Source organism: Enterococcus sp. DIV0901a, assembly GCF_051711525.1.
GTDB classification, from domain to species: domain Bacteria; phylum Bacillota; class Bacilli; order Lactobacillales; family Enterococcaceae; genus Enterococcus_B; species Enterococcus_B faecium.
Genome location: NZ_JBIOMW010000001.1, coordinates 1,016,714 through 1,132,056 on the forward strand (window position 1 = coordinate 1,016,714; position 115,343 = coordinate 1,132,056).

108 protein-coding genes, 1 tRNA gene, 5 pseudogenes and 1 other annotated feature (2 of these 115 running past the window's edge) are annotated in these 115,343 nt (G+C 37.9%); of the genes and pseudogenes, 93 read left to right on the top strand and 21 right to left on the bottom strand.

From position 1 onward, the window contains the following. Nucleotides 1–382: the 3' portion of a cupin domain-containing protein gene (locus tag IGL70_RS04795; protein ID WP_002306407.1), read on the top strand. 38 nt of this gene lie to the left of the window's left edge; 382 of the gene's 420 nt are visible here — the last part of the coding sequence; its start codon lies off the left edge, out of view; its stop codon occupies nucleotides 380–382. A 91-nt stretch (nucleotides 383–473) separates the two neighbouring features. On the opposite strand, the gene IGL70_RS04800 is transcribed toward IGL70_RS04795, so the two are convergent. Both IGL70_RS04800 and IGL70_RS04805 read right to left on the bottom strand, forming a co-directional pair. Beyond that, a complete protein-coding gene (locus IGL70_RS04800) occupies nucleotides 474–827 on the bottom strand; it encodes a hypothetical protein (protein WP_002293923.1) in 354 nt (117 codons plus the stop codon). After that, complete coding sequence (locus tag IGL70_RS04805; RefSeq protein WP_002293921.1) at nucleotides 793–2,124, bottom strand: DUF1576 domain-containing protein; 1,332 nt, start codon at nucleotides 2,122–2,124, stop codon at nucleotides 793–795. The genes IGL70_RS04800 and IGL70_RS04805 overlap by 35 nt, the downstream gene beginning before the upstream one ends. Before the next feature lie 255 nt (nucleotides 2,125–2,379). On the opposite strand from IGL70_RS04805, the gene IGL70_RS04810 reads away from it, so the two are divergent. Further along, complete coding sequence (locus tag IGL70_RS04810; protein WP_002302607.1) at nucleotides 2,380–2,946, top strand: TetR/AcrR family transcriptional regulator; 567 nt, start codon at nucleotides 2,380–2,382, stop codon at nucleotides 2,944–2,946. Between the two features lie 144 nt (nucleotides 2,947–3,090). Then, nucleotides 3,091–3,178, top strand: a tRNA-Ser gene (locus IGL70_RS04815). A 102-nt stretch (nucleotides 3,179–3,280) separates the two neighbouring features. Here the strand turns inward: IGL70_RS04815 and IGL70_RS04820 are convergent. Next, nucleotides 3,281–4,429 (bottom strand): annotated as a pseudogene (locus IGL70_RS04820) (tyrosine-type recombinase/integrase). A gap of 48 nt (nucleotides 4,430–4,477) precedes the next feature. Then, a complete protein-coding gene (locus IGL70_RS04825; protein WP_104873955.1) occupies nucleotides 4,478–5,362 on the bottom strand; it encodes a helix-turn-helix domain-containing protein in 885 nt (294 codons plus the stop codon). Nucleotides 5,363–5,528: 166 nt separating this feature from the next. Here IGL70_RS04825 and IGL70_RS04830 point away from each other — a divergent pair, with 166 nt between their 5' ends. From IGL70_RS04830 to asnB, 19 genes are all read left to right on the top strand, one after another. Next, complete coding sequence (locus IGL70_RS04830; protein WP_104873954.1) at nucleotides 5,529–5,738, top strand: helix-turn-helix domain-containing protein; 210 nt, start codon at nucleotides 5,529–5,531, stop codon at nucleotides 5,736–5,738. A 2-nt stretch (nucleotides 5,739–5,740) separates the two neighbouring features. Then, the gene (locus tag IGL70_RS04835) at nucleotides 5,741–6,040 is read left to right on the top strand and encodes a DNA-binding protein (protein WP_104873953.1); all 300 of its coding nucleotides are present in this window, start codon (nucleotides 5,741–5,743) and stop codon (nucleotides 6,038–6,040) included. Between the two features lie 110 nt (nucleotides 6,041–6,150). After that, on the top strand, nucleotides 6,151–6,417 hold the full coding sequence (locus IGL70_RS04840) for a hypothetical protein (RefSeq protein WP_104873952.1): 267 nt from the start codon (nucleotides 6,151–6,153) through the stop codon (nucleotides 6,415–6,417). A gap of 167 nt (nucleotides 6,418–6,584) precedes the next feature. Continuing rightward, the gene (locus IGL70_RS04845; protein ID WP_104873951.1) at nucleotides 6,585–6,812 is read left to right on the top strand and encodes a hypothetical protein; all 228 of its coding nucleotides are present in this window, start codon (nucleotides 6,585–6,587) and stop codon (nucleotides 6,810–6,812) included. 155 nt (nucleotides 6,813–6,967) lie between these two features. Beyond that, entirely contained in the window at nucleotides 6,968–7,873 is a 906-nt protein-coding gene (locus tag IGL70_RS04850; protein WP_104873950.1) for a primase alpha helix C-terminal domain-containing protein, read from the top strand. Further along, a complete protein-coding gene (locus IGL70_RS04855; RefSeq protein ID WP_047649732.1) occupies nucleotides 7,870–9,267 on the top strand; it encodes a DNA primase family protein in 1,398 nt (465 codons plus the stop codon). The genes IGL70_RS04850 and IGL70_RS04855 overlap by 4 nt, the downstream gene beginning before the upstream one ends. Nucleotides 9,268–9,958: 691 nt before the next feature. After that, complete coding sequence (locus tag IGL70_RS04860) at nucleotides 9,959–10,162, top strand: hypothetical protein (RefSeq protein ID WP_104873949.1); 204 nt, start codon at nucleotides 9,959–9,961, stop codon at nucleotides 10,160–10,162. 29 nt (nucleotides 10,163–10,191) lie between these two features. Continuing rightward, entirely contained in the window at nucleotides 10,192–10,332 is a 141-nt protein-coding gene (locus IGL70_RS04865) for a hypothetical protein (protein WP_104873948.1), read from the top strand. A gap of 513 nt (nucleotides 10,333–10,845) precedes the next feature. Continuing rightward, nucleotides 10,846–11,349, top strand: a complete 504-nt coding sequence (locus tag IGL70_RS04870) for a hypothetical protein (protein ID WP_104873947.1) — start codon at nucleotides 10,846–10,848, stop codon at nucleotides 11,347–11,349. Continuing rightward, entirely contained in the window at nucleotides 11,330–11,884 is a 555-nt protein-coding gene (locus tag IGL70_RS04875; protein ID WP_146103011.1) for a hypothetical protein, read from the top strand. The genes IGL70_RS04870 and IGL70_RS04875 overlap by 20 nt, the downstream gene beginning before the upstream one ends. 18 nt (nucleotides 11,885–11,902) lie before the next feature. Continuing rightward, nucleotides 11,903–12,514, top strand: coding sequence for a hypothetical protein (locus IGL70_RS04880; RefSeq protein WP_240187445.1), 612 nt, complete (start codon nucleotides 11,903–11,905; stop codon nucleotides 12,512–12,514). Between the two features lie 14 nt (nucleotides 12,515–12,528). Further along, on the top strand, nucleotides 12,529–12,822 hold the full coding sequence (locus IGL70_RS04885) for a hypothetical protein (RefSeq protein WP_104873945.1): 294 nt from the start codon (nucleotides 12,529–12,531) through the stop codon (nucleotides 12,820–12,822). A 58-nt stretch (nucleotides 12,823–12,880) separates the two neighbouring features. Further along, nucleotides 12,881–13,225, top strand: a complete 345-nt coding sequence (locus IGL70_RS04890) for a hypothetical protein (protein WP_113809451.1) — start codon at nucleotides 12,881–12,883, stop codon at nucleotides 13,223–13,225. A gap of 339 nt (nucleotides 13,226–13,564) precedes the next feature. Then, a complete protein-coding gene (locus IGL70_RS04895) occupies nucleotides 13,565–13,909 on the top strand; it encodes a hypothetical protein (RefSeq protein WP_104874007.1) in 345 nt (114 codons plus the stop codon). 196 nt (nucleotides 13,910–14,105) lie between these two features. Then, nucleotides 14,106–15,326, top strand: a complete 1,221-nt coding sequence (locus IGL70_RS04900; RefSeq protein ID WP_162781553.1) for an AAA family ATPase — start codon at nucleotides 14,106–14,108, stop codon at nucleotides 15,324–15,326. Nucleotides 15,327–15,330: 4 nt separating this feature from the next. Then, nucleotides 15,331–15,906 carry a hypothetical protein gene (locus tag IGL70_RS04905; protein ID WP_146103014.1) on the top strand — a complete coding sequence of 192 codons (576 nt, stop codon included), beginning with the start codon at nucleotides 15,331–15,333 and terminating at the stop codon, nucleotides 15,904–15,906. A gap of 582 nt (nucleotides 15,907–16,488) precedes the next feature. Continuing rightward, nucleotides 16,489–17,856, top strand: coding sequence for an ISL3 family transposase (locus tag IGL70_RS04910; protein WP_043921381.1), 1,368 nt, complete (start codon nucleotides 16,489–16,491; stop codon nucleotides 17,854–17,856). 109 nt (nucleotides 17,857–17,965) lie between these two features. Beyond that, nucleotides 17,966–18,940, top strand: a complete 975-nt coding sequence (gene bsh / locus IGL70_RS04915) for a choloylglycine hydrolase (RefSeq protein ID WP_002306408.1) — start codon at nucleotides 17,966–17,968, stop codon at nucleotides 18,938–18,940. Between the two features lie 324 nt (nucleotides 18,941–19,264). Next, entirely contained in the window at nucleotides 19,265–21,160 is a 1,896-nt protein-coding gene (gene asnB / locus IGL70_RS04920) for an asparagine synthase (glutamine-hydrolyzing) (RefSeq protein WP_002293915.1), read from the top strand. A 193-nt stretch (nucleotides 21,161–21,353) separates the two neighbouring features. Here asnB and IGL70_RS04925 read toward each other — a convergent pair whose 3' ends face one another. Then, complete coding sequence (locus IGL70_RS04925) at nucleotides 21,354–21,800, bottom strand: DUF2188 domain-containing protein (RefSeq protein WP_002293914.1); 447 nt, start codon at nucleotides 21,798–21,800, stop codon at nucleotides 21,354–21,356. A 214-nt stretch (nucleotides 21,801–22,014) separates the two neighbouring features. Between IGL70_RS04925 and rpmG the strand changes: the two genes are divergently transcribed. Together rpmG and IGL70_RS04935 are read left to right on the top strand one after the other, a co-directional pair. Further along, a complete protein-coding gene (gene rpmG / locus IGL70_RS04930; RefSeq protein WP_002293909.1) occupies nucleotides 22,015–22,179 on the top strand; it encodes a 50S ribosomal protein L33 in 165 nt (54 codons plus the stop codon). 87 nt (nucleotides 22,180–22,266) lie between these two features. Continuing rightward, complete coding sequence (locus IGL70_RS04935; protein WP_002324997.1) at nucleotides 22,267–22,785, top strand: dihydrofolate reductase; 519 nt, start codon at nucleotides 22,267–22,269, stop codon at nucleotides 22,783–22,785. Between the two features lie 76 nt (nucleotides 22,786–22,861). Here IGL70_RS04935 and IGL70_RS04940 read toward each other — a convergent pair whose 3' ends face one another. After that, nucleotides 22,862–23,818, bottom strand: a complete 957-nt coding sequence (locus tag IGL70_RS04940; RefSeq protein ID WP_113844041.1) for an ABC transporter substrate-binding protein — start codon at nucleotides 23,816–23,818, stop codon at nucleotides 22,862–22,864. Nucleotides 23,819–23,973: 155 nt separating this feature from the next. On the opposite strand from IGL70_RS04940, the gene tnpA reads away from it, so the two are divergent. From tnpA to IGL70_RS05000, 12 genes are all read left to right on the top strand, one after another. Next, nucleotides 23,974–24,378, top strand: coding sequence for an IS200/IS605-like element ISEfa4 family transposase (tnpA, locus tag IGL70_RS04945; RefSeq protein WP_002287522.1), 405 nt, complete (start codon nucleotides 23,974–23,976; stop codon nucleotides 24,376–24,378). Nucleotides 24,379–24,394: 16 nt separating this feature from the next. Beyond that, nucleotides 24,395–25,543 carry an IS200/IS605 family element RNA-guided endonuclease TnpB gene (tnpB, locus tag IGL70_RS04950; protein WP_002323589.1) on the top strand — a complete coding sequence of 383 codons (1,149 nt, stop codon included), beginning with the start codon at nucleotides 24,395–24,397 and terminating at the stop codon, nucleotides 25,541–25,543. 331 nt (nucleotides 25,544–25,874) lie between these two features. Further along, nucleotides 25,875–26,681, top strand: coding sequence for an ABC transporter ATP-binding protein (locus tag IGL70_RS04955; RefSeq protein WP_002293905.1), 807 nt, complete (start codon nucleotides 25,875–25,877; stop codon nucleotides 26,679–26,681). Further along, nucleotides 26,678–27,667 (top strand): FecCD family ABC transporter permease, encoded by a 990-nt coding sequence (locus IGL70_RS04960; protein WP_002293904.1) that lies wholly within the window; start codon nucleotides 26,678–26,680, stop codon nucleotides 27,665–27,667. Before IGL70_RS04955 ends, IGL70_RS04960 begins: the two co-directional genes overlap by 4 nt. Beyond that, a complete protein-coding gene (locus IGL70_RS04965) occupies nucleotides 27,664–28,668 on the top strand; it encodes a FecCD family ABC transporter permease (RefSeq protein WP_002293903.1) in 1,005 nt (334 codons plus the stop codon). Before IGL70_RS04960 ends, IGL70_RS04965 begins: the two co-directional genes overlap by 4 nt. A gap of 131 nt (nucleotides 28,669–28,799) precedes the next feature. Then, entirely contained in the window at nucleotides 28,800–29,342 is a 543-nt protein-coding gene (locus IGL70_RS04970; protein WP_002289886.1) for a 5-formyltetrahydrofolate cyclo-ligase, read from the top strand. Nucleotides 29,343–29,361: 19 nt separating this feature from the next. Continuing rightward, nucleotides 29,362–30,060 carry a rhomboid family intramembrane serine protease gene (locus IGL70_RS04975; RefSeq protein ID WP_002330096.1) on the top strand — a complete coding sequence of 233 codons (699 nt, stop codon included), beginning with the start codon at nucleotides 29,362–29,364 and terminating at the stop codon, nucleotides 30,058–30,060. 20 nt (nucleotides 30,061–30,080) lie between these two features. Next, complete coding sequence (locus IGL70_RS04980; RefSeq protein WP_104765387.1) at nucleotides 30,081–30,293, top strand: YqgQ family protein; 213 nt, start codon at nucleotides 30,081–30,083, stop codon at nucleotides 30,291–30,293. After that, on the top strand, nucleotides 30,293–31,255 hold the full coding sequence (locus tag IGL70_RS04985; protein ID WP_002293901.1) for an ROK family glucokinase: 963 nt from the start codon (nucleotides 30,293–30,295) through the stop codon (nucleotides 31,253–31,255). Before IGL70_RS04980 ends, IGL70_RS04985 begins: the two co-directional genes overlap by 1 nt. Before the next feature lie 17 nt (nucleotides 31,256–31,272). After that, a complete protein-coding gene (locus IGL70_RS04990; protein ID WP_002293900.1) occupies nucleotides 31,273–31,668 on the top strand; it encodes a rhodanese-like domain-containing protein in 396 nt (131 codons plus the stop codon). Nucleotides 31,669–31,830: 162 nt separating this feature from the next. Beyond that, nucleotides 31,831–32,196, top strand: coding sequence for a DUF488 domain-containing protein (locus IGL70_RS04995; protein WP_002330097.1), 366 nt, complete (start codon nucleotides 31,831–31,833; stop codon nucleotides 32,194–32,196). Beyond that, nucleotides 32,193–34,004 carry an FAD/NAD(P)-binding protein gene (locus tag IGL70_RS05000; RefSeq protein ID WP_104765388.1) on the top strand — a complete coding sequence of 604 codons (1,812 nt, stop codon included), beginning with the start codon at nucleotides 32,193–32,195 and terminating at the stop codon, nucleotides 34,002–34,004. The genes IGL70_RS04995 and IGL70_RS05000 overlap by 4 nt, the downstream gene beginning before the upstream one ends. A 61-nt stretch (nucleotides 34,005–34,065) precedes the next feature. Here IGL70_RS05000 and IGL70_RS05005 read toward each other — a convergent pair whose 3' ends face one another. Further along, nucleotides 34,066–34,233 (bottom strand): DUF3042 family protein, encoded by a 168-nt coding sequence (locus tag IGL70_RS05005; RefSeq protein ID WP_002288457.1) that lies wholly within the window; start codon nucleotides 34,231–34,233, stop codon nucleotides 34,066–34,068. 248 nt (nucleotides 34,234–34,481) lie between these two features. On the opposite strand from IGL70_RS05005, the gene galE reads away from it, so the two are divergent. The 7 genes from galE to tsaD all read left to right on the top strand — a co-directional run bounded on the left by galE (nucleotide 34,482) and on the right by tsaD (nucleotide 40,894). After that, nucleotides 34,482–35,471, top strand: a complete 990-nt coding sequence (gene galE, locus IGL70_RS05010) for a UDP-glucose 4-epimerase GalE (RefSeq protein WP_002288452.1) — start codon at nucleotides 34,482–34,484, stop codon at nucleotides 35,469–35,471. Between the two features lie 11 nt (nucleotides 35,472–35,482). Beyond that, entirely contained in the window at nucleotides 35,483–36,967 is a 1,485-nt protein-coding gene (galT, locus tag IGL70_RS05015; RefSeq protein WP_002288451.1) for a UDP-glucose--hexose-1-phosphate uridylyltransferase, read from the top strand. A gap of 23 nt (nucleotides 36,968–36,990) precedes the next feature. Next, nucleotides 36,991–37,971, top strand: a complete 981-nt coding sequence (locus IGL70_RS05020) for a LacI family DNA-binding transcriptional regulator (RefSeq protein WP_002317797.1) — start codon at nucleotides 36,991–36,993, stop codon at nucleotides 37,969–37,971. Between the two features lie 190 nt (nucleotides 37,972–38,161). Next, on the top strand, nucleotides 38,162–38,884 hold the full coding sequence (tsaB, locus tag IGL70_RS05025) for a tRNA (adenosine(37)-N6)-threonylcarbamoyltransferase complex dimerization subunit type 1 TsaB (protein ID WP_010728296.1): 723 nt from the start codon (nucleotides 38,162–38,164) through the stop codon (nucleotides 38,882–38,884). Beyond that, entirely contained in the window at nucleotides 38,868–39,410 is a 543-nt protein-coding gene (gene rimI, locus IGL70_RS05030) for a ribosomal protein S18-alanine N-acetyltransferase (RefSeq protein WP_002293890.1), read from the top strand. Before tsaB ends, rimI (IGL70_RS05030) begins: the two co-directional genes overlap by 17 nt. A gap of 6 nt (nucleotides 39,411–39,416) precedes the next feature. Next, entirely contained in the window at nucleotides 39,417–39,881 is a 465-nt protein-coding gene (gene rimI / locus IGL70_RS05035; RefSeq protein WP_002306425.1) for a ribosomal protein S18-alanine N-acetyltransferase, read from the top strand. Beyond that, a complete protein-coding gene (gene tsaD / locus IGL70_RS05040) occupies nucleotides 39,878–40,894 on the top strand; it encodes a tRNA (adenosine(37)-N6)-threonylcarbamoyltransferase complex transferase subunit TsaD (RefSeq protein WP_002306427.1) in 1,017 nt (338 codons plus the stop codon). Before rimI (IGL70_RS05035) ends, tsaD begins: the two co-directional genes overlap by 4 nt. A 571-nt stretch (nucleotides 40,895–41,465) precedes the next feature. Here tsaD and IGL70_RS05045 read toward each other — a convergent pair. Continuing rightward, entirely contained in the window at nucleotides 41,466–42,167 is a 702-nt protein-coding gene (locus IGL70_RS05045; protein ID WP_002288442.1) for a Crp/Fnr family transcriptional regulator, read from the bottom strand. A 460-nt stretch (nucleotides 42,168–42,627) separates the two neighbouring features. Between IGL70_RS05045 and arcA the strand changes: the two genes are divergently transcribed. From arcA to argS, 4 genes are all read left to right on the top strand, one after another. Next, nucleotides 42,628–43,857 carry an arginine deiminase gene (arcA, locus tag IGL70_RS05050; protein ID WP_002288439.1) on the top strand — a complete coding sequence of 410 codons (1,230 nt, stop codon included), beginning with the start codon at nucleotides 42,628–42,630 and terminating at the stop codon, nucleotides 43,855–43,857. A gap of 90 nt (nucleotides 43,858–43,947) precedes the next feature. Continuing rightward, nucleotides 43,948–44,967, top strand: coding sequence for an ornithine carbamoyltransferase (gene argF / locus IGL70_RS05055; protein WP_002288437.1), 1,020 nt, complete (start codon nucleotides 43,948–43,950; stop codon nucleotides 44,965–44,967). Between the two features lie 114 nt (nucleotides 44,968–45,081). After that, entirely contained in the window at nucleotides 45,082–46,029 is a 948-nt protein-coding gene (arcC, locus tag IGL70_RS05060; RefSeq protein WP_002288434.1) for a carbamate kinase, read from the top strand. Nucleotides 46,030–46,176: 147 nt separating this feature from the next. Beyond that, nucleotides 46,177–46,374 (top strand) — a binding site (T-box leader). Between the two features lie 76 nt (nucleotides 46,375–46,450). Beyond that, nucleotides 46,451–48,142, top strand: a complete 1,692-nt coding sequence (gene argS / locus IGL70_RS05065) for an arginine--tRNA ligase (protein WP_002317792.1) — start codon at nucleotides 46,451–46,453, stop codon at nucleotides 48,140–48,142. Between the two features lie 344 nt (nucleotides 48,143–48,486). On the opposite strand, the gene phnX is transcribed toward argS, so the two are convergent. The 3 genes from phnX to IGL70_RS05080 form a co-directional block, all read right to left on the bottom strand. Further along, on the bottom strand, nucleotides 48,487–49,272 hold the full coding sequence (gene phnX, locus IGL70_RS05070) for a phosphonoacetaldehyde hydrolase (protein ID WP_002317791.1): 786 nt from the start codon (nucleotides 49,270–49,272) through the stop codon (nucleotides 48,487–48,489). Continuing rightward, the gene (gene phnW / locus IGL70_RS05075) at nucleotides 49,265–50,356 is read right to left on the bottom strand and encodes a 2-aminoethylphosphonate--pyruvate transaminase (protein WP_002317790.1); all 1,092 of its coding nucleotides are present in this window, start codon (nucleotides 50,354–50,356) and stop codon (nucleotides 49,265–49,267) included. The genes phnX and phnW overlap by 8 nt, the downstream gene beginning before the upstream one ends. A gap of 216 nt (nucleotides 50,357–50,572) precedes the next feature. After that, nucleotides 50,573–51,052, bottom strand: coding sequence for an arginine repressor (locus tag IGL70_RS05080; RefSeq protein WP_002293881.1), 480 nt, complete (start codon nucleotides 51,050–51,052; stop codon nucleotides 50,573–50,575). 358 nt (nucleotides 51,053–51,410) lie between these two features. Here IGL70_RS05080 and rpsB point away from each other — a divergent pair, with 358 nt between their 5' ends. The 15 genes from rpsB (at nucleotide 51,411) to rbfA (ending at nucleotide 69,297) form a co-directional block, all read left to right on the top strand. Beyond that, complete coding sequence (gene rpsB, locus IGL70_RS05085) at nucleotides 51,411–52,193, top strand: 30S ribosomal protein S2 (protein WP_002293880.1); 783 nt, start codon at nucleotides 51,411–51,413, stop codon at nucleotides 52,191–52,193. Between the two features lie 98 nt (nucleotides 52,194–52,291). Beyond that, nucleotides 52,292–53,173, top strand: coding sequence for a translation elongation factor Ts (gene tsf / locus IGL70_RS05090; protein ID WP_002293878.1), 882 nt, complete (start codon nucleotides 52,292–52,294; stop codon nucleotides 53,171–53,173). Between the two features lie 135 nt (nucleotides 53,174–53,308). Then, nucleotides 53,309–54,031, top strand: a complete 723-nt coding sequence (gene pyrH, locus IGL70_RS05095; RefSeq protein WP_002293877.1) for a UMP kinase — start codon at nucleotides 53,309–53,311, stop codon at nucleotides 54,029–54,031. Between the two features lie 2 nt (nucleotides 54,032–54,033). Beyond that, nucleotides 54,034–54,591 (top strand): ribosome recycling factor, encoded by a 558-nt coding sequence (gene frr / locus IGL70_RS05100; RefSeq protein WP_002293875.1) that lies wholly within the window; start codon nucleotides 54,034–54,036, stop codon nucleotides 54,589–54,591. Between the two features lie 194 nt (nucleotides 54,592–54,785). Then, nucleotides 54,786–55,598 (top strand): isoprenyl transferase, encoded by an 813-nt coding sequence (locus tag IGL70_RS05105; protein WP_104873766.1) that lies wholly within the window; start codon nucleotides 54,786–54,788, stop codon nucleotides 55,596–55,598. After that, nucleotides 55,595–56,395 (top strand): phosphatidate cytidylyltransferase, encoded by an 801-nt coding sequence (locus IGL70_RS05110; protein WP_002294135.1) that lies wholly within the window; start codon nucleotides 55,595–55,597, stop codon nucleotides 56,393–56,395. Before IGL70_RS05105 ends, IGL70_RS05110 begins: the two co-directional genes overlap by 4 nt. A gap of 160 nt (nucleotides 56,396–56,555) precedes the next feature. Then, the gene (gene rseP, locus IGL70_RS05115; RefSeq protein ID WP_104873765.1) at nucleotides 56,556–57,824 is read left to right on the top strand and encodes an RIP metalloprotease RseP; all 1,269 of its coding nucleotides are present in this window, start codon (nucleotides 56,556–56,558) and stop codon (nucleotides 57,822–57,824) included. 67 nt (nucleotides 57,825–57,891) lie between these two features. Beyond that, nucleotides 57,892–59,601: a proline--tRNA ligase gene (locus IGL70_RS05120; protein ID WP_002297401.1), complete on the top strand. Its 1,710-nt coding sequence runs from the start codon at nucleotides 57,892–57,894 to the stop codon at nucleotides 59,599–59,601. A gap of 211 nt (nucleotides 59,602–59,812) precedes the next feature. Beyond that, a complete protein-coding gene (locus tag IGL70_RS05125; RefSeq protein WP_002294138.1) occupies nucleotides 59,813–64,165 on the top strand; it encodes a PolC-type DNA polymerase III in 4,353 nt (1,450 codons plus the stop codon). Between the two features lie 143 nt (nucleotides 64,166–64,308). Next, nucleotides 64,309–64,782, top strand: a complete 474-nt coding sequence (rimP, locus tag IGL70_RS05130; protein WP_002288499.1) for a ribosome maturation factor RimP — start codon at nucleotides 64,309–64,311, stop codon at nucleotides 64,780–64,782. 23 nt (nucleotides 64,783–64,805) lie between these two features. Beyond that, a complete protein-coding gene (nusA, locus tag IGL70_RS05135) occupies nucleotides 64,806–65,981 on the top strand; it encodes a transcription termination factor NusA (protein WP_002288500.1) in 1,176 nt (391 codons plus the stop codon). A 21-nt stretch (nucleotides 65,982–66,002) separates the two neighbouring features. Then, nucleotides 66,003–66,296, top strand: a complete 294-nt coding sequence (gene rnpM, locus IGL70_RS05140) for an RNase P modulator RnpM (RefSeq protein WP_002288501.1) — start codon at nucleotides 66,003–66,005, stop codon at nucleotides 66,294–66,296. Further along, a complete protein-coding gene (locus IGL70_RS05145) occupies nucleotides 66,293–66,604 on the top strand; it encodes a YlxQ-related RNA-binding protein (protein WP_002288509.1) in 312 nt (103 codons plus the stop codon). The genes rnpM and IGL70_RS05145 overlap by 4 nt, the downstream gene beginning before the upstream one ends. 12 nt (nucleotides 66,605–66,616) lie before the next feature. Continuing rightward, on the top strand, nucleotides 66,617–68,923 hold the full coding sequence (gene infB / locus IGL70_RS05150; RefSeq protein WP_094850625.1) for a translation initiation factor IF-2: 2,307 nt from the start codon (nucleotides 66,617–66,619) through the stop codon (nucleotides 68,921–68,923). A 26-nt stretch (nucleotides 68,924–68,949) separates the two neighbouring features. Then, nucleotides 68,950–69,297, top strand: coding sequence for a 30S ribosome-binding factor RbfA (gene rbfA, locus IGL70_RS05155; protein ID WP_002294142.1), 348 nt, complete (start codon nucleotides 68,950–68,952; stop codon nucleotides 69,295–69,297). A 156-nt stretch (nucleotides 69,298–69,453) separates the two neighbouring features. Here rbfA and IGL70_RS05160 read toward each other — a convergent pair. Next, a pseudogene (locus IGL70_RS05160) lies at nucleotides 69,454–69,910 on the bottom strand (carbohydrate ABC transporter permease); the annotation flags it as partial. Nucleotides 69,911–70,074: 164 nt separating this feature from the next. Between IGL70_RS05160 and IGL70_RS05165 the strand changes: the two are divergent. The 5 genes from IGL70_RS05165 (at nucleotide 70,075) to IGL70_RS05185 (ending at nucleotide 76,675) form a co-directional block, all read left to right on the top strand. Continuing rightward, complete coding sequence (locus tag IGL70_RS05165; protein ID WP_104873764.1) at nucleotides 70,075–72,438, top strand: phosphoketolase family protein; 2,364 nt, start codon at nucleotides 70,075–70,077, stop codon at nucleotides 72,436–72,438. Nucleotides 72,439–72,805: 367 nt separating this feature from the next. Beyond that, nucleotides 72,806–73,729, top strand: a complete 924-nt coding sequence (truB, locus tag IGL70_RS05170; protein ID WP_002338378.1) for a tRNA pseudouridine(55) synthase TruB — start codon at nucleotides 72,806–72,808, stop codon at nucleotides 73,727–73,729. A gap of 3 nt (nucleotides 73,730–73,732) precedes the next feature. Then, entirely contained in the window at nucleotides 73,733–74,674 is a 942-nt protein-coding gene (gene ribF, locus IGL70_RS05175) for a riboflavin biosynthesis protein RibF (RefSeq protein WP_104765393.1), read from the top strand. A gap of 351 nt (nucleotides 74,675–75,025) precedes the next feature. Continuing rightward, the gene (locus tag IGL70_RS05180) at nucleotides 75,026–75,811 is read left to right on the top strand and encodes an SDR family oxidoreductase (protein ID WP_002288522.1); all 786 of its coding nucleotides are present in this window, start codon (nucleotides 75,026–75,028) and stop codon (nucleotides 75,809–75,811) included. A 12-nt stretch (nucleotides 75,812–75,823) separates the two neighbouring features. Next, a complete protein-coding gene (locus IGL70_RS05185; protein ID WP_104873763.1) occupies nucleotides 75,824–76,675 on the top strand; it encodes a GRP family sugar transporter in 852 nt (283 codons plus the stop codon). A gap of 123 nt (nucleotides 76,676–76,798) precedes the next feature. Here IGL70_RS05185 and IGL70_RS05190 read toward each other — a convergent pair whose 3' ends face one another. Beyond that, nucleotides 76,799–77,251 (bottom strand): helix-turn-helix domain-containing protein, encoded by a 453-nt coding sequence (locus IGL70_RS05190; protein WP_002296526.1) that lies wholly within the window; start codon nucleotides 77,249–77,251, stop codon nucleotides 76,799–76,801. 464 nt (nucleotides 77,252–77,715) lie between these two features. Beyond that, on the bottom strand, nucleotides 77,716–78,084 hold the full coding sequence (locus tag IGL70_RS05195) for an iron chaperone (RefSeq protein ID WP_002294467.1): 369 nt from the start codon (nucleotides 78,082–78,084) through the stop codon (nucleotides 77,716–77,718). A gap of 149 nt (nucleotides 78,085–78,233) precedes the next feature. Between IGL70_RS05195 and IGL70_RS05200 the strand changes: the two genes are divergently transcribed. Together IGL70_RS05200 and IGL70_RS05205 are read left to right on the top strand one after the other, a co-directional pair. Next, nucleotides 78,234–78,716, top strand: coding sequence for a YbaK/EbsC family protein (locus IGL70_RS05200; RefSeq protein WP_104873762.1), 483 nt, complete (start codon nucleotides 78,234–78,236; stop codon nucleotides 78,714–78,716). Between the two features lie 36 nt (nucleotides 78,717–78,752). After that, nucleotides 78,753–79,763 carry a S66 family peptidase gene (locus tag IGL70_RS05205; RefSeq protein WP_002317625.1) on the top strand — a complete coding sequence of 337 codons (1,011 nt, stop codon included), beginning with the start codon at nucleotides 78,753–78,755 and terminating at the stop codon, nucleotides 79,761–79,763. A gap of 114 nt (nucleotides 79,764–79,877) precedes the next feature. Here the strand turns inward: IGL70_RS05205 and IGL70_RS05210 are convergent, their stop codons facing one another. Further along, entirely contained in the window at nucleotides 79,878–80,591 is a 714-nt protein-coding gene (locus IGL70_RS05210; protein ID WP_002323966.1) for a hypothetical protein, read from the bottom strand. A 189-nt stretch (nucleotides 80,592–80,780) separates the two neighbouring features. Then, nucleotides 80,781–81,371 carry a type 1 glutamine amidotransferase family protein gene (locus IGL70_RS05215; RefSeq protein ID WP_002289535.1) on the bottom strand — a complete coding sequence of 197 codons (591 nt, stop codon included), beginning with the start codon at nucleotides 81,369–81,371 and terminating at the stop codon, nucleotides 80,781–80,783. Nucleotides 81,372–81,854: 483 nt separating this feature from the next. Between IGL70_RS05215 and IGL70_RS05220 the strand changes: the two genes are divergently transcribed. The 6 genes from IGL70_RS05220 (at nucleotide 81,855) to dnaJ (ending at nucleotide 88,396) form a co-directional block, all read left to right on the top strand. Further along, entirely contained in the window at nucleotides 81,855–82,082 is a 228-nt protein-coding gene (locus tag IGL70_RS05220) for a hypothetical protein (protein WP_104873761.1), read from the top strand. 15 nt (nucleotides 82,083–82,097) lie between these two features. Beyond that, nucleotides 82,098–83,264, top strand: coding sequence for a radical SAM family heme chaperone HemW (gene hemW / locus IGL70_RS05225; RefSeq protein WP_002289534.1), 1,167 nt, complete (start codon nucleotides 82,098–82,100; stop codon nucleotides 83,262–83,264). A 234-nt stretch (nucleotides 83,265–83,498) separates the two neighbouring features. Continuing rightward, nucleotides 83,499–84,542 carry a heat-inducible transcriptional repressor HrcA gene (hrcA, locus tag IGL70_RS05230; protein WP_002289532.1) on the top strand — a complete coding sequence of 348 codons (1,044 nt, stop codon included), beginning with the start codon at nucleotides 83,499–83,501 and terminating at the stop codon, nucleotides 84,540–84,542. A 93-nt stretch (nucleotides 84,543–84,635) separates the two neighbouring features. Further along, on the top strand, nucleotides 84,636–85,199 hold the full coding sequence (gene grpE, locus IGL70_RS05235) for a nucleotide exchange factor GrpE (RefSeq protein ID WP_002296525.1): 564 nt from the start codon (nucleotides 84,636–84,638) through the stop codon (nucleotides 85,197–85,199). 50 nt (nucleotides 85,200–85,249) lie between these two features. Continuing rightward, complete coding sequence (dnaK, locus tag IGL70_RS05240) at nucleotides 85,250–87,079, top strand: molecular chaperone DnaK (protein WP_002292134.1); 1,830 nt, start codon at nucleotides 85,250–85,252, stop codon at nucleotides 87,077–87,079. A gap of 150 nt (nucleotides 87,080–87,229) precedes the next feature. Continuing rightward, a complete protein-coding gene (dnaJ, locus tag IGL70_RS05245) occupies nucleotides 87,230–88,396 on the top strand; it encodes a molecular chaperone DnaJ (RefSeq protein ID WP_002289374.1) in 1,167 nt (388 codons plus the stop codon). A gap of 112 nt (nucleotides 88,397–88,508) precedes the next feature. On the opposite strand, the gene IGL70_RS05250 is transcribed toward dnaJ, so the two are convergent. Continuing rightward, the gene (locus IGL70_RS05250) at nucleotides 88,509–89,825 is read right to left on the bottom strand and encodes an ISL3 family transposase (RefSeq protein WP_104770650.1); all 1,317 of its coding nucleotides are present in this window, start codon (nucleotides 89,823–89,825) and stop codon (nucleotides 88,509–88,511) included. A 177-nt stretch (nucleotides 89,826–90,002) separates the two neighbouring features. After that, nucleotides 90,003–90,631: pseudogene (locus IGL70_RS05255) on the bottom strand (PucR family transcriptional regulator). Nucleotides 90,632–90,642: 11 nt separating this feature from the next. Between IGL70_RS05255 and IGL70_RS05260 the strand changes: the two are divergent. Continuing rightward, nucleotides 90,643–90,819 (top strand): glycerate kinase, encoded by a 177-nt coding sequence (locus IGL70_RS05260; protein ID WP_142652847.1) that lies wholly within the window; start codon nucleotides 90,643–90,645, stop codon nucleotides 90,817–90,819. Nucleotides 90,820–90,863: 44 nt separating this feature from the next. Here IGL70_RS05260 and IGL70_RS05265 read toward each other — a convergent pair whose 3' ends face one another. Next, on the bottom strand, nucleotides 90,864–91,601 hold the full coding sequence (locus IGL70_RS05265; protein ID WP_002292113.1) for an amino acid ABC transporter ATP-binding protein: 738 nt from the start codon (nucleotides 91,599–91,601) through the stop codon (nucleotides 90,864–90,866). A gap of 1 nt (nucleotide 91,602) precedes the next feature. Then, a complete protein-coding gene (locus IGL70_RS05270; protein WP_002296521.1) occupies nucleotides 91,603–93,105 on the bottom strand; it encodes an amino acid ABC transporter substrate-binding protein/permease in 1,503 nt (500 codons plus the stop codon). A gap of 258 nt (nucleotides 93,106–93,363) precedes the next feature. Here IGL70_RS05270 and uvrB point away from each other — a divergent pair, with 258 nt between their 5' ends. The 14 genes and pseudogenes from uvrB to IGL70_RS05340 all read left to right on the top strand — a co-directional run bounded on the left by uvrB (nucleotide 93,364) and on the right by IGL70_RS05340 (nucleotide 108,736). Next, nucleotides 93,364–95,358, top strand: coding sequence for an excinuclease ABC subunit UvrB (gene uvrB / locus IGL70_RS05275; RefSeq protein ID WP_002294444.1), 1,995 nt, complete (start codon nucleotides 93,364–93,366; stop codon nucleotides 95,356–95,358). Between the two features lie 9 nt (nucleotides 95,359–95,367). After that, the gene (gene uvrA, locus IGL70_RS05280) at nucleotides 95,368–98,184 is read left to right on the top strand and encodes an excinuclease ABC subunit UvrA (protein ID WP_002296519.1); all 2,817 of its coding nucleotides are present in this window, start codon (nucleotides 95,368–95,370) and stop codon (nucleotides 98,182–98,184) included. Between the two features lie 262 nt (nucleotides 98,185–98,446). Beyond that, nucleotides 98,447–99,712 (top strand): D-aspartate ligase, encoded by a 1,266-nt coding sequence (locus tag IGL70_RS05285; RefSeq protein WP_002294441.1) that lies wholly within the window; start codon nucleotides 98,447–98,449, stop codon nucleotides 99,710–99,712. 3 nt (nucleotides 99,713–99,715) lie between these two features. Continuing rightward, nucleotides 99,716–100,447: an aspartate racemase gene (locus IGL70_RS05290; RefSeq protein WP_002296517.1), complete on the top strand. Its 732-nt coding sequence runs from the start codon at nucleotides 99,716–99,718 to the stop codon at nucleotides 100,445–100,447. Between the two features lie 134 nt (nucleotides 100,448–100,581). Next, entirely contained in the window at nucleotides 100,582–101,466 is an 885-nt protein-coding gene (gene rapZ, locus IGL70_RS05295; RefSeq protein ID WP_002289695.1) for an RNase adapter RapZ, read from the top strand. Beyond that, entirely contained in the window at nucleotides 101,463–102,461 is a 999-nt protein-coding gene (locus IGL70_RS05300) for a gluconeogenesis factor YvcK family protein (RefSeq protein ID WP_002306471.1), read from the top strand. Before rapZ ends, IGL70_RS05300 begins: the two co-directional genes overlap by 4 nt. A gap of 33 nt (nucleotides 102,462–102,494) precedes the next feature. Next, a complete protein-coding gene (whiA, locus tag IGL70_RS05305; protein ID WP_002289698.1) occupies nucleotides 102,495–103,430 on the top strand; it encodes a DNA-binding protein WhiA in 936 nt (311 codons plus the stop codon). Between the two features lie 567 nt (nucleotides 103,431–103,997). Next, complete coding sequence (locus IGL70_RS05310; protein ID WP_002289700.1) at nucleotides 103,998–104,624, top strand: hypothetical protein; 627 nt, start codon at nucleotides 103,998–104,000, stop codon at nucleotides 104,622–104,624. Nucleotides 104,625–104,810: 186 nt separating this feature from the next. Then, nucleotides 104,811–105,485 carry a DUF443 family protein gene (locus IGL70_RS05315; RefSeq protein ID WP_104765396.1) on the top strand — a complete coding sequence of 225 codons (675 nt, stop codon included), beginning with the start codon at nucleotides 104,811–104,813 and terminating at the stop codon, nucleotides 105,483–105,485. Nucleotides 105,486–105,847: 362 nt separating this feature from the next. Next, a pseudogene (locus IGL70_RS05320) lies at nucleotides 105,848–106,096 on the top strand (hypothetical protein); the annotation flags it as partial. 36 nt (nucleotides 106,097–106,132) lie between these two features. Then, nucleotides 106,133–106,411 carry a hypothetical protein gene (locus IGL70_RS05325; RefSeq protein ID WP_025476782.1) on the top strand — a complete coding sequence of 93 codons (279 nt, stop codon included), beginning with the start codon at nucleotides 106,133–106,135 and terminating at the stop codon, nucleotides 106,409–106,411. A 596-nt stretch (nucleotides 106,412–107,007) separates the two neighbouring features. Then, a pseudogene (locus IGL70_RS05330) lies at nucleotides 107,008–107,267 on the top strand (hypothetical protein). Between the two features lie 112 nt (nucleotides 107,268–107,379). Then, on the top strand, nucleotides 107,380–107,991 hold the full coding sequence (locus IGL70_RS05335) for a hypothetical protein (protein ID WP_104765397.1): 612 nt from the start codon (nucleotides 107,380–107,382) through the stop codon (nucleotides 107,989–107,991). 178 nt (nucleotides 107,992–108,169) lie between these two features. Continuing rightward, a complete protein-coding gene (locus tag IGL70_RS05340) occupies nucleotides 108,170–108,736 on the top strand; it encodes a hypothetical protein (protein ID WP_104873759.1) in 567 nt (188 codons plus the stop codon). A gap of 698 nt (nucleotides 108,737–109,434) precedes the next feature. Here IGL70_RS05340 and IGL70_RS05345 read toward each other — a convergent pair. Beyond that, nucleotides 109,435–109,956, bottom strand: coding sequence for a DsbA family protein (locus tag IGL70_RS05345; protein ID WP_104873758.1), 522 nt, complete (start codon nucleotides 109,954–109,956; stop codon nucleotides 109,435–109,437). A gap of 199 nt (nucleotides 109,957–110,155) precedes the next feature. On the opposite strand from IGL70_RS05345, the gene nifJ reads away from it, so the two are divergent. The 3 genes from nifJ to IGL70_RS05360 form a co-directional block, all read left to right on the top strand. Continuing rightward, nucleotides 110,156–113,848: a pyruvate:ferredoxin (flavodoxin) oxidoreductase gene (nifJ, locus tag IGL70_RS05350; protein ID WP_104873757.1), complete on the top strand. Its 3,693-nt coding sequence runs from the start codon at nucleotides 110,156–110,158 to the stop codon at nucleotides 113,846–113,848. 188 nt (nucleotides 113,849–114,036) lie between these two features. Next, the gene (gene cdaA / locus IGL70_RS05355; RefSeq protein ID WP_002287821.1) at nucleotides 114,037–114,924 is read left to right on the top strand and encodes a diadenylate cyclase CdaA; all 888 of its coding nucleotides are present in this window, start codon (nucleotides 114,037–114,039) and stop codon (nucleotides 114,922–114,924) included. Continuing rightward, a protein-coding gene (locus IGL70_RS05360) for a CdaR family protein (protein ID WP_002287822.1) crosses the window boundary here: on the top strand, nucleotides 114,921–115,343 show its beginning. The gene runs 747 nt beyond the window's last position; only the first 423 of its 1,170 coding nucleotides appear in the window; its start codon is at nucleotides 114,921–114,923; its stop codon lies beyond the right edge, outside the window. Before cdaA ends, IGL70_RS05360 begins: the two co-directional genes overlap by 4 nt.

Consider the following 115,343-nt stretch of genomic DNA (forward strand, 5'->3'; position numbering starts at 1 on the left):
TTTTCCAGCAGGGGAAAAAAACGAAGCTTACGCTCAGGTATTTACTGGGCAAAGCTATCTGAATATGTTAGTGAATGATCCCGAAGTTTCTGTTGGTGTAGGGAATGTAACATTTGAACCAGGTTGTCGCAATCACTGGCATGTCCATACAGATGGATATCAAATCTTACTTGTGACTGGCGGAGAAGGATGGTACCAGGAAGAAGGAAAGCCAGCAAGACGATTAAGAGCTGGAGACGTTGTGGTGACGCACAAAGGAATCAAACACTGGCATGGTGCTACAAAAGACAGTTGGTTTGAACATTTAGCGATCACTTCCGGAAACTCAGAGTTTTTAGAACCTGTAACAGATGAAGTGTATGAAGGATTGGAAAATCAATAATGTCAAGCTTGAACAGCTCCTGAAAGTAGATTTTAATCGAACTTTCAGGAGCTGCTTTTTTGATTCAGTCTTTTATAAATAGAAAATAGGGTTAATAATAGGAACGAGGAGAAGCACGTCGAAAGATCTTAATATTGATAATCGGCTGGGCGTACATGATTTCCACATCATCAATCAAACTACCTAACAGATGATAATCTTCCCGATCATGTCGGGGATTACCTAATAGTTCCTGATAGTAGATTTCCATACTAGGGTCCCGAGGATTGTTCAGCAAATCAGCAAGTACATCTAAATCTTCTGGCTGAGTTTCTGCCGTACCCTGTATCTCTATGAAAAGCCCTTCCTCAGCAAATTCTACTCCAATACGTATTTCAGTTATTTCATGGGAATATAAATAAGTAAGAAGCTCATCGATGATTCTTTTTGATAATTCTTTTTCCAAGTGTCTTTTTTTCCTTTCTGACAGCGGTAAAGTTATCTAGTATCGGTACAAGGATACCTGCAACGAAACCAGTTGAAAAACCACTGTTATATAGATTTAGTCCTCCGTGTAAAGTGCTGACGTTATGGACAAGAGCAATATGTAGCACACCAGCTATTACACCGTAAAAACTGCCGTAAAAACCGCTTATGGGCGCGAGACCTGTCCCGAACACAGCTGCAACAAGCATGCCAGTACTGGTGATCTCATGAAAAGTTCCAAACAAAGAAGCAATAAATATTCCGACTAGTATCGGAAAACTGTTTTTTAAATGACAACCAAAAGCACTGAAACCAACCGCAGATAAAATAGCACCGATGACAGGTCCATTTAACTGACCGCCAACCAGTAAAACATAAGAAGACAGCATCAGACCAACTAAGCCCATGTTGATCAAAGTAGCACCAATACCAGAATTAGCAATGAAATCAGTTGTCAATTTTCCAGATGAATCGAAAATCTCTCGAATCCCCGAAAGCCGAAAGGAATTATAATAGAAACCAATTCCGACTGTCAGCGAAAAAAAGCCAAAAATAATCCAAATGAGAGGAAAGTGATATTCATTGGAAACCAATGTATTTTCGACGATTGAATAGCTGAATAACCTCAAAACAGCAGTAAAAGTCATCGCAATCAACCCAGAGGTGAATCCAATATTATAAAGTGTGAATCCACGATGGAAAACTAAAGTTTGAGCAGCTAAGGGCGGAAGAAGTAGACCAATTGCTATGCCAGCTAAATTCCCCAATAAAATACCTATCAGTAAAGGAAAACGCATACCAAAAGTGATATAACTAACGACCGGTGATAATGCGCTACCAAACAGTCCGATCATGATGTACTGAGAAAAAGGTTTATTGACAAATACAGCGTATAGATACACACCTAAAATGATTGAGATAGAATTATAAAGGTTTTTGCCAAAAAAAGAGAAACCGGTAACTGTTAGAATCGAAGCAAATAAGGGACCGTTTAAAATCACCTTGTGCCGATAAGCTAAAAGCACAGAAAGTAAGGTCAAAATCCCCACATTTATGAATGCGCTTCCGAAACCGCCTAAAGCAAAATAATCTGTCAAAAGATTGCTTGGCGAGGTAAGAATAGTTAGCAATCCACTCCAATTATCAGTAGGAGTACCAGAAAGCAAGCCAATAAAAAGAAAAAAAGCACCTGTAAAACCAAGATAAAAATACTTTCTTTTCTGTGAAACGATTCGTTTTTGAGGATGAATATAAATAACGTCAGTTTCGTTTTCCATTACACACCTTCTTTTTCATTTTCTTTAACTATAACTTGAAATGAAAGATTTGGTCAACTATCATTTAGGTCAAAACTAAAAATGTAAGGGAACCCATTGAATTTAACCAAATCTTTTTAATTTTGCAAAAAAAGTTAAAGAAGACTGAGAAAAAAATTTAAAATATAACGTTTTGAGTAAAATGTTTGCAAAAAATGCTAAAAATAGGGTACAATAAAACAACATATACTGCAGTAAAGAAGTGGGGGAGTTTTAATGAGAAGAAAAGTCTATACCAAGGATCAAATTCTAAAAGCTGCTTATGATGTTGTTGCAAAGGAAGGGTTTAAAGGATTTACTGCGAGAAATATTGCTAAAAAGATGGGGATTTCGACACAGCCGATTTATCTGGAATTCAAAAACATGGAAGATTTAAAAAATACGTTGCTGGATTCTATCTTTGAACAACTAAAAGAAGATGTTTTCCCTATTGAACGTACTGGTGATAAAATCATTGATCTCGGTTTGAACTATATCTACTTTGCAAAAAAGCATCATAGTCTTTACATGGCATTGTACATTGATGAACATGGGGACGGAAAGAAAATGCATGATTTTTCATACAATTATTTCTGTGAAATAGTTAAAGAAGATGAAAGATACAATCAATTATCGGATGAATATGTCGATGCTCTGCATACTGGTACGTGGGTAGCAGTGACTGGCTTAGCGTCATTGATGTCATCAAATATCATGCATCCAACAGAAGAACAAATCATTGCACTGATCAAACGGACAATTGACTCGATTTTAGCATTAGATAATCCTGAAATAATCAGATAGTGTTCTATCAGTATGAATTTGATCGGTAAGTCCGTTGGCTGCAAACTGTCAATGGACTTTTTTGCTAAAAAAAGCGATTTCTGTTATTTATCTATTAGAAATAGGCTTGACATTTCGTGGAAAAAGTTTAAAAATAGTACTTACGGAAGGTTGGCAGAGTGGTAATGCACCGGACTCGAAATCCGGCGAACCGGCTAATACCGGCGCGCAGGTTCAAATCCTGTACCTTCCTTATATATATGCATAGTAGAACTAGAAACGTTGATACAGAGCTAAACTGTCGATGTTTTTAGTTCTATTTTTTTATTTCCACTGCAATTCCACTGCATATGATTTAGTTCTCGAGGTAGCTCATCACTTGGTCTATATTCTCACGTTTTCTTTTCTCCGTAACATGAATATATAAATCGCTAGTAATTTCAATGGATGCGTGCCCTAAACGATCAGATACATCTTTTAAGGTCAACCCCGATTCAAGCATCATAGTTGCTGCAGTATGACGTAAGCCATGCAACGTGATTCTTCTTAGTCCATTTTGCTTGAGAATTGTATGCAACCATTTTTGAGGGGTTGCCAGCTCAATAAATGAATTATCTTCTAAACTAGAAAAAACTCATTGATGATCACCAATAGAGTTATGGCCAAACTTCAGTAAATCTTTTCTTTGCTGCAATCGCCATTGTTTTAACATATCCATTGTCTTTTGATCCAGGGGAACTTCACGCTTCGAGCTTTTTGTTTTTGGTTGCTCTAAATAAAGGCGTCTATTTTTCCCTCTGGCTAGAGTTTGAGTAATAGATATATAATTATCCTCAAAAGAAACTGAATGCCATTCAAGCCCCAAAATTTCGCCTCTACGGCAACCGCTCATCGCAAGCATTCTTAAAAAAGCAGATTGCTTTAAATTCTCTCTTTCATCTAGTGCTTTTAGAAATTTCATTAGTTCATCTTTTGTAAAATAATTATTCTTATCATCCAGGGTTAATTTTTCTGGCGGAGTAGGGATAACTATTTTTTTTACTGGATTTTCTCGAATCAAGTCCATTCTTATAGCGTACTCAAATATTCTAGAAGTGTTGCTGATAAACTCTCTATAACGTTTGTATTTCACTTTCTGGTTAGCGAACTTCTGAACTACTGCAGGGGTGATTTTATCGAGCATACGCGTTCCAAAATAAGGGAGTATGTGCAATCTGTATTGTTCTGTCTGTTTAACGAAAGTCGATTCTTTAACAGTCAGTTCATAGTTCACCACCCAGAGATCATAAACTTGTTGGAATGTCATTCTTTCAGCTTGTCGAAATCCTGAATTTTCTATTTCGGTTTGCAGCCTTGCTAATGCTAATTGTGCTTCTTTTTTAGTTTTAAAACCTTGCTTCGTTTTATTAATTCTTTTACCAGTGACAGGATCAGTGCCTAGATATGCTTTAAACATATAAGCAGATGATCCGTCTTTTTTTGTGTATTTTTTTATTGTTGCCATTGTTTTTCCTCCCAGTACCTAACGTGGGGCGTTGGTATGTATGGGGAGTTAGATATTTGTTTCCTTGTTCATTTGTGTTGCAATTTTTACTAACTCTTGCTTTTCTTCCTCGGATAAGTGAGTTTCATCCTCTGTGTCTGTTCCATCTACTCTTCTCCAAAAAGAATAAGAATGTTCGTCTGTATTATTGTCATATATTAACGCTTGAGTAACTTGTTTTATATCACTTGGCTTATCGGGATACTTACTTCTAAGATTATTTATTTTGTCGAATGTCTCATCAAGAATACTAAGTAATTCTGATTCTAATTGCTCATCTATTGCATTTTCAAATAGGTGAGTAATTAGTTCTATGCGATTAGAATTATTTTTTTGAATAGTTTTTCTATGTGTATCGAAAGCTTTGTATAAAGTAACATCTTCACCTATTGGCAAAGAGTAATAGATTTTATCAATTAGATTATGGTTAGTTTTATGTTCCATGCGATACTTTTCCCATGACTCGTACGGTATCATCCCTTCTAACCAAGTTAAATCCTCTAAATTTGAGTATTTTTTATTTTTTAAGACTACAGGTATCGAAAAATACTTCGCCATTATTTCTTTTAAAAGATTTTCCAAATTTCTGTTTTCAAAATACTTGAGCGCCTTAAACTCCCTCTCATCGATTTCTTCAGGGCTATTTAAGAGTCTATAATAAGTTTCTTTTGCAATCTCTAACGCTTTTTCTTCACTCACTTTTTGATTGCTAACGCCCATTAAGTAACCAACAGAGACATTGAAGTAGTCGGCTAGTTTTTCCCAAGTTTCCTGTTTTGGTTCGCTTTCACCATTCTCGTATCTGTTAAGAGTAGAACGAGGTATACCTAGCTTAGCGCTTAAATCGACTAAAGTAATATTATTTTCTTTACGTATTTCTTTTAACCTATTCATTAGAAAAATCCTTTCTTAGAAATATTCTCATAGTTAGACTACAGCAAATTTTATATAAAATCAAATCTAATTCCCAAAAAATGAGAAAAATACATTGACATCCCATTTATTGGGAATTATAATTGTTTTATAAAATCCCAATAATTGGGAAAAAGAGGTGATGTGAATGTTTGAAATTGATAAAGAAATGGCTGCAAAACTAAGAGAGCGCAGAGCAAGAAAGAACATTACTTTAGAAGCTGCAGGTTGTGAGATTGGTATTTCAGCCAAAACACTTGGAGGGCTAGAAAACGAGAAGATTTTATCTGTCCGTAAAACAGTCTACACAAAACTAATTGACTGGCTAGTCAATGAGAAAATTTATAAGGAGGGATAAAAATGGCAAAGCTTAGCATAGATGAATTAGATTTATCTGTTACGTTGTGTGAGGTTATACGTGAAACGGCTGCAAAAGAGGGTAAGCAACAAGCTTTTCAGTTTATCGAAGAATACAAGAAAAAGCTACTGCTTCCTCGCTTTATGAATTATAAGCAAGCAGCTAAGTATATGAATACAAGCTACAATACACTGAAATACAATTTCATTGAGAAACAAGGATTAAAGGTCATATTGATGGATGGCTATGAAAAAATTGATCAGCGAGATGCTGACGAGTTTTTAGAGAAACACAAGAAATAAAAAATCCAAGCGTGGGGCGAGGAACATCTCATCAAACTGAGGGCACATAATTGGAAGTCGTAGAAGTCAAGCAGTTGTTGTTAATGAATTATATTTTAGGAGGATTCAGTATGCAAGATAAAACAGATAAATTATTACAAGAAATACATGAACAGGGCGAATTAACAAAGCCACAGGTTACAGTAAAAAGTTTATTGGGTGAAATGGATGACATTCTAATGGATATAGCAACTCTAGATGACAAAGAATATCCATGTGCTCTAAATGGTAAAGATACTACTGAAACAGCTTTAGAGCGTGCGAAAAGTGCAGCGGAGTACTTGAGTACCATAAAATTGTATGACCTGTACGAACTATTGGGGATTGAGCCAGATTAAGAAGGTAACGTGCTTACTAAAGTTTAAGGAGCAAATGCATGAATAAAGGCAGAAAAAAAGCCTTAACGATTCCACCGACCAAAGCGAACGTTAAAGGCATAACAAAGGGCTAATACAGCCTATTTCTGCCTTCATTCTAACACAAACAAATGGAGGAATAAAACAAAATGAATAAAAAAATAATCGATCCAGTTGATTTAATAATAGATTCTACAAATATTGCAAGCGCCTTAGAATGCTTGGGCCTTTTTGCAAGTGAACTCACAGTAAACTCTTTAAAAAGAAATGACTTAAATATTTTAAATGGAATGATTGCAGCTGTCGCATGTTTAGCAAAGCAACACTCGGATGATAATATTGTTCATTTTGAAAGTGAGGCTCCTGTAAATGAGTAAGCGTAGAAATCTGTTTTTACTAGCCTTTCTTTTTGGATCGCTCACTAAGCTGTTACCTTTTATTTTATGGCTGATTTGTGTAGTACCTATTGCTGTATGTTTGTTTTTGGCCTTTGATTTTTGGGAGTATGAGAGACATGTAGGAGGTACAAGCAATGATTTATATAGGTAAAGTGCGTCCTAGTATTATGGAACCACCGATTGATAAAACTGTTATTCAGTTTTTTTCTGATTATGCACCGCTTAAAATCAATGTTTCTAATGATTCCGAAGAACAGAAAAAGCTAAAAATGATTGGCATAGATGGGTTTATAGCTGGTGAAATGAAAGCCTTAATACGTAAGAATGAGAATTTAATCAGTCGAGATTGTTTAATTTTAGATTTAGATGATGTGATTGTATCTGAAATTAATTTGATAGATACTATCAAACAAAAACTAGGCAAGTTTGCTTATGTTTTTTATCCGAGTATTAGTCACGGATTAAAAGGCGTACGCTATCGTTTAGTCATTCCATTGGATAAGTCAGTGAATGAACAAGAGTACAAATTACTAGTTTATTTCTTTTCAAACAAGATACTAGAAGGAATTATTAACAATGTAGATCAATCTAACCTGACTTGGTCGCAAATACAATTACTACCAGTATTGACACAATACATTAAGGAAGAACAAATTATTATCCATAACGGAGAAAACTTATTTCCCGTATCTGATGGCTTAGATACCGCAAAACGTTGGCTGAAAGATTACAAGCAAGACACAGGTGGCGTAACTTCACGTAAATTGTACAAAAACACAAGCCAATTCAAAAAAGGCGGTTCACGTTATCGGAATACCACGACTGAATTATTTGAAAGTATTGTGACAGGTTGTGAGGAAGGAAATCGCAATAATCGTATTGCACAAATAACTGGTGGTTTGCTGGCTCGTGCTGTAGATGTAGGGGCAGTGTTAGAACTGGTGAAAATTGCCAATCAGCATTTTACAGAACCGTTATCAGAAAAAGAAGTGGAGGAAACTTTCTATTCGATAGCGAAAAAGGAGTTGGGCGCTAATTGAGTGAGCTAATAGAGTTAATGGAGTTGCAAAAGAAAAAGCAACAGGAAAACAAGGAATTGCCAGCTTGGATATATTTTGATGATAAAAGAAATATGAAGGTTAGTGCTTCAAAATTAGGTTATGAGATTATGAAGGAAATACCAATGATTCGTACTAGTGAATTATCACAAGGCGCTAGATTCGATTCAAAAACAGGTTCTTGGCGTATGGATAGTTTAAGCGATTTTTTAGACGGTCATATCACTAAGAAATTAGAAAGCGTGGGCCAGTGGTCGCAATCAAAACTGTACGAAACAAAGAAGTTTATCTTTATCAAGATTTTTGATTCTACCATGAAAGAGAACCCTTTTAACCGTAGCAAGCCATACCTAACTAATTTTAAGAATGGCACTTACAATATTAAAACCGGTGAAATGAAGCCGCACGATACGAAAGATTACATTCTGCAAAGTCATAACTACGCAATTGATCCAACCACAAAGAAAGTACCTACAAAAACAATTGGATGGCTAGAGGATTTAACAGGTCATTCTGATAGTGCAAAACATTTGGTGGAGATTATAGGCTACTGCTTTTATAGAAGTTATGCACCATTTCAAACAATCACTATCTTACAAGGTACGGGAGAAAACGGTAAATCTACTTTCTTAAATATCCTTAATCAGTTACTGGGTTCTGAAAATGTAAGCAATATGACGTTGCAAGATTTAGGAAATAAACAAAATCGCTTTGCCAGTGCTAACCTATTTCAGAAAGAAGCCAATTTATTTGCGGATGTTGATTCTGAATTTCTCAAGTCAACAGGACTACTCAAAGCCTTAACTGGTGGAGATCGCTTATCTGCTGAATTTAAAGGAAAAGACCATTTTATGTTTGTGAACTTTGCAAAACTTATATTTTCAGCGAATGAGTTACCAGCGTTTAATGACTTCACACGAGGATTTGAACGTAGACTATACGTTGTTCCATTTGATTGTGTCATAGATGAAGCGTTCAAAGCTAGGCATGATTTGAAGGCAATTGAAGCGGAAATACCAGTGTTTGCAGTTTATTGTATGAATGTCTTCAAAGACGCATTAGAACGTAAAGAATTGACTGTATCAGATAAGATGATCCAAGCCAAAGATAAATGGTTGAAAGAATCTAATCATATACTACGGTTCATTGAGGAAAAATGCAGTATTGATATGGAATCCAGCGAAGGTGATTCTTCCAAAACAATTTACGAAGAATATCAAAAATTCTGTTATCAAGAAAGTTTACGTGAATTGTCACAACCTAAGTTTAGTAAGCAACTTGAGAAGATGGGTATTTATAAGAAAAATACAAGACAAAACGGAACGAGAATTTGGCGCTATATTCACTTGAAAATGAAAAATTCATACATTGAATAAGCCTACCTTAATAAATAGTTGAAAAACGTTGTACCAGTTGTACCGCTACTTGCAAATGCTGATATACCAATGTTTGTGCATGGACGAAACACTAATATTTTTAGTTTATGCCCGTACCACTATCCGTACCACTTAATGATGGTACAAGCGGTGGTACAAGTGAAATCGTAATAAAAGCGGAATCAATCCTCTTGAAAATGGCTATATATCAATGTTTATGAGTTGTGGTACAGATGGTACAAGTATTTTTAATTCCTATTAGGGGTACACTAGTTTTTTGCGACGACACGAGACTAGATGCAAAAGTCCGGGTAGTCATGGATAACCACCCAGATTGGATAAAGTCCAAAAAGAATGGGATTAGGTTTGGGAAACAAGCGAACACAGGATACATGCGGAAAAAGGTAGACAAGTAGACAGGAGGTAGACAGACAGGTAGATAAGCAAAATTCTTGGAGTGTATAGCTTTATAGATAGTTTATCTACCTTATCTACCTAATATCTATTAAAACTATTATTTAAGTAAATAAGATGTGTGTCATATAACCTTATATATATAAGGGATGTTTAGGGGAGACACGGTAGACAAATACTTGTTCCTCTTGGGAGGGTAAGGCTAAAGTTGTCTTCCTAGGGGGTAAACGTCTGACAGACAGGTAGATAATTAAAAACGAAGTTATGGGGGCACAATATGAAAGTAAAAATCATTGAAGGATCAAATAATTATGCTACTCAAAAATCACCACATGCAGAGACATTAGAAGAGAAAGTAAATGATTTTCTTCGTGAAAATTATGGCATCAAAGTACGCCATATTCTACAAAGTAGTGCATCAGATGGCGAAGCAGACAGCTTTGAGACAAATACAGTCATTTCTATTTGGTACAATCTGTAGAAAAAATATTGTAAGAGAAGGAGAAAGAAATGGATAAAGTATATATTGACAACAATAAACGAGCAGAGGTAGTCGAGTTACCAACATACGGAGAAGTGAAGCTGATCGTCAAAGATGGGAAAGTAGTCAAATATGATGTGATTACATCCCATAAAATCAATGAAAAATAGTCAATTAAAGCGCTAAAATGGTATAATGGGTATAGTTAAAAAAACGTATATCTTACTATTTTAGAGTTATGTATTTGAATGCAGTATAATATTTTAATATTTTTATCTTACTAGGAAGAACCAGAGGATATGAGAGGTTGGCCGGATTTTCGGCTGACCCCTTGTGTCCTCTTTTTATTTCATAAAAATTCGACATTTCCGCTGCCTGAAAAAGAGGGAAAACTTCCGTTTCTTCCGTCTTAAAAAAGAGATAGGCGGAAAATCCCGCCGATTAAAAAAGATCGGCTGAAAATTCAGCTGATGTAAAAGATGTGTCCAATTTTGGACAGAACTAAAAAGGGGTGGCACAAAATTATGCCGACCTATAAAGCAACAGAACTAGATAGGCTCAAATCTGAGCCAAACTGTAACGTAAAGAAAATAGTACCAAATAAAGAAAGTAGAGCCAAAAAGGACGTTACAAAACGTGACAAATACGGTAAATCAGCTATCAAAATAAGAGGAGGTTAAGCGGTGGATTCATTTGATGAAATTGCCATAAAAAAATATCTCTCCCTGTCGCTCCAGGTACACCGCTTAGAACTAAAAAGGAAACAACTCAGACAAGAGTTTTACAGTCAAAATATGGCTACTCACATGGAGTATCACAGAGTAAGAAAAGATACCTATGAAATGATTGTAAAAGGATTCCGACCAGATCGAGAAGTTGAGAAGCTGCTAACCAATATAGATGCTTTAGATCGTCGGATTGATCGGTATTTGTTTAGGCAAAAGCATTTCAAGGCATTTTGGGCTAGTCTTACATCTTTAGAGCGTTCTTTTCTGATTGAGCGATATATAAACCCTAATACAGTTATGTGCCCTCAATGCCTCATTGAGAAGGTCTTAGATGAAATCAATGAAATAGAAACAGCTATATGCTTTAGAGAAGGAATTGAACCGGACAACGAAAATAATGAAATCTTAGAAGATGCCGAGAAAAATTTAGAAAGGATGTGTGACTTCTTTGCAATATGATACTATTCGACCCGTTTATTATCTAAAGAAGTGGCAGTACTACGAAGCAGCAAGGTATGAATTATCAGAAGTTGAACTAGAACAAGCAAAAGTATTTTTCAATGCTTTAAAACAGTTAGATGAACAGGAACGCCAAATTTTATCGGATGCCTATTATTACTCAAAACAGCCATGTACATTTAGGGAAAAAACAGGACATTACCATTCATTGATTCCTGTAAAAGATGAAGTCCTAGCTAAAAATTATGGTGTAACGATAGATCGTTTTCGCAATATGAGACGACTAGCGCAAATGAGCTTAAAAAAGGCTATGCAGAATATTTTAAATCAAATAGGTGATTCTTTTCAGTTTCGTGTCAATACAAGATTATACTTGGTGGATTTCATAAATCAAAACACAAACGAACAGCAATATATTCTAGGAACTAAAGAGGAAGCAAGAATTTTTGATCAGACAGAAGACAAACAAGGATTGTTTTTTGATTTGTTGTTACTCGGTTTTGATAAGGTTCCAGTAAAACAAAAAAATATTTAAAACTAAGGAGAAATTTAAATGAAAACATTAAACGAGATCCAAACATATTTAGCAGAAAAAACAGCGGAGAATAAAAAAGAAGTAGCAGCAACTAAAGAGAATATTCGAAAAACAGAACAAACCATTCAAAAAGCAAACGAAGAATTGATTGTAGCAGAAACAGAAGTAGATGTGGAACGATATAACAAGGCAAAAGATACCATTTGGGCTGCAAATCATGCGAAGGAACTGTATCAAAAGCAGCGGGATAAACTTAAGCAGGAACCGCTAATTAGCAAGTCAGAATACAACGAACTATTAGCTGAAATCACTCAAGCAGCGAACAAAGTGCATGAGGAACAAAATGAACGTGCAGTAGCATTGATCAGTGAATTGAGAAAGATTTCAGAAGAATCTAGTCAAACGTCACAACAAGCGAATGAACTTATACACACGTTGCAACGTAAAGTGTATAAAGAACCTGAAGGCACTATTCAATTAGAAAATGGTGGAACAACCTGGTCTTCGGATAAAACATATGAAAACAGTGAAGCAGTTCATATTTTTTATCAGAGTAAAATTGCCGGAACATCATTATCAAAAATGGCCGGAGAAGAACCACAGTCAACCCGTAATTATTGGTTTAAATAAGGAGGTATATAAACATGACAGAAAAGAAATACATTGATATGGATGGCATGCAGAAACGTGCTGATGCAGCGCATAAAGAACATCTAGATAAAGTTTGGAATGAAGTTCAGAGAAAAACTGAGAAAGTAAGGAATAGTAACAGGGAAGTACAAGCACTCTTCGGTAAAGCAATCCAGCAAGAAATTGATGAGGAAGAGAGAAATATTATCAAAAAGATGGAAGTAGAGAAAACGAAAGCAATTAAACAAATTGAAGATAAATTTGGCAGCAATTGTACAAAGACACAAGTGGCTAAAGCGGCAAGCTGATGACGCAGACTTAAAAGAAATGCTACGAAATCTTAAATATAGATAAGGAGATAAAGCTATGACAGAAAAGAAATACATTGATATCAAAGGCATGCAAAATAAAGTTGATAAAGAAAATAAAAAGAAATCAGAGAAGTTTCGAGCTAATTTAAATGCACAAAATAAGCGTAGAAAAAAAGAACAAGATGAACTAAATAATTTATTTGCTAAAGCCGTATTATCGGAACGCAACGAAAACGAAAGAAAAAGAGTTACAGAAATTGAAGCCGAAAAAGCGAAGTCTGTCGCGGATATTGAATCCAAATATGAGCGCAAAGGCGTGAAGTCTGAAGCTACCAAACAGAAGGAAAAAGCTTATAAAAATATGCTTGCGAACCTTCGAGGAATGAATAATCAAGAATAAATAAAAACATAATTATACAAACGCTATTTCTAACTTATTGATCAAAAAATAGTGACGCAAGAAAAAAGCTGAGTGGGGGCATACCTCCCCCACCAGTGGTTGCTTCGTACTTCACGCAGTCACTGTACATTTTTTCTCGCGTTATATTTATACGATTAAGAATATAGGGTGATTAATGTGCCAGATTTAAGGATTGAATGCATCATATGCGGTGAGACATTCTTAGCTACAAGCAGGAATAAAAAGTACTGCAGCCCGTACTGCAGAGTGGTAGGTGCTAAAAGAAAACGCAAGGAATGGGAACAAAACAATGGCTACCAAGCAAGGCAAAGGTAGCGTATGCGTGAACAACGCAAAGCAGATCAATCAGCCTTGCAGAATCGCAGACAGATGCAGCAAACAAGATTATTGGAAGATTCCAAAAAGGCTGATGCAGCTAGAAAGAAAAAACATATTGTAGACATTCGCAATAGAGCTCACAAAGGCGATATGCATGCATTGCAAGAAATAGCATTAGAAAACAGCAATGCTTTAGAGTATTGGCGATTGTACAAAGAGGCAATCATAAAATCTGAGGAAGAGTTTCATTACAGAGGCCGCCATCTTGTAGGTGGAATTGAAGTTCACGAAGAAAATTTTGAGTATCTAGTTGTTGAGCAAATAGAAAATAAAAAAAGATTGTAACGAATAATCGTTGAATAATACTTAAAAGGGTAGCCGAAAATTCGGCTGCCTTTTTTGGTGGAAAAAGGTGGAATCAATGAATCATCATAGGTAGTTGTAGTTAAGTTTTTTCGAATTTATATGCGATATTTGTGCTTCTATGTGGATTTGAACGGAATAATCGTTTAAAATGATTATTAAAGGAGAGTGTGCCATTATGAATCCAAAAATCTTAAGTATAGTTGTAGAGGGCGTTAAAACATACAAGAACAATGTGTTTAGCTTAGACTTTATGACTGAACAAAGAGTATTTCAACATGAAAAGGATGATAAAGTAGTTACAAGTGTAAGTAAGCATGGCAATTTGAATAATATAATAGCTCTTGCTGGTGTAAATGCTTCAGGAAAGACAAGTAGTTTACTTTTAATAAACTATGTTTTACATCTTGTTTTTTTAGGATCAAATGCAAATTTTAAGAAACAAATAATTGACCTGTTTGATGAAAAAATTAAAATTCATACAACTTTTATCTGTGATAATTTTGTTTATAAAACAACATCAGAATTGGAAAAGAAAAAATATGATGATTCTATCAGAATAGAATTTTGTAATGAAATAATATGTAGAAAGAAAATAAATAAAAACACCTCGAAAAAGGATTTAAAATTCAATAATGAACAAGAAGAACCTAATCTAGAAATTGTTGAAAGAAAAAAATTAGATGGTACTATATTGAAATTTTTGAAAAACGAGGATTCTATTATCCCATCTCAGTTATCAAATCTTCCAAAAAACTATGTAATTGACACATTTAGTCAAACTGATATGAACTTTTTGAGTGGTGGGACAGGTTTTCCTTCTGAAATGATTATGTATTTAGATCAGACTATAGAAGAGATTTCGTTACAGTTACCCAAAGATTTAAAAAAAGAAGATTTAACGATTGATAAATTGATGTTTAATCTTAAATTTGAGAACGAACCTAGAAAAACAGTTTCAATCGTAGATTTAAATATGTATCTTTCATCAGGAACAATTAAAGGTTTGGGATTACTTAATAGGATAATACGAGTGCTAAAAGTAGGTGGTTATTTATTAGTAGATGAACTAGAAATACACTTCAATAAATCTATAGTTGAAAATATTATTGATTTGTTTCAGTCGGATGTAAATGAAAAAGGAGCTACTATAATATTTTCTACTCATTACAGTGAGTTATTGGATAGCCTAACTAGAAGAGATTCAATTAGGGTGGTAAGAAAAATTGAGAATAAAATCGAAATTGAAAGTCTAAATAATTTAGCTAATAAAGAAGATAAAAATCGTTCTGATATAAAGAATAGCGATCTGTTTCTAAGTGGTTTATTTGGTACTGCTCCTTCATTCGATAGGTACTGGAAACTAAATAGATTTATAAAAGGACTAATTGAGGGTTGATGGAATGAATAATTTAGGAGAAAGTATCGTGGCGATTATATGTGAAGGTAATTCGGAAAAGTACTATATAAATATTCTACTTGAGAATGATTTGCTTATTATAAACAAAGAAGATATTTTAACTGAAGCAGTACTTCCGGTAAAATATAAAAAAGCAAATATATTTCAAGAACATTTTCTCACGATGACGCACGAAAAGCCAATAAGTATCTTTTTAATTCAAGATAGCGATGTTGAAATGAAAGCAATCAAAGAACCATATAGGAGTAAGGTTTGTGGAACTTATTTCTTTATAACATCGCCAGAAATAGAAATGTTGATGGTACATCATTTTAATATGTATGATGATTTTATAAAAGTGAAATCAAAGAAAAAGCCTTGTGAGTTTTTGGCTGGGAAGTTAAAAGTAACAACTAGCAAGTTAAAATCAAAACAATTTATTGAAGAGACTTTTTGTAATCCTCAGAATTTAGTGGAAGCTATAAAAAAATATTCAGAAAAAAGTCCTTATAAAAACAGAAAAAATAAGAAAAATAGGTATCAACTGATTGATTTGATAAAAAAAAATGATCAGATATAAAATAAGTTTAGCAAAACTAAAAACCGCCCACAAAGTGAACGGTTGCCCCACGTTAGATGAAGTTTTTTTCACTGCAATTCCACTGCATTTGAATAAAATGCATAGAGATTTCAACAAACTATAAATGTAGTAAAGTCTTTAATTTGTTGTTTTTCAAACTGCAGATAAAGATATAAAATGATTTTCTGATTCCTGTACCTTCCTTATATCAACGATTAGAGGTTGTGAAGAAGCTGTCCTGCATCAAGTAATAAGAACGGCCAAACAAAAATAGCTCTTCCTATTTTTTCATTTGGTTGGGCTTATTACCGCAGATGCAAGCTTTTGAACACCGTTTGTTCGGAATAAGGGGCTGTGACAATGCTTTTGTCACAGCCCCTTATTTTTGTTGTACTTTTAGCCTACAATATTTTTTGATTCCCCCTGAGTACTATTTTTTATAAATGCTAGTAAATCAATCTTCTTTGGCCTTTTTTTTGGTTCAGTATAAATTCTTGTGTAAATAGAAATTAGATAACAAAAAAAGAAGGGTTGTCCCTTACAATGTTAATAACGACAAAAACATGGGGAGCCCTTCTTACTATGAATTATACAGAACTGTCAGTTACTACTCAAGATGTTATGCCTAACAAAGGTGTCTTATCCTTTAATTCTGGTCTTACCGACTTTATTCAAGTTGGCGAGCCAATTCAAAATGAAGGTGGATTAACCTTTGTAGGAAAGCTAGATGAGCGTGGTGATACCTTCTGTCCTAATTGCTCAAGAAAACTAGTTAAAAATGGGTCTTTAGAATCTACCCTTAAGCACGTCGCTATTGGTGGAGTACACACCAATATCAGAGTGTCCTATGCACGTTTTCGTTGTCTTAACATTGATTGCCAATTCAACACTAGAAGCCAGTCTATCCCTTTTAAAGCTGATGGTTATCGCATCACCAAACCTTTAAAAGAATACACTGAGAAACTGTTAAGCTATGGCCTTACTCTAAAGGCAGTGGCTTGGCTTACTGGCTTGGACAAGATGACTGTAAAGTCAATTCACAAGTCTCTTCTACTGTCTAAATTTACAACTGATGGCAAGACACTCATAAAACCTGAAAGGCAGGCAAAATACTTAGCCATTGATGAGTTTAAGCTCCACGATGGCCATAAGTACGCCACCGCAATCATAGACTGGGAAACAGGGTATATTCTCTACTTAGCCCATGGCAAGAAGAAAGCCGTTGTTTTCGAGTTTATGGATCATGTTGGCGATGAGTGGATGTCAAAAGTTGAGGCGGTGGCTTGCGACATGAATTCAGACTTCGAAGAAGCTTTTAAAGGGCGCTATCCCAAGCTAGACATCGTCTATGATCGCTTCCACATTATCAAGAATTTCAACGATAAAGTGGTTTCAGAGATCAGAAAGGATGAACAAAGACGGCTGGCTGAAGAAGGCTCTCCAGAGGCTGCTAAGTTGCTTAAGAACTCACGTTACATCTTGATGTCTAAGAGGTCCACATTAGTTCAGAAGGACGAGGATGCCCGTCAAGGCAAGCTAGTGTCTACTGCTGGTGAAATATTCAATACACCAGAAATAAAGGCTTATGGCGGTAATGAAGCATGGTATGACGAGCTGTTGGAAGAAAACAAGCTCTTCTTCACAATAGACCTCGTCAAAGACTTGCTAGACCAGGCATACAACTCACATGACGAGGTGGAAATGTGCGTTAGACTTGAAGGGATCATAGACATCTGCAAGGCAACTGAGAATAGCCACTTTATTTGGTTTGCGCGTCTCTTAAATAACCATTTGAGAGGGATCTACACGTTCGCCAAATACGGGATATCAACTGGCAAACTTGAGGGTATCAACAATAAGATCAAGACTGAGAGACGTAAGGGTTATGGGTATCCAGATGATGAATACTTCTTTCTGCGATTAATGGAAATATCCCGAAAGGCATCCTAAATCTCACAGCCGTTTACACAAGAATTTATACTGAACCTTTTTTTTGATAAAAAAAAATACTAGATGTAAGATAAAAGTGTAAAAACGATTTGTTTTAGGAGGGGAAACGATGTGTACCGCAATCACTTATGCAACGAAAGACCATTATTTTGGAAGGAATTTTGATTATGAGATGTCTTATAATGAAGTAGTCACTATTACTCCAAGAAATTATCGTTTCGATTTTAGAAAGGTAAAAAATTTAGATAAACATTATGCAATGATTGGGATAGCAGCTGGGGTAGCCAACTATCCACTCTATTATGAGGCTACAAATGAAAAAGGGTTGAGTATGGCAGGACTGAATTTTCCTGGCAATGCTGATTATAAAGAATTACAAGAAGGAAAAGATAACGTTGCACCATTTGAGTTTATTCCATGGATACTAGGGCAATGCTCAACCATAGACGAAGCTAAAGAATTATTGGCTACTATCAATCTAGTCAATATCGATTTTAGTGAAAAACTACCCTTGTCACCTTTACACTGGTTATTAGCTGATAAAGAAAAATCGATAGTAATTGAAAGTATGAAAGATGGACTTCATTTATATGATAATCCTGTCGGTGTGTTGACAAATAATCCGCCATTTGATTATCAATTATTTAATCTGAACAATTATCGCTCGCTATCAAATGGAACACCAGAAAATCATTTTTCAAACCAGATCAGCTTGAATGTTTATAGTCGTGGGATGGGAGGATTGGGCTTACCTGGAGATCTCTCTTCTGTTTCTCGATTTGTAAAAGCCACATTTACTAAAATGAATGCTGCATCAGGTGATTCAGAATCTGAAAGTATCAGTCAATTTTTTCATATACTAGGCTCAGTCGAGCAACAAAAAGGAGTATGCGATACTGGAGAAGGAAAATACGAATATACGATTTATTCTTCTTGCTGTAACGTTGATAAAGGAATTTATTATTATCGTACGTATGAAGACAGTCAGATTACTGCTGTAAATATGAATAAAGAAGACTTGGATCGTCATGAATTGGTCAGTTATCCAGTCATAAAAGAGCAACAGATAAACTATGTCAATTAATTAATGAATAGATCCGTTTGGTATCATATTTTCTGATACAGTCATAATTAGACACGATCTTTAGGTCGTGTCTTTTTTTGCTGGTTTTTTTGGAAATAGCATCCACTAATATTTTTTTAACACGAAGAGAATAAGATAGCCTCAAAAAAGAAAACATGGTAAATTAGATATTGGGACTTTATTTTCTGTAAAAACAGAAACTTTCATCTTTTGTTTTCACGTGACGAAACTGTAAGAGAGAAAATATTCGTCCGCTATTTATTCTATGTTAAGATGCATATGGATGAAATAAACAGTAATTTTATATTAGGATGTGAAAGTTAAATGTGCGGTATTGTAGGTTTTGTTAACGACAAGGACAACAAAAAAACAATTATTAATACAATGATGGATCGAATCGTTCACCGTGGGCCTAATAGTTCAGGTGAATATATCGATAAACACGTTGCTTTAGGATTCAGAAGATTAAGTATTATTGACTTAGAGGGCGGTACTCAGCCTATTTACAATGAAGATCGAACAAAGATCATTATTTTTAATGGCGAAATCTATAATTACCAGCCTTTGAGAGAAGAATTGATTGCAGCTGGACACGTTTTTCAAACACATGCAGATACAGAAGTCCTTTTGCATGGTTACGAAGAATGGGGAACAGAATTATTGCAAAAGATCCGCGGAATGTTTGCTTTTGCTATTTGGGATAATGAAAAGAATGAGTTATTCGGTGCAAGAGACCACTTTGGGATCAAACCATATTATTATGCAGAAATGAACGGAACATTTATGTTTGGTTCAGAAATCAAAAGTTTTCTGCCTCATCCTGATTTTAACAAAGAATTGAACAAAGAAGCGTTGAAACCTTATATGACTTTCCAATATTCTCCATTAAACGGCGAAACATTCTTCAAAGATGTCTATCGTTTGCCTGAAGGCCATTATTATACGTATAAAGATGGAAAACTAGACATTCAGCAATATTGGGATGCAGATTTTGAAACAAAAGAAACGCATTCCCGACAAGAATGGATCGAAAAAATCGACGAAACCGTTCAAGCTTCTATTGAAGCACATACGGTCAGTGATGTAGAAGTTGGTTCTTTCTTATCCAGCGGGGTTGATTCCAGTTATGTAACCTCTGTATTGAAACCAGATCATTCTTTCTCAATCGGGTTTGATGATAAAACCTATAATGAAGCGATTGAAGCCAGAAAACTAACCGAACTATTGGACTTAGATAATACAGCAGCAGTGATCGACGGAGACATGTCGTTCAAAGCATTCCCTTTGATCCAGTATCACTTAGATGAACCTGATTCAAATCCTTCTTGCGTACCTTTGTACTTTTTAGCAAATCTTGCTTCACAAAGCGTGCGGGTAGTCCAATCTGGAGAAGGGGCGGATGAACTGTTTGCGGGATACCAAACGTATGGATTCCATACGAATTCAAAATTCATCCGTGTGATTGCTCAAGGATTGAAAAAATTACCAAAAGGAACACGCTATAATTTAGGACGTAAAATCGGAAAAATGAAAAATTTCCATGGACGGATCCATTTATATGAATCACTTGCTCCTGCAAAAGAATATTTTATCGGTCATGCTCGAGTGTTCGAAGAATCAGAAGCATCAGAAGTGTTGACACCAAAATATCAAACAGCACCATCTGTGGATGAAATCATGACTGTTCATTACGAGAAAACAGAAGGAATCAAAGATGAAGTCAATAAGATGCAATATGTCGATCTTCATCAATGGATGCCAAAAGATATCTTGTTGAAGGCAGATAAACTTTCTATGGCAAGTTCTTTGGAAGTCCGAGTACCTTTATTGGATATCGAAGTCATGAAATTGGCTCAACAAATACCAAGTAAGTTCTTATTGAATCAAAACAACACAAAAGATATTTTCAGACAAGCTGCGAACAAACATCTTCCGGAAGAGTGGTCGAATCGGGTGAAATTAGGATTTCCTGTGCCAATCAAAGCTTGGTTGAAAGAAGAACACGGCTACGAACAAGTCAAAGCATTATTCGAAGCAGATTTTGCAAAAGAATTTTTTGATCAAGAAAAAATCATGAAGTTGCTAGATGACCATCACGAAGGACGTAAAGAAGAGCAAAGAAAAATCTGGACAATCTTCAGTTTCTTGACATGGTATAAAGTCTACTTTGTAGATGAAACGATTCCGCAAGCAGAAGCAATCGACTATGTGACTGTTTGATGAAAATCAAATATCAATAAAAAATAGGTTTGCTCCTACCGTTTAACACCGAGTGATAAGAAACAATTTCAAAAAACAGCTCTTCCCGTTTTATAGATATTATGACTTGTGGTTCGGAGTTGGCAGAGGAACACCATTGTTTCGAACATAAGGGGTTGTGACACGATTTTCGTCACAACCCCTTTACATATGTTCAATAATCGATTTCTTTTTCTTTTGTCCCATCTTTTTTATAAATGACCAAAGTTGATTCTTTGTTTTGTGCTACTTGCTTTCCTTTTTCGATCGCTTCTTTCTTTGTATCAAAATGGTTGCTAGCCTTTTTTGCTCCTTTAGATTTCACGATCCATTGTTCTTCGGCATATTCTACGATCACATCTGAATCAAGCAATTTTCCGGCACGAGGATTCGTATCATGTTTATCCGACTTACTTGGATTTTTTTCTTTTTCGAATGTTCGTCTTTCTGATTCACTAGCATTTTCATACCACTCTTTTGCTTGATCAATGGCAATTGGGATCGCACGGCTATCAGGGTAACCCTCGTCTAATAGAGCATTTGCGATGTCGATCGCCTTTTTTCTTGTCAGTTTATCTAAGTTTTTCATTGATGCAGGAAAGTCCTTCATGTTCCATGGCATATTAGTATCCCCCTTTATTTAAAAAAACATAGTCTCTATAAACAAGTGTAAGGGTATTTATACAAAAAGAAAAAGATTTTGTCTGAGAAGTAAAACCGTTGTATTTATCGTCAAGTAGTTTTACTTAACAAAATCGTGAAAAACACTAGCAATCTGGAAAAAATCATGGTAAGATAATCAAGTCTGAGAGTCATCTTAGAGGATTCTTGTAAAAATGGGAGGGAAAATCATGCGCGTAAACATCACTTTAGAGTGTACTTCTTGTAAAGAACGTAACTATCTAACAAGCAAAAACAAACGTAACAATCCTGATCGTTTGGAAAAACAAAAATATTGCCCACGCGAACGCAAAGTTACTTTGCACCGTGAAACAAAATAATGTTTTTAAAGTTCTCAATTCCTTGCTGGTCAAAGAATTGAGACTTTTTTTATCTCAAAACATCTAAAATCATAAGGAGCGGATAATATGTTTATTTCCATGTGGGCACAAGATAAAAATGGTCTGATCGGCAAAAATGGTTTGTTACCATGGCGATTGCCAAATGATATGCGTTTCTTTCGCGAACATACAATGGATCGAATTTTAGTGATGGGAAGAAAGACCTATGAAGGAATGGGGGATCTTTCACTTCCTTATCGCCATATCATCGTGTTGACAACGCAACCAAATTTTCGTACGAAAGAAAATGCGGAAGTAATGCATTCGATCGATGAACTTTTGTCGTATAGTCAAACGATCTCAGAAGATATCTATGTTTCGGGTGGTAGTCGGATTTTTCAAGAACTTCTTCCTTACACTGGTCGGATCTGGCGAACATTGATCGATAGCACGTTTGAAGGCGATACGTATATTGGGAATATTGATTTTTCAGACTTCACCCTTATAGAGGAGTATGAGGGGATAACGGATCAAGAAAATCTATATGCCCATCGTTTTCAAAAATGGGAAAGAGTAAAAAATAGGGTTGCTTCAAAAGAAGAATAAAATCTATGCGTCTAGTTTGTTAATAAGAACAAAAGCATCTTACGACTAATCGTGAAGATGCTTTTTTTAGTTAAAATCAATTTAGTTTTTCTTTGATATCATTGACCATTTCCTGACTGGCAATAGGTCCGTTATATAGCCAGCTAGATTCAGGTCCGAATTGCAGTACATGATTGTCTGTCACTGCTTTAAGATTCTTCCAGCTTGGTTCATTGAACATGGCAGCATCTTTGTCACTGTTCACAAGGATGATGTAGTCAGCATCTAATTCAGCTAGCTTTTCAGAGGAAACAGCAGACCAGTCAGAAGTGGCTTTTTTGGAGACCTCTTCCACTAGATCAGGAACACCAAATTCCAGATCGTCGTATACGATTCTTCCACTTGACCGATTTTTGCTGACCATAAAGGCTGAGTTGTTGGTCACCCACAACACTGCAGCTGTCTTGTTCTCGATTTTATCTGCTAGTTCTTCTCGAGTTTTCTTGATGGATTTTTGATAATCGGAAATGATTTTTTCTGCCTCTTTTTCTTTTGCCAAAGCTTTGCCGACATCTTTTAGTTGTTCTTCCCATGTGACATCTGTTCCGTTTTTTACAACATAAGTTGGCGCGATTTTGCTATATTGTTCGTATTTCCCGCCTTCGACAGTAGCGGAAGAAGAAATCAACAGCAAATCAGGCTCAAAGCTTAACACTTTCTCATAAGGAAGGTCATAAGAAATCGTTGGGACATCCTTTAAATCATCTTGCAGATAATCTTGAATGGAACCACTGCCAACAGTCCACTGGGCGATAGGTTTTTCCTCTAGTGCAATCAGATAGTCTTCTAAGTAACTGCCGATGATCCGTTTGGGCGCGTTTGGAATCTCTACTTTATGTCCAAGTGTATCTGTGACTGTATGAGTACTATTGGATGAAGTCGTCGAATTGGCAGTTGTAGCTGTTTCTTTATCTGAAGAGGGGGAGCAAGCGCTCAGTACTCCAGCCAGCAGCAATATGCTAGATAATGTGAATACTTTTGTTTTTAACAGAATTAGGCAGAAGTCGCCCATCCTCTATAGGTGGGTGATGAATGCCGTTCGGTATGAGGGTTACCGTTGGTAACTCGAAGACCGACAACTAAGGCGTATTGCCTTTTTATTTTGTCCCATGTTACAATCAGTCTATACAAGAAATGAGTTGATATAACATGGAATTAGATACAAATAATCATTCAGTATTTCTTCTTTATTACCACCTTGTTTTAGTAACGAAATATCGTAGACAAGTGATTGATGATGAAATATCTGATTATGCCAAAACTACTTTTGAAAGAATTTCAGAATCGTATCACATTACTTTAGTGGAGTGGAATCATGATAAAGACCACGTTCATATTATGTTCAAAGCTCAACCTAAAACAGAATTGACAAAATTCATCAATGCCTATAAAAGTGCCAGCTCAAGATTGATAAAACGTGACTTTCCAAGAGTCAAACAATTTCTTTGGAAAGAAATGTTCTGGTCTAAAAGCTTTTGTCTTCTGACAACTGGTGGCGCACCAATTGATGTGATTAAGAAGTATATCCAAAATCAAGGAAACAATCATAAATAGAAAGTAGGTGAACTTTATGGAACAACTAAAAGCATACAAATTCAGAATCTATCCAACAGAGGAACAAGAAATCTTCTTTGCCAAATCTTTTGGTTGTGTCCGTAAGGTCTACAATCTAATGCTTGATGACCGAAAAAAGGCGTATGAAGAAGTTAAAAATGATTCTTCTAAAAAAATGACTTTTCCGACACCAGCTAAATACAAGAAAGAATTTCCGTTTTTGAAAGAAATTGATAGCCTTGCTTTAGCCAATGCCCAACTTAATTTAGATAAAGCATACAAGAATTTTTTTCGGGATAAATCCGTTGGATTTCCACGTTTCAAAAGTAAGAAAAATCCTGTTCAGAGTTATACAACGAATAATCAAAATGGTACAATTGCTTTGATTGATAGTAAATTCATCAAAGTTCCTAAATTGAAGTCATTAGTAAGAATTAAGCTTCATAGACAACCAAAAGGGATTATCAAATCTGCTACAATATCACGTCATTCTAGCGGTAAATACTATATTTCTTTGTTGTGTAAAGAAGAAATTATCGAATTACCTAAAACTAATTCCACAATTGGTATTGACTTAGGCATTATGGACTTTGCGATTCTTTCTGATGGACAAAAAATTGATAATAATAAATTCACGTCCAAAATGGAAAAGAAACTAAAGCGTGAACAACGCAAATTGTCTAGGCGTGCTTTATTGGCTAAAAATAAAGGTACCAATCTATTTGAAGCTAAAAATTATCAAAAACAAAAACGCAAAGTAGCTAGATTGCATGAAAAAGTAATGAATCAACGTACTGATTTTCTGAATAAGTTGAGTACAGAAATGATCAAAAATCACGATATTATCTGTATTGAAGACTTAAACACAAAAGGTATGTTGCGAAATCATAAATTAGCTAAAAGTATTTCTGATGTTTCTTGGTCAAAGTTTGTGACTAAATTACAATACAAGGCTGACTGGTATGGACGAAAAATCATCAAAGTAGATAAATGGTTTCCGTCTAGTCAGATTTGTTCAGAGTGCGGACATAAAGATGGCAAGAAATCTCTTGAAATTCGAGAATGGACTTGTCCTGTTTGTCATACTCATCATGATCGTGATATCAATGCTAGTATCAATATTCTGACCGAAGGTCTAAGACTACATTCTATGGGATTGGCTTAGATCCAATCATCAAGAACCGTAGGAACTACGGGGATAGCTTGGTAAATAAGAGACACCGCTGTTAGTAAAGAAATACGCTATCAAGTATGCTCTATTCCCAAGAAGCTCCCACTTCAAGCGTTAAGAACCGTCAGGTTTAGCTAAGTGGTGAGTAGTTCACTTTCATTTCTTTCCTCCTGACATAATTGAGAATCTTTCTCATTGGTTATTATTCCTGATATTTCGAACGCTGTCAACCGCTTCATTTGGCTATAGATATGAAAGTAGCGCTTGACGAAATGTTGAAACAGCGTCATAATTGAGAATGATTTTCAGCGAAAGGATGGGTGAAATGACGAGATTAAGAGCAGCTGACATTGCAGCCGGCTACGAAAACAAAAAAATCATTGAAAACATGTCTGTTACGATTCCTGAAGGGAAAATCACGAGTTTGATTGGGCCAAATGGAAGTGGAAAATCTACTTTATTGAAAAGTTTTACCCGTATACTACCTGTGAAATCAGGAAAGATCATTGTCAATAACTCTGATATCTCTACATACAGTTCAAAAGAACTTGCAAAAAAAATTGCATTATTAGCACAAACTAGTGAACACCCTACAGGTATGACAGTAGAAGAAGTAGTATCTTACGGACGATACCCTTATCAAAAACTGTTCAGTGGCATGGACACGCAAGATCATGAAGCAATCGAGTGGGCGTTGGATGCTACAGGTCTAGCTGGATTTCGTATGCGGGATATCGCAACGCTGTCTGGTGGACAAACCCAGCGTGTCTGGATCGCTATGGCGCTTGCTCAGGAAACAGATATCTTGATCTTGGATGAACCGACAACATTTTTAGATCCGGCACACCAATTAGAGATCCTACAGTTATTGACTGAAATCAATCAAATGAAACAAACAACGATCTTGATGTCGATTCATGACATTAATCATGCTTCACGTTTTTCAGATTATTTATTAGCAATGAAAAACGGTAAGTTGATCACAGAAGGTACACCTGAAGAAGTGATCACAAAAGAGTGTATGAAAAAAATATTTGAGATTGATGCAACGATTGTCACGCTTCCAAGAACAAATAAACCAGTTTTTCTAACCTATGATTTGTTGCCAAAAGAGCAGGAGGATCAATTATGAGGACTATGAAGAAAAATAGACTCCTGCTTTTGGTCTGTTTTGTTCTTTTGATTATTTTTTTTGTTGCTCTTTCAAATGGCGCAGCGACTGTGGGAAAAGCAGATTTTTGGCAGGCGTTGTTTGATTTTGATAGATCAAAACAAAGTCACCAAATCATACGAAATATTCGTTTGCCTCGTGTGGCGGGAGCATTTCTTGTAGGGAGTTGTTTTGCATTGAGCGGTGCATTGATGCAAGGAGTGACAAGAAATCCTTTAGCAGATTCAGGCTTACTAGGAATCAACGCGGGTGCTTCGTTGGCAATGGCCCTTAGTTTTGCTTTTTGGCCTAAAGCTTCTGATTTTTCTGTGTTTCTAATGTCATTGGCAGGTTCTTTTGCTGTAACTTTGCTCGTATTTGGTTTTTTGCAGTTTTCGAAAATGGGCATGAATCCTTTACAGCTGATTTTAGCTGGCGTAGCTATTAGTTCTTTTTTTACTGCTATCAGCCAAGCACTTACCCAATTCTTTAATCTGCAGCAGGATCTTGCTTTTTGGTTTGTAGGCGGAGCTGCCAATATCACATGGAAACAATTAGCAGTATTGTTTCCTTTATATATACTTGCTGTTTTGGTTTCTTTTTCATTAGGAAAAGCAATATCTTTGATTCATTTGAGTGAAACACATGCATTAGCTCTTGGAAGTCATCCTAAACGAACGCGGTTGATTGTTTTCTGTCTAGTCGCAGTGTTGGCAGCCATAGCAGTTTCGTTAGTCGGTCCAGTCTCCTTTATTGGACTGTTGGTTCCGCCAGTTGTTCGTGGAATGGTTGGAACGGACTATCGTTATGTTCTACCTGTCTCTTTTTTAGTTGGCGGTGGATTGGTTATGTTGGCGGATTTTACAGCGAGGATGATCAATCCCCCTTTTGAAACACCTTTTGGATTAGTCATTGCATTGATTGGCGTTCCGTTTTTACTGATACAAGTAAGGAGGGAACAACGGTGAAAAAAATATATTGGACGTTTTATTTCTTGCTTTTTGTACTTGTCATCCTGTCTATAGGTAGTTTAATGATTGGTACGCCTTTTATTTACCTGGATCAGCTTTTTGCCACGTTCATAGGGAAAGAATCATCTTCTTTGGCGCTGATTGTTAGAGAATTTCGAGTTCCTCGATTACTGATCAGTTTATTAGCAGGAGCTTGTCTTGGCGTTTCTGGTTATATCTTGCAAGGAGTAACAAGAAATGAATTGGCAGATTCTAGTATATTGGGCATTAATGCCGGAGCAGGATTTTTAGTGATGCTTTATTTAGGTTTCTTTTCGCACTATTCGCTGCCGTTTCTATTGCTAGTTGTAGCCTTTCTAGGTGGTGTTTTAGCTGCTTGCTGTGTCTATCTTGCGGCCTATGATCGAAATGGCTTTTTGGGTATGAATCGAATCTTATTGTCCGGTATTGCCGTTAATGCCGGCCTTTCTGCATTAACATTGCTATGCACGATCCAATTATCTAAGGAAAATTATGGATTTGTGAATGCATGGTTAGCGGGATCAATCTGGGGTGCGAGCTGGCCTTATGTTTGGGCATTGCTTCCATGGGCGGTTATCTTAATTCCGCTAGGAGGACTTTATGCACAGAGGATTGGATTGCTATCATTTGGTCAAGAACGCGCGCAAGGATTAGGCCTTAACGTGGCTAAAAGTCAAAAAATCCTTTTGTTGTTAGCTGTTGCTTTGGCAAGCGGTAGTGTAGCGGTGACAGGTAGTTTATCTTTTGTAGGACTACTAGCTCCTCATGCTGCGAAGCTAGTCGTACGTAAAGAAAATAACTGGACCTTTGTTCTGAGCGGTTTGTTCGGTTCCATTTTTGTGCTTAGTGCAGATATGGTTGCTAGAGTGATTCTACCAAGTGGGGAAGTACCTACAGGAATTTTGATTGCCCTTTTTGGTGCGCCATATTTTCTGTATGCACTTTTTATCAGACAAAAACACGCGCTGAACAGTTGAAATTCATTAAAAAAGGAAGGCCAATCATTTCTAGGTCTTCTTTTTATTCTATTTATGCATTTATTTGAAAGTTCGATTGCTATTTTTCTTTTTTTCCTATACCATTTTATGAGAGAAGGAAGGGTGAGTTTTTGGACCAATTGAAAGTGAGATTACGCCGGAAAGGAATCGAAAAGCTGAAAAATCTGGCCAAAAGTGGCAAGAAAAAGGAAAAAGAACAGCGAATCTATAAACAGCTATTCGCCAGCGAGTACTGGAAGTCAGCAAAAGTGATAGGGACGACTTTATCGAATGAATTTGAACTGGATACACAGCCGGTTATCCAACGAGCAGAAAAAGAACAAAAGAAAATAGTTGTACCTAAAACTTTGCCGAAACGTCAGATGGCGTTTTATGAAATGGATGAACAGTCCGTTCTTGTACGTTCGAGTTTTGGTGTTCTTGAGCCACAATCAGAGAAGCTCTATTTGCCGGAGATGATCGATCTCCTCATTGTACCAGGTATTATCTACAATAGAGCCGGTTATCGAATCGGTTTTGGCGGTGGTTATTACGACCGGTATTTAAATAATTTTCATAAAAAAACATGTAGCCTTGTTTTTCGTGAACAATTGAATGAACAATGGCAACCGGAGAGCTTTGATCAGAAGATCCAACAATTGTTTATTGACTAAAATGAAATGGGAGGTTTTCATGAATTATCAACAGCAAATAAAATTGCGTGCATGGTTAAGACGACCGTTATGGACCTATGCTTTTTTAGGGATACAGACAGTGGTCTTCCTTATGATGGAATTATTTCCGCGACTTGAGATCCCTTATTATGCCGGAATGTATGGTCCTTATCTTGTTCACTTCAATGAATGGTGGCGTTTAGTGACACCAATCTTCATCCATTTTGGACTGATGCATTTCGTAATGAACTCACTGATATTGTATTTTATGGGGCAGCAAATCGAGGCAATCTATGGCCATTGGCGTTTTTTCTTGATTTATATGTTCAGCGGGATAATGGGAAATACAGCAAGCTTTGCTTTTAACGAAGCGAATGTTCTGTCTGGTGGTGCGAGTACTTCGATATTCGGTTTGTTCGGTGCGTTGTTTATCTTAGGGTTTCATTTTAAACATAACCCAGCGATCCAGCAGCTAGTCAGACATTTTCTTTTATTTATTGTGTTGACATTTGTTTTTGGTCTTCTGGATACCTCTGTAGATGTTTGGGGACATGTCGGTGGGCTAATTGGCGGATTAGTGTTAGGGAATGTTTTGGGTCTACCGAAACAACAGACAAGCTATTCGATACACCAAAGGATTCTTTCTACACTAGTTTTTGTATTTCTTTTTGTAATATGTATTTTACTGGGTTTAAAAAAATATGGTTTACTTGTATAATATGAAGGAAGTGCTTAAAGATGGAGAGCTTATATGATGTACAGCAGCTGTTCAAAAAATTTGGCATCTTTATCTATGTGGGTGCACGCATCTATGACATTGAATTAATGACTATCGAATTGCGTAATCTGTATGATAGCCGTTTGATTGATCATGATATATACATGACAGCGTGGCGCATATTAAAAAGAGAGCACCGAATTGAAGAAAGCCGAAAGAAAGGAAATTTGTAATGGACAAGAAGATTATTGGGATTGATTTAGGTGGAACAACAGCAAAATTTGCAATTTTAACACCAGAAGGAGAGATTCAACAAAAATGGAGCATCGATACCAATATTTTGGATGATGGTAAGCATATCGTTCCTGAAATCATTGAATCAATCAACCATCGTTTGAATTTATATAATATGAAAGCCGAAGACTTTATCGGAATCGGCATGGGTACCCCAGGAAGCGTGGACAGCGAAGCTGGAACGGTTATTGGTGCGTATAACTTAAACTGGACAGAAGTTCAATTTGTGAAAAAACTGATCGAGGCAGGAACAGGAATCAAATTCGCTATCGATAATGATGCGAATGTTGCTGCTTTAGGTGAACGATGGAAAGGTGCTGGAGAAAACGATCCAGACGTTGTATTCGTTACTCTAGGAACAGGTGTTGGCGGTGGTATCGTTGCTGGCGGAAATTTGATTCACGGCGTGAGCGGAGCAGGCGGAGAGATCGGCCATATCACTGTGGATCCTGAAGGGTTCGAATGTACTTGCGGTAAACGCGGATGTTTAGAAACTGTGTCTAGCGCTACTGGTGTGGTACGTCTAGGTCGTTACTTGGCAGAAGAATACGCAGGAGATTCAAAACTGAAAGCAATGTTAGACAACGGTGAAGAAGTAACAAGTAAAGATATCTTTGAAATGGCTCAAGAAGACGATCCGTTTGCATTGATGGTTGTTGATCGCGTATGCTTCTACTTAGGTTTAGCTTGCGCCAACTTGGGGAATACATTGAATCCGTCAAGTATTGTGTTAGGTGGAGGAGTATCGGCAGCAGGAGAATTTTTACGCAGCCGTGTAGAGAAATATTTTAAAGAATTTACTTTCCCGCAAGTAAGAGAATCAACAAAAATCAAATTAGCAGAGCTTGGAAATGAAGCTGGTGTCATTGGCGCTGCCTCATTAGCCTTGAAATTTGCTTAAAAAAACGGAGGCATTACATGGTTTTATGGGTAATTAATATCATTTTGCTATTGATTGTGCTTGCAATCATCTTTTGGGAAGTCTATCTACGAGTAATGGCCAAGCGTTCAGCAACGACTTTGACAGAAGAAGAATTTCGAGAAGGAATGAGAAAAGCACAAGTAATCGATGTTCGCGAAAAAGATGTGTTTGATGCTGGGCATATTTTAGGTGCAAGAAACATCCCTTACACTGTTTTGAAAGATTCATTAGGATCTATTCGAAAAGACCAGCCTGTTTATATTTACGATCAAAAGAAAAGTTTGAGCATCCGTACAGCAAATAAATTACGTAAAGCAGGTTATCAAGAGATTTATTTACTTAAGGGTGGATATGACGGATGGTCTGGAAAAATCAAAAGTAAAAAAGTATAAAACAGATGATTGTATGACAGCTTTAAAAACCGAATCAATCATTAGATTTTGACCAAGATCACATGAACGGCGCAATGGATAGTTGTGCCGTTCATTTTTTTTATTTTGTGCTATTATCTACATATATAAGCTAAGCGAAAAGGCAGAAAGAAGGAAACAACTATGATCAAATTAAAACGTGTTTACCTTGATGCTGAAAAAGAGGATGGCTATAGAATACTCGTGGATAGATTCTGGCCCCGAGGAATTTCAAAAGAAAAAGCGCAGTTAGATCTGTGGTTGAAAGAAATTGCACCTAGTAATGAAGCACGCAAAACTTTTGACCATGTACCAGAACGATTTGCTTCATTTGCAAAGAAATACCAGCAAGAATTGATTTTCGAAGAAGAAAAGAAGCAAGCTATTCTTAAACTCAGTCAACTTATGAAAGAACATCCAGTCATTACTTTTGTTTATGGTGCAAAAAATGAACATCAGAACCATGCTGTTTTATTGAAAAAATTTATCGAAATGGAGGCATGCAAATGAAAATAGGGATCATTGGTGCCGGACCTAGAGGATTAAGTGTAGCAGAAAGGATTCTCCATAATAATCAGGGCAGACATTCTCTTGAACTTTTTCTTTTCGATCCCAATGGTCCTGGAGGTCGAGTTTGGCGGTTGAATCAGCCACCGGAGTTATTAATGAATTCTGTTTCTCAACAAGTGACGCTTTTTACAGATGAAACATTGTCCAGTGGAGGATTGGTAACACAGGGACCCAACTTGTTTCAATGGAGTAAAGGACCTGCTACAGATTATATCGAACAGACGGTAACTAAAAATAAGCAACTAATTATAGAAGAAATCAATCGTCTGGAAAAAGATCAGCAATCTACTCGATGTTTATACGGACTCTATCAACGCTGGTTTTTCTCAAAGTTGCAAGAAGAATTTCCAGCTTCTATTCAGTTTGTTTATTCTTTAGTAAAAAAAGTCAGCAAAAGAAAAGATGGTTATCTTTTACAGACAGATCAGCAAAGCTATTCTATCGATCAGCTTGTTTTAGCAAGCGGTCACTGGGAAAATGATGAGACAGAAGAAGAAAGAGTGTGGGTAGACTACGCAAAGAAAAATGATTTACTGTATCAGCTTCCTTCTAATCCTGCAGATGTCGATCTTTCGAAGATACCGCCTAAAGAAAATGTCTTTTTAAGAGGTCTAGGCTTAAGTTTTTTTGATTATGTCGGATTGTTTACAGTATCAAGAGGAGGGCGCTTCGAGAACGAAAAGGGAAAACTTGTCTATCATCCATCAGGCAAGGAACCGATTGTATACAGTGGATCAAGAAGGGGGCTCCCTTATTACCCTCGAGGAAGAAACCAAAAGCAAGGCGGAGCAATGGCATGGCCACGGTTACTAACAAAAGAAAACCTGGAGCAATGGCATCAGTCGGGATTTTTGACTGGCGAAACATTTTTTGACTATCTGAAAAAAGACGTTGAGTTGTTTTATTACAAGAAAATCATCGAAGAATATCATTTGCCGATTCCAAAGAAAAATTTTGAGCATGATTTTCTCTCCCTCTCTTCAGAGGAGTGTCTCGGAAAGCATCCAGCACTAATCCCTTATAGATGGGATTGGTCGTATTTAGAAATTCCTCTTACCTATCAGGATGAGTCCTTTGCAGAAGCTAGCCGAGCATTTATTGAAGGGCAGATAAAAGAAGCGGAAAAAGGCAATTGCACAGGAGCATTTGCTTCAACATTTGATGCATTAAAAGACTGGCGTGATCCAATCCGGCAGGCTATTGAATGGCACGTTTTTTCTGCAAAGGAATACAAAGAAATACTATGGGGATGGTTTACTCATCTAAATAGCTTTTTAACGATCGGTCCGCCAGTCATTCGGACGAAAGAATTAGCAGCACTGATAGATGCGGGTATTTTTCATTTGATCGAACCGCCACTTGATATTCAGCAAAAGCACAACCGCTATGTTATTTCTCTACAAGATAAAGAAATCAGCAGTCGCTATTTGATTGAAGCTCGATTGCCACAAACAAGCTTTTCTCGTTCAAGTAATCCTGTCATAAAAAATTTGAAGGAAAACAAACTTGTTCGCCCTTTTTCATTTTCAGATAATACAGGAAGTTATCATTCAGAAGCTATAGATGTTGAGCGAGGTACGAATCGCGTGATTGATGCTTCAGGGGAAATCCAGTCTGACTTTTATTGCTATGGAATACCTGTTGAAGGTGTGGATTGGCTAACTGCAGCAGTAGCTAGACCTTATACAGATCCATGGAATCTGAGACAGGCAGATAAAATAGCACAACTTATATTGACTGACAAATAAAAATACGCATGATGACTTATCTGTTCTTTCAAAAGTCTTCATGCGTATTTTTAAATAATTATTAACGAGAAACGCGTTTGCGCATTGCTTTTTTACGGTTTTCTTCGATCATTGCTTCTTTTTCGTCAATTGGATCGATCACTGTTTTTTTCACAGAAGCGACCAAACCAGCAACGGCAGCGGCTGTTGCCAGACTTCCTACTAATATTCCAGATACAAATTTTTTCATTGAATCCACCTCATTTATTATTTGTTATATCTATTATGGAACAAAAGAGAAAAAAAGGCTAGTTTTACGTTTGTTTGTAAACCTTTGCAAAAAATCCTTGAAAATGTTTACTAAATGTTTTATTATAAATTTACCATATGAATTTACGAAATTTTACTTTGTTTGTTTTCACCATAAAAGTAAACTTCGTTTTTTTAAATTATATAGAATCAACAAACACAATTTTACTAATCAAAGGAGTGTTTTTTATGACAATTTTAGTACTAGGCGGAGCCGGTTATATCGGTTCGCACGCTGTAGACCAGCTAGTTCAAAAGGGGTATCAAGTAGCTGTGGTAGATAATTTGCTCACAGGTCACAAACAAGCAGTACATCCAGATGCTCATTTTTATGAAGGAGACATCCGGGATAAAGAATTTCTACGTTCCGTATTTGAAAAGGAACCGATTGAAGGAGTAATCCATTTTGCTGCAAGCTCTTTAGTAGGAGAATCTGTCGAAAAACCATTGATGTATTTCAACAACAACGTATACGGTATGCAAATCTTACTTGAAGTCATGCACGAGTTCAATGTGAATAAAATCGTGTTCTCTTCTACTGCAGCAACTTACGGAGAACCAAAAGAGTCTCCAATCACAGAAGATACACCAGCTAATCCTAAAAATCCGTATGGTGAAAGTAAATTGATGATGGAAAAAATGATGAAGTGGTGTGACCAAGCATATGGCATGCGCTATGTCGCTTTGCGCTACTTCAATGTAGCCGGAGCAAAAGCAGATGCATCTATCGGAGAAGATCATACACCAGAAACGCATCTTGTCCCAATCATTTTACAAGTAGCTCTTGGTCAAAGAAAAGCCTTGGCTGTTTATGGAGACGATTATGATACACCAGATGGAACATGTATCAGAGATTATGTTCAAGTAGAAGATTTGATTGCTGCACATATTTTAGCTTTGGAATACTTGAAAGAAGGAAATGAAAGCAACTTCTTCAATTTAGGCAGCAGCAAAGGATACTCAGTCAAGGAAATGCTAGAAGCAGCTAGAGAAGTGACAGGAAAAGAAATTCCAGCAGAAATAGCACCAAGAAGAGCTGGAGATCCTAGCCGATTAGTCGCTTCAAGTGAAAAAGCGAGAGAGATTCTGGGCTGGAAACCTGAATACACAGATATCAAAGCAATTATCAAAACAGCATGGGATTGGCATGTCAGCCATCCAAATGGTTATGAAGAATAGGGGAATGAGATATGTCAATCAGTCAAACGATTTGTGATTTTGCCACACTTGCGATCGAAGCTGGCGGATGGATGGAAATGGACCGCTTATATTTACAGAATCGTCTTTTAGGGATGGTAGGAGAAGATGCTCTAGAAAGCATTGAAGTAAGACCAGTTAAGGAAGAATCTGTAGACTTATTGGATCAGCTTGTCGCTAAGGCAAGAGAAAATGGTGTTCTTTCAGAATTGCCAGCAGAACAAGAGATTTTTGAAGCGCAATTAATGGATTTTCTCACACCGCCACCTTCAGTCGTCAATGCATTCTTTGCACAGCACTATTCGAAAAGCCCAGAGGAAGCAACTGAGTATTTCTTTAATTTAAGTAAGAAAAATGACTACATCAAAACAAGAGCCATCGCAAAAAACATCAAATTTCCGGCAGAGTCGGAGTATGGTGAACTGGAAATCACAATCAATTTATCTAAGCCAGAAAAAGATCCAAAACAAATCGCAGCAGAACGCGAGGCGGTAAAAGTAGACTATCCTACCTGCATGCTTTGCATGGAAAACGAAGGATATAGAGGTCGCTTGAACTATCCAGCCCGCACCAATCACCGGATTATTCGAATGAATCTAGACGGTGAAAGCTGGGGATTCCAATATTCCCCTTATGCTTATTACAATGAACATTCGATTATTTTATCAGAACAACACCGCCCGATGAAAATCACAAAGGAAACATTTGCTAGACTGCTTCGGATTACTGAAGTCTTGCCTCATTACTTTGTTGGTTCGAATGCTGACTTACCAATTGTTGGAGGATCGATTCTTTCTCATGATCATTATCAGGCAGGACGTCATGAATTTCCTATGGCAAAAGCACCGATAGAAAAACTTATCAAATTAGAAGATTATCCGCAAGTCATCGCAGGAGTCGTGAAATGGCCGATGTCTGTGATCCGTTTGCAATCAACAGAGAAAAACTTGCTGATTGAAGCAGCTAACTCAGTATTGGAAAAGTGGAAAGCATATTCGGATGAAACAGTATCTATCAGAGCTTTTTCAGCAGATGGTACACCACACCATACGATTACGCCAATTGCACGAAGAAGGGACAATTACTTTGAGTTGGACCTTGTCCTTCGAGACAACAATGTTTCAGAAGAACATCCTGATGGGATTTTTCATCCACATAAAGATGTCCAACATATCAAAAAGGAGAACATTGGGTTGATCGAAGTAATGGGGCTTGCTGTTTTACCACCTCGTTTGAAACCAGAACTAGTAGAAGTAGAGCATTTCTTATTAGGAGAAGAAAACCAGATGGCTGAATATCATCGTCCGTGGGCAGAACAATTAAAAAAAGAACATCCTGATTTGACGAAAGATACGGTCACCGATGTCGTACAAAAATCTGTAGGTCAGGTTTTTGCACGTGTACTGGAAGACGCTGGAGTATTCAAGCGAGATGAAAAAGGACAGGCAGCGTTTGAACGATTTACTGCAATTTTATAAACGTAAAAAAGGAGGAGAGACAAATGGCAACAATTAAAGACATTGCGCAGTTGGCAGGAGTTTCTCCTGCTACTGTTTCAAGAGTTCTCAACTATGATCCTGATCTTTCCGTTGGCTTAGCCACAAAGCAAAAAATTTTTGAAGCAGCAGAACGCTTAAATTATACGAAACATCGTAAAAATGCAGCAAATACTAAGCAAACGCTTCGCCTGATCCAGTGGTACGACGATACGGAAGAGCTTGAAGATCTTTATTATTTATCTATTCGTCTAGGAATCGAAAAAAAGGCAGAAGAAGCAAACGTTACTTTATTGAAAGAAACGTGGGATTCCATTAGTGATCTTCCGACAGATGGAACGATCGCACTAGGAAAATTCGACGAAGCTCAGTTATTAGAAATGAAAGGATCCCAAAATGCCTTGCTTTTGGTAGATTCTGACGGCACTTCTCAAGGAATCGACTCTCTAGTTGTCGACTTTAAGTCAAGTGTTCAAAAAGTCATTGAACACTTTGTCTCCCATAAAGCGCAACATATCGCTATGCTTGCTGGAACAGAATATACGAAGAAAAACCATCAGCGGCTAAAAGATCCCAGAATTATGGCATTTCAACAAGTTTTGGCAGAAAAAGGCTACGACGAAGGTCTAATTATCGAAGCAGATTTTTCTGTCGAGTCAGGATATCAAGCAGTTAAGAAGTATTTAAAAACGAATCCGCATGTTCCTGATGCGCTTTTTGCAGCTAATGATGCATTAGCGATTGGCGCACTGAAAGCGATTCAAGAAAAAGGTTTAGTGGTACCAGAAGATATTTCTGTGATGGGCTTCAATGATGTCAGTGTAGCGAAATATGTAACGCCCTCTCTTTCTACTGTAAAAGTTTATACCGAATGGATGGGAGAGCTAGCAGTGGAGACGATTCTTCAATTAAGTAATTCCAAAGCACCGGTTTCAAGAAAGATTATTGTGGAAACAGAGTTGATTATTCGAGAATCAACGAAATAAAAGATGGAAAAGCTGTGGGGAAATGGAGTGATACCGCAGCTTTTTTGTGTTTCAGGAAGGGGCAAAATTTGCCCGCCAGCAGATAATCATGTATCATTGTACTAGTTTTGCCTTTGGTATTTTCATCCTCAGAATAAAAAAGTATGCTACAATGGAAGGCGAGAATGTCATAGCAGAAAGGATCAAATATATGATTACATTAGGAATAGATACTGCAAACCAAACTTTGGCGATCGGTGTGGTAGAAGACGAACAAATTCTTGGACAAATACAAACAAATATCAAACGCAACCACAGTGTAACACTGATGCCTGCAATCGACCAATTGTTTGCAGATCTTCAAATAAGTCCAAAAGACATTGACCGAATCGCGGTTTCTGATGGTCCCGGTTCTTATACAGGGCTTCGTATAGGTGTAACGACAGCAAAAACGATTGCTTATACATTAGATAAAGAGCTAGTAGGAGTATCTAGTCTGAAAACCATCGCGGCTAATTGCATCGGTGTGGATAAAATTATTGTGCCCATGTTTGATGCTCGAAGAAAAAATGTATACGCTGGGGCATACCGCTGGAAAGAAAATAGATTAGAAACTGTACTTGAAGATGTACATATTTCTGCTTCTGATTTGTTCACACAACTACAAAAGCTGAATGAAGCTATTTATTTCGTCGGGAGTGATTGTCACAAATTCTTCTCTGAAATAAAGGAGATATTGCCTAGTGCGATGATTAATACAGTTCCAGCATGGGATATTCCAAGTGGTGTAACTGTGGCTCAATTAGGTACTTTAGCTGAACCAGTTGCAGAGAAACAAGCTTTTCTTCCTCGCTATTTAAAACGAGTAGAAGCAGAAGAAAAATGGTTGGAGACGCACACACCTGGAGACGAAAGTTATGTTGAAAAAATTTAGAGCGTATGCCAGAAGCTTTTTTCAAGATAAAATGATTTATACAGAAAAAACAATCGAACAAATCGATCGTCGTTACGTACTAAGAGAATTGACTACAGAAGATATCAAAGAGCTGCTGGATGTCGAACGAGAAGTCTATAATGGCGAATTGCCATGGACAAAAAGTGCCTTTATATCAGAATTGAAGTCACCGCTTCCTCATCTATATCTAGGTATCTTTGATAATGGAAGAATGATTGGTTTTATCGGTTCAAGAGCGTTCGGTTTAGATTGCCATATCACGAATATTGCCGTTCGACCGGCATATCAGCGTAAACGAATCGGTTCGCTGCTTATTGACGAAATCGAGAACTTTGCTATAATGAATCGCTGTGAGACGATGTCATTAGAAGTGCGTATGAGTAATCAAGATGCACAAAGACTTTATCGGAAATTGGGGTTTCAAGCAACAACGATCAAAAAAAGATATTACACTGAAACAAAAGAAGATGCATTGGATATGATAAAACTTTTAGAAAATGAGTGAGATTAGTTGATTTGCAGAAAAAAAGATTTTGATGAAGCGTACTTGGCAGAATGCGTATGGGTGATTAGCGAAAATGCTTATCCACATGGTTCACCTTGGACGAAAATGCAGTTTTTGGCAGACATCCAACAGCCTCACTCTGATTATCTGCTTTTAGTTGAAGATAACCAGATCTGTGGCTTTATTGGATACTCGAAAGTAATAGATGAAGTCGAGATCACAAATATTGCTGTTGCAGTTTCAGAACAAGGAAAAGGGCATGCACGGCATTTGCTACAATTACTGATTACGGAACAAATAAAAGATTCGCTGCATGTTTTTTTAGAAGTACGTCTATCTAATGAAGCAGCAAGAAAACTTTATGAATCAGAAAAGTTTCGTATATTAGGTAAACGGAAATCATATTATCGCAATCCGACGGAAGATGCGATCATTATGAGCAGAAAGTTAAAAACGGAGACGATGAAATGAATGAAGAATTGATTCTGGCGATTGAATCAAGTTGTGATGAAACGAGTGTAGCGGTCGTTAGAAATGGAACAGAGATCTTATCTAACATCGTTGCTTCTCAAATAAACAGTCATAAACGTTTTGGTGGCGTAGTTCCTGAAGTAGCTAGCCGCCATCACGTAGAACAAATCACCTTATGCTTGGAAGATGCACTGGTAGAAGCTGGTGTGTCGGCAGAAGATTTATCGGCAGTCGCTGTCACTTATGGACCAGGACTTGTCGGCTCGTTGCTGATTGGTATTTCTGCAGCTAAGGCTTTTGCTTGGGCACACCAATTGCCGCTTATTCCTGTAAACCATATGGCAGGGCATATCTATGCAGCCCGTCTGGTTAAACCATTCCAGTTTCCATTGATGGCACTTCTTGTTAGCGGAGGACATACAGAATTAGTCTATATGCAAGAAGATGGATCATATGAAATCATTGGGGAGACAAGAGATGACGCAGCAGGAGAAGCTTATGACAAAGTTGGAAGAGTATTAGGTCTTTCTTACCCAAGCGGAAAAGAAATCGATCAGCTAGCTCATCAGGGAAAAGATAATTACCATTTTCCACGAGCGATGATCCATGAAGATAATTATGATTTCAGTTTTAGCGGATTAAAAAGTGCATTTATCAATTTGGTGCATAATGCACAACAGCGTGGAGAAGATCTAGACAAAAATGATTTAGCAGCTAGTTTTCAAGCAAGTGTGATCGATGTATTGATTACTAAAACACTTCGAGCTTGTCAAAATTATCCAGTCAAGCAACTGATTGTAGCTGGAGGTGTAGCGGCCAATCAAGGGTTGCGTAAAGGATTGCAGGATGCTTTGGCAACTAAACTCCCTGAGGTAGAACTAGTGATTCCCCCTCTTCGACTTTGTGGAGATAATGCTGCAATGATTGGAGCAGCAGCACATGTGGAAATGCAAAAAAGAAATTTTGCTAGCTATCAGTTGAATGCTGATCCAAGCTTGGTTTTATCTGAATAAAGAGGTTGTGAAAAATCTGCCCTGCATCAAGTAATAAGAACAGCCCAGAAAAAACGGCTTCTCATGTTTTTGACCTGGCTGTTCTTGTTACCGCGTATGCAAGCTTTTGAACGCCGTTTAATCAAGAGTTCGTAAGCCTGTCGTTTAACTCTGATTCACAAGGAACAATTTCAAAAAACAGCTCCTCATGTTTATGAACATTATGACTTGTGACCGAAGAGTTGACAGGTACACACCGTTTAATCGAAATAAGGGCTGTGACACGCTTTTGTCAAAGCCCTATTTTTTACAGCTTATTCATCATTATCCGTTCCTCTGATTGCCCTCACTGATTAATCGTTTATTGTCGAGGAATATCGAATAATCTAGGTCGGATGAGGACAAGACGCTTCCTCTAGTTAATCTATCAGTATTTTTTGCAAACAGTGAATATTACATAACTGAAACACACATAGAAAATCTTTGAGTCTTGCCCAGTGATCTAAAACTGCCGGATCTTTCAGAAGTTTTAGGGAGGAAAATAAGCAGTGACCCTGATATTTATCAGGGTCACTGCTTATTTTTGTTCGCGTTATTCTCTCATAGCTGGAGTAGTAGCTGTCTTACAGAAAGTAAAACGCTTTTTGTCATAATCTAACAGTCCGGAATCACGTAGTTGTTTGATTACTTGTCCAGCAGTTTCACGTGTCGTGCCGCTATTCACTGCTAATTCTTTTAAGGTGATCGGATAAGGAATGGTGATATGACCATCTTTTGTTGGTACGCCCAATTCTTCTTTCAAAATGAATAAATTTTGTTTTACCCGGTCAAAGGCGCTAGAGGTCAATCCGATTTGGATACGCAATTCATGTATTTCAACTACTTTAGAAATTTTTTGTATCATATAGATCAACTGTTCGGGATTTTTTCGTGCTAATTTTTCATAGTAGGAAACAGGAAGGTAGAATGTTTCAATATCAGTCATCGCTTGAGCTGTATAAGTGTAGGTCTCTTCTCCAAACATTCCTGACATAGGAAAAAGGTTATTTGTATTCACATAGTCATAGTAGTAATAAGTTGCACTTTCATCATAACGTTCTAAACGAACGAGTCCTTTGGTCAAGATATACAACCGTTGTCTGGGATCACCATCGTCGAAAAGGATCTGTCCTTTTTTATAAGAACGAAGAACAGTATGTTCCTTGATCTGTTGGAACTCTTCATCCGAGAAATGTTCAAAATCAGGTTGATATCTGAGTTTTGAAAAGTGAAAATCGATTTTATTAACACGCATTAAAAAGTCCTCTCCTTATTGTTCACTATATTTATTGTCACTTTTTTTAAAGAATTTGTAAAGTTTTAACATACCAACATTAGAAACAAGTTTTAATACTTTACAAATATAATTTGTTATTATGTAAAAAATATACAATGGTATTGAATAATTTGTTTTGAAGCGAATGATTTGTGTATAAAAAACAACAATAATACATATAGTAAACGCTAACAACGCTAATATAATTTATTTTTTTAATTTATTCAAAAAAATTTTTTCAATGAATAAATATTTTTTTGAAAGTGTATACAGAATAAAAAATGAATAAATTACGCTTAAAAATAGAAAAACGTTTAATTATTTAATTATCGAATATTAATGTGAGGAATGTCTCATTTTGAATGAGACAAAATTATGAAAGTGATTACAAAAGGAGGATATCCTATACATGTAATCAAAAAGAAGGAGGCAACACAACATGGATAAACCTATTCACGTTTTCTCTGAAATAGGGAAATTAAAGACAGTTTTACTGAAACGGCCTGGACAAGAAGTGGAAAATTTGACACCAGATATTATGGATCGTCTGTTGTTCGATGATATTCCATATCTTCCGATTGCTCAAGAAGAACATGACAACTTTGCAAAGACATTGCAAAATGAAGGCGTCGAGACTCTTTACTTGGAAAAATTAGCGGCAGAAGCGATTGACGCAGGCAATGTCAAAGAACAATTCTTGAATAAAATGTTGGATGAATCTCATATTGCATCGAATGCTGTAAGAGAGGGTCTTCATGAGTTCCTTCTATCAATGGAAACGCAAGAAATGGTAGATAAAATCATGGCTGGAGTTCGTACAAAAGATATTGAAGTACGTTCTAGCAGTCTATACGATCTGTCAGCAGACGATGACTATCCATTTTACATGGACCCAATGCCAAACTTGTACTTTACACGCGACCCTTCCGCATCAATGGGAAATGGGATGACAGTCAATAAGATGACTTTTGAAGCACGTCGTCGTGAATCGATGTTTACAGAATATATTTTGAAACATCATCCAAGATTTGCAAATAAAGGAATCGAAGTATGGTTGGATCGTGAAAATCCAGATCATATCGAAGGCGGAGACGAATTGATCTTAAGCGATAAAGTAGTAGCTGTTGGGATTTCTCAACGAACTAATGCGAAAGCTTTAGAAAAATTAGCACGCCACCTATTCGCAAAAAATTCAGGATTTGAAAAAGTGTTAGCAATCAAAATTCCAAACAACCGTGCAATGATGCATTTGGATACCGTATTTACAATGGTAGATCACGATAAATTCACTATCCATCCAGCAATTCAAAGTAAAGACGGTAAGATGGATGTCTTTACAATCGAACCAGATGGTGATGATATCAAGATTACTCATTCAGATAACTTACACGAAACGATGAAAGCTGCTCTTGGATTAGATGATCTTGTACTGATCCCAACTGGTAATGGAGATGAGATCGTTGCACCTCGAGAACAATGGAATGATGGATCAAACACATTGGCAATCGCTCCAGGTGTTGTAGTCACTTATAACCGAAATTATGTATCGAACGAATTGCTTCGTAGCTATGGCATCAAAGTGTTAGAAATCAATTCAAGTGAATTGTCACGAGGCCGTGGTGGTCCACGCTGCATGAGCCAACCACTTGTCCGTGAAGACTTGAAGTAATTTGTTTCCTGACGGCGGTCTTACTGTCAGCTGCCGTCGGGATTTCCTCTTTAATCTTAAATAAAAACAATCTAAAGGAGAATGTTTAATATGAAAGAATCAGTATTCCAAGGAAGAAGCTTATTAGCAGAAAAAGACTTTACAAAAGAAGAATTACAATATTTGATCGATTTTTCAGAACACTTGAAAGACTTGAAAAAACGTGGTATCCCACATCACTATCTAGAAGGAAAAAATATTGCGCTTTTATTTGAAAAAACATCTACACGTACTCGTTCTGCATTTACTACTGCAGCGATCGATCTAGGTGCACATCCTGAATATCTAGGTGCAAATGATATCCAATTAGGTAAAAAAGAATCCACAGAAGATACAGCTAAAGTACTAGGTCGTATGTTTGATGGAATCGAATTCCGTGGATTCAGTCAAAAAATGGTAGAGGAACTAGCAGAATTCTCTGGTGTTCCAGTTTGGAATGGCTTGACTGATGAATGGCATCCAACACAAATGATCGCTGACTTTTTAACTATCCAAGAAAACTTTGGAACAGTAGAAGGTATCACTGTTGCTTACTGCGGAGATGGTCGAAACAATATGGCTAACTCTTTATTAGTCACAGGTGCAATTTTAGGAGCGAATATGCGTATCGTTGCACCAAAAGAATTACAACCTGAAGAAGAAATCGTCAAAATGGCAGAAGGCTTTGCTGAAAAATCCGGTGCACAATTGATGATTACCGACGATGTTGATAAAGGTGTAGACGGAGCAGACGTCCTTTATTCTGATGTATGGGTATCAATGGGTGAAGAAGATAAATTCGAAGAACGTATCAAATTGTTGAAACCTTACCAAATCAATATGGAAATGGTAGAAAAAACACACAACACAGATCGTTTGATCTTCTTGCACTGCTTGCCAGCTTTCCATGATACAAACACTGTTTACGGTGAACAAATGAAAGAACGCTTTGGCATCACTGAAATGGAAGTAACAGATGAAGTCTTCCGCAGCAAATATGCTCGTCAATTTGACCAAGCAGAAAATCGTATGCACTCAATCAAAGCGATCATGGCAGCAACATTAGGTAACTTGTTTATCCCTCGCGTTTAAGCATAACCACATTCATCTCACGAAAAAACGAGTCAGCATTGAGGGAAAATCACAAAACGCTGGCTCGTTTTGTTATCTAGAAAATTCGGTAGAACTGAAGAAAGGACGAATGAAATGGCCAAACGAAAAGTAGTTGTCGCTTTAGGGGGTAATGCAATCTTGTCTACGGATGCAAGTGCAAAAGCCCAACAAGAAGCGTTAATGGAAACAGCAAAGTATTTAGTGAAATTTATCGAACAAGGAGATGAATTGATCATCTCCCACGGAAATGGTCCGCAAGTCGGTAACTTATTGATTCAGCAGCAAGCTGCTGATTCTGAGAAAACACCGGCAATGCCTTTAGATACATGTGTTGCAATGACAGAAGGATCTATCGGTTACTGGTTACAAAACGCCATGGGCGAAGTACTGAAGGAAAAAGGGATCGATAAAGATGTGGTTTCTTTAGTCACTCAAGTTATTGTGGATGAAAATGATCCTTCATTCAAAAATCCAAGTAAACCAGTCGGTCCATTCTACACGGAAGAAGAAGCCAAAGAACAAATGAATGCTGACTCCACTGTGACATTCAAAGAAGATGCTGGACGTGGATGGAGAAAAGTAGTCGCTTCCCCTAAACCCATCTCGATTAAAGAAGCACGTGTCATCGAAACGCTGGTCGATCAAGGAGTTATCACAGTCTCTGTTGGTGGCGGTGGGATTCCTGTTGTAGAAACAGCTACTGGATTAGAAGGACGAGAAGCCGTAATCGATAAAGATTTTGCTTCAGAAAAATTAGCCGAAATCATCGATGCGGATTTGCTGATCGTATTGACAGGAGTAGACAATGTGTATGTCAATTACCAAAAACCAGATCAAAAGAAATTAGAAACTGTTACTGTTTCAGAAATGAAACAATACATTGATGAAAAGCAATTTGCTCCAGGAAGCATGCTTCCGAAAGTAGAGGCAGCTATTGCATTTGTTGAAGCAAAACCAAACGCTAAGGCAATCATCACTTCTTTAGAAAATATCGAGAATCTTTTAGCTTCTGAAGAAGGAACGATTATCGTAGCTGATTAATTTGTTAAGTCTTTCGTATTTACGAAATGATTTATAGCTATCCAGGTGGTATTTCTTCTCCTTTAGGCCATCTGGATTGTTTTTTTATCAGAAACGACTAGCCTTTCGTTTTTTTTTCTGATATAATTCAAGAAAGTTTAATAAGACTAAGATTTGTTGAACAAGAGAGTACTTGTATCATTCTTGGCTAGCGAATTCGGAAGTGGTGGAAGCCGAATGAAGAAGATACAACGAAGCGCACTTGGAGAATTCTGTTTTAAACAGACGGTCGTCTACCGATATCAGATGGAGCTGGTCCTTTTTTAGGACAATTGGAGTGGTACCGCGGGAAATCTCGTCTCTAGTGATGGCATACTAAGTATGCCGTCGCTAGAGATTTTTTTTGTTTAACAATCAAGGGAGCACTTTAGGAGGAATAAAGATGAATAATAAAGATCTTGTCGCAAAAGCTGTCTATGACGCTGTCAAAGATGATTTAACACTGGAACAAGTCGAACAATTACTAGAAAATCCAAAATCAGCTGAACACGGAGATGTTGCATTTCCAGCCTTTTCATTAGCAAAAGTTTACCGAAAAGCGCCACAGCAAATCGCTGCAGATTTAGCAGAAAAAATCGATTCTGCCAACTTTGAAAAAATCGAAGTTGTCGGACCTTACTTGAACTTTTTCATGAATAAAGAACTTATCAGCAAAAAAGTTTTGCAAACAGTAGTGAAAGAAAAAGAACATTATGGGGATAGCAATATCGGGAATCAAGGAACAGTACCAATCGACATGTCTTCTCCTAATATTGCCAAACCAATCTCAATGGGACATTTGCGTTCGACAGTTATCGGTAATTCGATCGGTTTCATTATGGAAAAAATCGGTTATCAGCCAATCCGCATCAACCATTTAGGTGATTGGGGAACACAGTTTGGAAAACTGATCGTCGCTTACAAAAAATGGGGTACAGAAGAAGCTGTTAAAGCAGAACCAATCAATGAATTGCTTCGTTTATATGTCCAATTCCATGAAGTAGCTGAAACAGAACCAGAATTAAATGAAGAAGCTCGTGCTTGGTTCAAACGTCTGGAAGAAGGCGATGAAGAGGCTATTCAATTATGGCAATGGTTCCGTGATGAATCGATGAAAGAATTCAATAAAATCTATGATCTGCTGGAAGTACGTTTCGATTCGTTGAACGGTGAAGCTTTCTACAATGACAAGATGGATGAAATCGTCAAACTTTTAGAAGAAAAACATTTGCTGAACGAGGATAAAGGTGCAGAGATCGTTGACCTATCTGCTTATGACCTGAATCCAGCGTTGATTAAGAAGTCAGACGGTGCGACACTATACATTACACGTGACCTAGCTGCTGCATTGTACCGTAAACGTACTTACGACTTCAAACAATCTCTATATGTAGTAGGGAATGAACAAAGCTATCATTTTAAACAGTTGAAAGCTGTCTTGAAGGAAATGGGCTTTGACTGGTCTGACGACATGCACCATATTCCATTTGGTTTGATCACACAAGGTGGTAAAAAATTATCAACTCGTAAAGGAAAGATCGTCTTATTAGAAGAAGTATTAAATGAAGCAATCCAATCTGCTAAAGAACAAATCAGCGAGAAAAACCCTGATTTGGAAAACAAAGATGCTGTAGCTAAACAAGTTGGGGTTGGGGCAGTCATTTTCCACGATTTGAAAAACGATCGACTGAATACATTTGACTTTAACCTGGAAGAAGTTGTTCGATTTGAAGGAGAAACTGGACCTTATGTGCAATATACACATGCTCGTGCAGTCAGCCTGTTGGAAAAAGCAGGATTTGTCCCTTCAGAAACAGCAGACTATGCATTGAATGACGATACCAGCTGGGAAGTGGTTAAATTAGTTCAAAAATACCCTGAAACGGTCTTGTCTGCTGGGGAAAAATACGAACCGTCAGTGATTGCGAAACATGCAATCAAATTAGCACAAGCATTCAACAAATACTATGCTCATACGAAGATTTTAGCTGATGATGAACAAAAAGAAGCACGCTTAGCTCTAGTTTATGCAGTGACTGTATTATTGAAAGAAGACCTTCGTTTGCTAGGACTTCATGCACCAGATAAGATGTAGGAAAAAGAGAATGTGAAATCAGCATTCTGATCCGAGTATTAGAGAAACAAAAGAGAAAATAGCTTTTCAAATTTTATCGTTTTTTGAGCAAATACCGAGAGTCAGCTGAATGAACACCGTTTAGTGGAGAGGTTGTCTCTTAAACACTGTTTGTTTGCAAATAAGGGGACTGTGACAAAAGTCGTGTCACAGCTCCCTTTTTTTTTCGAATAAACGGTGTTCAAAAGCTTGCATCTGCGGTAATAAGCCCACCAAACAAAAAATATGAGGAGCTATTTTTGTTTGGCTGTTCTTATTACTTGATGCAGGACAGCTTTTTCACGACCTCTTATTTTGTATAAAAGTCATTCTGGATTCTTGTCAGCGTACAAAATGTATTTTGTTAACTCTTTTAAATTGTTTACACAAATATCAGCGCCGGCTTGTTGGAATCTAAGAGCAACAGAGTGTTTTAAACGATCTTTTTTCCCCATCTCTAATTTTTGGTACTCATCATAAGAAATCCCCATTAGCGAACTACCTTCAATTACACCTACTGTCAACACTCCGGCATTTTTCCCTTCCTGGATATCTGAGACCGTATCTCCGACTTTGATTACTTCATCAACCGACTTGTTTTTGAAGTACTGCATGTTTTTATGGATCATATAAGGAAACGGTCGACCATACCCTTCGACGTCTTCAGAAGTTGCTATGAAGTCTGGTGAATACCCTTCTTTTTTTGCGGTTTCTGCTACGATTGCCATCATAGGAGCAGTAAATCCAGTCGTGGAACCAATATTGATCCCAGCGTTTCTCAACCGTTCGATCGTTTCCAATGTGTCGGGTTTCAAGGTAGAATGCTTGACCAAATCTTTAAACAGATAATGTTCAAATTGTTGATACAATTCCTCCACCTCTTTTTCCTGAGGTAGTTGTCCATAAATAGCTATCCATTGTTTTTTGACAGAAGGGAGGGAAAGAAGCTGTTGGATATGATCCCATTTTAATTTTCCCATCGGTTCGCGGATTTCTTTGTCAGTCAGTTGGATTCCTTTTTCTAGAAAAGCATTTCTAAAAGCGTGGACAGGAGCCATACAGCCAAAGTCCACAGTTGTTCCTGCCCAATCAAAAATTACAGTTTTAATCATTAACGTTCTCCTTATAGTCTTTGATAATTGCTGTCAGTTCCAAAATATCTTCCGGATAGATCTCGCCAATATTTCCGATACGAAAACATTCATGATCGCTGATTTTCCCGGGATAGATCACAAATCCGTTTTGCTTTAAATACTGATAAAAATGATTAAAATCAAATCGCCAGTCCTTAGGGTAAAGAAAAGAGGTGATGAATGGCCCCTGATATTCTTGAATGAAAGGCTGGAACCCCATCTCTGTCATTTTTTGTCGTAGCACATGATTATTGGCGAGATAACGTGAATATCGAGTTTCGATTCCTCCTTCTGCCTCTAGTTCCTTCAGCGCTTGTTGAAAAGCCAAAACCGTATGGGTAGGGGAAGTGAAACGCCATTTGCCATTCTCGTTTTCCATCACGCGGTACTGGTCATATAGATCAAGTGACAAACTTCGGCTAACATTTTTTCGTTTTTCCAGTTCCGCTTTATTAGCAAGTACAAAAGAAAAGCCCGGAACACCTTGAATACATTTGTTTGAGCTGGAAATCAAAAAATCAATCCCTAGTTCGGCTACACGAATCGGTATCCCACCAAAGCTTGACATCGCGTCCACTATAAACAAAAGATCTCTTTCTTGTGTGACAGCAGCAATCTCTTCCAAATTATTCAAAATACCGGAAGTAGTCTCGCTATGGACCATTGCTAGTGCGGAGATAGACGGATTCTCTTCAATCAGCTGTGTAATCACATGAGCTTGGAGGATTTGATGTTCCGATACCTCATAAACGGTATAGTTCAGTTTCAGACATTCGCACATGTTGATCATTCGTTGTCCATATGCGCCGTTTGAACAAATCAGTACAGTATCTTCTGGCCTGATCACAGAACTTAATACCGATTCTACCCCGAAGGAGCCGCTACCTTGCATTAAGACCGTTGTGTATATTCCTTCCGATACTTGAGCAAGATCCAGTAATTTTTTTCTTATCCATTGTGTAATTTCTTTGTATTCTTGATCCCAAGTACAATGATCGATCAGCATAGCATTTTTCACTGTTTCAGAAGTCGTCAATGGTCCAGGAGTTAATAATTTATACATATGATTTCCTTTCATTTCTTTTTTAAAATACACAAAGAGCAAGAAGCTGCTCTTGTTAACATCCAATATAAATGATGATTATTGTGATTCAATCAAGGTGTTGAAAAATTTGAATAAAAAATGATGTATTTTTGTAAAGAGTGTAAAGGTTTATTTAATAAGGAAAATATTGAAAATAAAAAAACACGCATTCCATATTAGGAATACGTGCTCTGATTAAAAAAGTGATACTTCAGTTGGATGGTGAAGAAATTCTTCTACTCGTTTTGCGTCCTCCTCATTTTCCGAGATGACCATGATCGTATCGAATCCAGCAATTGTACTGACAATAGAGGGAGGTTTGATCTCATCTAAAACAGATGCAAATAAATGAGCATTGTCTGGCAAGGTATTGACGATTGTCAAAAAGTGGACTCGTTCGACTTTCAATACAATGTCTTCAATCATTTGAACCAGCCGATCCTCTTCCTCAGTCCTAGTCTCAGGAGTTCCTTTTTCGCGAAACAATACGAAGCGGGAAACGCCATTTTCATCAGGTGCCTTCACGATTTTTAGATCACGGATATCTCGAGAAATCGTTGCCTGCGTGGCGGTAACGCCATAATGCCCAAGTTTGTTTAATAGTTCTTCTTGCGTACGGATCGGGAATTCTTCAATGACTTGTTTAATCAGCAAATGTCTTTGAGCTTTGCGCATTTTCTTTCTCCTTTACGAAAGATTTCACATGTATCATAACAAAAAAAAGAAGGATTGCCCAATAATATTCGTCTTTTATACCTAAAATTATTTTATGGAAAAAGGATAATAAAGAAACAAAGAGAAATCTACTGTTTTTCTTGAATTCTTTTTATCTTTCAGGTAAACTATTGAATGTTGAGCAGAAAAGTATATTTGCTCTTGCGATACGGATCTTTTGTCTGTATAATAGCTGAGGGTGCTTTATGCATCAGCAAATCCACATTCTTATTGGATTGTCGGTAGGTGCTTGAAAAAGTTTGCCGGCAAGGTAGAAGATAAGAAGAGGAAAAATAAAACCAAATCGGAGGAAACAAACATGGCAGTAATTTCTATGAAACAATTACTAGAAGCCGGCGTACACTTTGGTCACCAAACTCGTCGCTGGAACCCAAAAATGAAGAAATATATCTTCACAGAAAGAAACGGAATCTACATCATTGACTTGCAAAAAACAGTTAAATTAGTAGATGCAGCTTATGATTACATGAAGAGCGTTGCTGAAGAAGGTGGCGTAGCATTATTCGTAGGTACAAAAAAACAAGCACAAGAAGCAATCAAAGAAGAAGCAACTCGTGCAGGACAATACTTCGTTAACCATCGTTGGTTAGGCGGAACATTGACAAACTGGGATACTATCCAAAAACGTATCAGCCGTTTGAAACAAATCAATGCAATGGAAGAAGATGGAACTTTTGAAGTTCTACCTAAAAAAGAAGTTGCTGGTTTGAACAAAGAACGTGAACGTCTTGAAAAATTCTTAGGCGGTATCGCTGATATGCCAAGAATCCCAGATGTAATGTACATCGTTGACCCACGTAAAGAACGTATTGCTGTTCAAGAAGCACACAAATTAAATATCCCAATCGTAGCTATGGTTGATACAAACTGCGATCCAGATGAAATCGACGTAGTAATCCCTTCAAACGACGATGCAATTCGTGCCGTTAAATTGATTACTTCAAAAATGGCTGATGCTTTCATCGAAGGAAACCAAGGTGAAGATCAAGTAGTTGAAGAAGATTTCACAGAAGAAAACACAGCAACGTCAATCGAAGAAATCGTAGATGTTGTTGAAGGCGACAATTCTTCAGCAGAATAATTTTGAATGATGGAGCTGTTTCAAAGGCTGGGCGACAAGCCTCACTCTCCTTTGAAGCAGCTTTTTTTAAAAAGAAAAACACACAGGAGGAGTTAAACATGGCAGACGTTACAGCTAAAATGGTAAAAGAACTACGCGAAATGACTGGCGTAGGAATGATGGATGCGAAAAAAGCATTAGTTGAAGTAGAAGGCGACATGGAAAAAGCAGTTGATCTTTTACGTGAAAAAGGAATGGCAAAGGCTGCGAAGAAAAATGACCGCATTGCAGCTGAAGGATTGGCTTCAGTTGCTGTGAAAGGTAACACTGCAGCAATCGTTGAAGTAAACTCAGAAACAGACTTTGTTTCTAAAAACGAAATGTTCCAAGATTTAGTAAAAGAAATTGCAGAACTTGTTGCTGAAAACAAACCAGCAGACATGGAAGCTGCAATGAAAATCAAAACAGATAAAGGTACAATTGAATCTGACTTGATCGAAGCAACTCAAGTTATCGGAGAAAAAATCAGCTTCCGTCGCTTTGAAGTTGTAGAAAAAGACGACAATGCTGCATTTGGTGGATACTTGCATATGGGCGGACGTATTGCCGTATTGACTGTTCTAGATGGAACAACTGACGAAACAGTTGCAAGAGACGTAGCTATGCACGTAGCAGCTATCAATCCTCGTTATGTAAACGAATCACAAATTCCAGAAGCTGAATTAGAACATGAAAAAACTGTTCTTACAGAACAAGCATTGAACGAAGGCAAACCAGCGAATATCGTTGAAAAAATGGTAGAAGGACGCTTGAAGAAATTCAAAGCAGAAATCGCTTTGGTGGACCAACCATTCGTTAAAGATCCTGATATGACTGTTGAAAAATACGTTGCATCAAAAGGCGCAACTGTTAAAACATTCGTACGTTTCGAAGTTGGCGAAGGTATCGAAAAACGCGAAGATAACTTTGTAGAAGAAGTTATGAGCCAAGTGAAAAAATAATTCTGTTGAATAACAGACGGGAACGCACGGTTTGTGCGCTCCCTTTTTTTAAGCAAAACAAGAAAAACCAGTCTTAGAGTGTCGAAATCATCTAAGTATGGTAAAATGGCAATAGAAAATATTGGAGGAATGAACATGGTCACACCGAAATATCAGCGTGTAGTCTTAAAATTGAGTGGAGAAGCTTTAGCTGGGGATGCAGGATTTGGAATCAAACCACCAGTAATCAAAGAAATCATCCAAGAAATCAAAGAAGTTCACGAGCTGGGCGTTGAAATGGCAATCGTTGTGGGCGGCGGAAATATCTGGCGCGGACAAATCGGAGCACAAATGGGCATGGAACGTGCTCAAGCTGATTACATGGGTATGTTAGCTACAGTTATGAATGCCTTAGCTTTACAGGATACGTTGGAAAACGTGGGTGTACCGACACGCGTGCAAACTTCGATTGAAATGCGTCAAATCGCAGAGCCATATATTCGCCGTAAAGCAGAACGTCATTTAGAAAAAGGACGGATCGTTATCTTTGCAGGCGGTACCGGCAACCCGTACTTCTCGACAGACACAACAGCAGCATTACGCGCGGCAGAAATCGGCGCAGATGTTATCCTGATGGCTAAAAACAATGTAGACGGTGTTTATTCTGCTGATCCGAAAGTAGATGCAAATGCAGTAAAATTTGAAGAACTGACTCATCTGGAAGTTATTGCCAAAGGATTACAAGTCATGGATTCAACTGCAAGTTCACTAAGCATGGATAATGATATTCCACTGCTTGTCTTCAATTTAAATGAACACGGAAATATTCGCCGTGCAATCTTAGGCGAAAATATCGGAACAACTGTAAGGGGGAAATAAAAATGGCAGATGCAATTATGACAGAAGCAAAAGAAAAAATGAAAAAAGCAGCACAAAATCTTCAACGTGAACTTGGGCAAATCCGCGCAGGCCGTGCGAACGCTAGCCTTTTGGACCGTATTACTGTGAACTACTACGGTGCGCCAACACCATTGAACCAAATGGCATCAATCCAAATTCCAGAAGCACGTGTTTTAATGATCACACCTTTTGACAAGAGCATTCTTCAAGATGTTGAAAAAGCTATTATGGCAAGTGATATCGGAATCAGTCCAACCAATGATGGAAATGTCATTCGCTTAGTTATCCCGCAACTGACAGAAGAACGCAGAAAAGAATTAGCTAAAGATGTTAAAAAAGAAGCAGAAAATGCAAAAATCGCGATTCGTAACATCCGTCGTGATGCGATCGATGAATATAAAAAACAACAAAAAAATGGTGATATTACCGAAGATGATTTGCGCGGATTAGAAAAAGACGTACAAACATTGACAGATAACAGCATCAAAGAAGTAGATAAGATCGCTGCTGATAAAGAAAAAGAATTATTGGAAGTTTAATAAAATCATAAAAACAGAGGGGCGGATCATTCCGCTTCCTCTGTTTTTATTTATATTTCTTTTATTTAAAAATTAAAAAAAGAAAAAATTATTCAGTTTTTAAATAAAAAAACAATGATTTCATAGGAAAAACAGTTAGATATTGCTATAATACTTAAGATAGTGGGAATCTTTTAAGTATAGGAGGAAAAAGAATGTTACGTTTTTTTCCGCAAAAAAACAAATATATTCAAGAAAAAAGCGAATTTCAATTTAATACCGATGGACCAATTCCTCAGCACATTGCCATCATCATGGACGGCAATGGTCGTTGGGCGCAAAACCGTCGTTTGCCACGAGTTGCTGGCCATAAAGAAGGCATGGAAACAGTAAAGAAAGTCACAAAAAAAGCATCAAGGCTTGGAGTGAGAGTGTTGACGCTTTATGCCTTTTCGACTGAAAACTGGAAGCGACCAAAAGATGAAGTAAATTTTCTCATGCAACTACCTGTCGACTTCTTTGATACGTTCGTACCAGAATTGATTAAAGAAAATGTCAAAGTTCATGTCATGGGTTATGAAAACGTATTGCCAGAACATACGCAAGATGCTGTAAGACGTGCAATTGAGCAAACAAAAAACAATACTGGAATGGTATTGAATTTTGCTTTGAATTATGGAAGTAGAGCAGAGATCGTGACTGCTGTCCAAGAAATTGCCGAAGAAGTAGCAAAAGGAGAAATACACGCAGAAGAAATCGATGATGAATTGATTGCTAAGCATTTAATGACAGGTTTCTTGCCTAAAGAGTTACAAGATCCTGAGCTGATGATCCGTACAAGTGGAGAAGAGCGAATTAGTAATTTTCTGTTATGGCAGATCGCATATAGTGAGCTGTATTTTACAAAAGCGCTTTGGCCTGATTTTAATGGTGCGCATCTTGAAGAAGCAATCGCCTCTTATCAAAATCGAGACCGTCGATTCGGCGGTGTAAAAAAAACAGAAGATGAGAAAGGGGATCAGTCATGAAACAACGTGTGATCACAGCAGCCGTGGCGCTAGTCTTGTTTATTCCGATTATATGGATCGGAGGCATAGCAGTTGAGCTTACAGCAGCAATCTTAGCGGTAGTAGGAGTTTACGAGCTGTTCCGGATGAAAGGATTGACACTCTTAAGTTTTGAAGGAGTTTTATCCGCCGTTGGTGCAGTGTTACTTGTTTTGCCAAAAGAAAGATGGTTTTTCTTTCTTCCAGAGAATGTAAGTACATTTATGTTATTTTATCTTATAGTTATGATTCTTTTAGGAACATCAGTTATTTCTAAAAATACGTATACGATTGATGAAGCAGGTTTTCCTGTGCTTGTCAGCTTGTATGTGGGAATAGGCTTCCAGAATTTTGTCAATGCACGAACAGAAAGCTTGGCTGTTTTGATATTTGGTCTATTTATTGTTTGGGCAACTGATATCGGAGCATATATGGTTGGTCGACGTTATGGTCAGCATAAGTTAAGTCCTGATATTTCGCCCAACAAAACGATTGAAGGTGCGCTCGGTGGTATCGGTAGTGCTGTTGTAGTCGCATTTCTTTATTTATTGCTATACCCAGCAAAAGAACTATTCAATCATGGTATGTTTGTCATGCTTCTGATGACGATTATTTTTTCAGCAGTCGGACAATTTGGTGATTTGGTCGAATCTGCAATCAAACGTCATTATGATGTGAAAGACTCGGGAAATATCTTACCAGGCCATGGTGGAATCTTAGACCGTTTCGACAGTTTGCTGTTTGTATTTCCTATCATGCATTTATTTGGCATTATTTAGTAAGTATACCTGCGTTTCTTTGTGAATTTCATAAAAGACGCAGGTTTTTATTTTTCATTATATTGATACTATTGGTGTCTTTGGTATACTATGGTAAAATTATAGTGTTTTATCGTTGTTTTATAAAAAACACAAAAAACAAGTAAAGGAGAAAAAAGCTATGAAAACGATTCTGACATTTATCATCGTTTTTGGTATATTAGTGATTGTTCATGAGTTTGGTCATTTCTTCTTTGCGAAACGATCAGGAATCCTCGTTCGCGAATTTGCTATCGGTATGGGTCCGAAAATTTATGGGCATCAAGCAAAAGACGGGACAACATATACGCTTCGCCTATTACCTATTGGCGGTTATGTTCGAATGGCAGGCAATGGGGATGATGAAACAGAAATGGCACCAGGAATGCCTCTTTCTCTTTTACTAAATTCTGACGGCATCGTAGAGAAGATAAATTTAAGTAAGAAAATCCAATTGACAAATGCTATCCCGATGGAATTGAGCCGTTATGATTTAGAAGATGAGCTGACTATCACTGGTTATGTGAATGGAGACGAAACAGAAGTAGTAACCTACCCTGTTGATCACGATGCGACGATTATTGAAAACGACGGAACAGAAATCAGAATTGCGCCAAAAGACGTACAGTTCCAATCGGCTAAATTGTGGCAGCGTATGCTGACCAACTTTGCTGGACCCATGAATAACTTTATTTTGGCAATCGTGTTATTCATCATTCTGGCATTTATGCAAGGTGGTGTTCAAGTGACGAACACTAATCGCGTAGGAGAGATCATGCCTAATGGAGCTGCGGCAGAAGCAGGCTTAAAAGAAAATGATGAGGTAGTCAGTGTGGACGGAAAAGAAATCCATTCATGGAATGATCTGACAACAGTCATTACGAAAAATCCGGATAAAACATTAGACTTTAAGATCGAACGAGAAGGTCAGGTGCAATCTGTCGACGTGACACCGAAATCTGTAGAGTCAAATGGCGAAAAAGTTGGCCAACTTGGTATAAAAGCCCCAATGAATACAGGTTTTATGGATAAGATCATTGGAGGGACGCGTCAAGCTTTCAGCGGTTCATTGGAAATTTTCAAAGCCTTAGGATCACTATTTACAGGTTTCAGTTTAGATAAATTAGGCGGACCTGTCATGATGTACCAATTGTCTTCAGAAGCAGCAAATCAAGGTGTAACAACTGTTATTAGTTTGATGGCGCTTCTTTCAATGAATCTCGGAATCGTCAATCTGCTTCCGATTCCTGCCTTAGATGGCGGGAAATTAGTCTTGAATATTTTTGAAGGGATTCGCGGGAAACCATTAAGTCAAGAAAAAGAAGGAATATTGACATTAGCTGGCTTTGGATTTTTAATGTTGTTGATGGTGCTAGTTACATGGAACGATATTCAACGATTCTTTTTCTAGAAAAAGTTGACAAATAGGGTATAATAACAAACGATAACTATTTTGAGGAAATAAAGGAGTATATAGAATGAGACAATCAAAAATGTTGATTCCAACATTACGCGAAGTTCCAAATGATGCAGAAGTATTAAGCCATCAAATCTTGCTAAGAGCTGGATATATCCGCCAAGTATCAGCGGGTATTTATTCATATCTGCCATTAGCAAATCGTGTATTGGAAAAACTGAAACGCATTATGCGGGAAGAATTTGAAAAAATCGGAGCGGTAGAAATGCTGATGCCTGCCATCTTGCCAGCAGAACTTTGGGAAGAATCTGGGCGTTACGAAACATATGGACCAAACTTGTATCGTTTCAAAGACCGCAATGATCGAAAAATGATCCTTGGACCAACTCACGAAGAAACTTTTACTGATTTGATGCGTAATGAAATCAATTCATATAAGAAATTACCTTTAAATCTTTATCAAATCCAACCTAAATATCGTGACGAAAAACGACCTCGCTTCGGTTTGCTTCGCGGAAGAGAGTTTATCATGAAAGATGCATATTCTTTCCATGCAACGGAAGAAAGTTTGGACGAGACATATAAAGATTACGAAAAAGCCTACACCGAAGTATTCAAGCGTTGTGGCTTAGAATTTCGCTCGATCATCGGAGACGGTGGCGCAATGGGCGGGAAAGACTCAAAAGAATTCATGGCGATCTCAGAAATCGGGGAGGATACGATCTGTTATTCGACTGAAAGTGATTATGCTGCAAACTTGGAGATGGCTACAAGCTACTATGTATCAAAAAAATCGCATGAAACACAGCTTGAATTGGAGAAAGTAGCTACACCTAACGTAAAATCAATTGACGAAGTAGCAGATTTCTTTTCTGTTGAACCTCAAAAAATCATCAAGTCTGTATTGTTCATTGCGGATGAACAACCTGTCCTTGTTTTGGTACGCGGAGACCATGAAGTCAATGACGTAAAACTGAAAAACTTTTTATCTGCTGACTTTTTAGAAGAAGCAACAGAAGAAGAAGCACAAAAATATCTAGGTGCTGAGTTTGGTTCTGTCGGACCAGTCGGTGTTTCAGATGACGTAAAAGTATATGCAGACCGTTATGTCCAAGATTTAGCGAATGCCATTACTGGAGCGAACGAAACAGGATTCCACTATAAAAATGTGAATCCAGAACGCGATTTCACTGTACTTTCTTATGAAGATCTTCGTTTTGTACAAGAAGGAGATCCTTCACCAGACAACAATGGTGTTCTTGCCTTTACTCGAGGAATCGAAATCGGACATATCTTCAAAATCGGCACTCGTTACAGTGAATCTATGGGAGCAACTGTACTAGACGAAAATGGACGAGAAAAATTTGTGATTATGGGCTGTTATGGTATCGGTGTAAGTCGTTTATTATCAGCAATCGTTGAACAACATTCAGATGAACAAGGAATCAACTGGCCAAAAGGAATTGCGCCATTTGATTTGCATATCGTCCAAATGAATCTAAAAGACGAATACCAAACAAACCTGACGAATGAACTAGAAGAAGCGATGACAAAAGCTGGCTATGAAGTACTGGTTGATGACAGAAATGAACGCGCAGGAGTGAAATTCGCGGATTCTGATTTGATTGGCTGTCCAATCAGAATCACTGTCGGTAAAAAAGCAGTGGATGGAATCGTAGAAGTGAAAATCAAGAAAACTGGCGAAATGGTTGAAGTACGTAAAGAAGAATTGGCGAATACTTTACCAATCCTCTTGAACCAAGGCGAATAATAAGCGTTAAAACACAGAAAATAAAAATAGCTGAATCAGCTGTTTTTGACAATCTGATGATTCGCTTTTAAAATTGGAACTGCGATTTGAATCGCAGTTCCAATTTTTTAATGTAAAACTCAGAAAAAACGAGTATACTAAAAGGTACTGAAAAAGAAGAGGATAAGATGCGATCAATTGCATTGTTTCTCATCAGAAAGGGCGTATATCTTTGTCAGAAAAACGAGATTTATTTGAAAAACTGTTGGAACAAATCCAACTAGAGGAAGCAGAAAAAAATCATCCACTGCTTACTGCTGGTGAAATGGATAGTGTAGTGGTCCATCGTAAATCGCGTTTATGGGAATTTACGCTGCATTTTTCCAAAATTTTGCCTATTATGCTATATCGGTCATTGACTCAGCATCTGACTATCGCTTTTAAAGATATTGCACAAGTCAAACTGAATATCTTAGCAGATGACCAGACATTCGATGAACAGCTCTTGCAAGATTACTGGGCCCAAGCTTTGGAAAATCAGCAATGCGATACACCACTAGCACAGCAAGTATTGAAAACGCAGGTACCTGTGATAAAAGATCGTAAAGTCATCTTGCCAATCGACAGTACAGGAGCTATTTCTTATTTGAAGCAACAATACTTGCCATTAGTAGAAGAGTTGTTCGTCAGTTACGGATTCCCAAAATTTCGTATCGAACCAGAAGTGGATGAGCAGCAAGCGGAACGAGTATTGAAACTTTTTGAAGAACGCAAACAAGAACAGGCAGAAGCCTTTATGAAGCAAGCAGCTGAAAGTCTAGTTGTCCACGAACAAAAGAAAAAGGAAAGAAAAGAGCAATCGCCAGCTCTTGAAGGACCCATCCAGCTAGGACGAAATATTCCAGCCGATGAACCAACGACACCAATGATCAGTATCGTTGAAGAAGAACGAAGAGTCACACTTGAGGGGTACGTATTCGACAAAGAAGTCAGAGAACTACGTTCAAAACGCAAGATCTTGACTTTGAAAATCACAGATTATACTTCATCATTTATCGTCAAAAAATTCTCGAACGGCGAAAAAGATGAACAAGTATTTGATGCGATCAGTGTCGGTAGCTGGTTAAAGGTACGAGGAAGTATTCAAGAAGATACGTTTGTCCGTGATTTGGTCATGAATGCGCAAGATATCATAGAAGTCAAACATACACCTCGCAAAGATTATGCTCCTGAAGGGGAAAAACGAGTAGAGCTTCATGTTCATAGCAATATGAGTACGATGGATGCAACAAACAGCATCTCTGATCTTGTGGCACAAGCAGGGAAATGGGGACACCGAGCTATCGCCATTACAGACCACGGTGGTGCGCAAGCCTTTCCGGAAGCACATAGTGCTGGAAAAAAAGCAGGTGTGAAAATCTTATACGGCGTGGAAGCGAATGTCGTAGATGATGGTGTCCCAATTGCTTATAATGATGCACATGAAGCATTGAGTGAAGCCACATATGTCGTATTTGACGTGGAAACGACAGGATTGTCTGCAGTATATGACACGATCATCGAGCTAGCCGCAGTCAAAATGTATAAAGGAAATGTGATCGAAAGCTTTGATGAATTTATCGATCCAGGACATCCTTTGTCACGAACAACGGTAGATCTGACTGGTATCACGGATGAAATGGTTCGAGGATCAAAGTCGGAAGAAGAAGTATTGCGGATGTTCCTTGAATTTTCAAAAGATACAATTTTGGTAGCCCACAACGCGGCTTTTGATATGGGGTTCTTGAATACTAGCTACGCAAGGTATGGTATTCCTGAAGCGGCCAATCCAGTCATTGATACGTTGGAATTAGCTAGATATCTGTATCCTCAATTCAAACGTTTCGGATTAGGTGTGTTATCTAAAAAATTTGGTGTCAGCTTGGAACAGCATCACCGAGCAATCTATGATGCTGAAGCAACTGGTCACTTAGCATGGATCTTTGTGAAAGAGGCAATGGACAATCATAACATGCTTTATCATGATCAGCTAAATGAGCATATCGGAGAAGGAGATTCTTACAAAAGGGCTCGACCTTTCCATGTAACGATTTTAGCAAAAAATCAGGCAGGACTGAAAGATTTGTTCAAACTGATTTCAATGTCGAATGTCGAATACTTCGAACGCGTCCCACGAATACCACGCTCCCAATTGAAAAAGATGCGTGAAAATCTATTGATCGGCTCAGCTTGTGATAAGGGAGAAATATTCGAAGCCATGATGCAAAAAGGGGTAGAAGAGGCAAGAAACCGAGCAAAATTCTACGATTATATTGAAGTTATGCCAAAAGCGGTCTATGCGCCTTTGATCGAGCAAGAATTGGTAAAAAATGAACATGATTTGGAAGAAATTATCCAAAATTTGGTAGAAATCGGAAAAAGTTTGGATAAAATCGTTGTTGCAACAGGTAATGTACATTATCTGAACGAAGAAGATGCCATTTACCGAAAAATTTTGATCAATTCTATGGGCGGAGCGAATCCGTTGAATCGTCATAGTTTGCCGGATGTCCATTTCCGAACAACCGATGAGATGCTAACTGCATTTCACTTTTTAGGGGAAGAAACAGCGAAAGAGATCGTAGTAGAAAATACGAATAAAATCGCAGATATCTGCGAAGAAGTGATTCCAGTCAAAGATGAACTTTATACACCGAAGATTCCAGGTTCAGAAGATGAAATATCAGAATTGAGTTACACAAAAGCAAAACAAATGTACGGAGATCCGTTACCTGAGATCATTCAAAAACGATTAGAAAAAGAGTTGAATTCTATTAATGGTAATGGCTTCTCGGTTATTTATCTGATCGCCCAAAAACTAGTGCATAAAAGTAATGAAGATGGCTATCTAGTAGGTTCACGTGGCTCTGTTGGCTCTAGCTTTGTTGCGACGATGACAGGAATCACTGAAGTTAATCCGTTAGCCCCTCATTATTATTGTCCAGAGTGCCAATATTCCGAGTTTTTTGAAGATGGTACGTATGGTTCTGGATTTGACATGCCAGAAAAACAATGTCCAAAATGTGGTGCACGCTTAAACAAAGACGGTCATGATATTCCATTTGAGACATTTTTAGGATTCCATGGAGACAAAGTGCCCGATATTGATTTGAACTTCTCAGGTGATTATCAAGCAGAAGCCCATAACTATACGAAAGTATTGTTTGGCGAAGACTATGTTTACCGTGCCGGAACGATTGGTACAGTCGCCGACAAAACAGCATATGGCTATGTAAAAGGATACGAAAGGGACAATAATCTGCAGTTTCGAAGTGCAGAAGTCGACAGATTAGCAAAAGGCGCTACTGGAGTCAAACGGACAACCGGCCAGCATCCAGGGGGGATCATCGTTATTCCCGATTATATGGATGTCTATGATTTTACGCCGATCCAATATCCAGCAGACGATCAAAATTCAGAATGGAAAACGACTCATTTTGATTTCCACTCGATTCACGATAATGTATTGAAATTAGATATTCTAGGGCATGATGACCCAACTGTTATTCGGATGCTTCAAGATTTATCAGGGATCGATCCACAAACGATCCCTACGGATGACCCGGAAGTGATGCGGATATTTGCCGGTCCTGAAGTACTTGGAGTAAGTCAGGAACAAATTTATTCCAAAACAGGGACATTAGGTATTCCAGAATTCGGCACTCGTTTTGTTCGAGGGATGCTAGAAGAAACGCATCCTACAACTTTTGCAGAACTACTGCAAATTTCCGGACTATCTCATGGTACAGACGTATGGTTAGGAAATGCGGAAGAATTGATTCGACGAGGAGATGCGACACTGGCGGAAGTAATCGGCTGTCGTGATGATATTATGGTTTATTTGATCCATGCTGGATTAGATAGCGGGATGGCATTTAAAATCATGGAAACTGTTCGTAAAGGACAATGGAACAAGATCCCTGATGAATTGCGAGAAACCTATCTATCGGCGATGAAAGAAAATAATGTGCCCGACTGGTATATCGATTCTTGTTCAAAAATCAAATATATGTTTCCGAAAGCCCATGCTGCAGCTTACGTATTGATGGCTCTTCGTGTCGCTTATTTCAAGGTTTATTTCCCTATTTTGTATTACTGTGCATACTTTTCTGTACGTGCAGACGACTTTGATCTAGTCTCCATGTGCAAAGGAAAAGATGCTGTGAAACAAGCAATGAAAGAAATCACGGACAAAGGATTAGATGCTTCCGTAAAAGAAAAGAATCAACTGACAGTGCTGGAGTTAGCCAATGAAATGCTGGAACGAGGATTCAAATTTGGAATGATTGATTTGTATAAATCGGATGCCGTTAACTTTGTTATTGAAGGTGATACGTTGATCGCACCATTTAGAGCTGTCCCAAGTTTGGGAACCAACGTGGCAAAACAAATCGTTGAAGCAAGAAAAGACGGTCCATTTTTATCCAAAGAAGATCTTGCCACCCGCGGTAAAGTTTCAAAAACATTGATCGAATATATGAACGACAATGGCGTATTGAAAGATCTACCAGATGAAAATCAATTATCGTTATTCGATATGCTATAAGCATCTGTTTTCCTGTCTGCTTGTAATTTTAAGCAGAGTATGGTATAGTTCTTATAGGTAATGATACTAACTGTGAGTGAGCGGATTTTTCGCTCACTCTTTTTAATGGAATTACGCACTTAATTTTTAAGGAGGCGAAACTTTTGAGTAGCGTCGTTGAAACAGTCACAGAAATGGTGACACCGATTTTAGATGAACAAAATTTTGAACTTGTCGAAGTCGAATTTGTAAAAGAAGGAAAAAGCTGGTTCTTACGAGTATTTATTGACAAAGAAGGCGGTATCGATATCGAAGAATGCGCCTTTGTCAGTGAGAAACTGAGTGAAAAACTTGATGCAGCAGATCCAGATCCGATTCCTCAAGCTTATTTCCTGGAGGTATCCTCCCCGGGAGCAGAGCGGCCATTGAAAAAAGAAAGCGACTATGAAAAGGCACTTGGTGATTATGTCCATGTCTCCTTATACCAACCAGTAGATGGCGAAAAACAATATGAAGGATTTCTTCAATCATTTGATGCTGAACAGCTTACATTGAAAATACGCATAAAAACACGAGAAAAAGAATTGACTTTTGACCGAAAAAATATTGCAAAAGCTCGCTTAGCTATCCAATTTTAATCACGGAGAGGAATCAGAAAAAAATGAGTAAAGAAATGTTAAATGCGTTAGACGCTTTAGAAGCTGAAAAAGGGATCTCAAAAGAAATCGTGATCGATGCTTTAGAAGCAGCATTGGTTTCTGCATACAAACGTCACTATGGCCAAGCACAAAACGTCGAAGTGGAATTTGATCAGAAAAAAGGAAAGATCCATGTCTATGCGGTAAAAGAAGTAACGGAAGAAGTGATGGATTCACAGTTGGAAGTCTCATTGAAAGATGCACTTTTAATCAATCCAGCATATGAGATCGGTGATACGATCCGTTTTGAAGTAACACCAAAAGATTTTGGGCGGATCGCTGCGCAAACGGCTAAACAAGTTATTTTACAGCGTGTACGTGAAGCAGAAAGAACGATTATTTATAACGAATTCAGTGCTTATGAAAAAGACATCATGCAAGGAATCGTCGAACGCCAGGATAAACGTTATATTTATGTCAATCTTGGTAAAATTGAGGCAGTTCTTTCTAAACAAGATCAAATGCCAAATGAATTTTATCAACCACATGATCGAATCAAAGTTTATGTTTCCCGAGTAGAAAATACGTCTAAAGGTCCGCAAGTATTTGTTAGCCGCAGCCATCCAGACCTATTGCGTCGCTTATTTGAACAAGAAGTACCAGAAGTCTATGATGGAATCGTTGAAATTGTCAGCATCGCCCGTGAAGCTGGCGATCGTTCAAAAGTGGCAGTTCGCTCAAATGATCCAAATATCGATGCAGTCGGTACATGTGTCGGGCCAAAGGGACAACGAGTTCAAGCAATCGTCAATGAATTAAAAGGCGAAAACATGGATATCGTCGAATGGAATGAAGATCCAGCTGTATTCATTGCAAATGCATTGAATCCTGCACAAGTCATGGATGTGATCTTCGATGAGACAAATCCAAAGGCCTGCACAGTTGTCGTTCCAGACTACCAATTATCGCTAGCAATCGGTAAACGCGGACAAAATGCACGTTTAGCTGCTAAATTGACTAACCATAAAATCGATATCAAATCAGAATCTGACATGACGGAATTTTATGAAAATCAAGAACAACAAAAAGAAACAGAAGAACTGCATGATGAAGCAATCGTTCAGTCAGATTTAACAGACGATGAATATGAAACAATTGCATTCAACAATGAAACGGTCGAAGAAAAACCAGAAGCTTAACTTTAGTAAGGAGGCAAAGAGATGAAACAAAGGAAAATTCCTTTACGCAAATCCGTGGTTTCAGGTGAAATGAAACCTAAAAAAGAGATGGTCCGAATCACCCGTTCAAAAGAAGGGGAAGTATCGATCGATCCAACTGGAAAAATGCCTGGACGAGGAGCGTATGTCTCACTTGAGCCGGAAGAAGTACAACAAGCTTGGGATAAAAAAATTCTCGATCGAGTACTCGAAACAACATTAACAGATGAGTTTTATCAAGAACTTCTTGACTATGTCACTCACCAAAAAGCACGTAAAGAGTTATTTGGAAAATGAATACAGTTAATCGGCAAAAAGCCATGAATCTCATCGGTCTAGCGATGCGCGCGGGAAAACTAATCACGGGTGAAGAACTGACCATTGCTGAAATCCGCAAACAAAAAGCAAAATTGGTGTTTGTGGCAACCGATGCAAGCGAGAATACAAGAAAAAAGATAAAAGATAAGAGTTCATATTATGAAGTTCCTTGCTTTGAGCTATTTTCTGAAGCAGAAATCACGCAGATGATCGGAAAACCTCGCAAGGTATTCGGAATAATGGATGCCGGATTTGCGAAGAAGACCAAGGAGCTAATTGAAGGTTAGGAAGGTGATTGCATGGGCAACAAAAGAATCTATGAATTAGCAAAAGAACTCAAAAAATCTAGTAAAGACGTCGTGGAAAAAGCACAACAACTTGGCATCGATGTGAAAAACCATATGGGTGCGATTACTAGCAATGATGAGAAGAAATTGCAACAAGCGTTCAAAAACCCAAGCACGAAACAACAAGCTGCACAACAAGCAAGCAGAAAACCAGCCAATCAACAGCCGAACGATCAACGTAAAAAAGAAACAACGAACAATCAACAAAAAAATAAAAATAACCGCAGTTATCAAGATCGCGGTCAAGGGAGCGGTCAAGTGAATCAAGGAAAAAAAACAACAACAAACCAAAATAATACGGGAAATACCAGCAGCCAAAATCGTCAAGGAACGAGCCAAGGCGGCAATCAAAACCGTACTAACAATAACAACAAACCAAACAATAACAATCGCGGCAAATTTAATAATAATAACCGTAATCGTTATAATAAAAAAGGTAAAAAAGGCAAACAGCAACAATCAACTAAACCAGCTGTACCACCACGCAAATTCCGTGAATTGCCAGATGTATTAGAGTATACTGAAGGTATGAACGTAGCAGATATTGCGAAAAAAATTCATCGTGAGCCAGCAGAAATCATTAAAAAATTATTTATGCTTGGTGTCATGGTCAATCAAAACCAAGCACTGGATAAAGATACGATTGAACTGTTAGCGACGGACTATGGCATGGAACCACAAGAAAAAGTCCAAGTTGACATTGCTGATATCGATAAATTCTTCGAGGCAGAAGAAGTCGATCCAGATAAATTAGTCTCACGTCCGCCAGTAGTAACGATTATGGGACACGTAGACCACGGGAAAACAACCTTATTGGATACATTGCGCCATTCACGTGTAACAAGCGGCGAAGCCGGCGGAATCACACAGCATATTGGTGCCTATCAGATTGATATTGATGGCAAACCAATCACTTTCTTGGATACACCAGGACATGCGGCCTTTACAAGTATGCGTGCACGTGGAGCAAGTATCACAGATATCACGATCTTAGTTGTTGCTGCAGATGATGGCGTCATGCCACAAACAGTTGAAGCAATCAACCATGCCAAAGCTGCAGGCGTTCCAATCATCGTCGCTGTAAACAAAATTGATAAACCAGGTGCAAATCCTCAGCATGTTATGCAAGAATTAAGTGAGTATGAATTAATTCCTGAAGCATGGGGTGGAGAAACGATTTTTGTTGAGATCTCAGCGAAATTCGGCCAAAACATCGAAGAATTGCTGGAAATGATCCTGTTAGTCGCAGAAGTAGAAGATTTAAAAGCAGATCCAACACAACGCGCAATCGGAACAGTGATCGAAGCACGTCTTGATAAAGGTAAAGGTCCTGTGTCAACCTTACTTGTCCAAGAAGGAACACTTCATGTTGGTGACCCAATCGTTGTCGGTAATACTTACGGACGTGTCCGTGTAATGACAAACGATCTTGGCCGTCGCGATAAAGAAGCAGGACCTGCAACGCCAGTAGAAATCACTGGCTTAAATGATGTACCTCAAGCAGGTGACCGTTTCGTAGTCTTCGAAGACGAAAAGACAGCACGTGCAGCGGGTGAAGAACGCGCAAAACGTGCATTATTGGAAAACCGTGCTGCCACAAGCCGTGTGACTTTGGACAACTTATTTGAAAGCCTGAAAGAAGGCGAATTGAAAGAAGTTAACGTAATCATCAAAGCAGATGTACAAGGTTCAGCAGAAGCACTGGCTGCATCATTGAAGAAGATTGATGTGGAAGGTGTCCGTGTAAAAATCGTCCATTCAGCTGTCGGAGCAATCAATGAAAGTGATGTAACCTTAGCAGCAGCCAGCAACGCTATTATCATCGGTTTCAACGTTCGTCCTACACCGCAGGCAAAAGTGCAAGCTGATACTGAAGAAGTCGATATTCGTCTTCACCGTATCATCTATAAAGCCATCGAAGAAATCGAAACTGCGATGAAAGGGATGCTAGACCCTGAATTTGAAGAAAAAATCACTGGTCAAATGATCGTTCGTGAAACCTTCAAAGTTTCTAAAGTTGGTACGATTGCAGGTGCCTATGTAACAGAAGGATATATTCGTAGAGATAGCGGTGTCCGTGTAATCCGTGACGGAATCGTAATCTATGAAGGACAACTTGCAAGTCTGAAACGATTCAAAGATGACGTGAAAGAAGTCAAAATGGGTTATGAATGTGGTGCAATGATTGAAAAATTCAATGACATCAAAGTAGATGACGTAATTGAAGGATTTATCATGGAAGAAGTCAAAAATGACTAAAAACTGATAAAAGGAGGCCAATCATTATGGCTAACTACCGTGATCGCCGAGTCGGTCAAGAAATCTTAAAAGAAGTCAATGATATTTTGCGCAAAAAGGTCCGTGACCCTCGTGTGGAGAACGTAACGATCACAGATGTGAAAGTTACGGGGGACTTACAGCAAGCAACGATCTATTACAGCATTTTATCTGACTTAGCATCAGATAAGAAAAAAGCACAAGATGGATTGAATAAAGCATCAGGATTGATTCGTCGAGAATTAGGGCACAATCTAAGTATTTATAAGACACCTGAATTGTTCTTTGAACTTGATGAATCAGTTGTCTATGGCAACCATATCGATGAATTGCTTCGCGACTTGAACAAAGACTAATCAAAAAATTCCGCAAATCCTGTGAAATCAGGGGTTGCGGGATTTTTTTGTTTTCATTAAGACGTATTACCTAAGAGTTCCATGACTTTAGTCTGGTAGCGTGTCAGCTAACCAAAAAAGAGAAAAAGAAAAGTAAAAAATTCGACTTTCTTTTTTCTAGTAGTATATAAATTTTTGCATATAGATAAAGATCAAGATACCGATAACGGAAGCTAGATTGTAATCTATTTTAGTGACAGTCAGGTATAGCCAAGTAACTAGAAGATCAGTGGAACCTGCACCATAAAAGTTTGAGTTTGTCGGTCCGTTGACAGTTAAAAGAAAAATCACGTTGAAGTTATTGATATTTCCGATTACGCCGCTTCGATTTGGTCACGATCCAAATTTTGGATAATCCCTGGAGAAATTAGCATAGTAGCTGGGATACCAATTCACATATTGACAAAGATAACAGAGACTTTTACATAAAACGGATCAATCAGGAAAGGAATTGCTCGATCCAGCCCCAGTTTTCCAACAATGTGTTAACTGGCCTAGCGTCATTCAGCAAATTATGCATGATGAGGAGCGAAATGAACTGCGGAACAGCCATTGTGATAACGACAAGTTTTTTGGATCAATGTAAAAAACGTCAGCGAAAGGAAAAATTTCGTGGTTTTTTATACCTGTTCATTTGGCTAGATATAAAATCCAAACAAATGAACAGAAGTGCTTATTAGGTTTCAATTGGGAGTATCTGCGCTAGAATAAGAGTAATAATGAAAAGGAGTGTTATGTATGGATTATTCTAGTAAAGAATACTTTGATAAAATGACGGCTTGGTGGCGTGCTGCTAATTATCTTTCTGTTGGGCAACTTTATCTTAAAGATAACCCCTTACTGAGACGTACACTGAAACCAGAAGATGTCAAAAAACATCCAATCGGTCATTGGGGAACGATTCCTGGCCAAAATTTTATTTATGTCCATTTGAACCGAGTCATCAATAAATATGATTTGAACATGTTTTATATCGAAGGGCCAGGACACGGCGGACAAGTCATGGTATCGAATGCTTATTTAGATGGAAGTTACACAGAGATCTATCCAGAAGTAACGGAAGATGAGACAGGAATGCAAAAATTATTCAAGCGATTTTCATTTCCTGGAGGCATTGCTTCTCATGCAGCACCAGAAACACCAGGTTCTATCCATGAAGGCGGAGAGCTTGGATACTCTCTTTCACATGCAGTCGGAGCTGTATTAGACAATCCTGAAGTAATCTCTGCTGTCGTGATTGGTGATGGTGAAGCAGAAACCGGTCCTTTAGCTGGAAGCTGGTTCTCAAATGTCTTTATCAATCCAGTGATAGATGGAGCTGTTTTACCGATCCTTCATTTAAATGGTGCAAAAATAGCCAACCCAACGATCTTGGCACGTAAATCAGATGGAGAATTAGCAAATTACTTTAACGGACTTGGCTGGGAACCTTTCTTTATTGAAGGAAATGATCCAGAAAAATTAAATCCTGTTATGGCTGAAAAAATGGATCAAGCAATCGAGAAAATCAAATCCATCCAAAAAGAAGCTCGCCTGAAGACAGCAACAGATGTCGTGATGCCAAAATGGCCAGTATTGATCGTACGCACACCAAAAGGATGGACCGGTCCAAAAGAATGGGACGGGGAACCAATTGAAGGAACCTTCCGAGCACACCAAGTACCGATTCCTGTAGATCAAGAACATATGGATCATGCAGATGCTTTACTCCGTTGGCTGAAATCCTATGAACCAGAAAAATTATTTGATGCACAAGAACGTATTTTAGAAGAAATCAGAGAAATCGCGCCTACTGATGACCAAAGAATGGCAAAAAATCCTATCACCAATGGTGGAATCGATCCAAAACCGCTTATTATGCCAGATTGGAAAAAATATACTTTGCAATTTGAAAAACCAGGCTCCATTAAAGCAGAAGATATGACCGAACTTGGTAAATTCGTTCGCGAGATCATTGAGAAAAATCCAGAAAATTTCCGTATATTTGGACCAGATGAAACAAAATCAAACCGATTGAATCAAGTTTTCAAAACGACAAATCGCCAATGGATGGAAAAAATCGAACCAGAAAATGATGAATGGCTTTCGTCATCTGGTCGCGTCATCGACAGTCAATTATCGGAACACCAAGATGAAGGGTTCTTAGAAGGGTACGTTCTGACTGGACGTCATGGTTTTTTTGCAAGTTACGAATCATTCTTGCGAGTGGTTGACTCTATGTTGACTCAGCACTTCAAATGGATGCGGAAATCACATGACCTTTCTTGGCGAAATGATTATCCTTCGCTAAATCTCATTGCAAGCTCAACAGTCTTCCAGCAAGATCACAATGGATATAGCCACCAAGATCCAGGAATATTGACACATTTGGCAGAAAAGAAGGCGGAGTTCATCCGTGAATATCTGCCTGCGGATGCAAATACATTGCTCGCAGTCATGGATAAAGCATTCCGCTCGTCAGAAAAAATCAATTTGATCATCTCTTCCAAACATCCGCGTGCTCAATTTTACTCAGCAGAAGAAGCAGCCGTCTTAGTGAATGAAGGCTTGAAAATCATTGATTGGGCTTCGACAGCAAAAGAGGAGGAACCTGAATTGGTCATTGCTGCTGCAGGAACGGAATCTAACTTAGAAGCATTAGCAGCTGTAACTTTGCTGCTGGAAGAATTCCCAAAACTAAAAATTCGGTTCATCAATGTCGTAGATTTATTGAAATTACGTCATCCAAGTCAAGATCCGCGTGGGTTGAGCGATGAAGAATTTGATCAATATTTTACAAAAGACAAACCGATCTTATTTGCTTTCCACGGTTATGAAACATTGGTCCGCACGATTTTCTTTGATCGTCATAACCATCATTTAATGATTCATGGCTACAAAGAAAATGGAGATATCACGACACCATTTGACATGCGTGTAGTAAATGAACTTGATCGTTATCATTTGGCAAAAGACGCAGCTTTAAAAATCAAAGGAAGTCAAGCAGAAGATTTTGCGAAAAAAATGGATCAGAAATTACAAGAACATCAAAACTATATTCGTGAAAATGGTATTGATCTGCCAGAAGTATTGGATTGGAAATGGAAAAATCTTGACCAATAAAATGATAAAATCGATCCCGCAAAACAGAATTTTTTACATTGATTAAGAAACTGAAAAAATAAATAAAAAAAACGGAAAAAAGACTGGAAGAATGGCCAGTCTTTTTTTTCGTTTTTGGGAAATGAAAACCAAACTATTTACCTGTAAGCCACCCATAAATCCAATCAAATGGTGCAAAGAAAAAATCTTCCATTCTATTCCCTCCTTTAAAAAAGCATAACATGATTTCTATTTACGTGAGCATGAATTTTGTTACGTTTTTATTGCCGAAAAATAAAAACCGTTCATTATGATGTCAAATTCGTCAGTAATTGATGCAATGTGTTATAATAATTCAGTTAAATCAAAAATGAAATGGAGAAAAGACATGGACGGGTTATTACCTTTATGGAAAGAACGCGGAATGACAAGTCATGATTGCGTATTCAAATTAAGAAAAATCTTACATACGAAAAAAATCGGACATGGGGGTACGCTTGACCCAGACGTAGACGGTGTGTTGCCCATTTGTATTGGAAAAGCCACAAAAGTTATCGAATATTTGACAGATTCTGGGAAAATCTATGTAGGCGAGATAACTCTAGGTTTCAGTACAACGACGGAAGATCGATCCGGAGAACGGGTAGAAACAAAACCAGTAGATATGTCTTTATCTGAAGAAAAAATAGATGAAGTGATGGCTTCATTTATTGGTGAGATCACCCAGATACCACCAATGTACTCAGCGGTAAAAGTCAACGGTAAGCGGTTATATGAATATGCCCGCAATAATGAAACAGTGGAGCGTCCTGTTAGAAAGGCTCAGATTTACCGTTTTATCCGGACAAGTGAATTGACAAGAGACGAAGTGACAGGAACCATTTCTTGGCGCTTCGAAGTAGAATGCGGGAAAGGAACCTATGTCCGCACATTAGCTGTAGATACAGGCAAGAAACTTGGTTACCCTGCGCACATGTCTGATCTGACCCGAACAGCAAGTGCCGGTATGTCCCAGAAGGATGCTCTGACATTAGAAGAAGTAGCTCAAGCTGTGAAAAATGGGACAATCGATGATTGTTTGCTGCCAATAGAAAAAGGAGTGGAACGGTTCAAACGAGTAGATATTACTGATGAAGTATGGCAGAAAGTAAAAAACGGTATGAGACTTGATTATACTGTATTTGCGCTCCCAGAAATGCCGTCAGAAGAAATTGCTTTGTTTTATAAAGGAAAAGTTGTCAGTATTTATCAGCCAAACCCGAAAGAAAAAAACAAATTAAAACCTAGTAAAGTATTGAGAAATGAGGAATAACGAATGAATATCATCAAGATCAGACATCCTTACCAATCAGAACAAATTCCAGAAGACGATGTCGTTTTAGTGCTGGGATTTTTCGACGGCGTGCATATCGGACACCAGAAAGTCATAAAGACAGGTATGGAAATTGCACAAAAAGAAGGATTGAAATTAGCATTGATGACTTTCAATCAGCATCCATCGATTGTCTTTAAAAAGATCGATCCTAGCAGCGTGAAATATTTGACTAGCCTTAAGCAAAAAGAAGAAAAAATGGCCGCTTTGGGTATAGATTATTTATATGAAGTTGATTTTACTTCTTCTTTTGCTCATTTAGCACCGCAGGAATTTGTTGATCAATACATCGTAGGGTTACATGCAAAATATGCTGTTTCCGGTTTTGATTATACGTATGGACCAAAAGACATTGCAGATGTCGCTCATTTTCCTGAATATGCCAAAGGAAGATTCAAAATCGTCACAGTTTCTAAAGAAGAAGAACAAGGTGAAAAAATCAGCTCTACTCGTATTCGAGGATTACTAGACAGCGGACAAGTAAAAGAAGCAGCAAAACTATTAGGTTGCACATATGAGGTAGAAGGGGTAGTTGTCCATGGCGATGCACGAGGCAGACTACTAGGATTCCCTACAGCAAATGTCAAAGTAAAGAGCACAGTTCATTTGCCTAAAGAAGGTGTTTATGTATCGGAAATAAAAATTGGGGAAACTTGGTATCCAGCCATGGGTTCAATTGGACATAATGATACATTCGGTGAAGGACGGGAGCTGACTGTAGAATTGTACATTTTGGACTTTAATCAAGATATCTATGGTGAACATGTCACAGTACGCTGGAATCAATTTTTAAGAGATCAAGTGAAATTTTCTAGTGTAGAGGAATTGATTGAACAACTTAAAGAGGATGAACAAGCAACAGCTGAATATTTTTCTCAGCAATAAAACATTATGCATAAAATCTCTTGTTTATGTATAACTAGCAATTACAATAAAATGGGTGATAAATAAGCCCAGGAAAGGGGCTGTGACAAAAGTCTTGTCACAGCCTTTTTTTCCAAATAAATGGTTTTTCAGAAGTAGTTTCTTCGGAAATAAGCCGAAATTTCTTGAAGCTGACCACTTCTGTCACAACCTCTTTCTTTATAGAAGTAAAAGGACACTAGCAATTCATGAAAACGATTGCTAGAGCGTATCATTTGCTTTAGACTATATATCTTGGTGTACACTCACTTTAAGACGGAAATAAAAGTTATCCGTAATAACAGGTTTAGGTATGAAAAAGGAGTGGGTACTATGTATAAGGAATTAGAAAACAAAGTCGCAGTAGTAACTGGTGGCTCAAAGGGGATTGGAACAGCGATTGCTCAACGATTCGGGAAAGAAAAAATGAATGTAGTTGTCAACTATAACTCGGATAAAGAAGGAGCAGAAAAAGCAGTCAAAGCAATCGAAGAGGCAGGCGGAAAAGCAGTCTCTGTACAAGCAGATGTCAGTTCTGAAGAAGGAATACAGCGTTTACTTGATACGGCTTTAGAAAATTTTGGGACACTGGACGTTTGGGTTAATAATGCTGGGATGGAAAATCAGCATCCAACCCATGAACTTAGCCTTGAAGATTGGGAAAGAGTGTTAAAAGTCAATTTGACTGGCGTTTTTATCGGAACGAAAGCGGCTTTAAATTACTTTACAGAGAATAATAAAAAAGGAAATATCATCAATATGTCTTCTGTTCATGAACAGATCCCATGGCCAACGTTTGCTCATTACGCTGCTTCAAAAGGCGGGGTAAAATTATTTACCGAAACGGTAGCAATGGAGTATGCACCGAAGGGAATCAGAATCAATAGTATAGGCCCTGGTGCTATCCGTACACCTATTAATGCGGCAAAATTTGATGATCCTGAACAAAAAGAACTCTTGGAAAGTATGATCCCACTAGGACGCGTAGGTGAACCAAAAGAAATAGCGGCGACAGCTGCATGGTTGGCTTCAGACGAATCCAGTTATGTTACAGGTATTACACTATTTGCAGATGGTGGGATGACTTTATATCCTTCTTTCCAAGGTGGAAAAGGATAAGGGTGAATAAAAATGGGTTTATTGATTGCATTGATCCCGGCAGTTGGCTGGGGGATCCAGCCACTGATTTTGAAAAAGATTGGTGGCAGACCAACAAATGAGATATTAGGAACTGGTATTGGAGCGGTGCTTGTCGGCTTACTCGTTCAATTATTCGCTTCTCCAGCTGGTATTTCAGTGACTACATTTTTGATTAGTTTACTTTCTGGTGCATTTTGGGTTATTGGACAAACAGGACAGTATACATCTTTCAACTTGATTGGTGTTTCTAAAACGATGCCAATTTCGACTGCATTACAGTTAGTCGGAACCTCGTTGATTGGTGTCTTCGCTTTTGGAGAATGGTCTGGAAGTATGGGGAAAATCATTGGAGCAGCAGCAATCATTCTTTTTGTATTTGGTTCTGCTTTAACGGCAATCAGTGATGATCCTGGAAAAAAAGGCGGTATCACAAAAGGAATTAGTCTATTAGCATCAACAAGTATTGGTTATTGGGTATACAGTGCATTGCCTAAACTAGTTGATGCAAGCGGACTTTCCATTTTCTTTCCGCAAATGATCGGTGTCTTTTTAGGGGCAGTGATTTATGTGATTTTCCGTAAACCAACCGCATTTTCTGAAGACAAGAGTTGGAAAGCAACGATCGTTGGAGCCATCTTTAGTGTGTCAGCATTGGCTTATATTTTTTCAGCAAATGAAAATGGGGTTGCTACTGCATATATCATTACACAGCTAAACGTAGTTATCTCTACATTAGGCGGTATGTACATCCTGCATGAAAATAAGACACCAAAAGAAAAAAAATTAACGATTATCGGATTATTGCTGATCGTAGTAGGAAGCATGGTCACGGTCTTTATTTGAGGATAAAGATGGTAAAATCTCATTTATTAAAAAAATATTTGTTTGAACCAAACAGTAAGTACTTATAAAAAAATAGCGCTAGAATTTCCAACATCTCTGGAATTTCTAGCGCTTTTTAATTGTTTAAGATACAAGGGAAATATCTGTCTGGATCAATAATTTTTCATTGATCCATTGACTAAAGTTTACGACATAATTGAAGTTACCACCGATTAGTATCTCCGCATGATTGTCTTTATAAAGATCGTATTGTAAAAGACGGTCTTTTTTATTTGCGTAAACATCGTTATGGTACTGGACTAATTGTTCTCGGAATTGATTGATTGCTGTAAAATCACGATACTGAAGGTTGAAACGCATCGTGATTGGTGCATTTAGCATGAATCGCTGCATTTCTTTTGCTGCTTCCTCTGCTTGATCTCCGTATAGGAACTCAAAAAGATTACGTTCAGAAAATTTCCATTGCCCGCCAACCTTTGTTCCTTTTAGTTTTCCTTCATGAAGATAATTTCTGATAGAACGTGTAGTAACACCTAATTGTTCGGCTAATTCATTTACTGAGTAAAAATCTTTCAATGTTCACCCTCCTATGTGAATGGTTCTACTGACTTAGTTGATATTTGCTTAATCACGAAATGTAGAAAGAACGATTTTAATTAAGGTCATTGTAAAAATCAAGTCAGAAAATTCTAACTTTTATTTCTCTAAAGAAATTCCTTCTCTCCTAAAGTGATATTATATTTAAATATACCTGAAAATAATGGGCAGTATTATGAAAGATCACTGATATTTTCTCGTATTTTTTCCTTATTCAAAAGTTTTGCAGGAAAATTGCTGAAAAAATAATTTTACTAAGTGGAAAATTCAAAGCCATTCAATCAGTGATTTTTTTCAGCACAAGAAAGACTCCTTATAAAAATAGCAGATACTTTGTCAATTAAGTGTTTAACCAGGGATGATAAAAAGGATAGGATTGAACAAAACCTGTATAAGGTGATGAATAGTTTCCTCGCCAGTAAAGGGTTTATTCGTATAAAGCTTTATCGCCAAAATTTATCATGACCTTTTTTATCTTCAATATTAAATGAAATCAATTGTTCAATCAATTCCCAGTTGATTACACTTTTCCAAGGAACTTTGATGACGTTATCCGTATATACGTAGCCTGCTTCTTGGATATTTTTTTCAAGGGCACGAATCGCTGCTTTTTCCGGTGCGATAGAAAAATGATTTTTAGCAAAACTAAATGCAATAATAAAGGTACCATGGTCAGTAAACATAGGTTGGTTCCATTTTACAGTTGTGTCTAGCTGGGGATACGTTTCTGTTATCTTAGCAAAAAGGTCTTTGATCTTTTGTTGATGTTCTTTTTCTTTGATCTGATTGATGATCGGCTGAAATTTTTCCATTCTAAAACGCCTCCATTAAGTGGTTTGATTTATTTTACCAGAAAAACAATAGTTATGTATAAAAAACGAACAAAACACAAGTAATGTTGTAACCGCTATATTTATATGATAAGATGTCTCAAATAGTAAAATAGAAAAGAGACATAAAAATGATTGACTTGGCAAAGAAATTCTTACACGAAAATATATATTTTGAGTTGTATCATCATCGAGCCATTTATACAAATGAAGATGCTTTGGTAATAAAGAAAGAACAAGGATTTACAGGTACAGAGACCAAAAGCTTATTCTTAAAAGATAAAAAAGGTAATAACTACGTATATCTGACTTTTACTACGAAACAAACGGATTTCAAAGCATTAGGGAAGATCGTCGGTAAAAGGCTTTCTATTGTTTCATCAGAACGCATGGAAGAACAAACGGGACAAAAGCAGGGCGCTGTTTCTCCGTTTGGTTATGAAAAACAGATTCCGATTATTATTGATGAAGAGCTCTTATCAAATGAAAAACTTGTTTTTGCACCAGGTAGACCAGATCAAACGATGGTCATCCAAACGGTTGACTTAAACAAAATCATCCAGCTACTTGAGATGCCGATATTTTTGATGCCGGCAAACGAAAAAAACAATTAACCAAGTAAAATAGTGCATACTTGGAGGTGAAGCAACATGATAAGTTATCCATTATTAGAAAGAAATGCAACGATTGGGGTTACTGCACCATCCTCAGGCGTATCAGAGGAACACCATTCGTTACTCGAATCAGCTTTAAAGAGAATGGAAGAAAAATCTTTCCAAGTAGTTACTGGAAAGACGCTTTGGACGCAAGATAAGGAAAAATCAGGTCCAGCAAGAAAACGAGCAGATGAATTCAATCAAATGATGCAAGATGAAAATATCCAAATGATCTTTCCGCCTTGGGGAGGAGAATTATTGATTGAGATTCTCGATTTTGTCGATTTTGATGCTCTACAACCAAAATGGATAGTAGGTTATTCAGATATTAGTACGTTGCTACTTGCTGTCACATTAAAAACAGGGATAGCCACTGCACATGGAACTAACCTTATTGATTTAAGAGGAGAGTACTTGGATGAAACGACAGCAATGTGGGAAAGTGTACTGAAAACAAGAGAAGGAGAATCGATTCTACAGCAATCTTCTGAAAAGTATCAAAAAGTGTGGCCCCATGAGCATTCATCATCTTCTGTTTTCCATCTCACTGAACCAACAAATTGGCAATCAGTCAGCGGAGATGCAGTAAGGATGAAGGGACGATTATTAGGTGGCTGTATTGATACGATCAGGCATTTAATCGGTACCCCTTATGGAGATGTCCAATCTTTTAAAAGAAAGTATAATGATGGAAAGCCGATCTTGTGGTTTCTAGAAAACTGTGAGCTATCGTCAGTTGATTTAAGAAGATCACTTGTTCAGATGAAACTGGCAGGCTGGTTTGATGGCAGCTCGGGGATCATGTTCGGTAGAAGTGCGGCAGAGGATTTGTTAGATTATAAAATGAAGGATGTATACGAAGATCTGTCAAAGGAATTAAAACTACCGATCTTGTATGATATTGATTGTGGTCATGTACCGCCACAACTGACATTGATTAATGGTGCCTATGCAGAAGTAGCGGTAGAAGATAGAAAAGCGACTGTTTTGCAAACGTTTATTTAAAAAATTTTTTCCTGCCTTGGAGTTTATCAAAGACCAACAAATCTAAATAGAAAAGAAAATGAAAGAAGCTGACAGTATTTTGCCAGCTTCTTTTTGTATGATCTATTAGAAATTTTAATTATCCATAACTATCACATTGATCAGCTGTTTCACATCATTTGGATTTCCTGTAGGAATAGCTACTACAGATGCATTATCAATGATTTCTTGAGTTGTTTCTCTAATGAACGCTGGATAAGATGTTTGATCTGCAGGCATTTGCCAATGTGAAGGAACTGGATAACTAGTGATTGTCCCGTCATGGTTACTTGAATACACTAAAACTCCCTGGTAACTGTATTTCCCAGTGAGCATAACCACATCTTTCGGATAGACTGCACTCCCTGCATCATAAGGGGCGATAGGTGTTCCTGCAGGATAATGAATAACATGTAATTCGAAATCACCCGATGTATCTCTAAAAGTATTACCTCTAATAGCTAGCCAAACACGTGCGTACTCAATTTGTAGATCAGAATATCCTGCTAACGGATCTATTGACTGAGAAGACTGTGAGGAGGTTGTGTCTATTGTTGAAGAAGAAATATTTGTCTCAACTGTACTACTAGATGTAGAAGAAGTATTGGGCTCTGAGACTTTACTGCTTGTTGAAGATGTATTCGTTTCAGTAGAAGCTGATTTCTGAGTACTTGATTTTTCAGCTGAACTGGTTTGTCTGATTGAACTTTTGTCTGTGGTCGCAGATGGATCACTATTTTCTTTACTAGGAGACGTACATCCTACAAGGAATAAAGAGACCAACAATAAAATAAAACCTAACTTTTTCATATAAAATACCTCATTATTTTTTTAATACCAGTATAGCATAATCCTGAATTTTTGAATCCGTAAAACCTTGTCTATGAATATAAATAGAGTGTATCTTCTTTGATAAATGTCAGAAAAAGTGTGACAAATAATCATCAGTAAAATTACTTGTCACACTATTGATAAGGAGTATTTAATTGAAGAGAATGATTAGGAGAAAGGATCTCCGTACTTTTTATAGTAATCATAGAATCCAAGTTTGTATAGACGAATCGTTTTTTCTCTTATTTCTTCTGTTTCAAAATGGACTGCTTGAAGAATCAAGTCTGTGAATTCTATAGGAGCTGTTCCATTCGCAGTAATCAAATTACGATCTTTCACAGCTTGTTGTTCTATAAAATCTTCTTTATTCTGATAATTTTCCGATTCTAACCAAGGAAATTGCGCATTTCCGGTATGTTTGTAACCTTGCAATAATCCGCTCTGAGCTAAATAATCAACTGCCCCACAAATAGCAGCTACTGGTACGTCTGTTTTTAACAATTTATCGATTATTTGATATAAATGATGATTTTTTATGTCCCATGAATTGCCACCGATCATAATAAAAAGGTCAACTTTTTCAGGTATTTGTTCGATTAAGTAATCGATTTTTGTTTTTAATCCTCCAATGGAAGTGACCTCTGATTGGATAGAAGCAGTTTTGTTTTGCCATTTCTCATTTTGGTTTAGTGTGCTAGTAATATAAGCACCTTCCCAATCGGCATATTCCTCTAATAGAAACGTAATCGCAGTTTTCATTTTCAAGCTCTCCTTTACTATCTATAACAAGGACAACAGTTTTAACCTACAGACATTCATTAAAATTGGGTAGCGACAGCGAAAACAACAATTCTTAAGTTTTAGACAGAGTATACAGACAGTCAACTTAATTAAATACGAACTAAATAAAAATGACAGGTAATCATTTTTGTTTACCAGCATTATAACATTTTGCATACATGGATGACAAAAGAACCAATTCCCACTTGCTTGAGTACAATATTAAAAGAAACTGGAAGGCAAAAAGTAATTATAGAAACGAAAAATAAATCATATCGAGCACTCAGACATGAAAACAACCCTAGAGATATATAACTAGGTAACCAGTTTAATGAAAGAAAAAATCATCCAAGAAGTCGATTCTTGGATTTTTTAGTGGATTTGTTCGCCAAATACGTTTAGTATGCGTATATGAGAGGTTGTAAGCAAAGCGTTGTGGTCTGAGCACTTAAGGAGGAATCTGTGAAAATAGCTTTTCATATTTTTGCAGATTTTGTCTTAATGGCGAAGGTCAGCTTTGCGATTACCGTTTATCGAGAGGCTGTAAAAGCACCGTGTAGCTCCGATGACAATAAGCAAGCATTTTTAGAACTAGGTTTCCTTGATTCTAAATATGCGGCTTATTTCAATGAGTTGGTGCTTGAACGCGATTTTAAGAAGGTCGAAAACAGGCACGACTTTTCGACGTAAGGAGAAAGAATTTCAATGATAGAAACAATAAATCCCGCAGAAAATAAGGTTTCTGCGTACATCCATATCCCATTTTGCGAGCATATCTGCTATTACTGTGATTTTAATAAAGTTTTTTTAGAAGGGCAGCCAGTAGATGAGTATGTGGAAATGCTGCTGAATGAAATGAAAATAATGCTAGAAAGTCATCCGACAGCGAATTTAGAAACACTTTACGTAGGGGGCGGGACACCAACTTCTTTATCTGCTAAACAACTTGATCGACTGTTATCAGGTGCTAGAGAGATCCTGCCTTTTCAAAATGGTAATGAGTTTACTGTAGAAGCGAATCCAGGTGATTTGACCCGTGAAAAACTTCAAGTAATGAAAAACTATGGCGTCAATCGTTTATCCATGGGAGTGCAGACATTTGATAATCGCTTATTGAAAAAAATTGGACGTAAACACACCGCAGAAGATGTGTATCAAACTATGCAATTTTTAGAAGCAGAAAATTTTACCAATGTAAGCATCGATTTGATTTATGCATTACCGGGACAAACACTAGAAGGATATCTGGATACTTTGGAAAAAGCTTTGGCTTTGGATCTGCCTCACTATTCTTTGTACTCATTGATCCTCGAAAACAAAACAATGTTCATGAACTGGGTACGACAAGGAAGACTCGAACTGCCTGATCAGGAAACGGAAACCAGAATGTTTGAAGAGACGATTGAAGCAATGGAAAAGCATGGACGTCACCAATATGAAATAAGTAACTTTGGGCTCTCCGGACATGAATCTCAACATAACCTCATGTACTGGAACAATGACCACTATTTTGGGTTTGGAGCTGGTGCTAGCGGTTATCTTGGAGATATTCGTTACCGCAACAAAGGACCAATCCAACACTATTTACGCCCATTACGAGCAAATGAACGCCCGGTATTGGAAGAAGAAAAATTGACACGAAAAAATCAAATAGAAGAAGAAATGTTCTTAGGATTAAGAAAAAAAACAGGGATTACTAAAAAACATTTCTATGATCGCTATCAAAAAACAATTGAATCGGTGTACGGTGATGTGCTAAGGGAATTAGAGCAAGAAGGGTTACTTGTTAATGAAGAAGACCGTGTTTATTTGACACCAAGAGGGACCTTTTTGGGGAACAATGTGTTTGAGCGCTTTTTGTTTGAAAAATAGTTTAAAGAATATTTGTTTTTTATCGAAACTTGAAAAGAAAAAGTTTAGAAAGTTTGACAATGAGGTATTGAAGTTTTGATATAACTGGATTTACATCAATTATTTAGAATTAGCACTCTTGTGTTTAGAGTGCTAAAAAATGGAGTCTTTCTCTTGACAGGAGAAGGGCTTCTTGCTATATTTATAAGTGGATTAGCACTTAGAATATATGAGTGCTAATGAGAGGTGAGGAAGATGTTAACAAAGCGACAAAACGACATTTTACGTCTGATCATCCAACACTATACGAGTAGTGGCGTGCCCGTTGGTTCCAAAACATTGATGTCTGAGGGAGTCAAGGCCAGCTCAGCAACGATTCGCAATGATATGAAAGCATTAGAAGATGAAGGATTGCTGTTGAAGACTCACTCTTCTTCTGGGCGGATTCCATCTGCTTTAGGCTATCGTTATTACGTGGATCATTTGTTAAAACCTGCTCGCGTAGCAGAAGATGATTTGCTGCTGATTCGTCAGTCTCTAGGCAGAGAATTTCATGAAATCAATGAGATTATTAAGCAATCTGCTGAGATATTATCTGAGCTGACAAGCTATACGACTTTTTCATTGGGACCTGAAATAAAAGACCGCCGACTGACTGGCTTTCGTATCGTACCCTTGAATAATCGACAGATTATTGCTATCGTCGTAACAGATATGGGGAATGTAGAAAGCCAAGTGTTCACTCTTCCCGAATATATGGGAAGTCAGGAACTAGAAAAAATGGTACAGATTGTAAACGACCGTCTAGTCGGAGATCCTCTGATGACGGTGTACCATAAACTTCGTACGGAGATTCCGATGATTCTTCATAAATATTTCCAGACGACAGAAGGGATGTCTCAGTTATTTGACACCGTTCTTGGTCATGTTTTTGAAGATAAGGTTTACGTCAGTGGACAAATGAATCTCTTGGATTATGAGCCCCGTCAAGATCTTGATCAGTTCAAATCGATGTTTTCTTTTATGAAAGACTCAGACGGACTTACACAAATGATCACTCCGATGGATAGCAATATTCATATCAAGATTGGTGCTGAATTAGGCAATGATTTATTGCAGAATATGAGTATGATTCAAGCAAGTTACGAGATAGATGGTCATGGAAGAGGTACAATAGCCTTGTTAGGGCCTACTAGTATGCCTTATTCTCGGATGTTCGGTCTAGTCGATGTTTATCGAAGAGAACTAGCAGCTAAACTTGCTGATTACTACCGTTCGCTTGACTTGTCAAACTCGTAATGTGAATAACGAAGCTATTTGCAGCTGATCGTTCTCTCTTTCTTAGTAAGAGCAATCAAACAGCTGACTGAATAATGAAAGGAAGACTGTATCGTGAAAGAAAATCAAGAAGAACTAGATAAAGAAATGACAGATGCTCAGCCAGAACCGGAAATCGATGTCGAAGCTGCAGAAGATTCGGGTATTTCAGAAGCTGAAGCGGAAGAATTCGAAACAGCGAAATTAAAAGCTGAGTTAGAAGAAATGGAAGATAAATACTTGCGGGCTCGTGCTGAAATCGCAAATATGGCAAATCGAGGAAAAAATGAGCGTGAGCAATTACAAAAATACCGTTCACAAGATTTAGCCAAAAAATTACTTCCATCAATTGACAACCTGGAACGTGCATTAGCCACAGAAGTGTCAGATGATCAAGGGGCAGGTTTGAAAAAAGGCGTGGAAATGGTCTTGGAAAGTTTGCGTAACGCACTGGAAGAAGAAGGAATTGAAAAAATCCCTGCTAAAGGAGAAGCCTTTGATCCTAATCTTCATCAAGCGGTACAAACTGTTCCAGCGACTGAAGATACACCAGCCGATACGATTGTAGAAGTACTACAAGAAGGCTACAAATTACATGATCGCGTGTTAAGACCAACTATGGTCATTGTTGCACAATAATTGTGCGGATATAAAACTTACACTTTCAATTAAAGAAGGAGACGTTAATTATGAGTAAAATTATCGGTATTGACTTAGGTACGACTAACTCTGCAGTAGCAGTATTGGAAGGAAACGAAGCAAAAATCATCGCTAACCCAGAAGGAAACCGTACAACACCTTCTGTTGTATCATTCAAAAATGGAGAAATCCAAGTAGGGGAAGTTGCAAAACGTCAAGCTGTGACAAACCCAAATACGATTTCATCAATCAAACGCCATATCGGTGAAGCAGGTTACAAAGTAGATGTAGAAGGTAAATCATATACACCACAAGAAATCTCAGCAATGATCCTTCAATATATCAAAGGATTCGCAGAAGACTATTTAGGTGAAAAAGTCGAAAAAGCAGTTATCACTGTGCCAGCTTACTTTAATGATGCACAACGTCAAGCAACAAAAGATGCTGGTAAGATCGCTGGTCTAGAAGTAGAACGTATCGTCAATGAACCAACTGCAGCTGCTCTTGCCTATGGTTTAGATAAAACAGATCGCGACGAAAAAATCTTAGTATTCGACCTTGGTGGCGGTACTTTTGACGTATCTATCCTTGAACTAGGAGACGGTGTCTTTGATGTATTGTCAACAGCTGGCGACAACCATCTAGGTGGGGACGACTTTGATAACAAAATCATCGACTACATGGTAGCAGAATTCAAAAAAGAAAACAGCATTGACTTGTCTCAAGACAAAATGGCTTTACAACGCTTGAAAGACGCTGCTGAAAAAGCGAAAAAAGATTTATCTGGCGTATCAAGCACACAAATCAGCTTACCATTTATCACAGCAGGAGAATCTGGACCATTGCATTTGGAAATGACATTGACACGTGCAAAATTTGATGAATTAACAGCTGACTTAGTAGAACGTACAAAAGTACCAGTACGTCAAGCGTTAAAAGATGCAGGTCTATCACAATCAGAAATCGACGAAGTTATTTTAGTCGGTGGATCTACTCGTATCCCTGCAGTTGTAGAAGCAGTACGTAAAGAAACAGGAAAAGAACCAAACAAATCAGTTAACCCTGATGAAGTAGTTGCTATGGGTGCTGCTATCCAAGGTGGCGTGATCACTGGTGATGTGAAAGATGTTGTTTTACTTGACGTTACACCATTGTCATTAGGTATCGAAACAATGGGTGGAGTGTTCACTAAATTGATTGACCGCAATACAACGATTCCAACAAGTAAATCACAAGTATTCTCAACTGCGGCAGATAATCAACCAGCAGTAGACATCCATGTATTACAAGGTGAACGCCCAATGGCTGCTGACAACAAAACTCTAGGAAGATTCCAATTGACAGATATTCCAGCAGCTCCTCGTGGTATTCCACAAATCGAAGTAACATTCGATATTGATAAAAACGGGATTGTAAATGTATCTGCGAAAGATCTAGGTACACAAAAAGAACAAAAAATCACGATCAAATCTTCTTCAGGTCTAACAGACGAAGAAATCGAACGTATGGTAAAAGATGCAGAAGCAAATGCAGAAGCAGATAAAGCTCGTAAAGAGGAAGTTGACCTACGTAATGATGTAGATGCATTGCTATTCTCTGTGGACAAAACATTGAAAGAATTAGAAGGCAAAGTGGACGAAGAAGAAGTGAAAAAAGCAGAAACAGCTCGCGATGAATTGAAAGCCGCTGTTGAAGCAAACAACATCGAAGAAATGAAAACTAAACGCGATGCATTGAACGAAATCGTTCAAAACTTGACTGTTAAACTATACGAACAAGCGGCACAACAACAAGCTCAAGAAAACCCAGAAGCAGCTCAAGGCGGAGCAGATGATGTCGTTGATGCTGATTTTGAAGAAGTCGATGGCGACGATAAATAATCAGTTCACTGAATTTCGAGAGAAGGCCAAAGTTGCTACTTTGGCTTTTTCTTTTGAAAAATAGTTTGAAGTATCGGTTTTTGTTTCAAACAAAATATGATATGATAACAAGCGACGTGAAAATGATGAGAACCAATAGGAGGAAAGCCTATGGCAACAAAACGTGATTATTATGAAGTCTTAGGGCTCTCAAAAGGAGCATCAGAAGATGAAATAAAGAAAGCTTATCGTAAGCTTTCGAAAAAATACCATCCTGACATCAATAAAGAACCTGATGCGGAAGAAAAATTCAAAGAAGTATCAGAAGCATATGAGATTTTAAGTGACCCGCAAAAACGCGCTGCATATGACCAATACGGGCATGCAGGCACAGATCCAAATTACGGTGCTGGTGGAGCTGGTGGCGGATTTGGTGGATTCGGCGGCTTCTCTGGTGGCGGCTTCGGTGGTTTTGAAGATATCTTCGACTCTTTCTTTGGAGGAGGCGGTCGGTCAGTCGATCCAAATGCGCCTCGTCAAGGTGCTGATTTGCAATATACGGTCGACTTGTCTTTTGAAGAAGCGATTTTTGGTGTAGAAAAAGAAATCAAGTATAATCGGGAAGAAATCTGTCATACTTGTGGTGGGAACGGTGCAAAACCAGGCACACAACCAACTACTTGTCATAAATGTCATGGTGCAGGTACGATCAATGTAGAACGCCAAACACCACTTGGACGAGTGATGAGCCGTCAAACTTGTGATGTTTGTCATGGGACAGGGAAAGAAATCAAAGAACCTTGTCCAACCTGTCATGGCTCAGGACATGAGAAGAAAGCACATTCAGTTAAAGTGAATGTACCAGCTGGTGTAGAAGAAGGACAACAAATGCGTTTAGCTGGTCAAGGAGAAGCTGGAGAAAACGGCGGACCATTTGGTGATTTGTATGTGGTCTTCCGTGTAGAAGAAAGTGATATCTTTGATCGTGAAGGTTCTGAAATTTACTATGAATTGCCTTTAAGTTTTGTACAAGCAGCTTTGGGGGATGAAGTCCAAGTACCAACTGTCCATGGAGATGTGAAATTGAAGATCCCTGCTGGAACACAGACAGGTACGAACTTCCGTTTGCGTGGAAAAGGCGCTCCGAAGTTACGTGGTGGTGCAACAGGCGACCAACATGTCAAAGTAAAACTGATCACACCGAAAAATCTAAATGAACAACAAAGAGAAGCATTACGTGCATTCGCTGAAGCTGGCGGCATCAAAGTTGAAGAACAGCAAGAAGACGGTTTCTTCGATAAGTTTAAAGATGCTTTTGGCGGGAAAAAGCGGAAGTAGTTTTTCTAGTAAAAACGCTAAGTCATTAATAATTAAGGCTCATTGTCAAATGGTGTTGTTTTAATTAAATCACCTTGAGGAAACGTTTCGGCGTTTCCTCTTTTTTTTGTTATTAAATAATCTCACAGAGATTTTGTTGGATCAAGACTCGCATACGCAGATGTCGAAACGTCCGAAAGCCAAACGCGATGCGTTTAATGACCTTGATTAAATTGTTTTTCCCTTCCAATTTGCCGTTAGAATAGGGATATTTCAAAGCATTGATGATGCCTTTTTTATATTTGTTTAACGAAAGAATCGCTTTTTTAAATCCTTTATCCAATGATACTGGTAATGTGTCGATCAACTCGAAGAAGGCAGTAAAATCTTTTGTTTCCAAAGCAGCCAACAATTCCTGATAGACTTCATAACTTTCACGTAAGTGCTTATCGATTGAGAGCAGATAGTCTAGGACCTCTGATTCGGTCACGTATTTCCGTTGGAAAAGCGGAAATTGTCGAAGAGAAGTATAGTTGATTTTTGTTTCTTTCTTCAAGATCGTTCGCCAGTATTTTTTTAATTTACGATAATCTTTCATTGCTTTAGGATTGTTTTTCTTTAACTGGTTCATGGTTTGGATTCGTTGCTTATTGAAGGCACGAGTCAATTGTTGGACTATGTGGAACCGGTCGATCGATACACAGGCATTCGGAAAAAGAGCTCGTGTCACTACGTGATAAGAAGCATTCATATCCATTACGATATGAGTCACATTTTGCCTTGCTTTTAGGGTGAAGCGTTGGAAATAGGCGGTTAATTTAAAGTTTCTCCGATCATCTAAAATATCAAAAATCATTCCAGTGTCGGCATCACTGAGAATAAAGCACATCGCGCCTTCACAATCTTTGGTTCCTTTGAATTCATCAATCATCAAATGTTTCGGTAAGTAAGCAGGTTTTAACTGTGGTTCTTCAAAGAAAGAGTCTAGTACGCGTTCGACCGTTTTGGTCGATACAAAGTATCGAGCCGCAATATCTTTCATGGAGATCTTCTTCTTTAAATCAATAGCGATCGCAAATTTCAATGGTTGCGAAAGATAGCAGTTTTCAGCGACATAATCAGTTTTGGCTGTAAATGTGTGTCGACAATGTTTACAATAAAAGCGCTGCTTGAATAAACGAAGATAAGAAGGAACTTCTTGATAAGGAATCAGCTGGATCAAGCTCTCTTTATACGAATGATAAATCACTGTTTCAAAGCCGCACAGTTCGCAGTGGTGCGGTTTATAAGTCAATATTCCCGTAAAGACATTGGCCATTCGGCCATGGACCCGTTCTTTGGTCAGCGCATCTTTGGGAAAAGCGATGTTTGAATCTTTGATATTTAACAATTCTTTGATCATTTGGTCTGTATTTTCATCTTTTATTTTGATATTCTTAGGTAAAGACATTTGGATTCTCCTTCTATAAGTGGTTCAGCGACTTAATTATAGAGGAATCAAATGTCTTTTTGTTATAAAAAAATATTTGGTGTCCTTACTCGATTTGAGTAACAACACCAAATATCATAGAACCATAATTAAAAACCAGACGAACAATCATATGTTCGCCTGGTTTTTTTGTAGTTGTCATGTTTGTACCAACAAAAAAGCCAGCTTTAGAATATGATAATCGTCATAGTTTCTAGGGGTATAACCAGTGAGAGAATGGAACTTGTTCAATCGATATTGCAAGGTGTTTTTATGAATAAATAATTCTTCTGAGCAATTTTTGATGCTTCCGTTATTTTTACTGAAGCATGCCAAAGTCTTCTTGAACAAATGTACTTCTTCTTCTGTCAGGCTTTTCAAAATACGTTTTACATATAATGTTCGTTGATCTGACGGGATTGCTGGTAAAATGATCCCGAGGTCTAAATCTTCAAAAAAGCGGATCTCGTTCACAGATTGATGGAAAGTTATCCGTTCACAGCGTGTTGGGCATGAAGGAAAGATTGAGGTGTCTCTTGCTCTGTATAACAAAGCGACCCAATTCCAAAGTTTAGCTGTAACTGATACATTTTATTAAACTTTGTCTGGATTTTGTCAAGCAATGATAGCAATGAGGCTCTGGAAATCCGATTGACTAGGATAATGATTTGTTGTCTATGTACAGTGAACAAAGCCTGTCCGTAATAAGAGAAGATCCTTTCGAGCAACTCCAATAAAGGATTGATCCGTTCTTGACACAATTGCTGGTTGTCAGAAAGTTGTCCCACAACTACATAATATGGAGAAGAAAAATCAAGCTCAATTAAGTGAGGGTGGTATCGACTATGTACTTGATATCATCAATGAACCGATGGTACTTTCTTATGCGATGGAACAGATAGAGCGATTGCTTGTTTGTGCAGGAAAACAAGCGATGCGGCTGATGATACGATTAGGTGAGAAAATAAGAAGATAAAAATACACGGTCCCTTCATGGCGACCGTGCATTTTTGGTTTTTATTAAATATTTAATACTTTATTCAAGAAATCTTTTGTCCGTTCATTTTGCGGATTTTCAAAGATTTGTTGAGGCGTTCCGTCTTCTAAAAAGTTTCCGTCGTCAATGAACATGACGCGATTGGCCACTTCTTTAGCGAACCCCATTTCGTGCGTAACGATAACCATCGTCATACCTTGTTCTGCTAACTTTTTCATGACGTTCAAGACATCACCGACCATTTCAGGATCAAGTGCAGAAGTAGGCTCATCAAAAAGCATGATGTCAGGGTTCATCGCTAGAGCACGAGCAATAGCCACACGCTGTTTTTGTCCACCAGAAAGCATTTCAGGATACATATCTTTTTTATCTTCTAGACCAACTGTCTGCAGTAATTTGATTGCTTTTTTCTCTGCTTCTTCTCTAGATTCTTTCTTCAGGTCCATCGGTGCTAAAATGATGTTTTCCAAAATAGAAAGATGAGGGAATAGGTTAAAGTGCTGGAATACCATTCCGATATGTTGTCTCACCAAGTTGATATCTGTGCTTTTATCCATCAAGTGGGCGCCGTCAATAATAATTTCACCGTCAGAAGGTTCTTCTAAACGATTCAAGCAACGCAAGAATGTACTTTTTCCTGAACCTGAAGGGCCAATGATACAGACGACATCTCCTTCGTTGATGGATACATTGATGTCGTTTAATACTGTGTTATCGCCGTATTTTTTGACTAAATGCTCAACTAAGATTTTTTCTGCCATCTTACTTCACCTTCTTTTCTAAAACTTTTGCTAATTTTGTCAATGCTGTGATCAAAATCAAGTACATGATCGCAATGATCAAGTAAACATACGTACTTTGTGTTGTACGTGCAACAATGATCTTACCAGTTTGCAGCAATTCGACTACACCGATTGCGGAAATGATCGTTGTGTCTTTTAATGAGATAACGAACTGATTGACGAATGATGGGATCATGATGCGTATCGCTTGCGGCAAAATGATTTTTTGCATTGTCCGATTATAAGAAAGACCTAAACTTCTGGAAGCTTCCATTTGTCCGACAGGAACGGCGTTGATCCCGCCTCGAACAATCTCTGCGATATAAGCACTTGCGTTAAGAGTCAAGGTGATAACACCAGCAAGGAAGTCAGGAATCGTAAATCCAACGATACCAGGCAACCCAAAGAAAATAAAGAACGCAAGAACCATCATTGGAATTCCTCGGATGATATCGACATAAATACTAGCAATTGTGCGAAGAGCGCGTATTGGTGCTACACTGAATAATCCAAAAATCACACCGATTACTATAGCCAAAGCAAAGGAGATCAAAGTTAGGAGAATTGTTCTCCAAAGTCCTTTCAACAATGCTTGATAGTTGTTTTGGATAAGTCCAAGAAATGTTGATTCATCAGCAGTGGAAGACTCACTGGAAGTTTCTGAACCATCCGCTACATATTCTTTAATAATCTTATCGTATTCGCCTGTTCTTTTTAATTCTTTCAATCCTTCATTGAACATATTAAGAAGCTCAGGATTTTGTCCTTTTTTAACGGCAAATGCATATTTTCCGCCAGATTCTTTTTTGATCGGTGTTTCCAATTCTTGTCCTTGTTTGATCGCATAACCGATTACCGGATAATCATCCATCATTGCATCGATTGCGCCAACTTTTAACCCGTCGTACAATTGATCAGCAGCATCAAAATATTTGATAGAATAGCCATATTCAGATTCATGGTCGCTTAAAAATTCAGCACTTTCGGTACCAACTTTTGCTCCGACTGTTTTTCCTTTCAAATCTTCATAAGACTTGATCGAAGTATCTCCTTTTTTGACAGCTAATTGGATCCCGCTATCAAAGTAAGAATCAGAAAAATCATAGCTTTTCTTTCGTTCATCTGTTACAGTCATTCCGGCAATCATTCCGTCTGCTTGTCCTGATTCCAAAGCTTGCAAAGCAGCAGAGAAACCACGGTAGTCCATTCGGATGTTAAATCCTTGCAGTTTGGCGATGTTTTCCATCAATTTTACATCGATGCCTTCGTACTCGCCCTTTGCGTTTTGAAATTCAAATGGAGCAAAAGCAGAGTCACTGGCAATTACGTATACGTCTTTTTTGGGCTCTATTTTTTGCATTGTCTCGCTTGTGCTTGACTCTGCCGTTGTAGTGTTGTCAGCTTGTGCAACATGACCAAACGCAAGTGTCACAAGTCCTGTCATTAAGAAAACAAATGAGTGAAATAAATGCTTTCTTTTCATAATCAACCTCCTAAATTTCCAATATTTTATTATTATAGGCGAAAAGTGCTGAATCAGACAAGACTGTAAGCTCGAAAAAATGAAAAAAATGCGAGTTTCTAACATTTTATGTTATAAAATGTAACATGCATAATAAGATAAAAAAGTGGCGAAAGTATGTTCGGTGTGGTATAATTTTTTAGTAAGGAATGCCTTTGCTTTCCTTTTCTTTTTATTGGTCGTAAAATGAAAAGGAATGAATGAAAAGGAGGACGAAGAATGATTGAGAGAGATACCTCCCGACACTTTGAGCTTGTCTCGAAATACCAACCGGCTGGTGATCAGCCTGAAGCGATTAACCAATTAGTGGATGGCGTAGTCGGCGGGAAAAAAGCACAAATCTTATTAGGTGCGACTGGAACAGGGAAAACATATACGATTTCCAATCTTATTGAGAAAGTGAATAAACCAACACTGATTATTGCCCATAACAAAACATTGGCTGGTCAGCTGTACGGGGAATTCAAGGAATTTTTCCCTAACAATGCTGTTGAATATTTTGTTTCTTATTATGATTATTATCAGCCTGAAGCTTATGTGCCTTCAAGCGATACGTATATCGAAAAAGATTCAAGTGTAAATGATGAGATCGACAAATTACGACATTCGGCTACTAGTTCATTATTAGAAAGAAATGATGTGATCGTCATTGCATCCGTTTCATGTATTTTTGGATTAGGCTCGCCTTTTGAGTACCAAAAACAAGTAGTTTCGATTCGACAGGGAGCAGAACTAGATCGCAATCAGTTGATTCGTGACTTAGTCAGTATCCAATTCGAAAGAAATGATATAGATTTTCAGCGCGGTCGTTTTCGAGTGCGCGGTGATGTCGTGGAGATTTTTCCGGCTTCAAGAGATGAACGTGCCTTACGTGTGGAGTTTTTTGGAGATGAGGTCGAACGTATCCGAGAAGTCAATGCACTGACAGGTGAAGTTTTAGGAGAAACGGAACACGTAGCAATCTTCCCGGCGACTCACTTTGTGACGAATGATGAACATATGGAGCATGCCGTAGCGAATATCAAAGCGGAATTAGAACAGCGTTTAACTGTCTTGCGAAATGAAAACAAACTTCTGGAAGCTCAACGTTTAGAACAGCGAACCAATTACGATATTGAAATGATGTTAGAAATGGGCTACACGTCGGGAATTGAAAATTATTCTCGGCATATGGACGGACGTAAAGAAGGTGAACCGCCTTATACGCTATTGGATTTCTTTCCTGAAGATTTTTTGATCGTGGCGGACGAATCGCACGTAACCATGCCTCAAATCAGAGGAATGTATAATGGTGACCGAGCGAGAAAACAGATGCTAGTAGATTACGGTTTCCGTTTGCCATCTGCTTTAGACAATCGGCCACTTCGGTTAGAAGAGTTTGAAAAACATGTCAATCAGATCATTTATGTCTCTGCGACGCCAGGACCATATGAACATGAACAAACAGATACCGTTATCCAACAAATCATCCGTCCGACAGGGCTGCTTGACCCAGTGATCGAAGTTCGTCCAATCATGGGACAAATCGATGATCTAGTAGGCGAAATAAATGAACGAGTCGAAAAAGACCAGCGGGTGTTTGTAACGACATTGACGAAAAAAATGGCAGAAGACCTCACAGATTATTTCAAAGAATTAGGGATCAAAGTCAAATATTTGCATAGTGATATCAAAACGCTGGAACGAACAGAAATCATTCGAGATCTTCGATTAGGTGAATTTGATGTGTTAGTTGGAATCAATTTGCTTCGTGAAGGATTAGACGTACCTGAAGTTTCCCTTGTTGCTATCTTGGATGCGGATAAAGAAGGCTTTTTACGTAGTGAACGTTCCTTAGTCCAAACGATTGGACGAGCTGCTCGGAATGAAGAAGGTAAAGTAATCATGTACGCAGACAAAGTAACAGATTCTATGCGTCTAGCGATGGATGAAACGTCAAGACGTCGTACGATTCAGCAGAAGTACAATGAAGAACATGGGATCGTTCCAAAAACGATCATTAAAGAAATCCGAGATTTGATTTCTATTACGAAAGAATCGGAAGATGATACAAAAGAAGCGGTACAAGTCTCGTATGAAGAAATGACGAAAGAAGAAAAAGATACGTTATTGATGAAATTAGAAAAAGAAATGAAAGATGCGGCGAAAGCATTGGATTTTGAAACAGCCGCTAATGTGCGAGATATGATTTTAGAATTAAAAGCTTCAAAGTAGGAGGACAACATGGCTAACGATAAAATTACGATTCACGGTGCACGTGCCCATAACTTGAAAAATATAGATGTAACGATTCCACGAGATAAATTCGTGGTCGTTACAGGTTTGTCCGGTTCTGGAAAAAGTTCCCTAGCATTTGATACGCTATACGCTGAAGGGCAGCGGAGATACGTAGAGAGCCTTTCTGCTTATGCTCGTCAGTTTTTAGGACAAATGGATAAGCCGGACGTAGATAGCATCGACGGATTGAGTCCGGCGATTTCTATTGATCAGAAAACAACAAGTAAAAATCCTCGGTCGACAGTAGGTACTGTGACGGAAATCAATGACTATTTACGCTTGTTGTTTGCACGTGTAGGACATCCGATTTGTCCCAACGATCATATCGAGATTACCAGTCAATCAGTAGATCAAATGGCAGATCAAGTAATGGCTTTGCCTGAGCGCACAAAGATCCAAGTGTTGGCACCGATCGTGGTAAAGAAAAAAGGACAACATAAAAAAATATTCGAACGAATCCAAAAAGAGGGATACGTCCGCGTTCGAGTCGATGGTGAGATCTATGATTTAAGTGAAGTGCCTGAGCTGGAGAAAAACAAAAAACATGATATCGCGATCGTCATCGACCGGATCATTGTGAAAGAAGGGATTCGTTCTCGCCTATTTGATTCTTTAGAGGCGGCCCTGCGATTAGCAGACGGCTATGCTCTGGTTGACGTGATCGGTGAAGAAGAAATGTTGTTTAGCGAACACTATGCCTGTCCTTATTGCGGATTTACTGTTGGCGAACTAGAACCAAGACTGTTCTCATTCAATGCGCCTTTTGGAGCTTGTCCAGACTGTGATGGTTTAGGTGTCAAATTAGAAGTCGATCAAGATTTAGTGATTCCAGATAGAACGAAGACACTTAGTCAAGGTGCTATCGTTCCATGGAATCCAATCAGCTCTCAGTATTATCCTCAAATGTTAGCGCAGGCTTGTGAAAGTTTCGGTATCGATTTAGATACACCATTCGAAGAATTACCGGAAGAGCATCAGGAGATCATCTTGAATGGGACAGATGATCTTTTCCATTTCCATTATGAAAATGATTTTGGTGGCGTTCGCGATGTAGAAACGACTTTCGAAGGGGTATTGAAGAATATCGAGCGTCGTTATCATGATACGAACAGTGATTTCACGCGTGAGCAAATGCGTCTTTATATGACAGAATTAACTTGTCAGACATGTAAAGGTTATCGATTGAATCCCCAAGCTCTATCTGTTCAAATCAATGGAACGAATATCGGGCAAACAAATGAGTTGTCTATTCAAAAAGCAGTAGATTTCTTCTCAAACTTAACGTTATCTGAACAAGAGAAAGTAATTGCCAAACCGATTTTAAAAGAAGTAAATGACAGACTTTCATTCTTGGAAAATGTGGGACTAGACTATCTAACTTTGAGTCGCGCTTCCGGAACATTATCTGGGGGAGAAGCGCAGCGAATCAGATTGGCTACACAAATTGGATCGAATCTTTCTGGAGTTTTGTATATTTTAGATGAACCATCGATCGGATTGCATCAACGCGACAACGATCGACTGATTGGCTCATTAAAGAAAATGCGTGATCTTGGCAACACCCTCGTTGTAGTCGAACATGATGAAGATACGATGTGGGCAGCAGATTATTTGATTGACGTCGGACCTGGGGCCGGAGAACAAGGCGGACAAATCGTGGCTGCAGGCACTCCTGAAGAAGTAGCTAATGATGAAAATTCTTTGACAGGGAAATATCTTTCAGGGAAAAAATCAATCCCTGTACCAAAAGAACGCCGTAAAGGTAATGGGAAAGCAATCAAGATCACTGGTGCTTCAGAAAACAATCTGAAAAATATTAGTGTTGAATTTCCATTAGGAGAATTTGTAGCAGTCACAGGTGTGTCTGGTTCTGGAAAGAGTACATTGGTCAATAGTATCTTAAAGAAATCGTTAGCGCAAAAATTAAATAAGAATTCTGCTAAGCCAGGTAAATTCAAGACAATTTCCGGCTACGAAAGTATCGAAAAGATCATCGATATCGATCAAAGCCCAATCGGCCGGACGCCGAGAAGTAATCCAGCGACTTATACAAGTGTATTTGATGATATCCGTGGGTTATTTGCTCAAACGAACGAGGCAAAAATGCGGGGTTATAAGAAAGGGCGTTTTAGTTTCAACGTAAAAGGCGGTCGTTGTGAAGCTTGTCGCGGGGATGGAATTATTAAGATCGAAATGCACTTTTTGCCTGATGTCTATGTTCCTTGTGAAGTATGTCATGGTAAACGATATAATTCTGAAACATTAGAAGTGCATTACAAAGGAAAAAGCATTGCTGATATTTTGGAAATGACAGTAGAAGATGCTGTAGAATTCTTCAAGCACATTCCAAAGATTCATCGCAAACTGCAAACGATTGTTGATGTTGGCTTAGGTTATGTGACGATGGGGCAACCAGCAACGACATTGTCCGGTGGTGAGGCACAACGGATGAAACTTGCCAGTGAATTGCACAAAATCTCTAATGGAAAGAATTTCTATATACTAGATGAACCAACGACAGGACTTCATAGCGATGACATCGCCCGCTTGTTGCATGTATTACAAAGATTAGTAGATGCTGGTAACACAGTTTTAGTGATTGAACACAATCTAGATGTAATCAAAACAGCAGATTATATCATTGATTTAGGACCAGAAGGTGGAGAAGGTGGAGGAACGATCCTTGCGACTGGAACACCAGAAGAAATCATTAACGTAAAAGAAAGTTATACAGGTCACTATTTGAAAAAAATAATGGTATAAAGAGGATAGATAGCTGAGATAGTTAAAAAAACATAAAAAAATGAATTTTTGCTTGTTTTATTAATATCAGTGTTCTAGAATCATTACATGGTAGTTCTTTCTACACTGATTGGTATAGATAAAAACTTCCTATAAGTTCAATCCGTTCAAAAAAGAATTGAGCAATCGGAGGAGTTTCCTTTGATTGCTTTTTTCTTTATGGTATGATATTCCTTGTGTAGTTGGAAAAGAAAAACAAGAGATTATGAGTAAGTGAGAGATAATGATGAACAGTATTGAAAATGAAGAATTTATCCCTATATTATTAGGAAGCGACATGAACGTTTATGGTATGGCACGTTCTTTTAATGAAGCATACGGCAAAATCTGCCAAGCATATGCTTCGGATCAGTTAGCCCCTACCCGCTACAGTAAAATTGTCAATGTAGAAGTTATTCCAGGATTTGATAAAGACCCTGTATTTATCGAGACGATGCTTCGTTTGGCAAAAGAAAGATATTCTGATAAGAGTAAAAAATATCTTTTGATTGCTTGTGGTGATGGATATGCAGAATTGATCTCCCAACATAAACAAGAGCTGTCAGAATATTTTATCTGTCCATATATTGATTATTCTTTATTTGAAAGACTGATCAATAAAGTAAGCTTTTATGAAGTTTGTGAAGAATATGATCTTCCGTATCCTAAAACATTGATCGTCAGAGAAGAAATGTTAGTAAATGGACATTTGGAACAGGAATTGCCTTTTGAATTCCCAGTTGCTTTGAAACCTGCAAACAGTGTGGAGTATCTTTCTGTCCAATTTGAAGGAAGAAAAAAAGCTTTTATTTTAGAGACTAGAGAAGAGTTCGATTTAATTTTAGGCCGGATATACGAAGCCGGTTATAAAAGTGAAATGATTGTACAAGATTTTATCCCGGGTGATGATAGTAATATGCGTGTGCTAAATGCGTATGTAGATGAAGATCATCAAGTTCGGATGATGTGCCTTGGTCATCCACTATTAGAAGATCCTACACCAGCATCGATTGGTAATTACGTTGTGATCATGCCAGATTATAACGAAAAAATCTATCAAACCATTAAGGCATTTTTGGAAAAAATCGAATATACAGGCTTTGCCAATTTCGATATGAAGTATGATCCTAGAGATGGAGAATATAAATTATTTGAAATCAATTTGAGACAAGGTCGTAGCAGTTTCTTTGTGACATTGAACGGCTTGAATCTGGCTCGTTTTGTCACAGAAGATCGAGTGTTCAACAAACCCTTTGTTGAAACGACCTATGGAACGAATCAATCAGATAAAGCAAGATTATGGATGGGTGTGCCCAAAAAAATCTTTTTAGAATATGCTCGGGAAAATGAAGACAAAAAACTAGCTGAGCAAATGATCAAAGAAAATCGTTACGGTACTACTGTATTTTATGAAAAAGACCGATCAATCAAGCGCTGGTTGTTGATGAAATATATGTTCCATAACTATATTCCAAGATTCAAAAAGTATTTTCATGTGAAAGAAGGCTAGTTCATGGAGAATTTTTTCAGTATTTTAGGCGGAATGGGCACGATGGCGACAGAAAGTTTTGTTCGCTTGATCAACCACCGAACGAAAGCTACAAAAGATCAAGAATATTTGAATTATGTCTTATTCAATCATGCAACAGTTCCTGATCGTACAGCTTATATTTTAGATCGATCAGAAGAAAATCCAATGCCGTTTCTGCTGGATGATATTGAGAAACAAAATTTATTGCGACCAAACTTCATTGTGTTGACTTGTAACACCGCACACTACTTTTTTGAAGAGTTACAAGCGGCAACGGATATTCCTATCTTGCATATGCCAAGAGAAGCAGCAAATGAACTTGTCCGTCAGCATACGACAGGGAGAGTAGCGATTCTAGGAACAGAAGGAAGTATGAAAGCTGGAATCTATGAACGCGAAGTCAAAAATCTTGGTTTCGAAACAGTGATTCCTGATACTGCGCTTCAAGAAAAAATCAATTACCTGATCTATCATGAGATCAAGGAATCGGATTATTTGAATCAAGAGCTCTATTACGAAATCTTAGAGGAAGCGGTAGAGCGCCTAAACTGTGAAAAAGTCATCCTAGGTTGCACAGAATTATCTTTGATGCATGAATTTGCTGAAGATAATCATTACCCAGTGATCGATGCTCAATCTATTTTAGCGGATCGAACGATCGAACGTGCATTAGCTGAAAGAAGCGAGGCATTGGATACAGCATCGGAAAAGTAAAAAAATTGGATTTGGGGCAAATATCCTAAAAGATATTTGGTCCAAATCTTTTTGTAAAAGAAAAAGAAAACTGGCAATGATACGCCCGGAATGATATAATTTTATTATGCACAATGTGAGAGGGGTTCGTAAATATGACAGATAATTTGCAATTAGTCATCATAACAGGTATGAGTGGTGCAGGGAAAACAGTAGCTATCCAAAGTTTTGAAGATATGGGCTATTTTTGTATCGATAATATGCCGCCTCGATTGATTCCAAAATTCTGGGAATTGATCAAAGAATCAGGTAAAGTCACAAAAATGGCTTTAGGAGTGGATTTGCGTTCTCGTTCCTTCTTTGAAGAAATCCAAAACATGCTGATCGAAATCGAAAATACGAACTTCATCGACACTTCTATCTTATTTTTAGATGCTTCAGACGAAGAACTAGTGGCTCGCTACAAAGAAACAAGACGAGCACATCCAATGGCGATGGACGGTTTGATCACTGAAGGGATACGTAAAGAACGGGCGATACTAGACGACTTGAAAGCCCAAGCTTCCGTGATCATTGATACGACAACATTGACACCACGACAATTACGTGAAAAAATCAATGAGTCATTCAAATCAAAGGGAGACCAAGGATTTCGGATCGAATTTGTATCATTTGGTTTTAAATACGGGTTGCCGATCGATTCGGATATTGTGATGGATGTGCGTTTTTTGCCCAACCCTCATTATATCCCGGAACTAAGACCATTGACCGGAAAAGATCAGCCAGTCTATGATTATGTGATGTCCTTTGATGAAACGCAATCATTCTACCATAAATTTTTGGATCTTCTGGAAACTGTATTGCCTGGATACATTAAAGAAGGAAAAAGCAGCTTGACAGTTGCAATCGGCTGTACAGGCGGTCAACACCGTTCTGTGGCATTGACTGAACGTTTGGCAAATGCTTTAGGGAAAAACTATAAAGTCAATGTGACACATCGGGACAAGGATAAAAGGAAAGAGACGGTGAACCGGTCGTGAAAATGAAAACCTACCGGATAAGAAAACCAAAGATCGTAGTGGTCGGCGGTGGCACTGGTCTGCCAGTTATCCTGAAAAGTTTACGAAATCAAGGAGCAGATATCACAGCAGTAGTGACTGTTGCAGATGATGGTGGAAGCAGCGGTGCAATCAGAGAATCGATCGCTATGGCTCCTCCTGGTGACTTGAGAAATGTCTTAGTGGCGTTATCGGATATGCCACAATTCTATGAAGATATTTTCCAATACCGTTTCAAAAAGGAAGATCAGTTTTTAGCCAATCATACGATCGGTAATCTGATCATTGCCGCAGTTTCCGAGATGCGGGGAAGCACTTATGAGGCGATTCAATTATTAGCAAAAATGATGCATGTAGATGGACATGTTTATCCTTCTTCAGAAACTCCTTTGACCTTGCATGCTGTTTTTAAAGACGGAACGACTGCAGTAGGAGAATCTAAAATCGCGATCGACCGTAAAACCATTGACCGTGTGTATGTCTGCAACACAAATGATAAAAGTGAAGCCAAAGCGGCTCGAAAAGTCGTTTCAGCAATTATGGACGCCGACATGGTCGTTTTGGGACCCGGAAGTTTATTCACCAGTATCCTTCCAAATTTAGTGATACCAGAAATCGGCGAAGCAATGCTCAAGACAACTGCTGAAACCGTCTATATCTGTAATATCATGACTCAAAAAGGGGAAACGGAACATTTCACAGATGCCGATCATATACGTGTTTTACACAAGCATTTGAATCAGCCTTTTATCGATACAGTATTGGTCAATACGGAAAAAGTGCCTGAAGATTATATGGACCCAGAGATCTATGATGAGTATCTAGTACAAGTCGCACACGACTTCAACGGATTGAGAAATGAAGGATGTCGAGTGATTTCCACCGACTTTTTAGAATTGAAAGATGGTGGTGTCTTCCACGATGGAGACAAAGTAGTAGAAGAATTGTTCCGTTTAGTTTTCGGTTCAAAATATTAAGCAATTTATTGTTGGAGAAAGGAGGAGAATAGGATGTCATTTGCTGCAGATGTGAAGAAAGAACTAACTGGTTTGGAAGTTCATCGAGAACATGCGAAAGCGGAATTAGCTGCTTTGCTGCGAATGAACGGCTCTTTAGGTATTGTGAACCAGCAGTTTATTTTGAACGTCCAAACAGAAAATGCTGCAATTGCCAGACGTATCTATTCTCTTTTGAAAGATCATTATCAGGTACGAAGTGAGCTACTCGTTCGTAAAAAAATGAAATTAAAAAAGAACAATGTCTATATCGTCCGGTTGAAGCAAGGCACAAAAGATGTGTTGATGGATCTTGATATCATGGATGGTATGATGTTCAATGGACACGTTTCGGACGAGATTATGGGAAATTCGCAAAAAATGCGTTCTTACTTACGTGGTGCTTTTATGGCCTCAGGTTCAGTCAATAATCCGGAAACGAGTCGTTATCATTTGGAAATATTTTCTATTTATGAACAGCATAACCAAGACATTTGCGATATGTTAAATTATTACGGTCTACATGCTCGAACGCTTGAACGGCGCAATGGCTATATTTCTTATTTAAAAGGAGCAGAAAAAATTGCTGATTTCTTAACATTGATTGGTGCAACCAACTCAATGCTCCGATTTGAAGATGTTCGAATCGTACGGGATATGAGAAATTCGGTCAATCGTCTAGTCAATTGTGAGACAGCAAATCTGAACAAGACGATTGATGCGGCTTCTAAACAAATCGAAAACATCGAATTGATCGAAGCAAAGGTCGGTCTACATGCTCTTCCTGAAAAACTTCAGGAAATCGCAGAACTTCGGCTTCAACATCCAGAGGTCAGCTTGAAAGAATTAGGGGAAATGATTCCCTCAGGTGCAATATCAAAATCGGGAATTAATCACCGAATTCGCAAAATAAATGAATTTGCGGAAAAACTGCGTGAAGAAGCAGTTTAATCCAAAGAAAAAACTGATACATGAAGCAGGAGATGCGAATGTATCAGTTTTTTTTTAAAAGCTATACTTGCTTTTCTTCCGTCAAACTATAATTCCAACTTTACTGGTGTAACATAATTTTGAAAGGCTTCTATTGTTTTTTAATACAATCGTATAAAAAGCGGGGAGACAACTGAATGAAGATTTTAGTTTTATACATAAACTTTTGCTTAATATAGAAGTCCTGATATAGATAGGATCAAGTATTTATCTATAACTGGAGATTAATTAAAAACTGGAAGGAACTGCTCGATCAACCTTGAGAACTGTTTTTCTTACTTCTGGTCAAGATTCTCGTGGTTGGTGGATAAGGATGGTTGATAAGTTCATTGGATTAGCTAGCCGAAAACAACCAGGTGTAATTAATGTAGAAGTTTTAACAAGGGAATGGAGTGATTTATTCAGTGATAATCATAAGTTCATAAATAGTAATTGGGATGTATGATTGGTATACGTTATACCTGAACTTGAACTATCAAGATTTGGTTTAGAATTTGAGAATCGATGTTTATAAAGGGAGGGCAAAAAATGTGCTTTTTTACAACTTTTACTATCATTATGATTGCAGTACTTTTTATTTTTCTAGATATAGCAAAGCGAAATACAGCATTTTTATTATATCGGGTTTTACTTCGAGCAGGTCTCATAACATTTATATCGATCGTTGGATTTTTTCTATTCACAGTTATTGTATTTATTTGGAGAACTACAGCACCACCATTGCCAGAGATTACATATGGAGAATTTCCGTTTAGTCTTGAATATGAAATAGATGAGGAAAGAATTTTGATTGAAGATACGGTGATTGCAGAATTTATAGGAAGTTTTAGAGGGAATGTGACAACTCAACCTAGACGAAGTTGGAGTATAAAACTTTTAAATAATAGTGGAGAGTTGAAAGCATTTCATTATGAATTCTTAATAATAGAAAGTGAAGATGTAACAATCACTTTAAGTAGTGGCTCTGCTGGATATTTTATGAATGATGGTGGAAGCAAGCCACAGCTCACAGTCCGTGATCGTATTGCAGGTTTTATGCATTTTTCTCACTATGACTTAGAAGAAGCTCGTAAAATACTTGCAGAATATGGGATCACATTAATCAATTGGGAATATGCGCCACCGATAAGAAATTTTTTCAATGATTATTATTAGTCTTATAAAAAACAGAATGTAAAATTTATGTGCGCGAGTATTTAGTTTTCCATTTTTTGTTTGATAGATATATAGCATTGTTGAAGCATGGGATAGGGGCATCAATTTTATCAATGAGGTTGGTCAGGCAGTTAACATAATTGGTGATGCTATAAATCCATTTAATTGGAATTGGGGGAATTAGGTGTGGAAACAGTGAGATTATGGATATTCATGAAAAATTTTCGTTCGGCTTTGAGATATGTTATTCTGGAATCAAAATCAGGTTATTATCTGATTGACACAGATCACTATACTTTTTGGGGAGGCTACCTTTTTCCGATTTTTAATTGGATAATCCCCCATAAGGTTATGAAAATTAACTTGCCTGCAGAAGAAATAAATAGATTAATACTCAACAAAGATTTACAAAGGAAAAGAGAGAAAGAACATTCTAATGTTGCTTGGATAGGTCCAGCATTTGCGGTAGTGACTTCTTCAATTGTCGGTCCTATCCTAGAGAGTATTTATAGTGATTTTTCTATTGAGATTCGTTATTTATTTGTTACTTTAAGTATAGCTGTTCTTTTGTGCATAAAGGGTTATGTTAGCAAGAAGAATAAAGATATTTTAACACTAATCGGTGTAAACAATTTGTCTAGTACTAAAATTATACTGTTTCCTGAATCTATAAAAGAAGGATCAAGGTTGTTGATAATTTTTATAATGCTTATACTGTTTTCTGTTTCTTCTATGGTGGCGTTTATAGTTTCAAATAATTGGTTTATTCTGGCAGGCGTAATGCTTTTTTCTAGTTTCTATTTATTTAGTAATGCTCTATTAGCACAGCGAGGGAAATATAAGTTTAAAATATTAGATTAGATATTATTTTTAGAGGGGATAAATATAAAATGAAAAGAGGTTATTTATAATGGAAAAAGTATTACCAATTAAGAGCTACTGTATTCCAAGGCTTTTCATCATAGAATTTCAAAAGTAAAGGCATATGTTTCACAAATAGTGTCTATCCTGGCTAGATAATTCTTCTACTATCTGCTTTAATTTCAGTAGACTTTTCGGCAAGATATTTGCTAATGAGATGAATAGAGATTACAACCCGCCTATAACCGCTTAAAACAAGCTTTTTTAAAGTATAGTTAGCAAGTCGTATTCATATGTTCAAAGAGGAGGGCTTATGAACTTTGAATTCATTCCGTGTGAACAGAACAGTAGGGGGAAGTAAAATGAAAGAAAAGCCTATAAATAAATGGTCATTGTATAAAAATTCAATGTTTGGAGTTGTTATCTTTGGTGTTTGTGCTGGATTATTCCTTTTCATATTATTACAAACGGTGACTCTTTTCTCTTCTAATCCTACTTATGGATGGATAGACAGTATAGCCTTAGGGATGTTTGCGAGAGGATATGGATTCTTATTGTTGTTCTCAATTCTCACACTAAGTCCAATCCATGGACTCATTCAACTTTGGAAGCAAGAACGAGCCTTAAACTTTTCGTTCTCGGAAGAAATGGAAAAACACAACATAACAGGCAGTATGTATGTGGATGATCAATGGTTTATCAGCACTGATGAGGTAAAAATAGTTGCCATTAGGAGAGATTACCTGCAGAAAATTCATAAAATAAAAGATCCTAATGGGAAAAAGGCAAGGTTAATTATAACTTTGATAACATCTAATGGTAAGAAGTTAAAACTTGCAGGATCATATGATAATGTTAAAAAGTTCGAACATTGGTATCTGCAAAAAGACAGCATTAGTCTTAATAAACAATTTGAAAAAAATTAATCAAAGTCATCGGCAACACGAATAATTTGACATCTTGATATGTGATATAAGCAAAAACGGCATTTCTGAGACCGAACAGCATAAAAAATTTAAATGTTGGAATTTATATAAGCAAAACCCAAGAAGCTAGATGCGATAGAGCATTTAATTTCTTGGGGTTTTGCTTGGGAATCAGCATATCAATTTAAATGATCATCTTGGTATTTCAAAAGTGGGTACGATTACAAATAGTTGGAGCAAAATAGTGGGTAAAATTACCATTCCAGTGTCTGTCTTGCCTCTTTTTCGTCAATCACAAAGAGACGAGATTCATAGGAAAAATCGATACAGGGTATGATTTCAATGATATTATGACCAATTACAAAATAGGATTGATAAAGCATTTTTTGCATTTTTATAATAGTTTATTGATAATAATGTATGAGGTACAGTATAATGATTTAAAAGGTAATGTGTTGTGACCGAATTAAATGAACTAATGCCTATTTTTTATATTCCTTAGTGGACAAAAATGGAGACAGTGAAGTTAGGAGCATTGTATCCTTTGTTGCGTAGTTCAAAAAAGTAAGCGATTTCTATAATGGTCAGGGTAAACGGTGAGGGCTGTCCACGTAAATCCTACTATTGAAATCACAATGATCGGACATTCAAAAGGTGGTGCTGAAGCAGCAAATTAAGTAGCTATAAATACGAATGCGATTATATTTAATCCAGCGACAGTAAATTTATCTGCTTATGAATTAGACTCAAACACATATACAGCAAACATGGTGGCTTATGTTGTCGAAGGAGATGCATTAAATAATTTTTTCGGTGGAATAAGTAGTCCGATTGGAGAGTTAATCATGTTAGATAGACAATATGATGCACCTTAGTGGAGAATGATATCTCGCATAGGTAACTCAGTAAAAAATCAAGGTATGGAAGCAATTATGTCTGCATTGGAAGATCGATATAGATAGGCGGATATGAATAGTAATAGGGGGAATAAAATGGAATACAATGGATCAATGAGAATTGTACAAATTATATTTTGGATTGCATCGGGAATTGTGATTATAGGAGGAGTGTTTTTGATGTTACCAAGCTTAATATTTCCTTTCTTTGCATTAATCTCGCCTAAAATACCCGAACCGGAAATCACCTATGGAGAATTTCCATTTAGGATTGAATACGAATTAGATGGACAGCTTAACATAATTGAAGATACTGTCATAGCTGAGTTTAACGGATGTGAGTTCAGCGCAGGTTCTATGAAAAGAGAACGAAGATGGAGAAGTAGATTAGCTAGTGGTAGAGAAGATCTACCTTTTGGGGACGATCTAGGAATCTATTTTAGTCGAGGAAGTGCGCAATATTATATGGGGGAAAATGTACAATCAATGTCATTAAAACCACATATAGCCCTTAGAAATCTCGAGGAAGGTTTTAGAAGAGAGGTAGACTTTATATTAGGAGAAAGTGGATACATAAGAACTGTACTTAATTTCGGAGAAGCGCAAGAAGTTTTGACACAATACGGAATTACCTTAATCAACTGGGAAATATCTGAACCGATTGTTAACAATTTTGGTGATTAGAAAACAATTACGATAAATAGAAACAAGCCAAATCATCAGCAAGTAAAAGCTGATGATTTGGCCTTTCTTATACGAGTAGTAGGAATTCATAGCGAATATTATTACGACCAGTAGATATTTTGATATTAAAGGAGTATTACGAACTAATATGTGAGAATGTAGAGGTGATGTGCGAATAATGAGAAATTTATCAAATAGAAACAAAATATTAATCATTATTGTTGTTATAGCTGTGTTTCATCTGGGAACGAATGCGGTTTTAAGTAGAATAATATTGGGCCCTAAGCCACCAAGACCAGAAATTACCCGAGGGGAGTTTGATTTTAGATTAGAATATGAAGTAGATGGGGAAAGGATTGTGATAGAAGATACAATTGTTGCATTATTTGATGGATTTTCTGCAGATGCAGGTAGCATGGCAGGGTATCGCACGTGGCGTTTGCATTTGGCGAGTGACAAGAGGGCACAACAATTATTGTTACATGAGTTAGATGATGGTCGAAAAATATATTATCATTTTGGAGGAGCTGGATTTTATATGGGGGAAGTTAGTAGCAGTGTAACTGTAACAAGGAAAGATTTGCCAGGTCTTGGCATTCGAAACTCCATATTTTATATCGAGCGTGGGAGAGATACATCTATTGGGAACAGGAGAGGGTTAACTCTTGAAGAGTTATATAATGACTTTGGAATCCGTCTTATTAGTTGGGAACACGATCCACCAATAGAAAATCGCTTTGAATAATCGAAATCTACTAATCCATTTCATCAGCCAGTGAATGTTGTAATGGAACAATTTGGTTTAGTGTTCAAAACCATTGAAATACTAGGCTGTGATCAGCAAAAATGAATCTGAATAAAAAAGAGAGCAACTATTAGATGAGAGGAGTTAAGAGTTGTTAGCTTTATACGAATCAAAGTGGCAAATACAGATGCGTATGCATTTGTGTTTGCCATCTTGCGTTTGGTAGACGAGATAGGTATAAGCTAAAGAAACAACTTGTTTAAAATAAACGACCTAGCTCAACAAACGACCATCTAATCAACTAACAGCATACATAAAAGCAACTATTTTTGAAGTAGAATTGAAAACGGGATAACTTAAAAAGTGATTGGGATACTAGTGAGAATCACCGTACATAAATATTACTCGTTAAGGGGAATTGAGAAATTTTGTATGAAAATTTAAGAATTAGTTAGTATGCGCAAGTCAAAAATATGAATAAATTATTTGGTGGAGATAATTTGCTTAGCTTGTCATAAGAAATGAGATAATCTGGCAGATGCAAGCTTTTGGACACCATTTATTCGGAATAAGGAGGCTGGGACAGAAGCGTTTAACTCCAAGAAATAAGAAGGAGTTGCTTCTGCTTCCGCCGTTTATACGTGTTTTGAGCGTGAGACAAAAGTGTTCTTTACTTTTGTCCCACGCTCCTTATTTTTTTATTTTGTTTGGATCAATTCTTTTAATTCCTCTATTGAAATAGATTCATCAAAGATTTCTTTACCCAAGATGACAGTTGGAACAAATCGAATATGTGCTTGCTCAGCTTCGTTGATGACAGCTTGGCTCAGCTGTTCGTCTTTTTGTTCTGTCAGCTTTAGTTTATCTACTGCAAAATTCGCTACTTCTTGGAGAGAAAGATGTTTCCACTCGTCTTGAGTATCGAATATTTGTTTGATCTCTTTGATCGCTTTTTGACCATCGCTGATTGTGAGATACCGGTGCATCACGTTTCCTCGCTGCAAGCTTTCTTTTTCTTTATCGAACAATTTGATCACTCGCTGCAATTGCCCGCTTTGGACTGCTTCTTCTAATAGCTCATAAGATTCTTCAAACCATTGTCGGCAATACGGACAAGCTAAGTTGATGAATTCGACCATTTTTTTAGGAGCATTCGATGAACCATAAAGGATTCCTTTTTGTGTATTTGTTTTCGTTGCATCAATCACTGATATATCCATGTTAAAACACCTCTTTCGCTTATAGTTTATACATGTCTGACAAAAAAAGGCAACGATTTAGACTGTTTGTCAAAAAAATTAGATGACCAATTCAAATAGATATATGTAAAATATTTTTATAAATAAAAGAAAAAAATGGCATGTTTTACGTTATAATGGAACAGATAATAAGAGAGAATATGAACAAGGATGATGAATCATGCGAAAAATGAAAACAATGGATGGCAATACGGCAGCCGCATATATTTCTTATGCATTTACCGAGATTGCTGCAATATATCCAATAACACCCAGTTCGACCATGGCTGAATTAGTAGATCAATGGTCAGCAGCAGGTAAAGAAAATGTATTCGGTCAACCAGTAAAAGTAGTAGAAATGCAATCCGAAGCAGGAGCAGCTGGTGTGGTCCATGGATCATTGAAAACTGGTGCACTGACAACTACATATACCGCTTCACAAGGGCTGCTTTTGATGATACCGAATATGTACAAGATTGCTGGGGAACTACTGCCAAGTGTTTTCCACGTTGCTAGTCGGGCAGTGACGACAAATGCGTTGAATATTTTCGGAGATCACGGAGACGTGATGGCTGCAAGACAAACAGGATTTGCTATGTTAGCTGAAAGCAGTGTACAAGAAGTGATGGATTTAGCACCTGTTGCCCATCTTGCTTCTATTGAAGGAGAAGTCCCTTTTTTGAATTTCTTTGATGGATTCCGTACGAGTCACGAGATTCAAAAAATCGAAGTTTTGGAATATGAAGAATTAGCTCCTCTGATCAATCAGGAGAAATTAGCTTCATTTCGTAAACGAGGGATGAATCCCAATCATCCGACTGTTAGTGGTACGAACCAGAATCCAGACATCCATTTTCAACAACGGGAAACGATCAACCCCTATTATGATAAATTACCTGAAATCGTTCAAAAATATATGAAAGAGATCAACCGATTACGAGGAACTTCTTATGACTTGGTGACTTATTACGGAGCAGACGATGCGGAAGAAGTCATTGTTTCTATGGGATCAGTTGCACAGACGATTGAACAAACGATTGATTACTTGAATGCAAACGGACGGAAAACAGGTTTTTTGAATATCCATCTTTATCGTCCTTTTCCAGTGGAAACATTCGTGCAAAAGTTGCCTCATACAGTAAAAACAATTGCTGTTCTTGATCGAAGTAAAGAACCAGGGGCAGGTGGAGAACCTCTCTTATTAGACGTTCAAAGTGCATTATATGATTCTGAACTTCGCCCGGCTGTTATTGGTGGTCGCTACGGATTGGGGTCTAAAGATGTGACTCCCGACCAAATCTCAGCAGTTTTTGATGAATTGAAAAAAGACCCAAGCATACGCAAAAAACGTTTTACCATAGGGATCGTTGATGATGTGACTTATCAATCTTTGGAACCAAAGGAAAGTCTGGATTTGACAGAACCGCAAACATTCCAGGCCAAGTTTTGGGGGTTTGGATCTGACGGAACAGTCGGAGCAAATAAATCAGCTATCAAGATTATTGGAGATCACACCGATAAATATGCGCAAGGCTATTTTTATTATGATTCGAAAAAATCTGGCGGTCTAACTGTCTCTCATCTTCGTTTTGGAGATACGCCGATACGTTCTGCGTATCTTGTCGAGCATGCGGACCTTGTTGCCTGTCACACACCAGCTTACCTGCATAGCTATGACTTGGTCAAAGGATTGAAGCCAGGTGGCATTTTTTTATTGAATACTCTTTGGAGCGACGAACAATTAGAAACGCATCTGCCCTTAAAATTAAAACGTTACTTGGCTGAAAATAACATTAGATTCTATACGATCAATGCCATGAGATTGGCCCAAGAAGTCGGTTTGGGACGCCGGATCAATACGGCAATGGAAACGGCTTTTTTTAAATTAGCTGACATCATTCCTTTTGATGAGGTGATTCCGCTGCTAAAAGAAGAAGCCCTGAAAAGCTATGGACATAAATCAATGGCTATCGTAGAAAAAAACATACAAGCAATCGATCGGACGACCGAACTGCTTCATCAAGTCGCGATCCCAGACCATTGGAGAACGTTGGAGATGCCTGAAAAAATCAATAAAAGGAACACTGGTTATGTACAAGAAATACTTGAACCAGTGAATGCACAGGAAGGAAATCAACTCTCTGTTGGTACACTTGTAGCAAATGGAATGACAACAGGAGAGATGCCTTTAGGAACGGCTTCTATGGAAAAGCGGGGCGTCGCTTTAGAAGTACCTGAGTGGATTAGTGATCGCTGTACGATGTGTAATGAATGTGCCTTTGTTTGTCCTCATGCTGCCATCCGTCCATTTTTAGCAGATGAAGAGGAAATGGAAGAAGCGCCAGAAGGATTTATCGTGAGAGAAATGCGAGGCGCAGACGGCGTAAAATACCGTATCCAAGTTTCAGTGGAAGACTGTACAGGTTGTGGTCTGTGTGTAGAGGCTTGTCCCGCAAAAGAAAAAGCTTTAGTGATGAAGCCTTATGAAGAACAGAAAGAACAAGCTGTGAATTGGGCTTTTGCAATGACATTAAGACAAAAAGCAAATCCAGTCAAAGGAAAGAATACTGTCTTGTCTACACAATTCAATCAACCGCTTCTTGAATTCTCGGGCGCTTGCTCAGGCTGTGGCGAAACACCTTATGTAAAATTATTGACACAAATGTTCGGTGATCGAATGATGATCGCGAATGCGACAGGCTGTTCTTCTATTTGGGGCGGTGCTTCTCCTGCTTCTCCTTATACGACAAATGAATGTGGTCAAGGGCCTGCATGGTCAAATTCTTTATTGGAAGATAATGCTGAATTTGGTTATGGTATGCTTCTAGCGGCACAGACTCGTCGCGAGGCTTTGGCAAGTTCAATCAAAGAAGTATTGCCAAAAGTATCAGAAGAACTACGAGAATTGATGGAAGACTGGTTGGTACACGTGTTTGAGAGTGAAGGAACGCAGCAAAGAGCAGCAAAACTGCAAGCTGCGATCGAAAGCGAACGATCAATTGTCCCTGAACTGGAGGATATATACAAGAGAAAGGATCTATTCGTAAAAAACAGTCAATGGATGATTGGTGGAGACGGATGGGCTTACGACATTGGTTTTGGCGGGATCGATCATGTACTTGCCAGCGGAGCAGACGTGAATATTCTTGTTTTGGATAACGAAGTCTATTCCAATACTGGCGGTCAAACCTCAAAAGCAACACCAGCTTCGGCAATCGCTAAATTTTCGGCTAGTGGAAAGTATGCTTCAAAGAAAGATCTAGGAATGATGGCGATGACATATGGAAATGTTTATGTGGCGCAAATTGCTTCAGGTGCCAATCAAATGCAGACGATAAAGGCATTTGAAGAAGCAGAAAAGTATCCTGGACCTTCTTTAATCATTGCCTATACGCCTTGTATCACACATGGTTTGCTTGGTGGAATGAAAGAATCGCTTAAAGAAGCAAAAGAAGCTGTTTCTTCTGGCTATTGGTCATTATATCGATATAACCCTGCAATGGTCGAAAAAAACAAGAACCCAATGACTTTGGACTACAAAAAACCTGATTTCTCTGCTATGCCTGATTTCATGAGGAAACAAGTTCGCTTTTCCTCGCTAGAGAACGCAAATCCAAATCTTGCAAAAGCTTTATTTGAAAAGACTGTCCAAGACGCTAAAACACGTTTTTACAACTATGCTGCACTGACGGGAGAATTAGAAAAAATCAAGAAACGACTTGAACCAGAGGAATCTATCGATGTACCCGTTAAGACTAGAAAAGAAAAAACGACGGACCTTGAAGCAGAAGAAAGAAGAGCTGCTAGAAGAGCTGCCAGAGCAGAACGACGTAAAAAAATGGAACAAGCTACAAAAGAAAAAAAGGAAAAATAACAGAAAAAATATAATGAATAATTCTCTGAAGTTTAAAAATATTTATTGCAGAGAAAAATAAAACGCATACTTGCAATTTTCCTGAAAATTATGCGTTTTTCTCAAGAAAAATACGAGCAGATCAGCCTCTAAAATTAAAACATATGATATACTAGAGAGGAAATCTCAAAAGAGAAGAGAGGCTTTTTATGTCATTTCAAATCGGGGAACTTTTTAATTTGGACTATTGGCAGCAAATGTTTTCCGGTGACTTGTTCTCTCTGAATTTTTTGGTGAACATACTTGATATTCTGGTTGTCTGGTATCTTGTATACAAACTGATCCAACTGCTGCGAGGCACAAAAGCGATTCAGCTTCTGAAAGGTGTAGCTATTTTTATTGTTATCCGAATCGTAGCGGAAATCATTGGTCTGCACACCTTGTCTTGGCTGATGAACCAAGTCATTACGTACGGGGTGATAGCTGCTATCGTGATTTTTCAGCCGGAAATCCGGAGAGGACTGGAACATCTTGGACGCAGTTCGCTTTTCAAACAATCAAAAAGCGAACAGCAGGAAGATGAGAAGATGATCTTGTCTTTTGACAAAGCCATCCAATATATGTCCAAGCGAAAAATCGGTGCGTTGATCACTATCGAACGTCATACTGGATTAGATGAGTATATTGAGACAGGAATTGCATTAGATGCAGATATCACTGGAGAGCTGCTGATCAATATCTTTATTCCTAATACACCGCTGCATGACGGTGCAGTTATTGTAAAAGAAGGAAAGATCGCAGTAGCAAGCGCCTATCTTCCTCTATCAGAAAGTATGTTGATTCCAAAAGAATTCGGGACTCGACACCGGGCAGCTGTCGGTATAAGCGAAGTCAGCGACGCGATTACCATCGTTGTCTCTGAAGAAACTGGGGATGTCAGCATTACATTAGATAATGAACTGATGGCTGGCTTATCCCAGCAAGAATATTTGGCAATTTTGCGTAGAGAACTAATTGCTGAAGAGAAAACAAAAAACAAGAAAAACGTGATTCAATCTTTCCTAGACGGTATGACTAAGGGAGGGGATCGCAAATGATCTCAAAAGAGAAACGGACAAGCATTCTTTACAGTTTTATTGCATTGCTGTTCAGTATTGCGCTGTACTTCAATGCAAATGGCCAGTCCGTTCCAAATACGCTTTCTGGAAATGAAGCGTATAATCAAACAGTTACTGGGGTGCCGATCAAGATTTCTTATGATTCAAAGCGCTACTATATCCATGGATATGAAAATGCAGTGACTGTCAAACTTTCCAGTGCAAACCGAGTTCAGTTGAATGCAGAGGCAAACGAAGATACACGGATGTTCCGCGTCACAGCAGATATCACTAAGCTGGGCGAAGGAACACATGAAGTTCCGCTAAAAATTCAAAATTTGAGCAGTGCTGTCACAGCAAAGATCGAACCATCGACTATTACAGTAACGGTTGAGAAAAAGGTAATAAAAGATTTCGAT

What these genes read in the sequence shown, in the direction of transcription:
- IGL70_RS04805 (WP_002293921.1), bottom strand. Translation starts at nt 2,124, where the DNA reads ATGGAAAACGAAACTGACGTTATTTATATTCATCCTCAAAAACGAATC.
- IGL70_RS04810 (WP_002302607.1), top strand. Translation starts at nt 2,380, where the DNA reads ATGAGAAGAAAAGTCTATACCAAGGATCAAATTCTAAAAGCTGCTTAT.
- IGL70_RS04825 (WP_104873955.1), bottom strand. Translation starts at nt 5,362, where the DNA reads ATGAATAGGTTAAAAGAAATACGTAAAGAAAATAATATTACTTTAGTC.
- IGL70_RS04830 (WP_104873954.1), top strand. Translation starts at nt 5,529, where the DNA reads ATGTTTGAAATTGATAAAGAAATGGCTGCAAAACTAAGAGAGCGCAGA.
- IGL70_RS04835 (WP_104873953.1), top strand. Translation starts at nt 5,741, where the DNA reads ATGGCAAAGCTTAGCATAGATGAATTAGATTTATCTGTTACGTTGTGT.
- IGL70_RS04840 (WP_104873952.1), top strand. Translation starts at nt 6,151, where the DNA reads ATGCAAGATAAAACAGATAAATTATTACAAGAAATACATGAACAGGGC.
- IGL70_RS04845 (WP_104873951.1), top strand. Translation starts at nt 6,585, where the DNA reads ATGAATAAAAAAATAATCGATCCAGTTGATTTAATAATAGATTCTACA.
- IGL70_RS04850 (WP_104873950.1), top strand. Translation starts at nt 6,968, where the DNA reads ATGATTTATATAGGTAAAGTGCGTCCTAGTATTATGGAACCACCGATT.
- IGL70_RS04860 (WP_104873949.1), top strand. Translation starts at nt 9,959, where the DNA reads ATGAAAGTAAAAATCATTGAAGGATCAAATAATTATGCTACTCAAAAA.
- IGL70_RS04865 (WP_104873948.1), top strand. Translation starts at nt 10,192, where the DNA reads ATGGATAAAGTATATATTGACAACAATAAACGAGCAGAGGTAGTCGAG.
- IGL70_RS04880 (WP_240187445.1), top strand. Translation starts at nt 11,903, where the DNA reads ATGAAAACATTAAACGAGATCCAAACATATTTAGCAGAAAAAACAGCG.
- IGL70_RS04885 (WP_104873945.1), top strand. Translation starts at nt 12,529, where the DNA reads ATGACAGAAAAGAAATACATTGATATGGATGGCATGCAGAAACGTGCT.
- IGL70_RS04890 (WP_113809451.1), top strand. Translation starts at nt 12,881, where the DNA reads ATGACAGAAAAGAAATACATTGATATCAAAGGCATGCAAAATAAAGTT.
- IGL70_RS04895 (WP_104874007.1), top strand. Translation starts at nt 13,565, where the DNA reads ATGCGTGAACAACGCAAAGCAGATCAATCAGCCTTGCAGAATCGCAGA.
- IGL70_RS04900 (WP_162781553.1), top strand. Translation starts at nt 14,106, where the DNA reads ATGAATCCAAAAATCTTAAGTATAGTTGTAGAGGGCGTTAAAACATAC.
- IGL70_RS04905 (WP_146103014.1), top strand. Translation starts at nt 15,331, where the DNA reads ATGAATAATTTAGGAGAAAGTATCGTGGCGATTATATGTGAAGGTAAT.
- IGL70_RS04910 (WP_043921381.1), top strand. Translation starts at nt 16,489, where the DNA reads ATGAATTATACAGAACTGTCAGTTACTACTCAAGATGTTATGCCTAAC.
- bsh (WP_002306408.1), top strand. Translation starts at nt 17,966, where the DNA reads ATGTGTACCGCAATCACTTATGCAACGAAAGACCATTATTTTGGAAGG.
- asnB (WP_002293915.1), top strand. Translation starts at nt 19,265, where the DNA reads ATGTGCGGTATTGTAGGTTTTGTTAACGACAAGGACAACAAAAAAACA.
- IGL70_RS04925 (WP_002293914.1), bottom strand. Translation starts at nt 21,800, where the DNA reads ATGCCATGGAACATGAAGGACTTTCCTGCATCAATGAAAAACTTAGAT.
- rpmG (WP_002293909.1), top strand. Translation starts at nt 22,015, where the DNA reads ATGGGAGGGAAAATCATGCGCGTAAACATCACTTTAGAGTGTACTTCT.
- IGL70_RS04935 (WP_002324997.1), top strand. Translation starts at nt 22,267, where the DNA reads ATGTTTATTTCCATGTGGGCACAAGATAAAAATGGTCTGATCGGCAAA.
- tnpA (WP_002287522.1), top strand. Translation starts at nt 23,974, where the DNA reads ATGGAATTAGATACAAATAATCATTCAGTATTTCTTCTTTATTACCAC.
- tnpB (WP_002323589.1), top strand. Translation starts at nt 24,395, where the DNA reads ATGGAACAACTAAAAGCATACAAATTCAGAATCTATCCAACAGAGGAA.
- IGL70_RS04955 (WP_002293905.1), top strand. Translation starts at nt 25,875, where the DNA reads ATGACGAGATTAAGAGCAGCTGACATTGCAGCCGGCTACGAAAACAAA.
- IGL70_RS04960 (WP_002293904.1), top strand. Translation starts at nt 26,678, where the DNA reads ATGAGGACTATGAAGAAAAATAGACTCCTGCTTTTGGTCTGTTTTGTT.
- IGL70_RS04975 (WP_002330096.1), top strand. Translation starts at nt 29,362, where the DNA reads ATGAATTATCAACAGCAAATAAAATTGCGTGCATGGTTAAGACGACCG.
- IGL70_RS04980 (WP_104765387.1), top strand. Translation starts at nt 30,081, where the DNA reads ATGGAGAGCTTATATGATGTACAGCAGCTGTTCAAAAAATTTGGCATC.
- IGL70_RS04985 (WP_002293901.1), top strand. Translation starts at nt 30,293, where the DNA reads ATGGACAAGAAGATTATTGGGATTGATTTAGGTGGAACAACAGCAAAA.
- IGL70_RS04990 (WP_002293900.1), top strand. Translation starts at nt 31,273, where the DNA reads ATGGTTTTATGGGTAATTAATATCATTTTGCTATTGATTGTGCTTGCA.
- IGL70_RS04995 (WP_002330097.1), top strand. Translation starts at nt 31,831, where the DNA reads ATGATCAAATTAAAACGTGTTTACCTTGATGCTGAAAAAGAGGATGGC.
- IGL70_RS05000 (WP_104765388.1), top strand. Translation starts at nt 32,193, where the DNA reads ATGAAAATAGGGATCATTGGTGCCGGACCTAGAGGATTAAGTGTAGCA.
- IGL70_RS05005 (WP_002288457.1), bottom strand. Translation starts at nt 34,233, where the DNA reads ATGAAAAAATTTGTATCTGGAATATTAGTAGGAAGTCTGGCAACAGCC.
- galE (WP_002288452.1), top strand. Translation starts at nt 34,482, where the DNA reads ATGACAATTTTAGTACTAGGCGGAGCCGGTTATATCGGTTCGCACGCT.
- galT (WP_002288451.1), top strand. Translation starts at nt 35,483, where the DNA reads ATGTCAATCAGTCAAACGATTTGTGATTTTGCCACACTTGCGATCGAA.
- IGL70_RS05020 (WP_002317797.1), top strand. Translation starts at nt 36,991, where the DNA reads ATGGCAACAATTAAAGACATTGCGCAGTTGGCAGGAGTTTCTCCTGCT.
- tsaB (WP_010728296.1), top strand. Translation starts at nt 38,162, where the DNA reads ATGATTACATTAGGAATAGATACTGCAAACCAAACTTTGGCGATCGGT.
- rimI (WP_002293890.1), top strand. Translation starts at nt 38,868, where the DNA reads ATGTTGAAAAAATTTAGAGCGTATGCCAGAAGCTTTTTTCAAGATAAA.
- tsaD (WP_002306427.1), top strand. Translation starts at nt 39,878, where the DNA reads ATGAATGAAGAATTGATTCTGGCGATTGAATCAAGTTGTGATGAAACG.
- IGL70_RS05045 (WP_002288442.1), bottom strand. Translation starts at nt 42,167, where the DNA reads ATGCGTGTTAATAAAATCGATTTTCACTTTTCAAAACTCAGATATCAA.
- arcA (WP_002288439.1), top strand. Translation starts at nt 42,628, where the DNA reads ATGGATAAACCTATTCACGTTTTCTCTGAAATAGGGAAATTAAAGACA.
- argF (WP_002288437.1), top strand. Translation starts at nt 43,948, where the DNA reads ATGAAAGAATCAGTATTCCAAGGAAGAAGCTTATTAGCAGAAAAAGAC.
- arcC (WP_002288434.1), top strand. Translation starts at nt 45,082, where the DNA reads ATGGCCAAACGAAAAGTAGTTGTCGCTTTAGGGGGTAATGCAATCTTG.
- argS (WP_002317792.1), top strand. Translation starts at nt 46,451, where the DNA reads ATGAATAATAAAGATCTTGTCGCAAAAGCTGTCTATGACGCTGTCAAA.
- phnX (WP_002317791.1), bottom strand. Translation starts at nt 49,272, where the DNA reads ATGATTAAAACTGTAATTTTTGATTGGGCAGGAACAACTGTGGACTTT.
- phnW (WP_002317790.1), bottom strand. Translation starts at nt 50,356, where the DNA reads ATGTATAAATTATTAACTCCTGGACCATTGACGACTTCTGAAACAGTG.
- IGL70_RS05080 (WP_002293881.1), bottom strand. Translation starts at nt 51,052, where the DNA reads ATGCGCAAAGCTCAAAGACATTTGCTGATTAAACAAGTCATTGAAGAA.
- rpsB (WP_002293880.1), top strand. Translation starts at nt 51,411, where the DNA reads ATGGCAGTAATTTCTATGAAACAATTACTAGAAGCCGGCGTACACTTT.
- tsf (WP_002293878.1), top strand. Translation starts at nt 52,292, where the DNA reads ATGGCAGACGTTACAGCTAAAATGGTAAAAGAACTACGCGAAATGACT.
- pyrH (WP_002293877.1), top strand. Translation starts at nt 53,309, where the DNA reads ATGGTCACACCGAAATATCAGCGTGTAGTCTTAAAATTGAGTGGAGAA.
- frr (WP_002293875.1), top strand. Translation starts at nt 54,034, where the DNA reads ATGGCAGATGCAATTATGACAGAAGCAAAAGAAAAAATGAAAAAAGCA.
- IGL70_RS05105 (WP_104873766.1), top strand. Translation starts at nt 54,786, where the DNA reads ATGTTACGTTTTTTTCCGCAAAAAAACAAATATATTCAAGAAAAAAGC.
- IGL70_RS05110 (WP_002294135.1), top strand. Translation starts at nt 55,595, where the DNA reads ATGAAACAACGTGTGATCACAGCAGCCGTGGCGCTAGTCTTGTTTATT.
- rseP (WP_104873765.1), top strand. Translation starts at nt 56,556, where the DNA reads ATGAAAACGATTCTGACATTTATCATCGTTTTTGGTATATTAGTGATT.
- IGL70_RS05120 (WP_002297401.1), top strand. Translation starts at nt 57,892, where the DNA reads ATGAGACAATCAAAAATGTTGATTCCAACATTACGCGAAGTTCCAAAT.
- nusA (WP_002288500.1), top strand. Translation starts at nt 64,806, where the DNA reads ATGAGTAAAGAAATGTTAAATGCGTTAGACGCTTTAGAAGCTGAAAAA.
- rnpM (WP_002288501.1), top strand. Translation starts at nt 66,003, where the DNA reads ATGAAACAAAGGAAAATTCCTTTACGCAAATCCGTGGTTTCAGGTGAA.
- IGL70_RS05145 (WP_002288509.1), top strand. Translation starts at nt 66,293, where the DNA reads ATGAATACAGTTAATCGGCAAAAAGCCATGAATCTCATCGGTCTAGCG.
- infB (WP_094850625.1), top strand. Translation starts at nt 66,617, where the DNA reads ATGGGCAACAAAAGAATCTATGAATTAGCAAAAGAACTCAAAAAATCT.
- rbfA (WP_002294142.1), top strand. Translation starts at nt 68,950, where the DNA reads ATGGCTAACTACCGTGATCGCCGAGTCGGTCAAGAAATCTTAAAAGAA.
- IGL70_RS05165 (WP_104873764.1), top strand. Translation starts at nt 70,075, where the DNA reads ATGGATTATTCTAGTAAAGAATACTTTGATAAAATGACGGCTTGGTGG.
- truB (WP_002338378.1), top strand. Translation starts at nt 72,806, where the DNA reads ATGGACGGGTTATTACCTTTATGGAAAGAACGCGGAATGACAAGTCAT.
- ribF (WP_104765393.1), top strand. Translation starts at nt 73,733, where the DNA reads ATGAATATCATCAAGATCAGACATCCTTACCAATCAGAACAAATTCCA.
- IGL70_RS05180 (WP_002288522.1), top strand. Translation starts at nt 75,026, where the DNA reads ATGTATAAGGAATTAGAAAACAAAGTCGCAGTAGTAACTGGTGGCTCA.
- IGL70_RS05185 (WP_104873763.1), top strand. Translation starts at nt 75,824, where the DNA reads ATGGGTTTATTGATTGCATTGATCCCGGCAGTTGGCTGGGGGATCCAG.
- IGL70_RS05195 (WP_002294467.1), bottom strand. Translation starts at nt 78,084, where the DNA reads ATGGAAAAATTTCAGCCGATCATCAATCAGATCAAAGAAAAAGAACAT.
- IGL70_RS05200 (WP_104873762.1), top strand. Translation starts at nt 78,234, where the DNA reads ATGATTGACTTGGCAAAGAAATTCTTACACGAAAATATATATTTTGAG.
- IGL70_RS05205 (WP_002317625.1), top strand. Translation starts at nt 78,753, where the DNA reads ATGATAAGTTATCCATTATTAGAAAGAAATGCAACGATTGGGGTTACT.
- IGL70_RS05210 (WP_002323966.1), bottom strand. Translation starts at nt 80,591, where the DNA reads ATGAAAAAGTTAGGTTTTATTTTATTGTTGGTCTCTTTATTCCTTGTA.
- IGL70_RS05215 (WP_002289535.1), bottom strand. Translation starts at nt 81,371, where the DNA reads ATGAAAACTGCGATTACGTTTCTATTAGAGGAATATGCCGATTGGGAA.
- hemW (WP_002289534.1), top strand. Translation starts at nt 82,098, where the DNA reads ATGATAGAAACAATAAATCCCGCAGAAAATAAGGTTTCTGCGTACATC.
- hrcA (WP_002289532.1), top strand. Translation starts at nt 83,499, where the DNA reads ATGTTAACAAAGCGACAAAACGACATTTTACGTCTGATCATCCAACAC.
- dnaK (WP_002292134.1), top strand. Translation starts at nt 85,250, where the DNA reads ATGAGTAAAATTATCGGTATTGACTTAGGTACGACTAACTCTGCAGTA.
- dnaJ (WP_002289374.1), top strand. Translation starts at nt 87,230, where the DNA reads ATGGCAACAAAACGTGATTATTATGAAGTCTTAGGGCTCTCAAAAGGA.
- IGL70_RS05250 (WP_104770650.1), bottom strand. Translation starts at nt 89,825, where the DNA reads ATGTCTTTACCTAAGAATATCAAAATAAAAGATGAAAATACAGACCAA.
- IGL70_RS05260 (WP_142652847.1), top strand. Translation starts at nt 90,643, where the DNA reads ATGGAGAAGAAAAATCAAGCTCAATTAAGTGAGGGTGGTATCGACTAT.
- IGL70_RS05265 (WP_002292113.1), bottom strand. Translation starts at nt 91,601, where the DNA reads ATGGCAGAAAAAATCTTAGTTGAGCATTTAGTCAAAAAATACGGCGAT.
- IGL70_RS05270 (WP_002296521.1), bottom strand. Translation starts at nt 93,105, where the DNA reads ATGAAAAGAAAGCATTTATTTCACTCATTTGTTTTCTTAATGACAGGA.
- uvrB (WP_002294444.1), top strand. Translation starts at nt 93,364, where the DNA reads ATGATTGAGAGAGATACCTCCCGACACTTTGAGCTTGTCTCGAAATAC.
- uvrA (WP_002296519.1), top strand. Translation starts at nt 95,368, where the DNA reads ATGGCTAACGATAAAATTACGATTCACGGTGCACGTGCCCATAACTTG.
- IGL70_RS05285 (WP_002294441.1), top strand. Translation starts at nt 98,447, where the DNA reads ATGATGAACAGTATTGAAAATGAAGAATTTATCCCTATATTATTAGGA.
- IGL70_RS05290 (WP_002296517.1), top strand. Translation starts at nt 99,716, where the DNA reads ATGGAGAATTTTTTCAGTATTTTAGGCGGAATGGGCACGATGGCGACA.
- rapZ (WP_002289695.1), top strand. Translation starts at nt 100,582, where the DNA reads ATGACAGATAATTTGCAATTAGTCATCATAACAGGTATGAGTGGTGCA.
- whiA (WP_002289698.1), top strand. Translation starts at nt 102,495, where the DNA reads ATGTCATTTGCTGCAGATGTGAAGAAAGAACTAACTGGTTTGGAAGTT.
- IGL70_RS05310 (WP_002289700.1), top strand. Translation starts at nt 103,998, where the DNA reads ATGTGCTTTTTTACAACTTTTACTATCATTATGATTGCAGTACTTTTT.
- IGL70_RS05325 (WP_025476782.1), top strand. Translation starts at nt 106,133, where the DNA reads ATGGAAAAACACAACATAACAGGCAGTATGTATGTGGATGATCAATGG.
- IGL70_RS05335 (WP_104765397.1), top strand. Translation starts at nt 107,380, where the DNA reads ATGAATAGTAATAGGGGGAATAAAATGGAATACAATGGATCAATGAGA.
- IGL70_RS05340 (WP_104873759.1), top strand. Translation starts at nt 108,170, where the DNA reads ATGAGAAATTTATCAAATAGAAACAAAATATTAATCATTATTGTTGTT.
- IGL70_RS05345 (WP_104873758.1), bottom strand. Translation starts at nt 109,956, where the DNA reads ATGGATATATCAGTGATTGATGCAACGAAAACAAATACACAAAAAGGA.
- nifJ (WP_104873757.1), top strand. Translation starts at nt 110,156, where the DNA reads ATGCGAAAAATGAAAACAATGGATGGCAATACGGCAGCCGCATATATT.
- cdaA (WP_002287821.1), top strand. Translation starts at nt 114,037, where the DNA reads ATGTCATTTCAAATCGGGGAACTTTTTAATTTGGACTATTGGCAGCAA.